Below are 115343 nucleotides of genomic sequence, written 5' to 3'. Positions count from 1 at the left end.
AATGGGCTTGGCGTGTTGGCGGGCAATTTCCATGCCCACCGTGCCTTGTCCTGCAATCACATCGGGGTCGTCAAACGGCGGAATATAGGTCAAACCGCTTTCAGCAACCAGTTTCATGGCGTGGTCGTATGCGTCATTGTAGGACACGCCTGCCAACACGACATTGCCGCCACGCGCGCGCACCGCGTCTATTTTGATTTGCGGCGTGGTTTCGGGCATGACGATGGTGGCGGCACAACCCAGTTTTTGCGCCGACAAAGCCACACCTTGTGCGTGATTTCCTGCGCTGGCGGTAATCACGCCTTTTTGCAAAACGTGTTCAGGCAGCCGCGCCATTTTGTTGTACGCGCCGCGAATTTTGAAGGAAAACACGGGTTGCAAATCTTCACGTTTCAAATAAATTTTATTGTTTAAACGGCGCGATAAATTTGCTGCAAAATCCAATGGAGTTTCATCAGCCACATCGTACACGGAAGATGTGAGAATTTTGCTTAAATAATCATGGTATTGGGGATAAAGATTGATGGACATTTTGACAATTAATCTAATTCAGTAAATGAAAAAACTTGAGTGTACTATCAAAATGCACATTTGGGAATTTCAGGCTGCCTGCAATATGATTTCCGAATATCAATCCGAATATCAAAAGGCAGCCTGAATACTCCTTTTGGCTTACCCCACTACGCCAAAATAATTTAACCCTACAAACTTCAAGAGAATGCGCCCAAGTGAAGATAAGCGTAATTTAATGCCTGTTTATTTCATCTTAATAATTTTGATAAGGGTCAAAAAATGGCTTCCGAACAATATAAACGCTATGCGGTGCTGACTTCCAGCACGGTGGCTTTTACCGTTTGTTTTATGATTTGGATGATGTTGGCGGTGGTCGGCATTCCAATTAAAAAACAATTGGGTTTAAATGAAACTGAATTTGGCTTTCTTGCCGCTTTGCCTGTGCTATCGGGTTCGCTGATTCGTGTGCCTTTGGGGATTTGGACGGATAAATTTGGTGGGCGCATTGTGATGTTTGTGCTGATGTTGTTGAGTGCACCTGCGATTTTTGCCATGCAATACGCCACTCAATATTGGCATTTTCTGATTATTGGCTTGATGATGGGTTTGGCGGGTGGTTCGTTTTCGGTGGGTACGCCGTATGTGGCGCGTTGGTTTCCGAAAGAGCAGCAAGGTTTTGCAATGGGTGTTTTTGGTGCGGGTAATGCGGGCAGCGCGATTAATAAATTTCTTGCGCCCAGCCTAATTGCTTTAGGTGGTTGGACAATAGTGCCCAATGTGTACGCTGCCATCATGTTGGCAACAGCAATTGCATTTTGGTTTTTCAGTTATCACGACCCCAAACATGTGGTGTCATCAAAATCATCATTAAAAGAGCAATTATTGTTATTGACCGACCCTGGTGTCTTGCGTTACAGCCAATATTATTCAGTGGTATTTGGTGGTTATGTGGCATTGGCTTTGTGGATGACCAAATATTATATTGATGAATATCAATTGAGTATGCAGCAAGCGGCGTTTTTGGCGGCGTGTTTCTCTTTACCTGGAGGCGTGTTGCGTGCATTGGGCGGCTATTTGTCAGATAAATACGGCGCATACAAGGTAACGTGGGGCGTGATGTGGGTGTTGTGGGTGTGCTTCTTTATTTTGTCTTACCCAGACACGAATTTTACCATTCATGGCAGTAAAGGCGATTTGTCTTTCCATATTCATTTGAATGTGGTGGTGTTTACTATTTTGATGTTTGCCGCAGGGATTGCGATGGCGGTGGGTAAGGCTTCGGTATTTAAATTTGTGGCAAATGATTATCCCGACAATATTGGTGCGGTTTCGGGTGCGGTGGGTTTGGCAGGTGGTTTGGGTGGTTTCTTGTTGCCGATTATGTTTGGTGCGTTGCTGGACTGGACGGGCGTGCGCTCTACCGCGTTTATGCTGCTGTATGGTTGCGTGTGCGTGTCTTTGATTTGGATGCACTTCTCATTCAAAGGTAAAAAACATCAATAAAATCAATCAAAAATTATTTTCAGGCAGCCTTTCACTACCCTACAAAAATAAGGCAGCCTGAAAGTACACAATAATTTTTGAAACACCAAATTCAAATCGTGCACACAACAAAGGCAGTCTAAAAATTTCTTATACGACACAAATTAAGGTTAAACAAAACTATGTCCAAAATCATCACTCACTGGCAGCCTGAAAACCCAGAATTCTGGCAATCCACAGGCAAAAAAATCGCAAAACGCAATCTATGGATTTCCATTCCCGCCCTATTGCTCGCCTTTGCCATTTGGCAAGTGTGGAGCGTAGCGGTGGTGAATTTGCCCAATATCGGCTTCAAATACACCGAAAGCCAACTGTTTTGGCTCGCCGCCCTACCCGCTTTATCGGGTGCGACTTTGCGGATTTTTTACTCGTTTATGGTACCCGTATTTGGTGGGCGCAAATGGACAACCATTTCCACCGCCAGTTTGCTGCTGCCTGCGATTGGTTTGGGTTTTGCTGTGCAGGACAATACGACTGCTTACTCCACGATGGTGATTCTTGCCCTATTGTGTGGTTTTGGCGGGGGTAATTTCTCGTCCAGTATGGCAAATATTAGCTTTTTCTTCCCCAAAGCCGAAAAAGGCACAGCATTGGGTTTAAACGCAGGTTTGGGCAATTTGGGTGTATCGGTGGTGCAATTTGTGGTGCCATTGATTATTACCGCAGGCGTGTTTGGCGCACTCGGCGGCGAAGCGCAAACGTGGACAAAAGGCGATGTTACCAAACAAATTTGGTTGCAAAACGCAGGTTTTATCTGGGTGCCGTTTATTTTATTGGCGACCCTTGCCGCATGGTTTGGTATGAATGATTTGGCAGACGCGAAAGCCAGTTTCAAAGAACAAGCCATTATTTTCAAACGCAAACACAATTGGATTATGTGCATTATTTATTTAGGCACATTTGGTTCATTTTTGGGTTTTGCGGCAGGCTTTGCGCTGCTGACCAAAAGCCAGTTTACAGGCATAGACCCTGTGAAATATGCTTTCGTAGGGCCACTGGTGAGCGCGTTGGCACGACCCATTGGCGGCATTTGGTCAGACAAAATCAAAAGTGGCGCAAAAGTTACCCAAATCGTTTTTATTGGCATGATTTTAGCCGTGATGGGCGTGATTTTCTTTTTGCCCAGCAATGGTCAAGGCGGTAATTTCTGGGGCTTTTTTGCTTGTTTTGTCGCATTATTTGCACTCACGGGTTTGGGCAACGGCTCAACCTTTATGCAAATCCCCGTGATTTTCCTGAATCAACACCAAAAATACGCCGAACAAGGCTTGGTATCGCCCGAACAAGCGCGTTTGAACGCCACCAAAGAAGGCGCGGCGGTCGCAGGTTTCACAGGCGCGTTTGCGGCATACGGCGGTTTTTTCATTCCGAAAAGCTACAGTTTGTCCATTGATGTTTCAGGCAGTGTGATGGGGGCGTTTATTGGTTTTATTGTGTTTTACACGATTTGCTTGGCGTTGAATTGGTGGTATTACGCCCGCAATGGCGCAGAAGCCAAATGTTAATTGATAGTGAATTCAAAAAATAATCAGGCAGCCTGAAAAACATTTTCAGGCTGCCTGATTTAATCCAATTATCAAGATGGATAAGTAATTACCGCATACGCCGAATGATTGTGAATGGATTCAAAATTTTCACTTTCCACTTCAAACGCTTGCACACGACTGTCCGAACGCAATGCCACCGCAATATCACGTACCATATCTTCCACAAACTTCGGATTTTCATACGCTTTTTCGGTAACATATTTCTCATCGGGGCGTTTGAGCAAACCATATAATTGACAAGATGCTTGATTTTCAACCAAATCAATCACTTCCTCAATCGCCACGTCCGCCGAACATTGCAAACTCAAAGTAACGTGTGAACGCTGATTGTGCGCCCCATATTGCGAAATTTCTTTGGAACACGGACACAAACTCGTTACAGGAATCAGCACTTTCAAACGATACGCGTATTCGCCATTTTTGATTTCGCCACAAAGCGTTACATCATAATCCAACAGCGATTTAATCCCCGAAATTGGCGCGGTTTTTTGGCGGAAAAAGGGAAACGACACGCTGATTTTGCCCGAATGCGAATCCAATCGCTGCAACATTTCCCCTGTTAAACGGCGCAATTCATCAAAATCAATCGCCGCCGTTTGCTCCTCCATCAACGCCACAAAACGCGACATATGCGTACCCTTTTGCTCGGCAGGCAAAAACACGGTCATGGTCAAACGTGCCACCGTGCTTTGCGTGCCGTCCTGCGAATGCACGCGAATGGGGAAACGTAAATCTTTGATACCCACTTGATTAATGGGCGTATTTCTCAAATCCTGCGTGCTTTGCACGTCTGGAATCATCATTATGCTATCCTTGTGTGTATGCGGAAAATGCGAAAGTATATCATTAGATAGACATGCGTGTTGGCACACAGATTTATTTTATGATTGTCATAGAATTTTAGATTTTCAGGCTGCCTTTCGGTACACGACAATTTTTACCAACACCTAAAATGTAGGGTGCGTACCACGCACCAAATCATTCAAATCACTTGATAAATTCGGTGCGTAATACGCACCCTACATGAGTTTTGTCGTGTACTGTCAGGCAGCCTGAAATTATTTTTTCCGTACCAAAGTCAGCCCATCGCCCAAAGGCAAAACCAGCGTTTCCACCCGCTCATCAGCCGCCAAACGCGCATTAAATTCACGCAAAATCGCATGGCTGGGCGGACTATTATCCTGTGGCTCACCCATTACCCTACCGCCCAATAACATATTATCCAACGCAATCAACCCACCGCGCCGCACCAATTTCAGGCAGCGTTCAAAATAATGCGGCGTGGGCGGTTTATCCGCATCAATCAATGCAAAATCAAAGGTTTCCGCTTCACCATTTGCCAATAATTCGTCCATGGTGATGATGGCAGGCTGCAAATGCAGCGCGATTTTGTGCGCCACACCAGCGCGTTGCCAATAATCACGCGCCCAATCGGTAAAGGTAACATTAATATCACAACACACCAGCCGCGCTTCATCAGGCAACGCCAACGCCATCGCCGTGCTGCTGTAGCCCGTGAATGTGCCGATTTCCAAATATTTTTTTGTGTTTATCAATTTTGCCAGCCACGTTAATAAGGCAGCCTGTTCGGGCGCAATCGCCATTTTGCCAAGACGGTGAGCGGTAATATCGGCGCGGATTTGCGCCAAAATCGGCGGCTCAGCCGTGCTGATGTCGCGTAAATAATGCAGTAATTCGGGGGAAAATTGTGGGGCTTGAACGGTCATATTGTTGAGAATTGAATTGATGTGAAATTTAGATTTTCAGGCAGCCTGAAAAAAATAGGCAGATAACAATCTGCCCATTTTGATTGAAAAAATCCAATTAATCAGGTTGATACGCATACGGTTTTTTCGGCAATTTGGCTGCTTCAAAACCTGCTTGTTCTTCGGGATTCAATTCCACGTCCCACAGCAAATGGCGATTTTTCAAACGCTGTTCGGCTTCTTCGGGGTGTTGTTCCAAAAATTCGTTTAAGAATTGAGTGGTATCTGATTGATAATTATAGTACATTTTAAAATCCTTGTTTTGAAAGGGAAATTTATTTTCAGGCAGCCTGAAATTCAATAGTTAATAACTGTGCAAAGCGCGAACCGCTTCTTCCAATTTACCGTCTAAAATATTGGGCAATTCGGTCAATGATTTTGCGATGCTGTTGTCCACCAATTCACGTTCCGCCGCGCTCGGTTTGTTCAGCACAAAGCCCACCACCAAATTGCGGTCGCCAGGGTGTCCAATGCCCAAGCGCAAACGGTAAAAATCCGCCGTCCCCAATTTCGCCTGAATGTCTTTTAAACCATTGTGTCCGCCGTTGCCGCCGCCGAGTTTGAAACGGATTTTGCCACAGGCAATGTCCAATTCATCGTGCGCCACCAAAATCTCATTGGGCTGAATTTTGTAAAATTGCGCCAATGCCGCCACCGCCTTACCCGACAAATTCATATAAGTATTTGGTTTCAATAGCCAAACATCTGCGCCATTGTAACTGGCGCGTGCCACTTCGCCAAAAAATTTTTTTTCTTCGCGCAAACTGACTTTCCATTGCCACGCCAATTCGTCTATCAACCAAAAACCTGCGTTGTGGCGCGTGTGTTCGTATTCCGCCGTTGGGTTGCCCAAACCGACTATCAATTTTATCGTCATATTTTAATTCACTTTTTTATTTTCAGGCTGCCTTACAGTACGCGACAAAAATCTTTGAGCTGCCTGAAACCTGTCTCCTCCCCTATCTGGCGGGGGAGGAGACAGGTTTGCGGTAACTTCAAAAAATTGTCGTGTACTGAAAGGCTGCCTGAATTTATTTTTTCACCCGTTTGCGCCGCGCTTCTTTCGGGTCGGCGAGCAAAGGGCGGTACAATTCCACGCGGTCGCCATCGTGCAACACCGTATCGTCTTTCACGATTTTGCCGAATATGCCCACAGGCGCGTTCACATCGGCTTCGGGAAAATCTTGCAATACGGGGCTTTGTGCGACTGCCTGCCGCGCCGTTGTGCCGTCTGCCACCGTAAAACGGTAGAGTGCTTGGCGGTCGGCGTGTCCATAAGCGAGTTCAATATTAGGCATAACGGCGATTCGCTTCTTGAATAAATGCGTCCACCAATTTATTGGTTACCACGCTAAACACGGGGCTAATCAAGCGGCTCAACAAACCTGTTAATTCATAGTGCAACTCAAATTGAATTTGGCAATCATCGCCCAAAGGCACAAACGTCCATGTGCCATACAGCGATTTGAACGGTCCATCAAGCAAATCCATGCGAATATGCGTGGGCGGCGTATTGTGATTGTGCGTGGCAAACGATTGGTTCACGCCCATGTAATCCATATACAATCGCGCTTTTAACTCATTGTTTTCACGGCTAATCACTTCCGTTTTGCCATACCAAGGGAGAAATTTTGGATAATCTTCCACCGTATCAACCAGTTGGAACATTTTTTCCGCGCTGTGCAAAACGAGTACGGATTTTTTTATCACAGTTTCAGCCATTTGATTTTTCGCGCCATAAGTGGGAAAGAAAGAATTATATCATCAAGGCAGCCTGAAAACGCGTTCAGGCTGCCTAAATCATGATTTTATTTCAATTCCAAATACAATTTATTCAATAAACTTGCTGCGTCTTTACCTTGATACGGTTTACCAAATTGGTCAAGCAAATGAATACGTTGTCCACCACTCACAGGCTCAAGCGCAACAAACATTTGTGCGGCGGTGTTTTTAGGCTCATCTTCCGCTTTGTCTTTGCCAAACCATTTGCCCAATAAACCTTTTTTCTCATTGGCTTTTTTCAACACTTCACTTTCGCTCGGCGCAGGGCGTACCACAAACATACCACGTTCCGCCACAAACTGTTGCACTGTCAAACCCACACGGTCAAGTGCCGAACCCACACGGTTCACATTGCGCTCCGCCGCGCCATACACCAACACATGATTGCCATCTAATTTGGCAAATTGCGAGCCCGTTTGCTTATCTGCTTGTTGCGCAACTTGTTGATTGGCAACCGCTTCATCTACGCCCAAATACTGCATAAAGCGCGACAAAAATGCCGCTTCCAAATTCGGGTCATTTGGGCGTGGTTGCCACACCGTGCGGTCTTGTTTTTTGCTGTCATAAACTTCTTCTAAACCTTTGTGGCTGAAGAAAATATCGTAACCGCCTTTGCTGCTCAATTCCATGCGTACCATAAATTTATCGCGCTCGCTGGTGGTGTAAATGCCGCCCAAGCCGACTTTATCAAACAATTTGCGTACGCCTTGATGGGGCAATTTAGCGCGATTTTCTGCCCATTCGGTTTCCATCAAACCTGCTTGTGGCTCTTCGCTTTCAATGGTAAAGCCGCTTTCTTGCCAAAAGGCGCGAATCAGCGACCACATTTCCGCGTTTTGCTTGCCTTCCACGTGCAGCCAGCGTTGATTGCCGCTTCGCTCAATTTGTGCGTTTTTCACGGGATTCAAAACTTTGCTGCTGCGCGTTACGTTGGCGGGATTGGGTTTGAGCGCGTCTGGCGAAGCCTTCACGCCTGCAGGTAGCGTGTACAGTTCGCCTTGACGTGGGTCGCGCAAATCAGGCGGCACGTCCAAGCTCACCACTTTATTGTTTGCCGATTGATAATCCAATTTGTTGTATTTATCTGATGAACACGCGCTGATGCTCATTGCAGAAATCAGTAAAGCGAGAATGGTTAGATTGTTTTTCATTGTGTTTTTTCCAGTTGGTTGATGAAATCGTTATCGTACAATTTGAGTTACAAAATATTCAGGCTGCCTGTACCAATCAAACACCCTGTAGGATGCGCCATGCACACCAATTATCAAAATAAATTAAATTATTTCACAGACTTGCCGCACACGGCGCACCCTACATTTTTGTGTGTGGCTTATCCAATTATCGTGATATTTTCAGGCAGCCTTACAGTACACGATAATTTTTACAAACGCTTAAAAGTAGGGTGCGTACCACGTACCAAATCATTCAAATTACTGGATAATTCGGTGCGTGATACGCACCCTACATGAGTTTTGTCGTGTACTGAAAGGCAGCCTGAAAGCGTATTTACACCAATTGCGCCGCTTTTAAGGCAGCCTGAATTTTCTCTTTGCCCTGTTCAGTGAGCGGCAAAATCGGCAAACGCACATGTTCGGCGCATACGCCCAATTCTGCCGCCGCAAATTTGGCGGGCGCGGGGCTGGGTTCGCAGAACATCACGTCATAAAGCGGAATCAATTGTTCGTTTAATGCACGAGCTTGGGCGATATTGCCAGCGAGCGCGTGTTCACACATTTGTGCGAATGCTTTGGGGGCAACATTCGCCGCCACGCTAATCACGCCGTGTCCGCCGCACAAAATAAACGGTAAACCCGTTGGGTCATCGCCCGAATAAATGGCAAAATCCGCAGGAGCGTCTTTAAACAAGGACAAGGCGCGCGCCACATCGCCGCTCGCTTCTTTCACGCCGATGATGTTTTTGATATGTGCCAAACGCAAAATGGTTTCATTGCTCATATTCACCACCGTGCGCCCCGGCACATTGTAAATAATCATCGGAATATCAACGGCTTCCGCAATAGTTTTAAAATGCTGGAAAATGCCTTCTTGCGATGGTTTGTTGTAATACGGCACAACGGAAAGCGTGTAATCCGCGCCGACTTCTTTCGCCAAACGCGATAATTCAATGGCTTCACGCGTATTATTCGCGCCTGTGCCAGCAATCACGGGAACGCGTTTATTGGCAAATTTCACCGTTTCGGCAACAACCGCCATGTGTTCTTCTACGGATAAAGTGGCGGATTCGCCCGTTGTACCCATTGCCACCAGACCGTGTGTGCCATTGGCGATGTGCCAATCAACGAGTTGCTTGAGTTGTTCAAAATTCACGCTACCGTCTGCGTGCATGGGCGTGATGAGTGCTACTAGGCTACCTGTGAGCATGATAGAACCTTTATTCTCAAAATAAAAAAACCAATTCTAACGAAAAGTGTGGGGATTGTCAGTTTTTTCAGGCTGCCCCACAGTACACGACAAAACTCATGTAGGGTGCGTATTACGCACCGACAATCAGTCATTTGAATGATTTGGTGCGTGGTACGCACCCTACATTTTAGGTATTTGTAAAAAATTATCGTGTACCGAAAGGCAGCCTGAAACTTACGTTTTCGGTAAAGTAACCCCAGTTTGCCCCATATATTTACCGTTGCGGTCTTTATAGGATGTTTCGCAAATTTCATCGCTTTCAAAAAACAAGACTTGCGCCACGCCTTCGCCCGCGTAAATTTTGGCGGGGAGCGGCGTGGTGTTGGAAAATTCCAGCGTAACATAGCCTTCCCATTCAGGCTCAAACGGCGTTACATTCACAATAATCCCACAACGCGCATAAGTGGATTTACCCAAACACACCGTCAGCACATTGCGCGGAATACGAAAATATTCCACCGTGCGCGCCAAAGCAAACGAATTGGGCGGAATAATGCAAAAATCATCTTCCACCGTAACAAAATTGCGCGTATCAAAATTTTTTGGATCAACAATGGTGCTGTTAATATTGGTGAAAATTTTAAATTCATGGGCACAACGAATATCGTAACCATAGCTTGATGTGCCATAGGAAATGATTTTTTCGCCATTAATTTGTTTGACTTGATTGGGTTCAAATGGGTCTATCATGCCGTGTTCGGCAGCCATGCGGCGTATCCATTTGTCTGATTTAATAGACATTTTTAATAACTTTCTATCAATAAATTTTCAAATAAGGTAATGAAATGATGGTTCAGGCAGCCTGAAAACTATTTCGCCGCCCCAACACGTTTAATCATGCCTTTTTCAAATTCCATATTAAACAAATGTTTGCCGTTTTGATACACTTTAAACTCGCCCACCGCCGTGCCATGTGCAAATTTTCCAGTTAAAACAAAACCTTTTACTTTGCCACTACGCATACCAAAGGGGGCTAAAAACACATTGGGCGTATTGGGCGACACAAATTGCCCCGCGCCGTGAAATTCCCCTTTGGCAAATTCGCCCGTGTAAATGCGACCATCGGCGCAAGTCAAAACGCCTTTGCCGTGCGGTTTGTGTTGCACAACATCGCCTTGATATTGGCAACCATGGTGGCTCATCACGGCGGCGTGGCTAAACAATGGCGCGAGTAATACGCTGATTAAAAACATCTTGTTCATTTTCAGGCTGCCTGTTCTTCAAAACCGACAATTTCTAAACCAAAACCCGTCAAACCATTCATCGCAGACGGTTTGCCTAAGACGCGCATTTTGCTGACTTTTAAACCTGCCAAAATTTGTGCGCCAATGCCATAGGTTTTTCTGTCCCATTTTTTGATTTGGAAATGGTTTTTTGGCATGGTGCGTTCCAGCAATGCGCTGCCGTCTTCCATGCGGTGCAACAGGATAATCACGCCTGCTTCAGCAGCCTGAATGCGGGTGAGCGCGGCGGGCAAATTCCATGAATGATTCGGGTCAAATTGAATAAAATCCATCGCGCTAAACGGCTCGTGTACGCGTACCAGCGTTTCGGTGGCGGTTTCAGGCTGCCCTTTCACGAGTGCCAAATGGGTGTCGCCATTTAATTTGTCCACATAAACATGCTGCTGGAAATCGCCCCAAGGGGTGTGAATGGTGGTATCGCCCATTTCTTCTAACAGGCTTTCGGTACGACTGCGGTATTCAATCAAATCGGCGATGGTGCCAATTTTCAAATTGTGCTGTTCGGCAAATTTCATTAATTCGGGCATACGCGCCATCGTGCCATCATCGTTTAAAATTTCGCAAATCACGCCCGCACCCGATAAACCTGCCATTTGCGCCAAATCCACCGCCGCTTCGGTGTGTCCAGCGCGAACCAACACGCCGCCTTTTTGCGCCCGAAGTGGGAAAATATGCCCTGGTTGCACAATGTCTTCGGGTTGCACATTGGGCGACACAGCTGTTTGAATCGTGTGGGCGCGGTCGGCGGCGGAAATGCCTGTGCTAATTCCTTGCGCGGCTTCAATGGACACGGTGAAATTGGTGCCATATTGTGCGCCGTTTTTCTGTGTCATCATGGGCAAGCCGAGTTTGTCAATTAACTTGTTTTCCATCGGCAAACACACCAGCCCACGCGCGTGTTTAATCATAAAATTAATCGCTTCTGGCGTAACAAATTGTGCCGCCATGACAATATCGCCTTCGTTTTCACGGTCTTCGGCATCGGTGATGATGACCATTTTGCCTGCTTTGATGTCGGCGAGAATTTCGGAAATGGGGGAAATGTGCATGAAATTAAGACTCCATTGTTGAACAGAGTTATTTTACGCGGTTTTCAGGCTGCCTGAAAATCATCTCCGCCATCAAATTTACATATTCATTCACAGATTTAACACATCATCATGTTATATTTCACTTTTCAACACCATTTTATTTCCATTCATTCAAAGGATATTTATGTTTACCCTAAAACACGCCCTACTCGCCACCGCCCTATTCGCTGCAATGGGCAGCGTTCACGCCGCCGAAATGCCACAATCCGCCACGTTGAAATACAGTGGCAGCTTGGGCATTCCCGCCACCATGACATTCAAACGCACAGGCGATAATTACACCGTAACCGCCAACATCAATGTACCCATGTACAAAATCAGTTTCCAAAGCGGCGGCAAAGTGGTTGGCACGCAATTAAAACCCAGCTATTACCGCGACACGCGCAACGGCAAATTATACGCGTCTGCCAAATTCAATAATGGTCGCGTAACTTATGGTCGCGCCGATGGTAACCCCAATAGCCAAGCTGTTTCGGGCAGCGTGATGGATTTGTTTACCCTGTCGTGGCATTTAGCGTTTAACAATGGACAATTGCCCAGCAATTTGAGCATCACCAACGGCAAAACGCTTAACCGTGCCAACGGCATTACCCCCGCAGGCAGCCTGCAAAGCAAAGTGGGCGGCGGCACCACCACCATCAACCAATACAAAGTCCACAATGACAATGGCGAAGTTACCTACGCTTTCGCCCCAGCCTTGCACAATGTGCCAGCCATCATCAAATACAATGACGGCGACCGCAATTATCATCTCACACTCAAATCTGTAACCATTGATGGCAAACCCGTGAAGCCATAAACATTCAATCACCACAAAAAAAAACCGTTTCAGGCAGCCTGAAACGGTTTTTTAATGGGATTAATGAATTTTACTTACGTCTCTTATTTTTCTTACGCTTCGGTTTGAAACCCTGACGCTTATCCTGTTCAGATTGCCTGACACTGCCAAACAAACGGTCGTTGTAATCAGATGGCGATACGCCATCATACGTTTGTCGTGCAGAGGCCGTCCGCTCCGCTTCACGCGCTGCCACCACAATCGGCGGATAATCCGACAAAAATTCTGATGATTGCAGATTAATTTGCGGTTTCGCCTGTTGTGCTTGGGCGCGTAAGGCTTGGTCAGGGTTGATAATCACGCTGCTTTTCGCTTTATCGCGGAATAAATTGGGCGATGTGCTTTCCACCCGACTCACATTATCCGTTGATTTGTAAGTGGATTTCAAAGGTTTAGGCGGTAATTTATTCACAGGCAATTCATCATCTTCGTCCACACGCACGCTAGCTGTTGCCCCCACGCTGACAGGTTTCGCCAACTGATTATCTGCCGTTTGTGGCGCATTTGCTTTGGCTTGAATCAACTGATTTTCCATAGACTGATTCGGTTCAATCATGGATTGAATCAATTGATTTTCCACCGTTTGCGGCTCAACTGGTTTGACTGTTTCAGGCTGCTTGGGTTTTGCCGATTTTTCTTTTTTCGGTTTAACAGGTTTTACACTTTCCGTTGCGGCGGCTGGTGTTGTTTCAGGCTGCCCATTACCATTATTGGTGGAAACAGTCGGCGCAACCGCTTCAACAGCTTGCTCACGGCGCGGACGGTAGAACATCAACACACCCACCACGCCCATCATCGTGTAAAACAAATACCATGAACTGCCCAAACGCATATACGGCGTTTGCCCCACCATACCATACGCCGTGCCTTCCAACACGGTTGCTACATTAATTGGCGCAGTAGCAACCACTTTTCCTTTTGGGTCAATAATGGACGTTGCGCCATTATTGGTGGCACGAATCATGTACCGCCCCAACTCCAAAGCTCGTGCTTGTGATTGTTGTAATTGTTGCCACATCGCATTGGATTGACCATACCACGCCATATTGCTGGCATTGGCTAACAAGGTGGATTTTTTCGCTGAAGCAATTAATTCATCACCAAAACCATCTTCGTAACAAATATTAAACGCGACTTTTTCGCCCGCCATATCAAAAGGTTCTTGCCCAATGCCACCGCGCTGAAAATCAGAAAGTGGCATATTCATATAACGATAAAGTGGCTCGGTTAAACGCGGAATCGGTTTAAATTCGCCAAATGGCACCAAATGGTTTTTCGCATACACCTGCATTTTTTCAGGCTGCGTGGGATTAAAATTTGCCAAATTTATCATGGCATTTAATTGCCCTTTACCATCTTCCGTAAAGGCAGGTAAGCCTACAGCAAGTGCACTGCCGTTTTGTTTTGCTTGCTCGGCAAAACGTTCTATTAATTTTTTGTCAATATGTTGTAAAAATTGGGGAAACGCGGTTTCAGGCAGCACCACAATTTCCGCTTTGGTTTTGGCAACTTGATTAAAATACGTTTGATAAGTTGGCACCAATTGTGCATCATCAAATTTCAAATTTTGCGGAATATTGCCCTGCAACAATGCCACACTAATCGGTTTGGGCTGGCGGTAGGTGTATTCTAATTTGCTTAAATCATGCGCTTGAAACAGCAAAATAGCCATCAATGTTGCAAAAATACCACGTTGCCACCACGAACGATTACGCAAAATCAACACCAACCAACAACCCACCGCCGCCGTTGCCAGCGTAACCAAATGAATGCCACCAATCGGCGCAAACGCACTCAAGGGGCTGTATCCATTGGTAATTTGACTGTAGCCCAATGCCCCCCAACCAAAACCTGTAAACACGCGTTCACGCGCAAATTCGGTAATCGTCCACAACAGGGGCAACATCACGCCAATCGCCCATGGGCGCGGCAGATGGTGTTTTTCGTCCAACCAAAACGCAATGGCGGGAAAAGTCGCCAAAAAAATCGGCAACAAAAACGTGAGCGGAATGGCATACACATTCGGCAGCCCCGAAACATCGTGTAGCGCGGTGTGTATCCACCAAAATTGCGTGGTGTATGCCACCAGCCCAAACCAAAACGCCGTTAAAACACGACAATGGGGGCGCAATTCCGTGAGCGTAACCAAACCCGCGAAAATAAGCGGCATTAACCAAAATTGGTAGTACGGCGCAAATGCGTAACGCGTTGCCAATGCCAAAAGGGTCAGCACAAAAAAGTGGCGAAACGGTTTGCGGAGAATATGTTGGAGTGATAGAGCCATAATCGTTCTGTTTTTCAGGCTGCCTTTCATTACCCTACAAATTTTTGCTTGCCACCCACCTGTTCCCTCTCCTTTGGGAGAGGGTTAGGGAGAGGGGAAAACTGGCGATACTCAACGACTTTTCCCTCTCCCCATCCCAAAGGAGAGGGAGTAGAGGTGGCATCTCAACGATTGTGGGCAATGTTTTATTTTTGTAGGGTAGTGAAAGGCTGCCTGAAAAGCTCAATTGTTAGTTTGTGTAAAAGCCTGTGATTGTATAACAAGTTAGGTAATTGGTTAAGTTTTTTTGTTTTCAGGCTGCCTAAAATACAGAATTTTGAGAAAATGGGACGAATCGTTGGTGTGGTTTGACAACAACATTGCCCCTTTAGGACAAAGGCAGCCTGAAAAGCAATTTCTAGTATAATGCCCCTATTGATTGAACACGAAAAACCCTATCTACATGAAAATTCAATTTTTTTTACTGCGACTACTGGCGCGTTTACCGCTCAACTGGCTACATGATTTGGCAAAAATATTGGGCTGGCTGGCGTATTATGCCGTTGCGCCGCGCCGCCGTGTGGGGGAAATCAATTTGCAAAAATGTTTCCCCAATTGGACGGAAGCGCAGCGTAAACAATTGTTACAAAAACATTTTCAACACATGGCTATGCTGATTTTGGAATACGGCAAATATTGGTACGCGCCCGCCCACGAATTGAAGAATATGGTGTCTTATCAAGACAAACACTTTTTAGATGAAGCACTTGCGCGTGGCGACAAAGTGATTTTGCTGTATCCGCATTTCACCGCATTTGAAGCGGCGGTGTACGCGCTCAATCAAGACACCCCCTTAATTAGCGTGTATTCTCATCAAAAAAACAAAGATTTAGATGAACAAATTTTGCGCGGTCGCCATCGCTACAATAATGTGTTTTTGGTGGGGCGCACGGAAGGTTTACGCGCCATCATCAAAAAAATCAAAAGCGAAAACGCGCCTTTTCTCTATTTGCCCGACCAAGATTTTGGCGCGAAAGAATCGGTTTTTGTGGACTTTTTCGGTATCCAAACGGCGACCATCACGGGTTTGAGCCGCATTGCAAAAATGACGGGGGCGAAAGTTATCCCACTTATTCCCACTCGTTTGCCTGATGGTTTGGTGAATTTGCGTTTTTATCCCGAATGGGAACATTTCCCCAGCGATGACCCCATCGCCGATACCCAGCGCATGAACGATTTTATCGCCGAGCGCGTGCGCGAGCAGCCCGAACAATATTATTGGCTACACAAACGCTTTAAAACGCGCCCCGATGGGGAAAAAAGTTTTTATATTTAATTTTTGGAATAAGATGGCGGGCGAATTTGGCGATTCGCCCTTCTTTCAGGCAGCCTGAAAACCGCCCCACAATATTTTTAATATTATTCATCACATTATCTGATGACAAAATTATACAAATAAATCAATTTAATCCATTTCCAATTGTTTAAAATTTTTTCAGGCTGCCTGAAAAATGTAATCGCGTGAAATAAACCGCTTGAAAACCATTCACAGTTTAGGCTATATTTTAGTTTTGACGATTATTTTTCAGGCAGCCTTTTAGTACACGACAAAAATCTTTGGATTGCCTGAAACCTGTCCCCTCTCCCGCTTGCGGGGGAGGGTTAGGGTGGGGGTGGCTCGTTGATTTACAAAAATATTGATTTATTTCCACAAATTTACCCCCACCCTAGCCCTAGACCTGCCCCGTTGGAGACGGGGGAGGGGACAGATTAGCGTAAATCCCAAAAATTGTCGTGTACTGAAAGGCAGCCTGAAAATCTCAATAATCCATTTCCACACATTTTGCACAAAGGAAACAAGCATGAACGCAGCAGAACGCATTAAACACGAAGGTTTACGCAACAAAATCATGACGGCAGAACAAGCCGCCGAATTTGTCCAAAATGGTATGAATGTTGCCATCACAGGTTTCACGGGCGCAGGTTATCCCAAAGCCTTGCCCACCGCCATTGCCGAAAAAGCCAAAGCCGAACATGCAGCAGGTCGCCCATTTTCCATTGGCATGGTAACAGGTGCTTCCACCGCGCCTGAATGTGATGGCGTATTGGCAGCCGCAAACGCCATTCATTTCCGCAACCCATTCCAATCCGACCCCACCTTACGCAACAACATCAACGCAGGCAACATCGCCTATCAAGACATGCACTTATCGCACGTTGAACAACAAATGCGTCAAGGTTTTTATGGCGAATTTGATTTGGCGATTATTGAAGTATCCAGCATCAATGCCGAAGGCAAACTCATTCCAGCCATGGGCATTGGTCATGCCAACGAAGCCCTGAAAGCCGCCAAAAAAGTGATTATTGAAGTCAATTCAGGTCAAAACATCAAATTGGAAGGCATGCACGATGCGGTGTTTGACATTGGCGTGCCACCACACCGCAAACCCATTGCCATTACCGCACCGTTTGACCGCGTGGGCGCACCTTATTTGGAATGCGATTTGGACAAAATCGTGGCAATCGTGCTGACAGACGCAGGCGACCGCAACAGCAAATTTGCCGACCCAGACGAGAATTCCAAAGCCATTGCCGCGCAAATCATTGATTTCTTTAACCATGAAGTGAAAGCAGGTCGCTTGCCGAAAAACCTGTTGCCTTTGCAATCAGGCGTGGGCAATGTGGCAAATGCGGTTATGGCAGGTTTGCTGGACGCGCCATTTGACGATTTGACGGGCTACACCGAAGTGTTGCAAGACGGTATGTTGGATTTGATTTTGGCAGGCAAAATGAAACACGCTTCTGCCACCGCCTTGTCGTTCAGCCCAGACGCTTTGCAACGTTTCAATGAAAACATTGACTTCTTGCGCGACAAATTGATTTTGCGCCCCATGGAATACACCAACAGCCCCGAAGTGATTCGCCGCTTGGGTGTGATTGGCATGAACGCCATGATTGAAGCCGATATTTACGGCAATGTGAACTCCACACACATCATGGGTACGAAAATGATGAACGGCATTGGTGGTTCGGGCGACTTTACGCGCAATGCCTTCTTCTCGTTCTTTGTGTCGCCATCGGTGGCAAAAGACGGCGCGATTTCTTGCATTGTGCCTATGGTTTCGCACCACGACCACACCGAACACGATGTGATGTTCATCGTTACCGAACAGGGTATGGCAGACTTGCGCGGCAAATCGCCACGCCAACGCGCCCAGTTGATTATCAACAACTGCGCCCACCCCGACTACCGCGATATGTTGCGCGATTACTACGACCGCGCCGAAAAAGCAGGCGGTTTGCACACGCCACATTTGTTGATGGAAGCCTTGTCTTGGCACCAACGCTTTGTGGAAACGGGCGATATGCGCATTAAATAATTGATGTAAAATAAAATTTAGGCAGCCTGAAAAAATATTTTCAGGCTGCCTTATTTTTGTAGGGTAGTGAAGGCTGCCTGAAAAACAACAGCTACCTAATTAAAAATACTTTTAAAATTAATATTTTGTTATGACTTGATTTACATCAAAACAACTTACCCCACCTTGATTACAATCACAGCATTCCCACACAAAAAATGAAAGGAACACCACCATGAGTATGTTGCTAAACAGCCCTATGGGTTTGCTGACCGTGTTCACCATCGGATTTATTATCTGTATGGCGATTTTCTTGTTTTTCTGGATTAAAAAACAAGTGGAAAAAGACGAAAATCAACCCAGATTGTAAATCTTCATTCACTTAGCATCATCAATTGTTTCAGGCAGCCTGAAAATGGGGAAACTCGTTTTCAGGCTGCCTGTGCTAAAATCGCCCTATTCTCCATATTATTTATCCCAAGCAAAATGTTGCACACCGACAATTTAACCAGCCACGCCGCGCCACGCATGGTTGCCGCCCAAAGCCAATCCAAACAAGAAGAACAATTGGAACGCGCCCTACGCCCCAAAACCCTACAAGACTACATCGGACAAGACAAAGCCAAAGCCCAACTCGCCATTTTTATTCAGGCTGCCAAAAATCGGGGCGAAGCCCTTGACCACACTTTATTATTTGGCCCCCCTGGTTTGGGGAAAACCACATTGGCAAATATTATCGCCAGAGAATTGGGCGTGAATTTGCGCCAAACCTCTGGGCCTGTGCTGGAACGCGCGGGCGATTTAGCCGCTTTGCTCACCAATTTAGAGCCACATGATGTTCTTTTTATTGATGAAATTCACCGCTTAAGCCCAGTCGTGGAAGAAATTTTGTATCCCGCAATGGAAGATTATCAATTGGACATTATGATAGGCGAAGGCCCTGCGGCGCGGAGCGTGAAAATTGATTTGCCGCCGTTTACCCTGATTGGCGCGACCACGCGAGCGGGCATGCTCACCAATCCCTTGCGCGACCGTTTTGGCATTGTGGCACGATTAGAATTTTATGAAAACAAGGATTTAGCCACCATTGTCAGCCGTTCCGCCCAATTATTAAACATGAATTTGGACGAACAAGGCGCGTGGGAAGTAGCGCGGCGCAGTCGTGGCACACCGCGCATTGCCAACCGTTTGTTGCGGCGCGTGCGCGATTATGCGGACGTGTTGCACGCGGCTGGCAGCATAAACGCCGACATCGCAGACGCGGCATTGTCCATGTTGGACGTGGACAAAATCGGATTAGACATGATGGACAGAAAATTTTTGGAAGCCGTGTTGCACAAATTCGGCGGAGGCCCTGTGGGGCTGGACAATGTGGCGGCGGCAATCGGCGAATCCACCGACACCATTGAAGATGTGATTGAACCCTATTTGATTCAACAAGGTTTTTTGCAACGCACCCCACGCGGTCGCATGGCGACTGAAGCGGCGTTTTTGCATTTTGGTTTGAATAAATAAATTCAGGCAGCCTGAAAGATTTTTTCAGGCTGCCTAATTATTTTACAGATTATTTGGCTGGCACGATTTTAGCGTTTTTACCTAATGTATCAATCGCTTGGCTCAATACCTCATCTTCCATGCCGCGCGTCAATTGCTCTTTCATTTTTGCAAATTCAGGCACGGAAATTTTGCGTTTGTCATTGATGTACAAAATCAAATTCACATCGCCATCTTTCAAAGGCGTTTTCGTGAATTGTCCTTTGCTCAAACCGCTAACGGCTTGATGTACCAAAGTATTTGCGTCTTTCAAATCCACCACCGACACATAATCAGGTACAATGCCACCCTGATTTTTGGTATTTGGGCTCATGCTGTATTTTTTCGCCACATCAGCAAATTTTTTCTTGCTATTCAATTCTTTGATGGCGGCTTCCGCGTCTGCAGCTTTATTGGTAACGATTTCGCCCAATTGCACTTCATCGGTATTGTGGTAGCGTGATTTGATTTGATTGTATTGCGCTTGAACTTGTTGTTCAGTAACAGGTTTTTGCTTAATCAAATGATTGGCATACGCCATCATCAGCAAACCATTTTGATAATCCGCCCAATTTTGTTTGAAATTAGGTTGTTTATCCAAACCTTTTTCTTTGATTTGTTTCAATGCTTCGGCTTCCGCATTTTTGTAATCATCTGATTTATCTAATTTTAAACGCTTGGCTTCTTGCACCACCAATTGTTCGGTAATCAATTCATTGGTGATGTATTGGCGCAATTGAGGTCCATCGCTCACTTGTCCATTGCTGTTGGTTTGCACGTTTTGGGCGCGGCGTTCCACATCACTGCTGTCAATTTTCACGCCGTTCACCGTTACCACAGTCGCCGCCGACAGGCTGCCTGAAAGTGCCAACCATACCGCAGCCAGCATAACTTTATTTTGTTTTTTCATTATCAATCCTTTGGTTAGAAGAAAATTAGGGTTTCAGGCTGCCTGTAAATTAGGCAGCCTGAAAGATTTACGCAAAATACTCATCAGGCGTTTTTGCCACAATGCTCAAAGCATGAATGCGCTGATTGGCAAATAAATCCGCCAATAAATCCTGCACCATGCGCTGACGTTGCACACGCGACACGCCGACAAATTTCGGACTCACCAACAAAATCGCATAATGCCCACCGCCCTTATTGCCCGCATGCCCGATGTGCAAATGGCTGTCGTCTTGAAATTCAAACACTTGCAAATCAAGACTGTGCAAGCGTTGTTCCATTAACTCATGCATTCGGAAACACTTTTTTGAATGGCTTAATCAAGACTTCGCTGTACACGCCTGCGTCCACATAAGGGTCGGCTTCTGCCCACGCTTGCGCCGCGTCCAAATCGTCAAAATCCGCCACAATCAGGCTGCCTGACATGGTGGTTTCGTCATCGGGCAAAGGGTTGGGACCCGCGATGAGCAAACGCCCAGCCGCGTCCAATTCCGTCAAACGCGCCAAATGGGCAGGGCGAGCAGCCGCACGGGCTTCTTTTACGCCGTCTGCGTCAGTAGCTAAAATCATGTAATACATGCTTATTCTCCAGTTTCTTTCGGTAAAAATTTCGCAATATATAAGGCTTGTCCAATAGAAAAAATCAGCGTGAGCGGAATGTAGCCATACATTTTGTATTTCGCCCACACATCAACCTGCTCTTTGGTGAACGGGTAGGCAATCGCCAAATTGACCAAACCCATGATAAAAAAGAAAATCGCCCACGCATAAGACAAATTTGTCCACACTTTTTCAGGCAGCGTGATTTCGCTGCCCATCAATAATTTCACGCCGTTTTTGCCCATTAATTGCGCCACCAGCACCGCCGCGCCAGTCAGCCAGCAAATCACGGTGGTTTTGAACATAATGTAAACTGGGTCGTCCAACAAAATCGTCAAACCGCCAAATCCCACCACCATCACCAAGCTCACCCATTGCATGGCACTTAATTTTTTCACCGTCAGCCAAGTGTAGGCAGCCTGCAACACACCAACTACAGTCGCGGCAATAGTTGCCCAAATAATATTTTTGGTGGTGGTGTAAATCACGAAAAATAAAATAATTGCTAGAAAATCGCCAAGTGCTTTCATAAAATCTATAATTTTGGGAAACAAAATGGTGTCATCATAGCAGCGTTTTGGGCTTTGCCATAGTGGGCAAATGATTTTCAGGCTGCCTGAAATGTTTTTTATTTGCAAAACAATGGGGTTGGAAAAATGTAAAAATATTTTACTTTATTTTAACGCGAGCTCGGGATAAAAAATTGAAAATTTTATAAAAATAAATGACTTGTGTAGGGTGGGTGCTTGCACCCACCATCTTCAGGCAGCCTGAAATGAAATTATCCAGATGACAAAATTCATGTAGGGTGCGTACCACGCACCGAAATTTCTAGGCAACAAATATCGCCACAACTTACGCCAATCCACATTCCCCCAAAAATTCCCCACAAAAAAGGCAGCCTGAAACCGCCAAATGGTTGTAAATTAGCAAAACTGAAACAGTTTCGTTAAAAAAAGTTAAAGAATTGAGTTAGATTACTTGGCATAGTCCCCCATAAAACGCTATCATTATGCCTATTTTAGAATTATTAGATTATTGTATCCAAATCATCGTCAGTCAGTCGCAGAGATTATGTGCTGTACCAGATGGGAGAAAAACATTGAAAACCAATATTAAGATTATCGCAACTTCATTAGCACTCGCCAGCTCGGTGGGCGCATGGGCGGGCATTGGCGGCTTGAATGTGCAGTCGCATTTAGGACAACCCTTTTCAGGCAGCATAGTAGTTACGGGGGACGAGGCAGAAGCCTTAAAATCCAACCGCCGCGTAACCGTGTCTGGAAGCGGCATTCGTGGTACGGTTGTACCACAAGCCAATGGTAGTGTGGTGGTGCGTTTGCGTTCATCTTCTCCCATTCGTGAGCCGATGATTACTTTTTCCGTGAGCGCAGGTCGCCAAACGCGTGAATACAATGCCATGCTTGACCCATCAGGTTATACGCCTGAACCAGCCCCGCGCCGCGTGGAAAAACCCGTCAAAGAACCACGCCGCAAACCTGCCGAATCCACTTCAGGCAGCCTGAATAAGGGTGAAGTGGATTTTGTTGGTCGCACAAAAAATCCTACCATTGAAAACACCATGCCTGTGGAAACCAAACGCCCACGCGTGGTAGAAGAATCATCAGACGATGGCGAAACCGCTTTGCGCCCAACGCGCGAAGCCCGTCAGCCACGCCAAGCGCGTACGCAAAACCAAACAGCACCCGCCACCACAGGCGCGGTAAACAGTGTACGCAAATCAGGTAAAGGCGCAGTTTCCACTCGCCGCCACCGTGCGCAAGTGGGCGAAACTTTAAGCAGCATTGCCGACCGCTACCGTCCACGCAATATGAGTTTGCAAACGGCAAGCCGCGCTTTGGCAATGGCAAACCCAGCCGCATTCAAACGTGGTAACACGATTCAACGCGCCACCACTTTGTACATTCCCACCGCAGCACAATGGCATGCTTACGCGCAACGCGCTCAAAGTCAGGCAACTCACGCCCCACAACCTCGCCGTGCCGCCGTCCCTGCACACAATCCAAATTTGGACATGGGCGTGGACAACAGCGTAAACACACAGCCTGAAAATCCACCCGTTAGCCCTGCGCCGAAAAAAGCACCACCTGCGCAACCGCCTGTAGCACCGCCAGCACAAACGCCAGTAGTGCCAGACAAAACCGCGCAGCCTGCAACCCCACCCGCACAGCCACCTGCTGCGCCAGCCAAAACCCCTGCAACTGCGCCCAATAACACACAACAACCTGCTGCCGTCCCCCCCACAACAGGGAAAGTGGCAACTGCTTCTGCACCCGCTAAAACCGTTGCGCCAACTCAAGCGGCTTCTGCGCCAGCCAAAGCAGTTGCGCCTGTTAAACCTGCTTCCACACCTGCAACTGTGCCTGTTCAGGCTGCCTCCACAGCCGCACCTGTTGCCGTGTCGCCAGCAGCCATGCCCAGCGCACCCTCTGCACCCGTAAACGAGCCTATTCCTGCCGAACAACCTGAACCTGCGATGACAGAACCTGTTACCGAAGAAGACATGGAAGAAGAAGGCATTAACTGGGGCTTGTATGGCGGCATTGGTGGTGCATTAGGCGTAGTGTTGCTAGTGGGTCATTTATTGCGCAAACGCCGCTCTGAAAACCCACCTGAAGAAGAAGACGATGATGTGGAATGGGAAACCGATTCCGATTCATCGCCAGCCAGCCGCATTAAACCCAATGCGCTCGCCAGCCATGACGATGACCACGATTTTGATGTGAACGCGGAAGACGATGATTTTGAAACTGTTTCCGATGATGACGATGAAGACGATGTGTTCTTTGCCGACACCGCCGCAGCCGCCGCAGGTGTAGCTGCCGCAAAATCTGAAAAATCCGAGTTTAATTTAAATAATTTTGAACCCGATGTGTCTTCATTTGGTTTGACATCAGATTCCACAGCCAATGCGAATAGCACAGATGATGACTGGACTTGGGACACGCCAAGTGCCACCGAAGCCCCTGATGGCTTTGATTCATTCAACACAGACAAAGCCGATGATTCGGCTGGCTCGGATTGGTCATTAGACGATGGCGCAGATTTGCCATCATCGGCAGAATATTCATTGGACGCGATTGACCAGTTAAGCAATGAAATTGACAAAACGTCATTTGATGAATTTGGCGCAGAAGACGATTTCATTCAGGCTGCCGCCCCTAATAAACCCCAAGCCGCCGTAGATGATATTGACGCGATGTTTGCCAATGCTTTGGCGAATTTGGACGATTTGGCGAGCAACACGCAGCCTGAAAAACCCAAACCAGCCGCCGCCGAATTAGATGACATTGACGCAATGTTTGCAGGCGCATTGGCAAACTTGGGTGGCAGCAAAACAAAAGCCGCCGCCGCATTGGAAGACGATGAATTAGCCGCATTTGAACAGCCCAAACCGAAATCAGCCGCCGCCGAATTAGACGACATTGATTCCATGTTTGCAGGCGCATTGGCGAATTTGGACAATTTGGCACACGAGTCGCACCCAAATGACGATTTGATGACGGCAAATGAATTAGACAGCCTGAATTCATTGGGTTCATTTGATGACGCATTGCTTGAAAAACCGATTGCGAACCCATTGGCAGAAGCCGATGATTTGGACGCTTTGTTTGCTAATAAATTCAACACTACAGCCGCCGCGCCTGCTGATGAAGTGGACGATATTGACGCGATGTTTGCCAACGAATTGAATGAGTTGGACAATCTGAATGCGTTGAGCGAATTGGATTCTTTCAGCGATGAAAGCAGCACCGTTGCAAGCAGTCAGCCTGTTGATGATATTGACGCGATGTTTGCCAATGAATTAAATGAATTAGACAGCCTGAATGTATCGAGTCAGCCTGTTGCGCCATTGGCGGATTCATTTGCGGAATTTGGCGACAATGACGAATTCACCACATCGGTTAATGTAAACACGGAAGATGATATTGACGCTTTGTTTGCCAATGAGTTGGAAAATTTAAATTCATTGAGCGAATTGAATGATTTGGAAGAAGATTTGGGTGCGCATGTCAAATTAAGCAGCCTGAATGCTTTGTCTGAATTTGATGAATTGGCGGAATTGGAAAGCAGCGCACCTGCGCCTGTGGTGCATGATGATATTGACGCTTTGTTTGCCAATGCGCTGTCAGATATTGATGAACCCTTGGTCAGCGAACCCGCGATTAAGCCGATTATGTCGGAAGAAGACATTGAAAATTTAAATTCTTTGTCGGAATTGGACAGTTTGGAAGCGAATGAGCCGAGTGCCGATGATTTGTTTGCCGATGCTTTGAATGATTTGACGGTGGGCGCGGAGCTGGACGATGTGAATGCTTTGGCATTTGAATCGCCTGTATTGGATGTTGCGCCGATGGTTGAAGAAACACCGTTGGACGATATTAACGCGATGGCGTTTGATTTGTCTGCATTTGACGCTTTGCAAAACACGGCAACGGAAACCAGCGCAACAGAAACGGCTTTAGATGATGTGGACGCAATGTCATTTGATTTATCGGGTTTTGACGCGCTGACGGAAACGGCGGCGGAAGAACCTGCGTTTGACAATGTGGATACGTTGGCATTTGCTGCGCCTGAAATTCCCGATGCGCCTGTGGAAACGCCTGAATTGACCACACCTGCGGTGGATTTTGATTTACCTGAAATCCCGTCTGCTGATTTAGACGATTTTACCGCTTCCTTAAATGAACTGGAAACGGCGGGCGATTTTATGGAATTTGATTTGCCAGCCACCGCAGAAGGTGCGGGTTTTGTCTCGGGCGCAGTAGGCACAGGCGAAACTTTGGAAGCTAAATTGGAATTGGCGACCATGTATGTGGAAATTGATGACGCAGATGCAGCGCGTATCATGTTAAACGAGTTGATAGCCGAAGCCGATGGCGAAGTATTGGCAAAAGCAAAAACTTTGTTGAATCAATTAGGCTAATTCGCCATTGAAAAGCGATACGATGAAGGTTTCATCGTATCGCTTTTGTTTTTCAGGCAGCCTGAAAACCATTTAACAGGAAAATATCATGACAAAACAAAAGAAAAATCGCTTATTGATTATTTGGTGGATAATGACTTTGGTGGTTTATATGCCAATTGGTTTTGTGTATTTAACTGGCGATTGGGTGCAAACCCCTGTTACTTTGCAACAAGATTTTCAAACCGAATGGCGCACTTGGCGACCATTTCAAACGCGTTACACAGGTTTGGAAATGGGTTATCCACGCTATGAAAACACCGAATTGGAAGAACAAATTTTAGGCGACATACGCGACCCAGAAAGCGGTACGCCTGTGCATATTTTGGTGTCAGTTAATGGCAAACATTGTGTGATGGCGCAAGAACCGATGTCGGGGCGCGGCATGATGGCGCATCGCCATTTAACGCCCTTCGCGCAATCGCAGCCTGAATGCGATTTATCCGAACGTGCTGGCACAAATCATTGGCAAATTACCGTTCAATCAGTGGGTGAGCCTTTGCGTGGCGTTCAAACGGTTTTGATGCACCATTCGCCCTATGGTTTCAAAGCAATTTCCGATGACATTTATGGCAAGATTTCTTTATGGAATATAGCGATGATGTTTATTGGTGCGCCGATTTGGTTGGTATTTAGCTTATTTTTATTGGGACAAAAATTTCTGCGCTTTGGGAAACATTGAATTTCAGGCAGCCTGGATCCCCATTTCCTTGAAAAAAACCCTTATTTTCTCTATAATTTACGGCATTTTTCAGTTTCAGGCAGCCTGAACACCTAGCGGTGGGCAAAGCAGGCTGCCTTATTTAAATTTCCAATAAAATTCAAGGAATTATCATGATTAACATTACCCTACCAGACGGTTCCGTACGCCAATACGAATCGCCCGTTACCGTTATGCAAATTGCCCAATCCATTGGCGCGGGTTTAGCCAAAGCCACCGTTGCAGGCAAAGTAAACGGCGTGCAAGTGGACGCGTGCGACCCAATTACCGCAGATGCCACCGTGCAAATTCTCACCCCCAAAGACCCCGAAGGTGTGGACATTATCCGCCACTCCTGCGCCCATTTGGTCGGACACGCGGTTAAGCAATTGTTCCCTAATGCCAAAATGGTCATCGGGCCTGTGATTGAAGACGGCTTTTATTACGACATCGCCACCGAAAAACCGTTCACGCCCGAAGACATGGCGGCGATTGAATCGCGCATGAAAGAATTGATTAACCAAGATTACGATGTCATCAAAAAAATGACACCACGCGCCGAAGTGATTGAAATCTTTAAAAATCGCGGTGAAGAATACAAATTGCGCCTGATTGACGACATGACGGACGACATCACGGCGATGGGCATGTATTTCCATCAAGAATATGTGGACATGTGTCGCGGGCCCCATGTGCCGAACACGCGTTTTCTGAAACATTTTCAATTAACCAAAATGTCGGGCGCATACTGGCGCGGCGACAGCAATAATGAGCAATTACAACGTATTTACGGCACCGCGTGGGGCAATAAAGACGATTTGAAAGCCTACATCACCCGCATTGAAGAAGCAGAAAAACGCGACCACCGCAAATTGGGCAAACAATTGGACTTATTCCATTTGCAAGACGAAGCCCCTGGTATGGTGTTCTGGCACCCACGCGGCTGGACATTGTGGCAAGTCATTGAGCAACACATGCGCCGCGAATTAACCGCCGCAGGCTACCAAGAAGTGAAAACGCCACAAATCATGGACAAATCTTTCTGGGAAAAATCAGGGCATTGGGACAATTACAAAGACAATATGTTCCTGACCGCTTCGGAAAAACGCGAATACGCCGTAAAACCGATGAACTGCCCCGGACACGTTCAGATTTTCAATCACGGTTTGCGCTCCTATCGTGATTTGCCGATGCGTTTGGCGGAATTTGGTTCCTGCCACCGCAACGAGCCGAGCGGCGCATTACACGGCTTAATGCGCGTGCGCGGTTTTGTGCAAGATGACGCGCATATTTTCTGTACCGAAAACCAAATCGCCGAAGAAACCAAAGCGTTTAATTTATTGGTGATGAAAGTTTACCAACAATTTGGTTTTGAAAATGTCAGCATTAAATTGTCCTTGCGCCCCGAAAAACGGGCGGGCGATGACGCAATTTGGGACAAAGCGGAAAACGGTTTGCGCGAAGCCTTGGCAGCCTGCGGCGTAACGTGGGAAGAATTACCAGGCGAAGGCGCGTTCTACGGTCCGAAAGTGGAATATCATATTAAAGACGCTCTGGGTCGTTCATGGCAATGCGGCACGATTCAATTGGATTTCGTGTTACCAGAACGCTTGGACGCGGAATACGTTACCGAAGACAATAATAAAGCCCGCCCTGTGATGTTGCACCGCGCGATTTTGGGTTCAATGGAGCGTTTTATTGGCATTTTGATTGAAGAACACGCGGGTTCATTCCCATTATGGCTTGCGCCTGTGCAAATGGTGGTGATGAACATTACGGAAAAACAAGCTGATTATTGCGCCGAAGTGGCGGATAAATTACGCGCCGCAGGTTTCCGTGTGGAACTGGATACGCGTAACGAGAAAATCGGCTACAAAATCCGCGACAACAGCCAATATCGTTTCCCCTATCAATTGGTGATTGGCGACAAAGAGAAGGAAAACGGTCAAGTCGCCGTGCGCCGCAAAGCGGAAGATTTGGGCGTGATGGGGATTGATGATTTGATTGCGATGTTGCAAAAAGAAATTGCGGACACGATTGGCGTGGCGTAATATTTCAGGCAGCCTGAACACCTAGCGATGGGCAATTCAGGCTGCCTTTTACTACGTTACAAAAATCAAAAATAAGGCTACCTGAAAAATTGGATAAGGTGCTCATTAAAATGTGTGATGAAAAATTAAAATGGTCAATTTTGGCTCTTGCTCAATCCCCTGATATACAAAAACAATTGGTTTGTTCACATGGTATGACTGGGGAAGAAATCATTTTAGAATTTTCTGATGCGGTAGATGAATATTACCATTCACAAACTGACAAACAAAGCAAACAATTTATTTTAATCAAAGAATTAGATGATTATATTTTGAGTAAAAGTCGTCCTGAATATGAATATTTGTGGTTAGATGATGATTATCTGATTAGCCAAGAATGGGAAATCATCAGAAATATGGCGAAAAAAATTGCTATGGAATTTAAGTGGGATATGGTTTGTCCAGCTCCTCTGTATTCTGCAATTTATTATGCATAGTAACAGTGCGTGATACGCGCTACATTTTCAGGCTGCCTGAAAACACATCAATTTAATAAAGGAATTGTCTATGCAAGCAAAATCAGTAGATTACGAACTCCACCTAACCACCAACCGCCTAAACAACGAGCAACTACCTGATTTTGAAAAACTTTGCCACAAATTAGGTGGCAAAGCCGTTCTAATTGAATTGCCCATTGGGGTGCATACCCAACAACTCATGCTGACACTTACTTTAAAATCAGAAAGTTGGCAATATGTGCGCGAATTCATGGCGCAATTGGCAAGCCAATGCCGCGAACATGGTTTCCCCATTGTTCGCCAAAAAGCGGAAATCCCCGCCAGCGAAGCCGCCACGTTTCAGGCTGCCTATCCCCATGAAAAACAAGGGTATTTTGAATGGCACGGCAAAGTATAATTTAAAAATAGCAATGTGATTTTACAATCTATTCATTATCGAGCAAAAAAACACGAGGCGCACCTATCGCACAACGCTTTGAAAAATCAGCAGAATACACGATTTCTCGCCCTACGCCATACGGGGCACTACGATGATTTTATGCAAAAAATCAGAGCCTTACTCACAGATTGGCAACAAGATTATTATCTCCCCAAATCCGCCCCATTTGTGAAACATCATTACGAATATTGCGTGTTTGATAATCAATTGACATGGGACGATGGTTGGGCGCAACCTACACATAATAGCTTGAATATTTTAGACATTTATCAAGAACAATACCCTGATTTAAGCGAATACAGCCTATTGCAATTGTGCGCCCAAGAAGCATTTTTGCGCCGCGCCGCCCAATTGCCGCAATATCCGATGATGTTAAAAGGCAGCCATTTAACGCGCCAATATTTCGCCAATCCCGCCGAGCGCGTGCCGCAAGATTTGGATTTTGTTCTTTTGGGTCAATATGATAGCGAAAAAGAAGTAGAAGCCCAATTATCCGCATGGGCGCAAGCGGTCAGCACGCAGCCCTGTGATGATGGCGTGTTGTTTACCGCGTTTGCCGAAAATGCGTTTTGGCGCAACGTGGATTATGCGATGTCGGACGATTTTCCAACCACCAATACAGATTTGACTTGCCAAATCAATGGGCAATACGTTGATTTGGAAATGGATATTTCCTTTAATTTACCCATACCTTTACCGCCCGAACCCGTGCGCGTGGCAACCGCGTGGGATACATTTACATTTGAACGGGCGGTGCCGCTACCCTTACAAATTGCGTGGAAACTCCACCAAACTTTAACGCGACCACGTTTTAAAGATTTGTATGATTTGGGTTTTTTAATGCAATCCATCAGCCACGATGAGCAAATCACACAAACATTCGCCGCATTAATAGATGAATGTGAACATGATAATATTCAACGTGAACGCATTGCCCATTTATTCAATGGACAGATTGCGGCTTTATTTCAACCATTGGACAAAGAGCAATATTGGGAAACCTTTATTCATCAATATGGTATGCCCAGCCAAGTGCAATCATGGGCGCAGCTATTTGAATGGTATGAACATCATCGCATGGGCGCGGGGTTTTCCTTGGCAGCATTTCAGGCAGCCTGAAACCGCAAATCACAAAAAACTATTTTCAGGCTGCCTGAAAGCGAGTAAAATTACGAAAATTTTATTTTTAAACGTGTTGAATAAGAAAAACACGTTTCCCGACAAACCTTTATAGGAGAATTATCATCGCACAGCAAGAACGCGAAGCACGAATCAACGGCGAAATTACCGCCAAAGAAGTGCGTTTAATCAGTGGAGACGGCGAACAACTCGGCGTTGTATCGTTGAAAGAAGCCATCGCTATGGCAGAAGAACAAGATGTTGATTTGGTGGAAATTTCCCCCACTGCCAAACCACCCGTTTGCAAATTAATGGACTTCGGCAAATACAAATACGAGCAATCCAAAAAACGCGACGAAGCCAAGAAAAAGCAAAAACAAGTCCAAATCAAGGAAATTAAATTCCGCCCCGGTACGGACGATGGCGACTACAACATCAAAATGCGTAAAATCCGCGAATTTTTGGAAGACGGCGATAAAGTGAAAATCACTTTGCGCTTCCGTGGACGCGAAATGGCGCACCAAGAATTGGGAGCACAATTATTGGAACGCATCAAAACCGAATTGGCAGAAGACGGTCAAGTGGAGCAATTCCCAAAAATGGAAGGTCGTCAAATGGTGATGATGGTTGCGCCCAAGAAAAAATAATTGTATAATCTTGCGCTTTGTTTCTACTGCCGTGAAACAAAGCGTTTTCAGGTTTTCCTGAACGAAACAACGGCAAAAAGCGTGGCTTCGGGTTTTAAGTATTTGTGAATGCAAATCTCCCGCAGCCTTATCTAATAAATCATTGGAGTTTTCCCATGCCTAAAATGAAAACCAAGTCTAGCGCGAAAAAACGCTTTAAAGTCTTGGGCAACGGTGGTGTAAAACGCGCTCATGCGTTCAAACGCCACATCTTGACCAAAAAAACCACGAAAAACAAACGCCAATTGCGCGGCACTGCTATGGTGAATGAACGCGATTTGGCTTCTGTTGCTAAAATGTTGCCCTACGCTTAAAGGAGTTAAATTATGCCACGCGTAAAACGCGGTGTTACCGCTCGTGCTCGCCACAAAAAAGTGATTGCGTTAGCTAAAGGCTATCGCGGTCGTCGTAAAAATGTCTATCGCATCGCCAAACAGGCGGTGATGAAAGCTGGTCAATATGCGTACCGCGACCGTCGCCAACGCAAACGCCAGTTCCGTCAATTGTGGATTACCCGTATTAACGCAGGTGCGCGTCAAAACGGCTTGTCTTACAGCAAATTCATGAACGGTTTGAAACGTGCAGCCATCACATTAGACCGTAAAGTATTGGCTGATTTGGCAGTATTTGACAAAGAAGCATTTGCTCAATTGGTTGAAAAAGCAAAAGCAGCTTTGGCTTAATCAGCAAATTCATTAAAATAAAAGAGACAATCTGATGATTGTCTCTTTTTTGTTTTCAGGCTGCCTGAACATTATTTGATTAATTTGCCATTTTGATAAGTTTGTTGCTGCATAACTGTACCATTGATGGCATACACGGTAAGCGTGCCGTTGGCTGGGGCGGCACGGAAAGTGTGTAATTGGTCGCGGCTTAATTGCATGGGGTCGGTGCGTTTTGCGCCGCCCATTTCATAGAAATCTTGCACCAAATAATTGCCATCGCTTTGTTTGGTCAGGATTTTGCGGCGGTATCCGTTTTTGGTTGCGGAATCCGTGCTTTGTCCGTGTGCGTCAAAATGGATAATTTGTTCTTGAATGGCTTGGATAGTGCTGTTATTGCTGGCTGGGGTGTTGTTGCCAAGTGGAATATTGACGCTAGTACCAATGCCAACATGGTTGCCCAGCATGCCGCCCAAGCCAATACCCAACGACACGCCATTGCTGGATACGCCACCACCTGCACAAGCTGCCAGAAAAAGTGTTGCAAACAGGGGAATACTGCGTTTCATGATGATTTCCTTGATTTTTTGGTTGTTTAGGAAATGGAATTATACTGGTTTATGTTGGCAAATTTGGTAAAGAAATGTTGCTTTATGTTTGATTAGGTTTTTTCAGGCTGCTCTGTTTCGGCAAGGGGGTAAAGAGTTATATAATAGCCATTATCTTCTCGCAAACGGTTTATTTTTTATGACGCAAACAATTTTTTTGGCAGATGAAGCGGCTACTTTGGCGTTTGGCGAATCGTGGTCGCGCTGTTTGCAACCGCCGATGGTGGTGTATTTAAACGGCGATTTGGGTACAGGTAAAACCACGTTTACGCGTGGTGTATTGCGCGGTTTGGGTCATACGGGGGCGGTGAAAAGCCCCACTTATGCGATTGTGGAAAGTTACAGGCTGCCTGAATATGAATTGAATCATTTTGATTTGTATCGTTTTGCCTACCCCGAAGAGTGGGAAGACGCTGGATTGGACGATTTGTTTTCAGGCAGCAGCGTGAATGTGATTGAATGGTCGGTACAGGGCGGCGAATATGTGCCTGCGCCTGATTTGATATTGAATTTTTCGGCGCAAGATGGCGGTCGGGTGTGCAACATCTCGGCGCAATCGGCGCAAGGACAACGGAGTTTAGATTTATGGCAAAATTGAGTCGTCGTCAATTATTGGGAGCGGGTGCGGTGGCATTGACTGTGCCGTCATTGGCGTATGCGGCAGCGAGTAAAAATCAATTTTTGGCGGTACGCATTTGGCCAGCGCAGGCTTATACGCGCATTACTTTAGAATCCAGCGACAAAATTAATTATAAACATTTTGTGTTGAGCAATCCCAGTCGCGTGGTGATTGATATTGAAAATGCAAATTTAAACAGCGTGTTAAGCAGCATTCCGCAAAAAGTACAACACAGCGACCCTTACATCAGAAGCATTCGCGCAGGACAAAAAGACGATAAAACCATTCGCATGGTTTTAGAATTGAAAGCGGCGATTAATCCACAAATTTTCAATCTTGCGCCTGTGTCCACATTTAAACATCGCATGGTAATTGATTTGTATCCCGTGAATGGGAGCGGCGGCGAAGACCCGATTTTGGCTTTGTTAAATGGTTTGGAGCAGCCACGCAATGAATCGCCCTATCGTCAAACTGCTGCGCCTGTGCGCCAAAACCGCCGTCCTGTGGTTATGCTTGACCCCGGTCATGGTGGCGAAGACCCAGGGGCGATTAGCCCAAATGGTTTAAAAGAAAAAGATGTGGTATTGTCCATTGCCCATGAAACGAAAAAACGCTTGGAAGCAATGGGTTATAAAGTTTACATGACACGCAATGAAGACGTGTTTATCCCCTTAAAAGTGCGCCGCCAAAAAGCGCAACGGGTTCAGGCAGATTTGTTTGTCTCCATTCACGCCGACTCGGTGGATAGACCTGAACCACGCGGCACAGGCGTGTATATTTTGAGCGAACGCGGCGCGAGTAGTGAAGCCGCCCGCTTGTTGGCAGACAGCCAAAACAGCTCCGACAGCATTGGCGGCGTGAAAATGAACAACAGCAAGGAAGTCAATAACGTCTTGATGGATATGTTGCAAACGCAAACCATCAGCGACAGTGCGCGTTTGGCACGATTGATTTTGAACCAGTTGAGCAAACACAATAAAATTAAAAATGAAGTCAATCAAGCGAATTTTGTGGTGTTGCGCTCGCCTGAAATTCCGTCTATTTTGGTGGAAACGGCGTTTTTGTCTAATCCGCAAGACGAAGCTCTGTTACGCAGCAGAGATTTCCGCAAAAAAGTGGCGCAATCCATTGCCGATGGCATGAAACAGTATTTGAATGCGGCGGTATTAGCGCGGCGTTAATTTATTTTATAATATGAGGCAGCCTGAAAATGTTTCAGGCTGCCTCATATTTTACAAACTTATACAAATAGTGGTTTTATACCCCCTACCCTACTGAGATAGAAAAATGATGATAAATAAACAAATAGATATGCCATCGCCTTTCCACGACCGCCGCTATTGGGATACGGGCATGGCTTCTGTGCAATGGGTGAATGTGGCGCGTGAAGTGGTGTGCATTACCACGCCAAACTATACTTTTTACTGGCGTGGGCGCGTGGATTACACCAACTTTTCCGAAGATTATCAATATCATGGCGAGCGATTATTGCCACCCAAAGACGATGTTTTGCCCACGCTCAAATTGCACCGCGAGCCGCTACACAAACCCGCCCAAGACATTCAGCAAGGCGATGTGTTGCAATCGACTGGCGGTATGTTGGCGCAAGTGGCACTCGCCCAACCCATGCGCGTGTATCAGGAAATCTCCACCCGCTCCCTGCGTTGCGGCAACCACAATCATTGGCAACGCTGGGCGTTTGCACATTTATTTTGTTTGCGGTTTAATTCGTTTCATCAATAAATTAATTTTCAGGCTGCCTGAAATATAAATTGAATCAATCAAAAAAATGATAAAACTCAAAAGCCTATCCACCCGACTCAAATCGCTCACCCTACTCTGGCTGACGGCAGCACTGATTTCCATCGGTTTAACCCTGCTGCTGTCGTGGCGGCTACAGGGCGGTGGTGCAGCCATCAACGATGTCGGCAGCCTGCGCATGCAAACCTACCGACTCGCCGTTTTGATTCAGCACAATCATCGCCCCGAAGTCGCTGATAAAATGGCGCAATTTGAACAAACCCTGCACACGCTCGCGCACGGCGACCCATCGCGCCCCCTATTTTTGCCACCCGATGAGCTGGTTCACCGACACATGCACCAAGTACAAGCGGCTTGGGAAACCGAAATGCACCCCATGTTTCAGGCTGCCGCCTACCAGCAGCAACGCATTAATAATGATAAAATAGAAAAATTTATTGACAAAATTAATCAACTCGCCCACAGCATTGAAACATTAAATACAAAATATATCAATTGGTTACGCATATTTCAAACCACTTTACTGGTGCTGGTTTTATTTAGCTGCGCCATCACCATGTGGTTGCTGGTGGCATGGGTGATTCGCCCCCTGCAAAATCTGCAAACGGGCGTGAACGCCATTTATGCCGAACAATTTGGCGTGCAAATTACACACGCCAATTCCACAGAATTTTATCAAGTGAATCAAGGTTTTAACCAAATGAGTTCACATTTGAAAAAATTATACGACCATTTGGAACAAGAAGTCAGCGACAAAACCCAAGATTTAACCCATAAAAATCAAGCTCTTGAGCAACTATACACCATGTCGCGCCAGCTTTCGCAAAGTTTTACCACCACGCAGGCTGCCGAATGTTTTTTGCAGAATATTGTGCAACTCGTTCCCGCCCAAGCCGCCAGCGTGCGCCTGATTGACGAACAACGCCAACGACTTGATTTTGTAGCACAAATTGGGCTGCCTGAACATTTGCAAACCGCAGACGCTTGTCAGCGTTTTGACGATTGCTTATGCGGCAATGCGGTGCAACATCATGCATGGCAACCCATTGTTTTCCGAGAAAATTTGAATAATTCGCAAGACGAAGCCGCCTGTTACCGTTCGGGTTTTGAAGCCTTGCGCGTGTTTTCTATTGAATACAAGGGCGATGAATTGGGCATGCTGACCCTGTATTTCACCGATAAACAATTGCCTGATTTTCCAGAAGATTTATTGGAAACCCTGTGTCGGCAATTGGGGGCGGCGTTTACCAATATTCGGCTGATTGGCGAAAGTCGCCAGCTCGCTGTGTTGCAAGAACGCAATTTGATGGCACAAGGTTTACACGACAGCATCGCGCAAACTTTAACTTTTTTAAATTTGCAAATTCAAATGTTGGAAAGCGCACTCAAAAATGGCGAACAAGAACAAGCAAATGAAAATATTGCTTTTATTCGGGAAGGTGTAAAAGAGTGTTACGATGATGTGCGCGAATTATTGCTCAATTTCCGCACCAAAATCAGCCGCAAAGAATTTACCGAAGCCGTACAAACGCTGGCGCAACGCTTTGAACAGCAAACCCATATTCCCGTAAACGTAACGTGGTCGGGCGAAGGTGCGCCGCTTTCGGCGGAACAGCAGTTACAATTTATTTTTATTTTGCAGGAAAGTTTGTCCAATATTCGCAAACACGCTCAAGCGCAACAAGTGGCTATCTCCATGAATAATCAGGCAGATTTTGTCATGACCATTCGGGACAATGGGCGCGGTTTTGACACAGGACATGAATTTTCAGGCAGCCATGTTGGGCTAAACATCATGAAAGAACGTGCCAAACGCATTCGTGCCAATTTGCACATTCAATCACAGCCCAATCAGTTTACCCAAATCAATTTAACCTTGCCCAAAGCAGAAAGGATTTTAGAATGATAAAAATCGTGTTGGTGGACGACCATACTTTATTTCGTAGCGGAATCAAAGCCTTGCTCTCCAGACAAGGCGATATTTGCGAAGTGGTTGGCGAAGCCGCAGATGGCTTGAGCGGTGTCAAATTGGTGGAACAAATGCGCCCCGATGTGGTGTTGCTGGATTTGGATATGCCTGTGATGAACGGGCGCGAAGCGTTGGCGCAAATTTTAAGCACCCGCCCCGAACAAACCGTGTTAATGCTGACCGTGTCGGAAGACAATGACGATTTAACCGAATGTATGCGTTTGGGCGCACGCGGTTTTTTATTGAAAAATATTAACGCGGATTTTCTGGTGGACGCCATCAAAAAAGCCTACGATGGCGACAATGTGTTTTCGCCCGAAATGACGGCGCGTTTGGTTCAATCGCTGATTCGCCCGCACCAAACCGAACACACGCCATTGGACACGCTGACCAGCCGAGAATTGGAAATTTTAGGGCATTTGGCGGCAGGGCACAGCAATAAAATCATCGCACGGAATTTGGATTTAGCAGAATCTACCGTGAAAGTGCATGTGCAGAATATTTTGCGTAAATTGGAATTGGACAGCCGCGTTCAGGCTGCCGTGTATGCGGTGCAACATAATGTGCCGCAACCCAATCAGGTGAAATAAAATTGATGTAGTTGCCTACGGCATGCGCTCTGTCGCCGCGCGGCGACTTACTTTTTGGAAAAGTAAGTCAAACAAGAGTAAAATTAAAAAATTCTTTAAAATTCAAATGGTTTAAAATTTCAGGCTGCCTTACGGTACACGACAAAATTCATGTAGGGTGCGTACTACGCACCAAAATTCCACCTTATTTGAATTATTCGGTGCGTGGTACGCACCCTACATTTTAGGTGCTGGTAAAAATTGTCGTGTACTGTCAGGCAGCCTGAAAACCCAAACACGCAAACATAAAAAAACATCAAGCAGTTTTCAGGCTGCCTGATGTTAAAGGAGTAAAAGGGAGATTTATTGTACGGGCATTTGTGCAGCTGCTGAAAACATAAACAACACAAGAACAACAATATATGCAATACACACCAACAAAAAGCGTTTCATGGTCGTGGCTTGCTCATCGTCCATCAAATCACGTTTAGTGAAAAAGTAAAGAGCTTGAATAATAGGTGAGAATAAAATACCTAAAATCAAAAACAGGGTCTCATTCTTCATAATAATCAATGATTTAACCCAGTAAACCAAAACTGCAATGGCTAAAACCAACAACAATAAACCTAAAATAGTACTCATAATGAAACTACCTTTCTTAACACATTAAAAAAAAGTAAAACCGCTTGCAGTATAGCACAAAATAAAGTTCAGTAAAGGATAAAGTATATGGTAATCAATTGAATTGTGCTGATTCAACAACATTATTTCCTATTTTCCATAAATCTCCGTACAAAAAAACCTGTTTCAATACGAAACAGGTTTTTTCTAAACTGGCACGCCCACGGGGAATCGAACCCCGGTTACCGCCGTGAAAGGGCGATGTCCTAACCGCTAGACGATGGGCGCGGAATAAAGGATTTTTACTTGGCGCACCCGGAGCGATTCGAACGCCCGACCCTTTGGTTCGTAGCCAAATACTCTATCCAACTGAGCTACGGGTGCTTGCCTTGAAAGATTTGAATTATAGAGACAGCCTGTGTTTTCGTCAAGGCTGATTAGCAGTTTTTTTGATTTAATTGTATAATGCTTTTATTTTGTTAATAAAATAATTGGATAAAATGCAACAACGTTATGCTTTTTTGGCACAACAATTCGCGCTGTTCAGGCAGCCTGTGCTGATTTTGGATTTGGAAGCGACAGGCGGCGATTTAATGCGCGACCGCATTACGGAAATCGCTTTTTTGCGTTTTGATGGCGATTCGGTGCAACATTTTTCCCAACTGATTAATCCGCAACAGGAAATTTCGCCATTCATCACGGAATTAACGGGCATTAGCAATGAGATGGTGCAACACGCACCCACGTTTGCAGAATTATTGCCCAAGATTTTGCCCCTGCTGCGCGGCGCGATTTTGGTGGCGCACAATGCGCGGTTTGATTATTCGCTGCTGAACAGCGAATGTGCGCGGGCGGGCGTGGCGTTTGCTACGCAAACTTTATGCACGGTGAAATTATCCAAATCATTGTATCCGCATGAATATAAACATAATTTAGATGTGATTGCCGAGCGATTTGCTTTGACGGTGGAAGGTTCGCGCCATCGGGCGTGGGCGGACGTGGCAATGTTGGCGGATTTTTTGCAATTGGCTTTGGCGCAACACGATTGGTTGCCGATGGCGATGAATTTGCTTCAGCCTGCCGCATTGCCCGAGCATTTGCCCACGCAGATTCGGGCGATTTTGGCGCATGAATTCAGCGACCGTTTTGGCGTGGTGCGGATTCAGGCTGCCTGTGGGCGCACGGATATTTTATTGTGCGAACAGGCGTTTCAGGAAACGGTTGTGTGGTTGAATCGTCATGCCAATCAGGTTCAACAAATTGAAAATATTGAATTTTACCCCACCATCGGCGCATTGCATAATGTGTTTGTGTACGCGAAACTGGTTCAGCAATATGGTTTGTCTTTACCCGAAAATGGGCGGCACACGGTGCAATTTTACGCGCAACAAGGCTGCCTGAAAGCCAAAATTCGCCCCCTAGCAAGCGGTGTGATGAGCGAGCCACCCACAGGTGTATTTTTCCACCCGAAAGCGGCGAAAAAAGCTGTGCAAGAATGGGCGGGGCAAGTGGGGATTTGTCCGACTTGGTTGGGGATTTTACCGTATTCGCCGCCCAAATCTGCGCCCTGCCCTGTTTCCTTGTTGAAAAATTGTGCTTGTGAATCGGGCGATGTGGCGGCGCACAATGCGCTGGTGCAATCCCATCGTTACCATTTGCCGACTGTGGATTGGTTGCCACAACCGCGTTTGCAAATTAGCGAAACCGATGTTTGCACGGGGCAAACGCTGAATTTTGTGGTAGAACGCGGAGCGTTGCGCTTGGACGATGGGACTTGGTTTGTGTGCGCGGAATTATTGAATGTGTTGAAACACAAATTCAAATCGGAACGCAAAACGGTTGCGGTCATTTAATTCGCGTATTCAATAGGGTTTTTAGAACTTGCTTTCAGGCTGCCTGAAAGTTATGCTTGCGTTTCTTTTCGTTTATTTTTCATTTTATAAAAATTTTATGAACACACAAATCAACTCCATTCAAATTCCCCACACCAGCCGCACCATTGGCAGCGAAAAAGCCTTGATTTCCGCCGAAGAAGTTTCAGGCAGCCTGAATGTGGTGTTGCAATTCGGTTTCCCAGCACAATTTTTGGCAGATGAATTGCGTGAGCAAATCGCGCAAGCCACAGGCAAAACGGTGAATTTGGAAATCCGCCACCACATTGTCGCGCACAAGGTGCAGGCGGGGATTTCCACCATTCAGGGGGTGAAAAACATTGTCGCCATCGCTTCGGGCAAGGGCGGTGTGGGCAAGTCCACCACCACCGCGAATTTGGCAACGGCAATGGCAAAAATGGGCGCGCGCGTGGGCGTGTTGGACGCGGATTTGTATGGCCCGAGCCAGCCGACCATGTTGGGCGTGAAAAATATTCAGCCAACACAACAAGATAATCGTTTGATTCCTGTGGTGAATGCGGACGGGATTCAGGTGATGTCCATTGGTTTTTTGATTGACGCCGACCAAGCGGTGGTGTGGCGTGGTCCGATGGTTTCGCAGGCTTTGCAGCAATTATTGTTTCAAAGTCAATGGGATAATGTGGATTATTTGTTTATTGATTTGCCCCCTGGTACGGGCGATATTCAATTGACTTTGTCGCAAAAAATTCCTGTAACGGGTTCGGTAGTCGTAACCACGCCGCAGGATATTGCGCTGATTGACGCGCGTAAAGCCGTTGATATGTTTAATAAAGTGAATATTCCGATTATGGGCGTATTGGAAAATATGTCGGTGCATATTTGCACAAATTGTGGGCAGCATGAAGCGATTTTTGGCACAGATGGCGGCAAGGAATTGGCGGCGAAATTGGGTGTGCCATTGTTGGGGCAATTGCCTTTGAGTTTGCCTGTGCGCGAAGCAATGGACGCTGGCACAGCAAGCGATTTGCACGCGCAACATGAGGCGGTGGCGGCGATTTATCAGCAAGCGGCGTTTGCGGTGGCGTTGGCGATTGCGGATAAGGGGCGCGATTTTAGCAGCCGTTTCCCGAAAATTGTGGTGGAATAAGTTTTTCATAAAATCAAAATAATCAGGCAGCCTGAAAAAGTTTTCAGGCTGCCTGATTGTTTTATGATTTCATATTATTTAATTTTCGCGCTGCGTTTGGCAAACAAAATCGCGCCAATCACAAATGCCAGTAAACCCAGCCATTCGGCAATCGTTCCCCAATTCGCCAAATTCAACGCCAATGGTGCGTCTGAACCACCAGAGGTTACCGAAGCCACAATGATAAACGCCAACACCACACCCACCAAACTCTCGCCCACAATCAAACCTGCGGCAAATAAGGTGGCATGACGTTCTGATTTGCTGTGTGCTTCGGTGGCACTCACGCCTTGCGCGGCGGCTTTTTTGGCAACGTGTTTCGCCACCAACCACGCAATAATCGCTCCAATCACAATCGGCATATTCACAGACGGTGGCAAGTAAATCCCCATGCCCACCGCCAAAGCGGGCAAGGCAAAACGGTTGCCACTACTGCGTTTAATCAAAGTGTCAGCAATAATCACGGCAATGCCCAAGCCTATGCCCATGAAAATATAGTTCCACTCCAAATCGCCCGAGAAAATGCCTTTGGCGATGGTGGTCATCAAGGTGGCTTGCGGTGCAGACAGGGCTTGTGCCGCGTCCATGTTTTCACGCGGCATGGCACCTGTGAAACCATAAGCGTGGTACAGCATTTCCAATACGGGCGCAATCACCGCCGCACCCACCACGCAACCAATTAACAAGGCAACTTGTTGTCGCCATGGCGTAGCTTTGACCAAATAGCCTGTTTTTAAATCTTGCAAATTGTCGTTGGAAATGGTCGCCACTGCTAATACGATGGAAGCGGTAAAGATGGTTAATGCAGTTAAAAATTGTTCGCCGCCTTGCATATCAAACATACCGCCCATTTTGCCCATAAACATCAACACCAGCGAGGTAATCACCACCGAAATAATCCCAATCCCTGAAATCGGGCTGGAAGATGAACCCACCAAACCCGCCATGTAACCACATGCCGCCGCCACAAAAAAACCAATTCCCACCGCCAACACAGTACACGCCAACACCAAAGCCACCGCCATGCCCATAGAAACTGGGGCTGCCTGAACAAAATACGCCAACACACACATAATCACCACAATGGTTGCCAAAGTGATTTGAATCATGGCTTTAGGCGATAAATCTTGTGCGGTGCGTTCTGTTTGTTGCGCCGCTTGTGGATTTTTCAAAGCGGCAAACGATTGGCGCATGCCTTCCATCATGGGTTTGAGCAAAGTAATCAGCGTCCAAATCGCCGCAATACCAATCACGCCCACGCCAATAAAGCGCACTTTGGTTTTCCACACGCCCATCGCGTAACCCGCCATTTCCGCGTCCGCAGGCATAGGCGCAGCCGCCGTGAAATATGGCACCGCCACCAACCAAGTAAACGCAATCCCCGCCAAAATCGCCATACCGCCCACAATGCCCACCAAATAACCCGCCCCCAATAATGCCAACGAAAAACCCATAGGCAATTGGAAAATCGCGTTACCCGCTTTAAACCAAACACTTGCGCTGTCCGCCACCAAACGCAAACCATTGGTAGCAAAACTTACCAAACCTGCAACAAGGCTGCCTGCAAAAATTTCTTTTGCGCCTGTGTTGCCTGTTTTGCCTTCTTCGTGGTTACCCGCTTTTAAAATTTCCGCCGCCGCCACGCCTTCGGGATAGGGTAAATCGCTGTTCACCACCATCACATAGCGCAGGGGAATGGTGAAAATCACCCCCAGAATCCCACCTGTGGCGCAAATCAACATGCTTTGCCAAAACGGAAAACCTTGCCAATAGCCCATCATCAGCAAGCCTGGTAACACAAAAATCACCGCCGACAACGTCCCTGCCGCCGATGCTTGGGTTTGCACCATATTGTTTTCCAAAATATTGCTGCCTGCAAAAAATTTCAGTACTGCCATAGAAATCACTGCCGCAGGAATAGATGACGCAAAAGTCAAGCCCACTTTTAAACCCAAATACACATTGGAAGCGGTAAACACCACCGTAATCAATGCCCCCAAAATCGTACCGCGTAAAGTTAATTCACGCATTTCTTTTAATGTAGAAGCTGTCATAACGATTGCCTTATGTGAAGAAATCAATGCATATCATATCAAAAAATAGCCAAAGTTCACATTTTTTAACACAAAAAGGCAGCCTGAAAACGCATATTATTATGTTTTCAGGCTGCCTTTTGATTTAATATCAATTTGATGTCAATCAGCTAATTTAGAAAAAACCCAATGCTTTAGGCGAATAGCTGACCAGCAAGTTTTTGGTTTGTTGATAATGTTCCAACATCATTTTGTGCGTTTCGCGCCCAATGCCCGATTTTTTGTAACCGCCAAACGCCGCGTGCGCTGGATAAATGTGGTAACAATTTGTCCACACACGCCCTGCTTGAATCGCCCGACCCGCACGGTATGCCGTGTTGCCATCACGCGACCACACGCCTGCACCCAAACCGTACATCGTGTCATTGGCAATCGCAATCGCTTCATCAAAATCTTTGAACGTGGTTACCGATAAAACAGGGCCGAAAATTTCTTCTTGGAAAATTTCCATTTTGTTATGACCTTTGAAAATCGTGGGTTCAATGTAAAAACCACCGTCAATTTCCTTGCGTTCACCACCGCCAGTCAGCACTTCCGCGCCTTCCGCCTTGCCTTTGGCAATGCAACCCAAGATTTTGTCTTGTTGCTCTTGGCTGGCTTGTGCGCCGACCATCGTGTCGGTATCCAAAGGGTGTCCTGTTTTGATTTTTTTCACGCGCTCAACGGCTTTTTTCAAAAATTCCTCTGCAATGGATTCATGAACCAAAGCACGAGACGGACAAGTACACACTTCCCCTTGATTTAAGGCAAACATGGCAAAACCTTCCAACGCCTTATCCAAAAACTCATCGTCTTTGTCCATCACATCGGCAAAGAAAATGTTGGGGGATTTGCCACCCAATTCCAGCGTAACGGGAATGATGTTTTGCGTGGCGTATTCCATGATTTTTTGACCAATTTCGGTGGAACCCGTGAATGCGATTTTACCAATGCGCGGATTGGTCGCCAAAGGTTCGCCCGCTTCTTTACCGAAACCATTGACCACATTGACCACGCCCTCAGGCAATAAATCCTCAATCAATTCAAGCAATACCAAAATACTGGTGGGCGTTTGTTCCGCAGGTTTCAAGACCACGCAGTTACCTGCCGCAAGCGCAGGCGCAAGTTTCCACACTGCCATCAAAATCGGGAAATTCCAAGGGATAATCTGCCCCACCACGCCAATTGGTTCGTGGAAATGATAGGCAACCGTATCATCATCAATTTGTCCAATTGTGCCTTCTTGGGCGCGAATGCAGCCTGCAAAATAGCGGAAATGGTCAATCGCAAGCGGAATATCCGCCGCCAAAGTCTCACGAATGGGCTTGCCGTTTTCCCATGTTTCGGCAACGGCAAGCGTTTCCAAATTCGCTTCCAAACGGTCGGCGATTTTCAGCAAGAGATTGGAACGCTCGGTAGGCGAAGATTTGTTCCACGTTTTCGCGGCGGCGTGAGCAGCGTCTAACGCCAATTCAATGTCTTTGTGATTGGATTTGGGGACTTTGGTAAAAACTTTGCCGTCCACAGGCGAGATATTGTCAAAATAAACCCCATCAACAGGCGCAACCCATTTGCCGCCGATAAAGTTTTCGTATTGAGCTTTGAAGTGGACTTTTGCCCCTTCGGTATTGGGATTGGCGTAGCGCATAGCATTTCCTTTTCAAAAAGATTTTTTAAAACAAAGGGAAAGAACTGCGATTGCCACAGAACGTTGTTGAATTACATTCGGCTACATGGCGGATTAATCGTAAAAGATTTTTGTGTGAATTGGCAAGTGGATTTAAGCCTAGTATTTGTAGGGGTATTTGTGGTTTCAGGCTGCCTGCAAAGGGAAAATACCGTTGCCATTGGATTGGGAACGGTATTTTGGCGTAGGTTGGATTGGAAACCAAACATGATTTTGGGGATTGAGTTCGTAGGTCGGCTCGGAGAGCCGACCTACGCTTGCTTGAATTTACATTAAACCATAATATTGAGAAATTGCGTTTGTTAATAATCCTGCAATCGTAGCTAATGACACATTAATTACTCCACTAGATGCCTTTGTCATAATATTGCCAATCCATTGACTAACATTCGCGCCAAATTTATTTGCTTCTGTTGGTTTTTCATCTAAATCAATCGCTTCCTTTAATGATGATAATTCTGAAAAAGGAATACCATTTTTTGATAAAACATCAGCTAATTGGTCAAAATTATTTGCTTCAACGTGAATACCATCATAAATATTTTGTTGCATATTTCCACCTGAAATATTACCAACAAAACCTTGCATATTTTGGATATGAAATTGAGTAGTCATTGCTTTTTCCTTTTCTGATTTAGAGAATTGAATACCTTCTCCCAAAATACCCTCTTCTTCAAGTTTTAATGCCCATTCTAAAACCACTTGCCTAACTTGAGATAAAATATTTTTCAAATTAGTTGTACTAAAATAAAGTTTTGGTTCAAGCGGAGCTCTTTGTGCTTTTATCAATATTTTTCTAATATCATATGATAGGGATAATTCAAGTGTATTACATTCTCCATTATCAAGATAGTTAAGTATTCCACCAATAGATTCAGGAAATCGTATTAAAGTAATTTTTGCCCTTATATCATCGGGAACAGGAAGTGATTGTAAACCCCAATAAGGATTATAGACTTGTAATTGCCCATAAAACTCCCTATAACTTGGTATATTTTCTAAATTATCCTGATACCCCTGTAATTCTAAATTACACCATTTTGATAGTTCTTCTAACTTTAATTTTCTAGCAACCATATAAGTTTTATTTAATAATTCTTCTACATTACTATCAGGATTAGCTGCTAATTCTTGTAATTCTAAAATAATAGAACCCATTTTAACTCCAAAAAAATCAATTTTATCATAAATTTGGTGCGTCTCCTTTTCTATTCCGCTCCAAACAACAAATTCTCTTTAATCAACCGAATTCGGTCGCGCAAAACCGCCGCCTCTTCAAACTGCAAATCCCGCGCCGCTTGCTGCATTTGTTTTTCCAAACGGGCGATTTCGGCAATCGCGTCTTCTTCGCTGTGGATTTCGGTTTTTTTGCTGGATTTTTTGGCTTTAGCGAAACTCGCTCCGCTCGTTTTCAGGCTGCCTGAAACTGGCTCGCCACCGTTTTCCGCATACACGCCATCAATCAAATCTTTCACTTTCTTATTGATTTGTTGGGGAATAATGTTGTTGTCCAAATTAAACTGAATTTGTTTTTGGCGGCGGCGTTCGGTTTCGTCTATGGCGGATTTCATGCTGTCGGTGATTTTGTCGGCATACAAAATCGCCACGCCGTTCACGTTACGCGCGGCGCGTCCGATGGTTTGGATTAGGCTGCGGTGTGAGCGCAAAAAACCTTCTTTGTCCGCGTCCAAAATGGCGACCAGCGACACTTCGGGTATGTCCAAACCTTCACGCAACAGGTTAATGCCGACCAATACGTCAAACAAGCCCAAGCGCAAATCCCTAATGATTTCAACACGTTCAACCGTGTCAATGTCGCTGTGCAAATAGCGCACTTTCACGCCCAATTCGCTGTAATAGTCGGTTAATTGTTCCGCCATGCGTTTGGTTAGGGTGGTAACGAGTACGCGCTCGCCTTTTTGTTTGCGGATATTGATTTCACTCAATAAATCATCAACTTGGGTGGCAACGGGGCGGATTTCAATTTGCGGGTCTGTCAATCCTGTGGGGCGCACGACTTGTTCCACAACCTGCCCTGCGTGGTCGGCTTCGTATTGCGCTGGGGTGGCGGATACGAAAATGGTTTGTGGCATAACTTGTTCAAATTCATGGAATTTTAGGGGGCGATTATCCCGCGCGGAAGGCAGCCTGAAACCGTAATCCACCAAATTTTGTTTGCGAGACGCATCGCCTTTGTACATCGCGCCAATTTGCCCTATGGTAACGTGGCTTTCGTCTATGAACATGATGGCGTTTTTGGGCAGATAATCCATCAGCGTGGGGGGCGGTTCGCCCTCTTTTTTGCCTGAAAAGTGGCGGCTGTAATTTTCAATGCCTTTGCAAAAGCCCATTTCATACAGCATTTCCAAATCAAATCGGGTGCGTTGTTCTATGCGTTGTTGTTCTACGGGGCGGTTTTCTTTGGTATAAAAATCAATGCGTTCGCGCAATTCAGCTTTAATCGCTTCGCAGGCACGGAGTACGGTTTCGCGTGGGGTAACGTAGTGGCTGGACGGAAACACGGTGTAGCGTCCCACGCGCTGGTGCAGGCTGCCTGAAAGTGGGTCAAACAAATCCAAGCGTTCAATTTCATCATCAAATAATGAAATCCGCAGGGCAAATTCGGAACTTTCGGCTGGGTACACGTCTATCACATCGCCGCGAACGCGAAAACTGGCACGTTGAAAATCCACATCGCCACGTTCGTATTGCATGGCAACCAGCGTGGAAATGATGTCGCGTTGGCTCATGATGTCGCCCTCTTTCACGGACAAAATCATTTGTTGGTATTCGGTGGGGTCGCCAATGCCGTAGATGGCGGACACGGTGGCGATGATAATCACGTCATTGCGCGTCATCAGGTTTTTGGTGGCGGAAAGGCGCATTTGTTCTATGTGTTCGTTGATTGCGCTGTCTTTTTCTATGAACAAATCGCGGCTTGGCACATAGGCTTCGGGTTGATAATAATCGTAATAAGAAACGAAATATTCCACCGCATTTTCGGGGAAAAATTCGCGCATTTCTGCGTAAAGCTGGGCGGCTAGGGTTTTGTTGTGCGCCATGATGATGGCAGGTCTGCCGCTTTGGGCGATGACGTTTGCCATGGTGTAAGTTTTGCCCGAACCCGTTACGCCAAGCAGGGTTTGGTAAGACAAGCCGTCTGACAAGCCGTCCAAAAGTTGGGCGATGGCGGTGGGTTGGTCGCCTGCGGGGGGGAAGGGTTGATGGAGTTTGAACGGAGAATTTTCGTATTGGATAATTTGCATTTTCAGGCTGCCTGAACAATTAAAATTGGGCGAAATTATAACATTTTCGCATTTTCAGGCTGCCTGTTGCGACACGAGAATTTGCCACATCACACAATGTAGGGGGCGCCGTGCTCACCAAATTACTGAATAATTTAAATATTGCGGTGGGTTTTGGTGCGCACGGCGCACCCTACTGTGATTTTGGTCGTGTATTTCAGGCAGCCTGAAAACTTGGGCGCGGCTTTTTTGCAACACTTTATTTACACTTTCTTATCATATCTTTTCAATTTAATATATTGATTTAATTAAATTATATTAAAAATAAATAATTCGCACCAGTGCAAGAAATCACACCAATATGTTAAAATCATTACATTAATTTTCTCTAATTATTCAACTATATAGGAACTAAATCATGCGCAAAAAACCCCGCAAAATGTTCAAGAAAACAGCGATTGCCACGCTGATTTCATTGTCCGCCGCTCCTTTACACGTACACGCCGCCAGCGTGCGCAGCGACATAGATTATCAACTGTATCGTGATTTTGCCGAAAATCGCGGGCAATTTGTCGCAGGGGCAACGAATATTCCAATCACGAAAAAAGACGGCACACCAGCAGACACCTTGCTGCCTGAAAATATTCCCATGCCCGATTTTAGCCCTGTGTTGCGAAACAATGGCGTGGCGACACTTATCGCGCCGCAATATTTGGTCAGCGTGGCGCACAATGGCGGCTACCAAACCGCGCAATTTGGGCATACAGGCAATAATCCCGACCAACATGTTTACGATTATCAATTGGTTGATAGAAATAATTATCCCAAAGGACAAAGTTTACATGACGATTATCACGCACCACGTTTGCATAAATTGGTAACGGAAACCGCACCCGCCGAAATGAACAGCGTAGGCCCTACGCCCATCAAAAACGATACAAATCCGTATTGGAACAAAAGTCGTTTTCCTGCTTATGTTCGTGTGGGCGGCGGCGGTCAATTTGTGCGTGAAGCCGATGGCACAAATAATCGCGCAGGCAATACCTATTCTTACCGCACAGGCGGCAACACACTCACATTAAGCCATGCCCAAGATGGCTGGCTGGATTTCCGCGATGGCGATTGGTACACAGCCGACTACAATAAATTTGCTTTGCCCAACCATTTAAGTGGCGGCGATAGCGGTTCGCCAACTTTTGCTTATGACGCGGATGAAAAGCGTTGGGTGATTGTCGGCACAGCCGTATTCAACGATGGCAATAATGGCGTGTGGTATCGCTCGGCGTTAATGCGCCCCGAGTTCCACGCCGAAACAGCCAATGAAGACAATGCCACCCCCATTAATAATACGCAAAACAACGCCGTGTTTAACTGGACAGCCGATGGCAACAGCAGCACCATCACGGCACAAGGCAGCACCACAGCCGCTACCACCGTAAAATTAATGGACACCGCCGCCGCCACCAACGCCGAACAATTACATCACGGGCAAACCCTGTATTTGGGCGGCAACAACGCCACGTTGAATTTAAATCAATCCATTAATCAGGGCGCGGGGGCTTTGCATTTTTCGGGTAACTATACAGTTGCCGCCAGCGACAACAGCATTACCCACACAGGCGCAGGCGTGTCTATTGACGCAGACAAAACGGTTACATGGAAAGTAAACAATCCCGATGGCGACCGTTTGTCTAAAATTGGCGCAGGGACTTTGTATGTGAATGGTTCGGGTGTAAATTCAGGCAGCCTGAGCGTGGGCGATGGCAAAGTGGTGTTGGCGCAACGTGCTGATTCGACTGGACAAAAACAAGCGTTCAATGAAGTGGGTATTGTGAGCGGTCGCGGCACAGTCGTGTTGGACAGCGCAGACCAGATGGATTTGAATAAACTGTATTTCGGCTATCGCGGCGGACGTTTGGACGCGAATGGCAAACACATTGCGTTTAATTATATTCAAAACGTGGACGAAGGCGCGCAAATTGTCAATCATGCGCCCCAACAAGCCAGTTTAACCATTTCACCCAAAGCCCCTGATTTATTAACTGAAAATACGATTCCGTGGTCAGATTGGGGCAAAACCAGCACGGGTTTATATGAATACCGTAATCCCTATGCAGGCGGTCGCACCGATTATTTTGTTTTAAAACAAGGACACAGTGGGCAAAATTATTTCCCCACCGATGGCACGAGTAATCATGCGTGGGAATTTTTGGGCAGCGACAAACAGGCTGCCATGAACACTTATTTAAGCCGCGAAAATGAAAAACGCAGCCAGCCACGTTTACACGCCTTCAATGGCTGGTTTGGCGAAACCGACACCAGCAAAACCAATGGCGCATTGAATGTGCATTATGCTGGTACGGTGGACAAGGATATTTTGATGGTGTCGGGCGGCACCAATTTAAATGGCAATTTGCGCGTGTCGCGTGGGCAATTATTGCTCTCTGGGCGACACACGCCGCATGCTTACGACCATCAAAATAATCGGGAAATCATTGACGAAAACGATTGGCAAACCCGTGATTTTACCGCCACCGAATTCATCGCCGAAGAAAAAGGCAGCCTGCATTTTGGGCGCAATGTTGGCAACATCATGGGCAACATCACGGTACGCGACACGGCGCGTGCGACTGTGGGTTATGTGGCGAATCAAACGCCTGTGTGCGTGCGTTCCGACCAAAACGGCACGGTTTCTTGTACGGAAACCGCATTATCCGACAATGTGTTAGCCAATATGACGGCGAGCAATTTATTGGGCAATGTGGCGGTGGAAGATTATGGCACCTTCACTTTGGGCAAAACGAATTTTTCAGGCAGCCTGAATGTGTCCAACACGTCCACCACGAATTTTGAACAAGGCGCGTTGTGGCGTATGCCATCGGCGCATACTTTGGGCAATGTGGGCGGCGACGGTGGTCGCGTGGTGCTGAATCCGCGCAACACCGCCAATGGCATTACGCAAGGCGACAGTTTTGAAACCTTAACGATTCATGGCACGCTTTCAGGCAGCCTGAATTTTGATTATTTGACCGATTTGGCGAATCAGCGTGGCGACCAAGTGATTGTGAACGGCGTGGCAACGGGCAATCACACGCTTTCCGTGCAAAACACCGCCGCCGAACCCACTGAAGTGAAACGCTTAACGCTGCTCAAATTGCGACACGGCGCACAAGATGAAAATCAGGTAAACGTGAAATTGGCAAATGATTATGTGGACGCAGGTACATGGCGTTACACATTGGCAAGCAATGAATCGCACGATTATTATTTGCACAATCCTGTGAAAGAACAAGAAATCGCGCAAGCCGAAGCCGCCGAAAAACAAAAACAAGCCGAATTAGCCGCACAACAAGCCGTAGAGCAAGCGGCTAAACTCGCCGCCGCCCAAGCGGCGCAAGCTGCCGCCGAGCAAGAATTGGCAACTTTGAAACAAAATTCGGGCGCAGATGCGGCTGCTGTTGCCGAAGCGCAAAAAGCGTTGGCAGAAAAACAAGCTGAATTAGCCCAAGCACAAGCAGATAAAGCTGCCGCCGAAGCTGAAGCCGCGCAAGCTAAAGCGCAGGCTGCCACCGCACAAGCGCAAGCCAGCCAAGCAGAAAGCGACAAAGTCGCCGCGCAACAAGCGGCACAAGCAGCTGCCACCGCGCAAGCCGCCGCCGAAGCCGCGCAAAAACAAGCGCAAGCCGACAAATTAGCCGCACAACAAGCTGCCACAGAAGCACAACAGGCATTGGCGGCGGCGGAACAAGCGCGTTTGCAAGCCATTGCCGAGCAGGAAAAAGCGCAGGTTGCCGCCACCGAAGCGCGTAAACAAGCGGAATTAGCCGCGCAACAAGCCGCCGAGCAAGCAGAAAAACTTGCCCAAGCTCAAGCGGCGCAGGCTGCCGCCGAGCAAGAATTGGCAACTTTGAAACAAAATTCGGGCGCAGATGCGGCTGCTGTTGCCGAAGCGCAAAAAGCGTTGGCAGAAACGCAAGCGCAATTGGCACAAGCGCAAGCAGACAAAGCCGCCGCCGAAGCCACCGCCGCACAAGCGCAAGCACAGGCTGCCGCCGCTCAAGCGCAAGCCAGCCAAGCAGAAAATGATAAAGTCGCCGCACAACAAGCGGCACAAGCAGCTGCCACCGCGCAAGCCGCCGCCGAAGCCGCTCAAAAACAAGCGGAAGCCGATAAATTAGCCGCGCAACAAGCACAAGCGGCGGCAGAACAAGCGCGTTTGCAAGCCATTGCCGAGCAGGAAAAAGCGCAGGTTGCCGCCACCGAAGCGCGTAAACAAGCGGAATTAGCCGCGCAACAAGCCACCGAGCAAGCAGAAAAACTTGCCCAAGCGCAAGCGGCGCAAGCTGCCGCCGAGCAAGAATTGGCTGCTTTGAAACAAAATTCGGGCGCAGACGCAATTGCGGTTGCCGAAGCGCAAAAAGCGTTGGCAGAAGCACAGGGGCAATTGGCGCAAGCACAAGCGGATAAAGCCGCCGCCGAAGCAGCCGCCACGCAAGCACAAGCACAGGCTACCGCCGCTCAAGCGCAAGCTAGCCAAGCAGAAAACGATAAAATCGCCGCACAACAAGCGGCACAAGCGGCTGCCACCGCACAAGCCACCGCCGAAGCCGCGCAAAAACAAGCGCAAGCAGACAAATTAGCCGCACAACACGCCGCCACCGAAGCGCAAAATGCTTTGCTTGTCGCACAACAAGCGCAAGCTGCCGCCGAACAAGCGCGTAAACAAGCAGAAGCCCAATTGCAAAAATTAACGGAAAACGCGCAAGCGGCTGAAGCAGCACAAACGCAAAAATTAGCCGAAGCGCAAGCCGCTTTGCAGGCTGCCCAATCCGCACAAACGGCGGCGCAACAAGCTGCCGCGCTTGCCACCGAGAAACAGCAAGCCGCCGAAGCCGCAGCGCAACAGGCGCAAACACAGCTTGCCGCCGCTCAAGCGGCTCAAGTGGCGGCGGAACAGCAAATGGCTGCCGAACAAACGGCTAAAGCCAATGCGCAGGCTGCCTTAACCGCCGCGCAAGCGGAAACCGCCGCCGCACAAACAGCTTTGGCGCAAGCCAATCAGGCTTTGGCAACACAAACCGCCGCCACCGAAGCGGCAAATTCGCAATTGTCTGCCGCGCAACAAGCGCAAGCGGCTGCGGAACAAGCGGCTCAAGCAGCTCAAGCGCAATTGGCAAAATTACAACAAGACAATGCAACCAATACAGACAGCCTGAAAACGGCTGAAGCCGCCGCCGCTCAAGCGAAAGCCGAGTTAGCCGCCGCGCAAACCGCTTTAAATCAAGCGCAAGCAGCTCAAGCTGCTGCGATTGCCGCACAACAACAGGCGGAAGCAGATAAAGCCAGCGCATTGGCACAAGCCGCCACCGCGCAAGCGGCACAACAAGCGGCAGAATCGGCGCAACAAGCAGCGCAAGCGCAAACGGCAAGCGCACAAGCCAAGCAAGCCCAAGCGGAAGCGCAAGCCGCCGCCGCACAAGCCGCTCAAAAAACAGCAGAAGCCGCCGCGCAACAAGCGCAAGCGGAAAAACAAAACGCATTAGCTGCCCAAGCCGCCGCCGAGTTGGCACAAAAAAATGCTGAAGCCAGCGCAACTCAAGCGCAAGCCACCGCGCAGGCTGCCTTGCAAGCGCAAAAAGCCGCCGAAGCGGAATTAGCGCATGCCAATGCGAATTCGCAAACGGCTCAAGCCGCGCAAGCCGCCGCCGAGTTGGCACGGAAAAATGCGGAACAAGCCGCCGCGCAAGCCGAAGCGGATAAACAAGCGGCTTTAACGGCACAAGCGAATGCGGAACAGGCGCAAAAAGCCGCCGAAACTGCTTTGAAACAAGCTCAAGCAGACGCACAAGCGGCTGAAACCGCAAAACAAACCGCGCAAAATGCACAAACAGAAGCGCAAAACAAACAAGCCGCCGCCGAAACCGCCAAACAGCAAGCGGAACAAGCTGCTCAAGCCGCACAAATGGCGAAAAAAGCGGCTGAAGACGCATTAGCCGCCGCCGAAGCGGAAAAAATCGCCGCACAACGCGCCCTTGCCGCCGCCGAAAATGCGAAAACCCAAGCGCAACAAGCCGCCGCCGCCGAACAAGCCGCCAAAGAAGCAGCATTGGCAGCGCAAAAAGCGGCAGAAGCGGCGGCGCAGGCTGCCACACAATCTGTGCCACAAGCGCAATTGGTGAGCAAATGGGCAAATGCGGCATTGTCGGAATGGTCGGCGCAGGCGCAAAGTGTGATGAATGTGGGTCATCGTTTGGACGAGCGTGTCTTGTCGGTGGCGGATACGCACGATGGGATTTGGGTAGCGACTCATGCGCGAAACCATGATTATCAGTCTGATTTGTATCGCAAATATGAACAAGATGAAGTCTTGGCTCAATTTGGTGTGGACAAAACCACGCGCACGGCTTCAGGCAGCCTGACGGTGGGGGCGGTGTTGAATCATGCTCGTGGCGAGCAAACGTATGATGAAGCCACAGGCGAATCTGAATTAAGCCTGATTTCTGCTTACAGCAAAGCGCAATTGGACAATGGTGTGATGATTGCGGCAGACGTGGGCGCGGGTCAAGCAAAATCCGATGTGAAATTGGATAATCTGAACACGTCCATTAAACGCAGCGTGGCGCAAGTGGGGGTGAAATCGGGTTATCAATTTGAGACCAATGGGCTGAATGTGTTGCCGTATGTGGGTGTGCGTTATCATCATTTGGGGCAAGCGGACTATGTGTTGCCTAGCCGCGATGGCAAAGGCGCAACGGTGGCGCAAGACAGTGTGGGGGTAACGGAATACCAAATGGGTGTTCGTGTGGCGAAATCGTTTACCACGCCATCGGGGGTAACGCTCACGCCAAGTTTCAACAGCGTGTATCGTAATGCCGACCGTGCGGCTGAATTGTCGGTAAACGGTCATCGTTTAACGCAAAAATTCGGCAAAACATGGGAAAATGAATTGGGCTTGCGTGCGGATATGGGGGCGTGGTCGGTGCGTGGCACGGCGGCTTATGCGAAAGGCAGCGAATCCAGTACGCAAAAATCCATTGGGGTATCGGTGGGTTATCGTTGGTAAACGGGTTTAAATTAGCCGATTAAAAAATAGGCAGCCTGAAAGCTGGAAATCAGTTTTCAGGCTGCCTTTTTGTATATGATTTCAGTACACAATACAAGATAAAGCTGTTTCAAAATAAGCTGTGAATGTTGGTGCTGAAAGCTGACCTACGCTTGCTCATAAAGTATCTCCTATAGTAGTAGAAATGAAAATGCAGTACAAGGCGACAACGCCCGCCGTGTACGAATAGTACATAAGGGCGTTGGCAACGCCGTACTGCTTTTTCAGTTCTGCGACTATATTCTTCAGGCTGCCTGAAATCATGTAGGTTGGGTTGTAAACCCAACAGGGCATTTTGTATGCGTTGCTTGTTGGTTTTGGCAACCCAACCTACACAAAAATCAACACTCCACCACACGCACCGAAATCGGCACGGCTTTCTGTTTCAGCGTAACCGCCAAACCCGCCAGCGAAGTTTCTTTGTAAGTGGATTTCATATCCAAGCCCGTCTGCAACATGGTTTTGATGACCATATCCAAACTCACTTTTTTATTAAACCCATCTTCCAATAATGACAATTGCGCCAATTTAATCGCTTTTTCCGCCGCAATGCCGTTGCGCTCAATGCACGGGATTTGCACCAAACCGCCCACAGGGTCGCAAGTCAAACCCAAATGATGTTCCATTGCCATTTCGGCAGCGTTTTCAATTTGCGCGGTGGTGCCGCCACTCACGGCGGAAAACGCGCCAGCCGCCATAGAGCAAGCCACACCCACTTCGCCTTGACAGCCCACTTCCGCGCCCGAAATGGATGCATTGGTTTTGTACAAAATGCCAATCGCGCCCGCCACGAGCAAAAAATCTTCAATCGCACGCGGCGCGGCAAGCGGGTGGAATTTCTGGAAATAATACAACACCGCAGGCACCACCCCAGCCGCCCCATTGGTCGGCGCGGTAACGACACGACCGCCAGCCGCGTTTTCTTCGTTCACCGCCATCGCGTAAATCATGGGCCATAAATGGGTATTCAACTGACCTGCTTCGCGCAAAGCCTGCATTTTTTGCGCCAAATCGGGGGCGCGGCGTTTCACGTTCAAGCCACCCGACAACACGCCGCGTTGCTGCAAACCGCGTTCCACGCAATCAAACATGGCTTGGGCAACTGCCGCAACACGGCGGCGTACGGCAAGCGGTTTTTCTCCACTAATCGCAGCTTCGTTTTGCACCACCACTTGCGCGATGGACAAATCTTCTTCATCACAAATTCGCAATAAATCCGCCATGTTTTGAAAGGGATAGGGAACGCTGACGGCGTCAGTCGGCGGTTTACCAAATTGCTCATCGGTAACAATAAAACCACCGCCAATGGAATAGTAAATTTGTTCATGCAAACTTTGCTCGTTTTCATCATAGGCGATGAAACGCAAGCCGTTTGGGTGTTTGGGCAAACTGTCGCTGTAGCGCACCACCACATCACGCGCCACTTCAAAATCAATGGTGTGCGTGCCATTTAATTGCAATTGGGCTTGTGAATTAATGTGTTCCAAGCGTTCAGGCAGCGTTTCCAAATCCACATCGTGCGGCAGGCTGCCTTCCAAACCGAGCAAAATCGCGTCAAACGTGCCATGCCCCAAACCCGTCAGCGCAAGCGAGCCATACACTTCGGCGGCAATGCGTTTGACTTGCGGCAACACGCCCAAATCGTTCAGGCAGCCTGAAAAGGCGGCGGCGGCTTTCATCGGCCCAACCGTATGAGAACTAGATGGACCGAGACCAATTTTAAAAATATCAAAAATGCTTAACATATTGTTCCTTTGTGAGAATATTTTTTCAGGCTGCCTTTGCTTGGACAGCACGTTTAACATGAATTGGGGATAAGTAGTCATAGGGTACGCCGTGCGCACCAAATTTACCGCAATATTTAAATTATAGTGGATTCAATTTAAATCAGGACAAGGCGACAGCGACCGCCGTGTACAAATAGTACATAAGGGAGCTGGTAACGCTGTACTGGTTTAAATTGAATTCACTATATTCAATCATTTTGGTGCGCACGGCGCACCCTACAAGTCATTTATTTTCATGAAATTTTCAATTTTTCTTATCCCGAGTTTGCGTTATTTTATGGCACATCAAATAAAAAACAAAGGCAGCCTGAAAAAAAGCCAATTTTTTCTTGCCAAGACCCACAAATCAGGTTATAGTGAAAACACTTACTACAAAGTGAGTATTTTATTAAATATAAACAAGGAGTTGTAAAATGAAACGTGATTTTGAAAGCCAAAAAGAAGCCTTGTTGCAAGACATTCGCACCGTATTGCGCGACATGGAAGATTTGTACCACGAAGGCGCAAAACGCAGCGAAGAAGAAACCCAAGCCCTGAAAGCCAAATTGGAAAACAAATTGAATTTGGCACAAGAGCGTTTCCAATCTTTGGAAGACCGCGCGGTGGAACAAGTGAAACACCACGCCAAACGCGCTGATGAGTATGTAAACGAAAAACCTTATTATGCAATGGGTTTTGCCGCTTTGGCGGGTTTGGTAGTGGGCGTGTTGTTGAATCGCCGCTAATTTTGTATTCAATCCAAGGCAGTCTCGCCCCCAATCCCAGTTATGGGGAATTGGGGGCGAACTATTTCAGGCTGCCTGAAAGGAATTTTGATGAATTTAAAACAAGAATATCAACATTTTAAAACTTTGCTGTCGCAGGGCAGCGATTTATTGCTGTTGCGTTTGCGGCTGCTGCATTTGGACGCCAACGCGCAATTGGCAAATATCATCAAAATATTGGTGGCGGTTTTGGTGGCGGCGGTGCTGTTGCTGGTGGGTTTGATTGCGCTGATGTTTGCGCTGAACGCGATTGTGTCGCCTGAAATGAAACTGTGGGTATTTGGTGGGATGATGGTGGCGTGTGTGTTGGTGTGTGTGATTTTGCTGTGTTGGGCGGTGCATTTGTGGCGCAGCAGCAGCACGCGTGTGGGCGACACTTTGCACGCTTTGCAAGATGATTTACGCCTGCTCAAAGGCACAAACCCGAATCGGAAGCTGGAAAATCATGAATGAGAAAAAATTATCCAAACAGGAAGAGCGTGAATTGTTGGCGTTACAATGCGAATTGGCGCGGCTGAAAATGCAAGTTTCGCGCCAACGCATTGAACAGCAAAAGAAAATAAAAACCCATGACCATCATCAACTGATGAATGCGGCGCAAATCGCCAGCGATGTTTTGAGCAACCCATTGTGGAAAATGAGTTTATTGCGCGGCGGCAAACAGAAATGGTGGATTGGGGCGATGTTGCTGTTGTGGCAAATGTATTCAGGGAAACAGAAATGAGTTTTCAGGCTGCCTGAACATACATTCAGGCTACCTGAAATATTTTATAAATCAAAACATTACTTTTGAAAACCGTCTTTCAAACCCACCGTTTTATTGAAAATCGGTTTGCCGACTTCATGGTCTTTGCGGTCGGTAACGAAGTAGCCCAAACGCTCAAATTGCCAACGGCTTTCAGGCTGCAAGGTATTCGCCACAGGCTCAACCCATGCGGTAATTTCTTGTTTTGATTCGGGATTGATGAAATCGGTAAACGGCAAATATTCGCCGTCATCGCCGCGCACCGCATCGGGGCGTTCCACCGTAAACAGGCGGTCGTACAGGCGCACGGTCGCTGGCACGGCGTGTTCGGCGGACAACCAATGAATCACGCCTTTCACTTTGCGCCCTTCGGGTTTTTTGCCCAAAGTGTCGTGGTCAATACTGCATTTCAATTCAATGATTTGACCGTTTTCATCTTTCACAGCTTCATCGCATTTAATCACATAGCTGTAACGCAAACGCACTTCGCCGCCCACCGTCAAACGCTGCCAGCCAGCAGGTGGGTTTTCCGAAAAATCGTCTTGTTCAATATAGAGCGTTGAACTGATTGGGATTTCGCGTTCACCCATGCTTTCGTGGTGGGGGTGGTAGGGGGCGCTGCGGCTTTGTGTTTTGCCCGCTTCAAAATTGGTCAGCGTGATTTTCAAGGGGTTCAGCACCGCCATCATGCGCGGTGCGGATTCTTCCAATTCTTCGCGGATTGCGCCTTCCAACACGCTCATGTCCACAATGTTTTCCGATTTGGAAATGCCCACGCGCTTGGCAAACAGGCGCAAACCTTCGGGCGTATAGCCGCGTCTTCGCATACCCGAAATGGTGGGCATGCGTGGGTCGTCCCAGCCTGAAACGTGGTTTTCGCTAACCAGTTGGTTTAATTTGCGTTTTGATGTGATGGAATACAGCAATTCCAAACGCGAAAATTCGTATTGGCGCGGTTGGCTGGGGCTGGGAATGTTGTCCAACACCCAATCGTAAAGTGGGCGGTGCGCTTCAAATTCCAAAGTACACAAAGAATGTGTAATGTTTTCAATGGCATCGGAAATGGCGTGGGTGTAGTCGTACATGGGGTAAATGCACCATTTGTCGCCTGTGTTGTGGTGGTGGGCGCGGCGTATGCGGTAAATCACGGGGTCGCGCATATTGATGTTGCCCGATGCCATGTCAATTTTCAGGCGCAGGGTTTTGCTGCCGTCTGGGAATGCGCCGTCTCGCATTTTCATAAATAAATCAAGGTTTTCTTCGGGCGTGCGGTCGCGATAGGGGCTGTTTTTGCCCGCTTCGGTGAGTGTGCCGCGATATTCGCGCATTTCTTCGGGCGTTAAATCGCAAACGTAGGCTTTGCCGTCTTGGATTAAGCCGACTGCGTAATCAAATAATTGGTCAAAATAATCAGAGGCATAGCGCGGTTCGCCTTGCCATTGAAAGCCGAGCCATTGTACGTCTTCTTTAATGGAATCAACGTATTCTTGGTTTTCTTTTTCGGGATTGGTGTCGTCAAAACGCAAATTGCATTTGCCGTCAAACACATACGCCAAGCCAAAATTCAAGCAAATGGATTTGGCGTGTCCGATGTGCAAATAGCCGTTGGGTTCGGGGGGGAAACGGGTTTGAATGGCGGCGTGTTTGCCGCTTTGTAAATCGTCTTCAATAATGGTGCGGATAAAGTGGTTATCGGCGAATTGGTCTTTGTTTAACATTATTTTCTTTCAAATTAAATTTCAGGCTGCCTTTCAATACCCAATCAAACTCATGTAGGGTGCGCCATGCGCACCAAATTGCAACATCATAAATTTATTGTTTCATGGATTTAGTGCGCACGGCGCACCCTACATTTTGTGTTGTTGTGTGTTTCAGGCTGCCTGAAAACAAAATAAAAACAGCCTGATTTTACCCGAAATCCTGTGTTTCGTGTTTTCAGGCTGCCTGAATACTTTTGCTATTCCCTACGCTCTTGTTTACCAGCCGATTGGTTTTGCAAAAATTTTCTACGCTGCTTCACCGCATAAATCAAAGTGGACACGCCACCCGCCACCAATAAAATCATCAACGGCACTATCAAAATATACGGCAAAAACCACAAAATCAACGCAAACAGCAGCAAAGTTATGCCCAAACCCAAATACGCATTGATTTCGCGTTCTTCCACCAAAGTGGTGGCGGTATTGTGCCAATTGCCCTTAAATGCTTGCGACAAATTCATGATTTGCAAAGAAATTGCTTGGGCTTGCGAACGATTTAGGGCTTTTAATTGCTTTAAATGCAAACGGCGTTGTCGCTTCATATTGGCAAAATCAATATTGTTCAACACGATTTCGGTGGCGTTTTCCAAATCCGCCAAAAAAGCGCGTTCCAAATCGGCAATCACTTCGGGGGCATGCAACACCACGTCCAATTCACGGTTTAAATGCCAACTGGAAAAATTCAAATTGGTTGAACCCACCCGCGCCCACACGCCATCTACAATGGCGGATTTGGCGTGTATCATCGTGCCATTCCATTCAAACACGCGCACGCCCACCTGCAATAATTCCCGATAACGCGTGCGCGACACCCGCGCAATCCACGCAATATCCGAAGTTTTCGGCACGAGAATACGCACATCTACCCCCGCATGCGCCGCATTAATCAAGGTTTGTGTGTACAAACGCGTGGGCATAAAATAGGCATCGGTAATCCATAAGTTTTTGTTTGCCAATGAAATCGCATTCAAATCCAAACGCATCATATTATTATCACGCGGCGTTGTCGCCACCACGCCAGCTTTCAGGCTGCCTGAATCGGTATCGCTGCCAAATGCAGGCAAAACCACTTCTTCGGGCAATTCATGACCTTGCGAAGTCAAAGTATCCGCCAACGCCACCATCACATCAAACACCGCTTCGCCTTGAATTTTCACGCCAATGTCGCGCCAAGCCGCCTCATTTTTCGCCGCATTGCCGTTCCACGCAGACGACACACACAAGCCGCTCACAAACGCCACTTCACCATCTATCACAAACGATTTGCGATGATTGCGCGACAGTAAACCCAAACCGCTCGCAAATCCCACAGGATTGTACGCCACCACCAATGCGCCAGCATCTTCCAAAGGCTTGAAAAATTTTTTGAACACGGGAATCAGGCTGCCCAACCAATCGTACACCAGCACCACTTTCACGCCCGATTTTTGCTTTTGAATCAATAAATCGCGCATTTGTTTACCAAATTCATTGTCGGCAAAAATATACATTTCAATCAAAATGTATTTTTGCGCCGCTTCAATTGCCGCCAGCCATTCGGGGAAATTTTCGCCACTATCGTTTAAGATTTTAATTTCATGATTGGCACGAATTTCGGTGCTGCTGCTGCGTAGGCGGAGTTGTTCTAAAATTTTGTTTGTATTCATGATTTTATTTAATCCATATAATATGAAGGCGGCCTGAAACCGTATTTCCATACTTTTTCAGGCTGCCTGTTATTTGGATTTACGCTTCGTCTTCGTTATCGTCCACGCTCACGCTGTAATCAATCAGCGTGGGCATAATCACCTGATTTGCCGATGGGTTTTTCTTAGCACTAGACAGCGCGTCCAAATACGACTCGTCCACATCGCCCGTAATATAGCAGCCATTAAAACACGATGAATCAAAACCATCAATTTGCGGATTCAATTGACGAATCACCGTTTCCAAATCCACCAAATCTTGAAACACGCACACATCAGCATTGATTTCATTGGCAATTTCTGTGTGGCTGCGACCATTGGCGATTAACTCTTCACGCGTGGGCATATCAATGCCATACACATTCGGGAAACGCACTTCGGGCGCGGCAGACGCAAAAAACACTTTTTTCGCCCCAGCCGCACGCACCATGTCCACAATTTCGCGGCTGGTGGTGCCACGCACAATGGAATCGTCCACCAATAATACGTTTTTCCCTGCAAATTCGCTGGGAATCGGGTTTAATTTTTGACGCACCGATTTTTTGCGTGTCGCCTGCCCTGGCATAATAAAGGTACGACCAATGTAGCGGTTTTTAATCAAACCTTCACGATAAGGCTTGCCCAAATGCCGCGCCAACTCCATCGCACTCGGACGGCTGGTATCAGGAATCGGCATCACCACGTCAATTTCATTGACATCAATTTCACGTTTCACTTTTTCCGCCAAAGTTACGCCCATATCGGCGCGTGCTTGGTAAATGGACACGCCATCAATCACGCTATCTGGTCGGGCAAAGTAAACATATTCAAATAAACAAGGGGATAATTTCGGTTGCTCGCTACATTGTTTGCAGAATAATTTGCCATCAAAGCTGATGAACACGGCTTCCCCTGCCCCAATATCGCGTTCCACTTCAAAATCCAAACTGGTGAACGCGATGTTTTCCGAACTCACCGCGTAGGAAATTTTGCCATCGGCTTCCACGCGTTTACCTAACACCAAAGGACGAATCCCATTCGGGTCGCGGAACGCCACCAAACCATAACCCGCAATCAACGCCACCACCGCATACGCCCCACGCACACGCGCTTGCAATTTGCCCACCGCCTCAAAAATCGCGTCCACCGACAAATTCAAAGGATTCAGGCTGCCTGAAACCGCCGAGCGCAATTCATGAGCAAATACGTTTAATAAAACTTCGCTATCAGATTGCGTATTCACATGGCGCAAATATTGGGCGTACACTTCTTGATACAATTCCGCCGTATTAGTCAAATTACCATTATGCGCCAACATGATACCAAATGGCGAACCCACATAAAACGGCTGCGCTTCCGCCGAACTTCCAGCATTGCCAGCCGTAGGATAACGCACATGTGCAATCCCCGCATTGCCATGCAAATCACGCATATTGCGCGTGCGAAACACTTCGCGCACCATGCCTTTGCCTTTGTGCATATGAAAACGGTTGCCTTGCGTGGTTACAATGCCAGCCGCGTCTTGACCGCGATGTTGCAACATTTGCAAGCCATCGTACAGTTGTTGATTAACAGGTTCATGGGCAACAATGCCGAACACACCACACATAAATAATTACTCCGTAACAGAAGTGCCATTTGGCAAATTGGAATTCTCTGAATTTTGTGAATCAGATTCGGTGGATTTTTTGACTTTCTTTTCAGGTTTCTGTTTTTTCAGGCTGCCTGATTGGGTGGACTGCTCTTCGGGGGGAACATAATCTTCATCGCCCACACGCGGTGGATACGCCACCTGTTGCGCCAAAAAATCGGGTAAAGACGGCGCAATAAATTTCGCCACCCGCTCAAAAAAGCGCGAAGTTTTGGCAATTTGCCAGCCTTCTTTTTGCGGCAGAGACGTGAATGAACAAATCAACACACTCAAACTCACAAACAAAAAACCTTTGATTAAACCCACTATACCGCCCAAAATACGATTGATTCGGTTCAATTGCGCCGCCGTGATGAAATAATCCAAAGCATAATCAATCAGGTGTAACACAATCCGTATCGCCACAAACATCAACACAAAGGAAAACACCACCGCCATCTCACGTGGTTGTAAGGTGGGGAAAAACGAGTTTGCCAACGCTTCACAGCTCACACGTGCGATAATCAGCGATAAAATCCAGCCACCAAAAGTAATCAGCTCCGCCTTAATGCCACGCATTGCCGACACTGCTACGCTTGCCACCACTGTAACAATCGCCAAAATATCAAACAGCGTAAACGCCGTTTCCACAGGAAGATTACTGTCCAACGATGATTCCTTTCACGCCTTTGTCTTTCATGTTTTTCAGAGCATTATCAGCCGCTTCTTTGCTGTGGAAACGACCTGTTTTCACGCGATAAACCGTGCCTTTTTCCGTTTTCACTTCTTCAATACCCGTTTGATAATTCATGCTTTTTAACTGCTGCTGCATTTTTTGCGCCTGCGCTTTATCGGTAAACGAACCTGCTTGAATCGCCAATTGACGGCGTTCTCGTTCTGCCGCTACGCGTTGGGCGCGTTGTTTTTCTTGTTGAACTTTGTCGGCGGTGCTTTGTGCTGGTGTTTTCACATTTTGCGGGGTCAGGCTGCCTGAATTGTTTGAATTGTCTGATTTGGCGGTTGCCGTGTTGCCCGTATTAGCCGAATTGCCCGACTGATTGGCTGCCAATTTCGCCCGTGCCGCCGCCCGTTCTTTATCGGCTGCCAATTGCGCTTGACGTACTTTTTCGGCAGCCGCCGCTTCTTGTGCGGCGCGTTCACGCTCGGCTTGAGCAGAAAGCTGTTGAGCGCGACGTTGGCGTTGCTGTTCTTCACGGGCTTTGCGGCGTTCTTCGGCGAGTTCGGCGGCGGTTTTTTGTGGTTTTTCAGGGGCTTTGGGTTTGGCAGACGCGGTGGCGGTGTTGCTGGACGGATTCGCATTCGCCATCGCAGCCTGACGAGCGCGTTCCAATTCAGCGCGTTCAGCTTGTTGCTTGCGCAATTGGGCAACACGTTGTGCTTTTTCACGCGCCAATTTTGCTTCTTCGGCTTTGCGTTCCGCTTCAGTGAGGGCAACGGTTTCACCTTTTTTATTGGTGCGCACAATCGCCACTTCGCTCGCTGCATTCAACTCATCGTCCATTGGATACGCCACCACAGGAATAGACGCGGTAGTTGGGTGCAAAATCTCAGTTTTTGGGCGCACTTCTTCGGGGCTGGGCGCAACCAAAGTCGGCTGCTTACCTGTGGTGGAAGCCGCCGCAAACAAACCACCCGCCACCAAAGCCAACGCCCCAGCCGCCACCAAACGGCGACCATTTTTGCGTTTTAATTGCGTGTATTCTTCTTCAATCACATATTGGACTTCCTCCAATACTTCCACTTCTTCTTGTGGTGTTTCCTGAATTTGTGGTTTGGTGCGTGTAGATTTGCGTGTGTGTCGTTGAGCCATTGTGCCGTTCCCCGAAAAATTTTATTGAATGACAAATTGGGTGTTTTCAGGCAGCCTTACATTACCCTATAAATTTTTGCCAACCACCCATCTATTCCCTCTCCTTTGGGCATGGGTATCTACACATCTTTTTACAATAAAATTAAAAGGTTATTTGAAATATCAATTCAATAGCCCTTAATTTTAGTTTCAAAATCACGCGTAACACGGCGAGATTTTGTCAGCTTGTTTTGAAATTTTTGTTGAAAAACAATCAACATAATCTCAAAAAAAGATGTGTAGATACCCATGCCTTTGGGAGAGGGTTAGGGAGAGGGTAAAACAGTTAATATGCCACGATTTTTCCCTCTCCCAAAGGAGAGGGAGTGAGATGGTGGTATCTCAACGATTATGGGCAATATTTTATTTTTAGGATAATGAAAGGCAGCCTGAAAACCATCACTTACACACCGCCATCGCTTCCGCAACCGTGTGAAATGAACCAAAGATGACAATTCTATCATTTTCCGTTGCAACTGATAAGGCTGCCGAACACGCCGCCGCAATATTTTCAAACGACTGCACCGCCACAATCCCATGCGCCGCCAATACCGCTTGCAAATCCGCCAAACTCCGTCCACGCGGCATGTCCAAAGGCGCAATATACCACTCGTCGAACTGGTCGCGCACCAGCTCAATCACGCTGTCAATATCCTTATCATTCAACATGCTAAACACGGCAATGCGTTTTTGCGCAAATGGCAAAGCCAGCAAATTTTGCCGCAACGCTCGCGCCGCATGCGGATTGTGTCCCACGTCCAACACGCGCAACGGACGACCCGCCAATACTTGAAACCGCCCCACATTTTCCGCCAACAACAAACCCCGCTTCACCGCCCCCAAATCCACAGGCAAACGCTCATGCAAACATTCCAACGCCGCCAAAGCACAACTGGCATTATTCAACTGATAGCTGCCACGCAAAGCAGGAATCGGCAAAGCATGACGATTGCGTTCTTTCAGGCTGCCTGAAAGCTGCCCCGCAAAACGAAACGACCATTGCTGATTATCCAATTTACTGAAATCAAAATCTTTTTTGTAAACCAGTAAATCTGCGCCAATTTCATTTGCGTGATTTTGCAAACTTTGTGGCGGCGGATTTTGTCCACAAATCGCAGGTTTGCCCGCGCGATACACGCCTGCTTTTTCAAATGCGACTTGTTCCACCGTGTCGCCCAAAAAATTTTGATGATCCAAATCCACGCTGGTAACGATGGCGCAATCCGCGTCAAAAATATTCACCGCGTCCAAACGCCCACCCAAACCGACTTCCAGCACCATCACATCAACTTGATTTTTCTGGAAAATATCCACCGCCGCCAAAGTGTTAAATTCAAAATAAGTCAATGAAATCTCGCCACGCGCCGCTTCAATGCGTTCAAAAGATTGCACAATTTGCGCGTCATCCACAGGCTGCGCGTTGATGGCAATGCGTTCATTGAATTTCACCAAATGGGGGCTGGTGAGCGTGCCGACTTTATAGCCAGCTTGCACATAAATTTGCGTTAAAAAAGCGCAAGTTGAGCCTTTACCATTGGTACCAGCCACCACAATCACGGGGCAAGTGGGCTGCAATTGCATGGCGTTTTTCACTTGCGCTACGCGTGATAAACCCATATCAATCAAACCATTGCTGTGTGCGGTTTCCAAATGGGTTAGCCATTGTTCAAGTGTGCGTGTCATGATGATTCCTTCACTTTGTGTGCAGAGAAAGGCAGCCTGAAAAACTTTCAGGCTGCCTTCAATTGTGTCTATTATTTTTTCTTGCGACCGCGTGTGGTTTTGATTTCCACCGACAGTTTAGGCGCAGAGTCTTCTGCGGCTACTGGTGCGGTTTCCGTTTCCACTTTGGGTGCAGATTCGCTGGCTTCGGCAGGAGCAGATTCGGCAGTTTGTGCGACTTCCGTATCGTGTTTGTGAATTGCCTTGTCAATATCGGTTTTCACATTTTCCACTGCTTCTTGTGCCACGTCTTGTGCCGTTTCTTTGACTTGTTTGGCGGTTTCTTTGGCTTTTTGTACCGTTTGTTCTACAGCTTGCTCTACTGTTTCTTTAGCTTTAGTAGTAATTTGTTCCACATTTTCTTTGGTTTTTTCCACCATCAGTTCTACATTATCTTTCACGCTGGTTTCTACAAATTCTTCAGCTTTTTCAATTTCTTCTTTGATGGAAGCCAATTCATCTTCAATGGCTTTGTCCACCACCACTTCATCAGCAGTTTGCACTTTGCCATCTTTCAAAGGACGCGCTGCTTCGCCAATGTGCAATTCATTGCCACTACGCAAACGCTGAATATTCTCTTTGTGGCGATACAACACCAAAATCGCCACTAGGAACAATGCCCAGCTTAATTTCGGGTGATGACCTTGTACAACAAATGAAATAAATGGCGCACACGCCGCCGCAATCAAAGCAGCCAATGATGATTTTTTGAATTTAGTCGCCACAAACAACCAAATTGCCACCGCCCAAGCTGCCGTCCAAAACGACATACCCAACATCACGCCCAAAGCAGTCGCCACACCTTTGCCACCTTTGAAATGGAAAAACAAAGGCCACATGTGCCCCACCACCGCCGCAATTGCCGCAATCGCCACAATGCCATCGCCCAAATCAAACATACTTTGCAAACATTTCGCCAACAACACGGCAATCAAACCTTTTAAGGCATCACCCACCAATGTCAAAGCCGCCGCTTTTTTATTGCCACTACGCAACATATTGCTCGCACCAGGGTTGCCAGAACCATAAGTGCGCGGGTCGTCCATACCAAAGTAACGCGACACAATAATCGCCGCCGACAATGAACCCAATAAATACGCCACCACCGCCATAATCGGAATTAAAATGAAAGCCATGAGTTTCTCCCAAAATTGGTTTACAATAAATATTTCGCTATTCTAACGTAACTTAACAAAATGGACAAAATTTTCCTACATGGTCTGCGTGCCGACACCCTGATTGGTTTATATGAATGGGAACGGCAAAATACGCAAACGCTTGTTTTTGATTTAGATATTGGCTTATCCAAAAAATTTTCTGACGATGATGAAATCAGCCAAACGGTGCATTATGGTATCGTATGCGACACACTTCGCGCCCATTTGCGTGAACAGCAATTTTTATTATTGGAAACCCTAGCCAATGATGTCGCCAAATTAATTTTTTCTGAATTTGAAGATGTGGCGTGGCTAAAATTGAAAATCGTCAAACTCGGCATTTTGCCCAATGTGCGCGAAGTGGGCGTGGAAATTGAACGCACTCGCTGATTTTCAGGCTGCCTTTCAATACACCAATTTTTCCCATCACAAAAATGTAGGGTGTGCCGTGCGCACCAAATGGCTGAATAATTTAAATATTATGGTGGATTTGGTGCGCACGGCGCACCCTACTGTTATTTTTGCCGTGTACTGAAAGGCAGCCTGAAAAATTTTTGTCGGGTACTTAAAGATGAAATAATATGTTGATTTTTATATTTAAATTACTCTCTCGCATTCCCCTTATTTGGCTACACCGTTTGGGAAACTGGCTGGGCTGGCTGATGTACGCCTTGCCGCGTGAACGACGCATGATACGCCGCCATCTCAATATTGCAGGGCTGCCCCATCAACCCCAAGACGTGTTGCGTGTGTGCCAAGAAACCGTAAAAAGTGGGCTGGAATTGCCCATCGCCTTTTTCAGGCAGCCTGAAGAAATCAGCGCATTGTTTCACGAAGTGCATGGCTGGGAATATGTGGAAAAAGCGTTGGCAAATCAACAAGGTTTACTGCTGATTACGCCACATTTGGGCAGCTATGATTTGGCTGGACGATTTATCAGCGAGCGATTGCCCTTTCCACTCACCGCCATGTATAAACCACCTAAAATCAAAGCGTTTGACGAGATTATGCAACTGGGGCGCGTGCGCGGCAAAGGCAAAACCGCCCCCACCAATTTGCTCGGCGTGAAACAAATCATCAAAGCCCTACGCAATGGCGAAGCCACCATCGTCCTGCCCGACCACGTCCCGAGCGACCACGATGGCGGCGTGTGGGTACGCTTTTTCGGCAAACCTGCGTACACCATGACTTTGGTTGGCAAATTGGCGCAAGTGCAAAATGTTTGCCCACTCTTTTTTGTGGGCGAGCGTTTGGCGAATGGGCGGGGTTTTGCCTTGCACATTGCCCCACTTTCAGGCAGCCTGAATGGGGAAAAACGCCATGACGCGCAAATCATCAATCATAATGTAGAACAATGGGTTACACGTTTTCCAGATCAATATTTATTTGCCTACAACCGTTTTAAAAATCCAACGGGCGAACCCTACGATTTACACGATTTAAGCGATGAATAAAATAAAGGCAGCCTGAAAAGTTTTCAGGCTGCCTGATTACTATAAAAATCAATAGATTAATCTTGCAATGTTTCCATCAAATCAATCATAAATTCCGTTTCTTCCACCGTCAAATCTTCAAAGCCATTGGGCAAACCTAAATCTTCCAAAATGGATTGTGCGCTGGCATCATGTTTCATGTCAATAAAAGCCCGTTTGATGGTATTTAATTGAAATAAATAATCGGGGCGCAACAAAACCACATGGCTCAATTCATTCAAACGGCTTTCCATCAAAGGGCGCATTTTTTTCTTGGTGCTGGAGCTGAATTCGTGATACGCCGAAGCAAGGAAAAATGCCGCGTCCGCTTCGCCCTCAATCAAACGCCGAGCAGCAGCCTGAAACGTAAGCGCGTCTTTCCACACAATCTCATCTTCCAGCAAAGGCGCAGATTCCAGCAAACGCAAACCAATCAGGCGCACATCACGATTATCGGTTACTAAAATGCTACAGCCTTTGGGCAAATCATCCGAATGCTGATATTCCGTGCCTAAATGGGTGGCAATCACCATTTCATCAAATTTATTGATGGGTTTCGCCACAGGCAAAAAGCCTTTTTCGCGCACCAATTCGGTTGCGTCAAATGGATTGGCATAAATCAAACCGATTTTTCCCAATTCCAATAATGCCGTTTGCTCGTCATTGTCGGCAGGCATATACAGATGAACATCGGTATTGACTTTACGCTGTAATAATGTGTTAAACATATGCCAGCCAACAAATTTTTCAGGCGGAAAATCAGGCGCAATCACAAAATTCAACATAATTCAAACTCGTTTCTATTTCACACGAATCATTCGCGCTTGGTCATTATTTAATTCTGTTTCCAGCATTTTTTGGTAATCTGCTTCTGCTTGGGCAATTTTATCACGCGATGGCTTGCGGCGCACAGAAGTAAAGCCCATTAAAATATCATGGCGAATATTGGGAATCACAGTCGCATACACCCAATAAAAACTGCTGTCTTTACGCAAATTTTTCACATAACCATGCCATTTTCTGCCCGCTTGTATGGTTTCCCACATTTCTTTGAACACGGCGGAAGGCATATCGGGGTGGCGCAACACATTGTGTTGTAAACCAATGATTTCATGACGTTGCCAGCCGCTCATCGTGATAAACGATTCATTGGCGTGGGTGATTTCGCCTTTTAAATTGGTTTTAGACGTAATCAGGCAGCCATCGGGAAACATCACTTCTTCTTCGGTTGCATAAATGGTGCGCTCATGTCCATCATAGCCTTTAATGCGAAATTCGCGGTAATGGTTTATAGTGGGCGTAGGCATGATAAGATTGCCATTGCTGTCTTTGATAACGGCACTTAATGCGTTGGCAGGTGGTTTTTTGTCTTTTGTGTCTGATTTAGACTTGGTTTTAAAAAAATCAAACAAGCTCATTCTTCAATCCATTCAATTATTTGTTTCACCGCTTGCCGTGCATTGAGTAAAACCAAACCCAATTTCGCTTCCTGTTTGGCGGTAATAATCAGCGAGCTTTCTGCGCTGGCTTGAATCAACACAATGAGACCATCATCGCCCTGCACCATCACTTGCTGCATTTTGCCGACTTTCATCTCACGCGCGGCACGACTACCCAGCGAAAACATGGCGGCGGTCATGCCACCCACGCGGTCGGGTTCAACATCTTCAGGCAGCCTGAACGCAATGGGCAAACCATCGTTTGACACCAATGCCGAAGCCAAAATATCGCTGGACGAAGCATGCAAATCCTGCAATATCAAGCTTATCATTTTAATACTTGAACTCACCATTTACTCCTTAATCGTTTTCAATCTTTAATCACATTATGGTTCTCGGGCGATTCAGGCAGCCTGAAAACCAATTTGTTTATCTAAAAAAACCATTACTTTTTCTCTTCCGCCAACCACACGGCATACAATTGAGACAATTCGGCAATTTTTTCACGCGAAGGTTTACGGCGCACCGATGTGTAACCTTTCACCACGCCATGACGAATATTGGGAATCACAGTCGCATGCACCCAATAAAACGCGCCATCTTTACGCAAATTTTTCACATAACCGTGCCATTTTTCGCCACGCTGCAAAGTTGCCCACAAATCCGCAAACGCCACTTTGGGCATATCGGGGTGGCGCAAAATGCTGTGTGGCATGCCAATCAATTCTTCACGCTGCCAGCCACTCATAATCACAAACGCTTCATTGGCGTGGGTGATGTAGCCATTCAAATCGGTGCAAGACGTAATCAAGCAGCCATCGGGGAACATTACTTCGCGCTCGGTCATGTGTGCGGTATAAGATTCGCCATAAAAATTCACCAATTGCGTGCTGCGATAAGGCTCATTGGGAATCGGCATAACAGGTTGCGCATGACGTTCAGGCGTAAAATTCATGTTGTTATCCTTTTTATTTATCAAACATAGGGATTACGACAAATTAAAATATCTTAATATCAATTGGTTTCATTCCGAAACAAAATTGACAAATGATAAACTGGTATATGATATATGATGTGTTGCATATTTTCAAAACAAATTTGTCATATTCTCAATAAAATTGAATCAATACGCCATGCTCAACCCTTGTTTAGAATTAACTGATTTATTTGAAATATTTTTTTTCACTTAATTTCAATTCAAAAAATTTTTCAATGAAATCAATTCTGGAAAAAGAGTTGAGAATCACGTTAAATCCATATTTCAATTTATATAGTTGCAGAATTGAAATACTCGGTACACGGCGGCGTTGTCGTCTTGTATTGCATTTTCACTTCTACGACTTTTATAGATAGCAAAGGGCAGCTTTGGGTGTTCAGGCTGCCTAAAACGCAAATAATCGGTTTAAAAAAACCCACGTTTCGCGTAAAATACGCCCCAATTTTTGCTTGAAAAACGCCTTTTCAGGCAGCCTGAAAACCCCATTAACACGAGAAAAAACATGACCGACCAAACCCCCAATCCCCAAATTGAAGAACAATTAGACGAAAACCAAATCATCGCCATTCGCCGCGAAAAACTCAATGAAATCCGCGCACAAGGCGTGGCGTTCCCCAACGATTTCCGCCGCGACCGTTTCGCGCAAGATTTGCAAAACCAATATGGCGAAACGCCCAAAGAAGAACTTGACCCACAAGAAATCCGCGTAAAAATCGCAGGACGCATGATGTTGAAACGCCAAATGGGTAAAGCCAGCTTTGCCACCGTGCAAGACATGACGGGCAATATCCAACTGTATTTAAACAATAAAGGCGTAAGCCAAGAAACATTGGACACATTCAACCGTTGGGACATGGGCGACATCATCGGCGCGGAAGGCACGCTGTTCAAAACCAATCATGGCGAATTGACGGTGCGCGTGTCGGCAATCCGCTTGTTGAGCAAATCTTTGCGCCCCCTGCCCGATAAACACAAGGGTTTGACCGACCAAGAAACCAAATACCGCCAACGCTATGTGGACTTAATCGCCAATGCCGACAGCCGCGATATTTTCATCAAACGCAGCCAAATTGTGCAAGCCATTCGCAGTTTTATGGTGGCAGAACAATACCTTGAAGTGGAAACGCCGATGATGCACCCCATTCCAGGGGGCGCAACCGCCAAGCCCTTTGTTACCCACCACAATGCTTTGGATATGCCGCTTTATCTTCGCATTGCGCCCGAATTGTATTTGAAACGCTTGGTGGTGGGCGGTTTGGAGCGCGTGTTTGAAATTAACCGCAATTTCCGCAACGAAGGCATGAGCGTGCGCCACAATCCCGAATTTACCATGATGGAATTTTACGAGGCGTTTTGCGATTACCAACGCATGATGGAAATGACGGAAAAAGTGATTCGCGCAGCCGCCAAAGCCGTTTCAGGCAGCCTGAAATTGCAATACAACGGCAAAGAAGTGGATTTGGAAAGCCCATTTGAACGCTTAACCATTTTACAAGCCATCAAAAAATTCAATCCGCACTACACAGATGAGCAACTGCATGACGCGGAATGGCTGAAAAAAGAAATCGTGAAACATGGCGAAAGTCTGCCCCACGCGAGCGGTTTGGGCAGCCTGCAACTGGCTTTGTTTGAAGGTTGCGCGGAAAGCAAATTGTGGAACCCGACTTTCATCATTGATTATCCTGTGGAAGTGTCGCCATTGGCGCGCGCTTCGGATACGCAAGCGGGCTTGACCGAGCGTTTTGAATTGTTTGTGGTGGGACGCGAATTGGCAAACGGCTATTCCGAGTTGAACGACCCCGAAGACCAAGCCGCGCGTTTCAAAGCGCAAGTCGCGCAAAAAGACGCTGGCGATGATGAAGCCATGCACTTTGACGCAGACTACATTCGCGCGATGGAATACGGTTTGCCCCCAACAGGCGGTTGCGGCATCGGCATTGACCGTTTGGTGATGTTGCTGACGGACGCGCAAACGATTCGTGATGTGGTGTTGTTCCCACAAATGCGCCCAGAGTAATATGATGATTTAATTAAATTAAGGCAGCCTGAAAAGTTTCAGGCTGCCTTTTATAATTTGATTTATTGGATTGAAAAATTTAACGGCGTTCGATGTCCAAATCTTGGTCAATTTCAATCCAGCCATTGTCTTTGTCTTCAATGCTGATGCTCAATTCATGATTGCCACGGCGGAATTTCAAATCGGCATCTTCGCGGTCAATCTCTTGCTCTACCACGCGAAAACCTTTAGATTGAGCATGTCTGATGGCTTGCTTGGCTAAAGCAGGTACGCTGTTTTTGCTTTTTTGTACACGAAATTCGGCTTCGTATTCGCCATTGCCTTGCGCTTGAGATTTAATGGTTTGTGCGCCACGTGGTTTGAAAATTTCAGATGGCATGCTTGTGGCTTGCGCAGTAAAAGAAATGCCTAATACAACAGCGAAAATAGCTGTTTTAATGGTTTTCATTTGTGTATTCCAATGATGTAAAAAATAAAATTATAATGGTGTATTACGTTAAGTTCACCTCATAATCGGTAAAATACAGTTACAGAAGTGAAAATACAGCGAAGGCAGCCTGAAAAGTTTTCAGGCTGCCTTAATTCTTTTTTACTCAATTAGTTTTTGGCAACAGTTTTGCTCAACACCACGCCAATCACCAAACCAGCCACCGCAGGCAATACCCAGCCCAAACCCGATGAATAGAATGGCAAACTTGCTTTCAAAGCGGTGTCAATTTGCATTACCAAAGCATCTTCCCCACCACCCAACATACCATGTGCGGTTTTCCAACCGTCCAACAAAGCAATCGGCATGGTGCCTGCAATGGTGGTGATATACACAATTTGTTTGCCACCAAAAATATTATGCAAAAACGCCAACACAATAATTGCTACCGTCAATGGATACAACAACATCAACACAGGCACGGAAAATTTAATAATCGCGCTCAAGCCCACATTTGCCAACGCAAATGAAATCAAAGTGAAAATAATCACCCATTTGTGGTAACTCAATTTGGGAACCAAGCGTTCAAAATATTCGCCACAAGCGGTAATCAAGCCCACCGCCGTAGACAAACACGCCAAAAATACAATAATCGCCAACAATATTTTACCAAAATGACCAAAATAATGCCCTGCGCTTTTAGACAAAACCGCCGCGCCACTTTCTTGCATGCCAATGCCCACCACGCTAGTCGCGCCCATATAGCCAATGAAAATATACACCAAAGCCAAAAAACCAGCCGCCACCAAACCTGCACGTGTAATCAAACTCAACATGGGTTTGTATTCGGTTACGCCCATATCACGAATCGCGTTAATCACAATAATCACAAACACCAGCGAAGCCAATGCATCCATCGTGCCATAGCCTTCAATCATGCCTTTGGCGAATGCACCTGTTTGATAGGTTTCAGTGGGGGCTTGTGGTGCGCCCATTGGTGAAATGGCGGCGGTAATCACCAAAATCGCGATCACAATCAGCAATACAGGCGTTAAAATTTTACCAATCCTGTCCACCAATTTACCAGGCGAAACACTCAACCAGTATGCACAAGCAAAGAAAAATACGCAAAACCCAAACAAAGCCGTACTTTTCAGGCTGTCTGAAACATTGTCGCCCAAAAATGGCATCACGCCAATTTCAAACGACACCGTTGCCGTGCGCGGCGTGGCAAACAAAGGGCCAATCGCCAAATACAACGCCACCGAAAAGGCTATGCCATACCATTTTGCCACACGTCCAGCCAATTCTTGCAAATCGCGTGAACCCGAATAGCCCACCGCAATCACGCCCAGCAAAGGCAAACCCGCCCCTGTAATCAAAAAGCCCAACATGGTTTCCCAAATGTTTGTGCCAGCTTGTTGCCCCATGCCAGCAGGGAAAATCAAATTGCCCGCACCAAAAAACAGCGCAAACAACATCAAACCCGTAGCAACAAAGGCTGATTTGTTCTGATTGTTCATAGTATTTCTACCTGTAAAAATGTGTTGTTGTGGAGCGCGGCGGTGTTCAGGCTGCCTGTTTGTATGGCAAATATTTATGCCATATTGAGGCAGCCTGAAAACCACCACGTTATTCTAATTGGCAAAATATATCAGAGTTTGTAAATTTTGTGCAATATTTGTAAACCAGCGCACAAGTATAAGCAAAAAGATTTATTCATGATAAAGCGAGAATCTATTATAATTTGCGCTATTTTTTCATTTTCAGGCAGCCTTTTGGTACACGATAATTTTAATTTTACCAACCATCTGTCCCCTCCCCCACCAACGTGTGTGGGGACAGATTTCAGGTAATATCTAAAGATTTGTATCGTTTACTGTAAGGCAGCCTGAAAATTCACCCACACACAAAGATTTCATCATGGCAAGAAAACCCAAAATCCAAATGCTTCCCCACGAATTCCGCGCCAGCACATCATTGGCGGGGGTGTACGCGCTGCGAATGTTGGGCATGTTTCTCGTATTGCCCGTGTTGGCATTGCACGCCAAAGAGCTGGCGGCGCATTTACCCGCGTACGAACAATTGCAAATGGTTGGCTTGGCAATGGCAATTTATGGCTTAACGCAAGCCTTGTTGCAACTGCCTTTGGGCATATTGTCCGATAAAATTGGGCGCAAAAAAGTGATTTATTTGGGCATGGCTGTGTTTGCAGGGGGCAGTTTTTTGGCGGCGGTTGCCAATAGTGTGGAAATGCTGGTGTTGGCGCGGGCGATTCAGGGGGCGGGCGCAGTGAGCGCGGCGGTAACGGCGTTGCTTGCCGATTTGACGCGTGAAGAAGTGCGGACACGCGCTATGTCTATGATAGGTTTGAGTATTGGTTTGACGTTTTCCATCAGTTTGGTTTTATCGCCAATTTTAACGCGTTGGGTGGGCGTGAACGGTTTGTTTGCGATGATGGGGGTGTTGAGCGCGGCGAGTTTGGCGTTGGTGGCATTTTATACGCCCAATCCGACACAATCGCGTTTGCACCAAGACGCGCAAGCGCAAACGGGGCGCATGGGTGAAGTGTTGCGTAATACACAATTATTGCGTTTGAATTTTGGTATTTTTACTTTGCAAGCTGGACTAATGGCGATTTTCACCGCCCTACCCTTTGCGCTGCAACAATTGGGTTGGGAAAAAACAACACATTGGCAAGTGTATTTGCCAGCGACTGTGATTGGTTTGGTGTTGATGATTCCTGCGATTATTGTTGGCGAAACGCGCAATAAATTGAAACAGGTGTTTGTATTGGGGATTGCGCTGGTGTTGCTTGCCCAATTTGCTTTGATTTTTAGTTTGCATTCTATTTGGGCGATTGGTGTGGCTTTGATTGTTTATTTTATTGGTTTCAATATTTTAGAAGCCAGTATTCCATCGCTGGTGTCTAAAATTGCACCATCTGATTTGAAAGGCACGGCGATGGGGGTGTACAACACTTTGCAATCCGTTGGTGTGTTTACGGGCGGCATAATCGGCAGCAAAATGTATGCGCTGTATGGGTTTACAGGGGTGTTTGGTTTTTGTTGCGTGATGATAGGCGCGTGGTTGCTGCTTGCCATCACCGCGCCCGCACCGAAACCTGTGAAAAACGTGATTTTCGCCTTGCCCGAAATGTGGCACAATCGTTTGGACGAGCTTTCAGGCAGCCTGAAACAGGTGGAGGGCGTGGAAGCAGTTAGTTTTAGTGATGACAAAAATAATTTGTTTATCAAAGCCTTACAACACGGTTTTGATGAAGAACAAGTGAAACAAATTTTAACAGGAGTGTAAGCTATGTCTTTGAATAAAGTAATGTTAATTGGGCGTTTGGGGCGCGACCCCGAAGTGCGCTATTTGCCCAGTGGCGACGCGGTGTGCAATTTTTCCATCGCCACATCAGAAAGTTGGAATGATAAAAAAACAGGCAATAAGGTAGAACGCACGGAATGGCACAATATTTCCATGTTTGGGCGTTTAGCGGAAATTGCGGGGCAGTATTTGAAAAAAGGCAGTTTGGTGTATATTGAAGGGCGCATTGAATCGCGCAAATACACCGACCGCGACAATATTGAACGCACCGCTTATGAAATTAAAGCCAGCGAAATGAAAATGTTGGGCAGCAAAAACGACAATGCCAGCAATTCATCAGGCTGGGACGATGACAACGGCAGCAATTACGCCCCCGCCGCGCCACGCCAAGCAGCCGCGCCGCAACATTCATCTTACGCCGATTATGACAACACGCCATCTGCGCCCCCAGCCGCGCCGCAACAACGCAAAGCCCCTGTTGCCCCCGCCGCGCCTGTGGAAGATATGGACGATGATATTCCGTTTTAATTTTGTAACATATAGTGAATTCAATTTAAACCAGTACCGCGTTGATTGAATCCACTATAATTATTGCCCCAAAATAAAGGCAGCCTGAAAACCATAATTCATGTTTTCAGGCTGCCTGATTATTTATTCAATCAAAATATTAGCGGCGGCGAACAATCTGCCAAGCGCGTGGAATGTAAGTCAAACTCGCAAAACCACTCCACACATGCACCATGCGCGTAAATGGAAAAATCGCAAAAAAACTCATGCCCATAAAAATGTGTAATTTAAACAAGAGATTCACATCAGTAATGTAGTCGGCGGCTGCACCACGGAAGGTAACAATGTGTTGCGCCCATGCCATGAATTTGGTCATTTCGTGTCCATCGGTGTGTCCTGCACTCACAAAAATGGTCATCAAACCCAATCCCAATGTGATGGCAATCCAAATCAACACCAATTTATCGCGCCAAGTGCTGTTTGTGTTGATGCGGTCAATCAGGAAACGGCGTTTAATCAGCAACACCAAACCATACATCGCCAATAAACCAAAAATCCCACCCATTACCATCGCAAAAATCTGTTTTGCACCATGTGAAATCCCCAATGCGTCCCAAAACCACAAAGGTGTGAGCAAACCCACCAAATGCCCAAAAAACACCGCCAAAATCCCAATATGAAAGCAAATATTACCGCGTCTTAAATCGCCCTCATACAAAATTTGACTGGACTCGCTTTTCCATGAATATTGTTCACGTTCAAAACGGAACAAGCTCCCAAAAAAGAAAATCGCCAAACAAATATAGGGATAAATGCCAAAGAAAAAATGATGTAATGTATTCATGATGTTGCTCCTTCGCGTACAGTTTGAAAACTGCCTTTCGGATAAAACTGTACTGTTTCAATACTGGGTTTTAACAAAGGTTCAGTGCCTGAAAAATCGGGCCCAAAGGTTTCCATTGCTTCGTCCATGTCGCGTACGGGCGGCTCAATCAAGGGCTGGGGGGCAACAGGACTTAACGCCACCACCGCATTCAATAAAACGGCATATGGCGATTGGCTTTGTGCCAATTTTTTCGCAATATGGTCAATCACATGAACCGCATCACCCAATAATTTCTGTGCATTTTCGGCTGGAATGTGTGCGAAAAATTCCAATAAAGCAGGCAAATAATCAGGCAATTCATCATCACCCAATTCAAAACCGTATTTGCGATATTCTTCCAACAAATCCACCATGGCACTGCCACGGTCGCGGTCTTCACCGTAAACGTGTTCAAAAATATACAGCGCGTGATGGCGATTACGGTCAAAAGTGGCAACATAGTTTTCTTGCAATTCGCGCAAACTGCCCTCGCCCAAATAATTCAAAAAGCCTTGCAAACCATCGCGTTGTTCCGCCAACAGTTCATGATTGTTTAAGGCAGCCTGAAATTCGGGCAATGCCGCAATTAACTCCGCTTCGGGATAGCACAACAATGCAGAAAACCACTTGTAAACCAAGTTGTTATCCATAATTAACGTGCTCCTTTTTCGCGGTTTTCCTCACGGTCTTTGCGTAAACCATGGAACACAATGGGCGTACCTTTGCGTTTACCAAACAAACTTTCTTCGCTGGAACCGCCCGAACAGCCATTGCCAAACGTGAAACCACAGCTTGCTTTGTCTTCAAACGTGTTTTCCACCAATTCTTTGTGTGAACTTGGAATCACAAAGCGGTCTTCATAATTGGCGATTGCCATGATTTGATACATTTCTTCCACTTGTGCCGCAGTTAAACCTGTGCCGTCTAAAGTTTGTTCCAAAGTTTCACCGTGTACCACTTGACCGCGCTTGAATCTACGCATGGCAATCATGCGTTCCAAAGCCTCTTTAATCGGTTCAATTTTGCCTGCTGTCAATAAATTCGCCAAATAGCGCAAGGGGATACGCATTTCATCTACGCTTGGAATAATGCCGTTTTCACCCACCAAACCATTTTCAATCGCAGATTGAATGGGCGACAAAGGCGGTACATACCAAACCATAGGTAAGGTGCGGTATTCTGGGTGCAATGGGAACGCGATTTTCCATTCCATCGCCATTTTATACACGGGCGAATTTTGAGCGGCATCCAACCATTGTTGGCTAATACCTTGTTTCAATGCTTCTTTTTGAATTTCTGGGTCGTGTGGATTCAAGAAAATGTCCAATTGAGATTGATACAAATCTTGTGGATTTTCCACGCTGGCGGCTTGTTCAATTTTGTCCGCGTCATACAACAACACACCTAAGTAGCGAATGCGTCCCACACAGGTTTCCGAACACACAGTCGGCTGACCGCCTTCAATGCGCGGATAGCAGAATGTGCATTTTTCGGCTTTACCGCTTGTCCAGTTATAGTAGATTTTTTTGTAAGGACAGCCTGAAACGCACATGCGCCAACCACGACATTTGTCTTGGTCAATCAAGACAATACCATCATCTTCGCGTTTATAAATGCTGCCAGATGGACAAGAAGCCACACAAGTCGGATTCAAACAATGTTCACACAATCTGGGCAAATACATCATAAAAGTTTGCTCAAACGCTGCGTGCATTTCCTTTTGAATGCCTTCAAATAAAACGTCTTTGGCGCGTTTTTCAAATTCGCCTGCCAAATCGTCTTCCCAGTTTGGACCCCACTCAATTTTGTCCATTTTTTTGCCTGTTAATACCGATACAGGACGCGCAGTTGGGGGGGTGGACATTTTGGGTGCATTTTGCAAATGCTCGTAATCATAAGTGAACGGCTCGTAATAATCGTCAATTTTCGGCATATTTGGGTTGGCGAAAATATTAGACAAAATTTTCAATTTGCCGCCTTGTTTGGGGACAAGTTTGCCATCGGGTTTGCGTACCCAGCCACCTTGCCATTTTTCTTGGTCTTCCCAATTTTTTGGGAAACCGATACCAGGTTTGGTTTCCACATTATTGAACCAAGCGTATTCCACACCATCGCGTGAAGTCCATACGTTTTTGCAGGTAACAGAGCAGGTGTGGCAACCAATACATTTATCTAAATTCAGCACCATGCCGATTTGGGCTCGGATTTTCATGTTTTGTGTTCCTTGAAATTTTTATTTTAGGGAAATGCGTTTTCAGACTGCCGATTCGGTTTTTCGCCTTTTCAGGCAGCCTGAAAAGCATTTCTTTCCATATTATTTAACGGGTTCGTCTTTCCATTCTACTTTATCCATTTTACGGATAATGACCCATTCATCACGATTTGAACCCACTGTCCCATAGTAATTGAAACCATAGGCTTGTTGCGCATAGCCGCCAATCATGTGCGTGGGTTTCAACACCGTGCGCGTTACCGAATTGTGAATACCACCGCGTTTGCCTGATACTTCTGCTGCTGGCGTGTTCACAATTTTTTCTTGCGCGTGGTACATCAAAATCATGGTTTCAGGAATACGCTGGCTGACAATCACACGGCATGCAATCGTACCATTGGCGTTAAACACTTCTACCCAATCATTGTCCACAATACCTGCTTTTTTCGCGTCAATTTCGCTAATCCAAACGTGTGGTCCACCGCGAGACAAAGTGAGCATACGCAAATTGTCCGAATAAGTGGAGTGAATGCCCCATTTTTGGTGTGGCGTTAAGAAATTCAAGGTAATTTCTTTATTGCCATTGGGGTGTTTGCCCAATAATTTGGCGGTGGTTTTGAAATCAACCGCAGGTTTGTAAACACAAAAGCCCTCACCAAAATCACGCATCCATTTATGGTCTTGGTAAAATTGCTGACGACCTGTGATGGTGCGCCAAGGGATTAATTCATGTACATTGGTATAACCTGCGTTGTAGCATACTTCTTCACTTTCCACGCCCGACCAAATGGGCGATGACACAATTTTGCGTGGTTGTGCTTGAATGTCGCGGAAACGAATTTGTGTGTGTTCGCTGGCGGCAATCAAATGGGTGTGGTCGCGTCCTGTGGCTTTGCCCAAAGACTGCCACGCTTTCATGGCAACATGTCCATTGGTTTCAGGCGCAAGTGTCAAAATCATTTCTGCCGCGTCAATCGCTGTTTCAATTTTTGGCTGACCTTGACCTGCACCAGTCGCCTGAACACCATTTAATTTACGCAAAAATTCTACTTCGTGTTTGGTATCCCAAGTCAAACCTTTACCGTTATTGTTGATTTTTTCTAATAAAGGTCCAACGGATGTGAATTTTTCATAAATTGCACCATAATCGCGTTCCACAACCGTCATCATGGGCATGGTTTTACCAGGAATAGGGTCGCATTCACCCAATTTCCAGTCTTTCGGGTCAAATGCTTGCCCCATTTCCTGTGGGCTATCGTGCATCAGTGGGGTTAAAACAATGTCTTTGCGTACGCCCAAATAATCTTTGGCGGTTTCACTGAATTTTTTGGCTAAACCTTTGTAAATTTCCCAGTCGGTTTTGCTTTGCCATAATGGGTTTACTGCTTCCGATAAGGGGTGAATAAACGGGTGCATATCAGACGTATTCAAATCGTCTTTTTCGTACCAAGTGGCGGTCGGCAACACAATATCGCCATATAAACAAGTCGTAGACATGCGGAAATCCAATACCGTCAGCAAATCCAGTTTGCCTTCAACAGCAGGGCGAACTTTGATTTCAGTCGGTTTGATGCAATCTTCTTCATCGCTCATTACCGCGTTTTGCGTACCCAATAAATATTTCAAGAAATATTCATGCCCCTTACCAGACGAACCCAAAATATTAGACCGCCACACAAATAAATTGCGTGGGAAATTTTGCGGATTGTCGGGGTCGTTACACGCCATGTCCAAGCTGCCATTTTTCAATTTTTCAACGGTGTACTGCACGGGGTCTTGACCTGCTGATTCGGCTTGTGCCACCAAATCCAATGGATTGGTGGATAATTGTGGCGCAGATGGCAACCAACCCATGCGTTCGGCTTTGGCGTTGTAATCAATCATGGACATTTTTGCCAAACCGCCATCGGCTGTGGGCGCAAGAATTTCGTTTACGCCCAATTTTTCGTGTCGCCATTGGCTTGTGTGGGCGTAGAAAAACGATGTACCGTTCATTTGACGCGCTGGGCGGTGCCAGTCCAAAGCAAATGTCAGAGGCGTCCAACCCGATTGTGGGCGCAATTTCTCTTGTCCCACATAATGACACCAACCACCACCTGATTTGCCAATACAACCACACATCATCAACATATTGATGATGCCGCGATATGCCATATCCATGTGATACCAGTGGTTCAAGCCCGCACCCACAATCACCATGCTGCGACCTTCGGTGTCATGTGCATTTTGGGCAAATTCACGCGCCACGCGAATCACCATTTCAGGCTGCACCCCTGTGTGTTTTTCCTGCCAAGCGGGGGTATAAGGTTTGTCATCAAAATAATCTTGGGCGCAATTTTCATCATTTAAACCATGTTCTACGCCATAGTTTGCCAACATTAAATCAAATACGGTTGCCACCAAAGCGGTTTCACCGTCTGCTAATTGAACTTTTTTGACGGGGACTTTACGATGAATCAATTCATCATGTTCGCCACCAAAATAGGCAAAACCAACTTGAACCACATCGTCAGCCAAATTTTTTAAACTCAAAGCAGCCTGAATTTCTTCGCCTTGTGCTTTGGTTTCTAAATTCCATTTTTGGCTACCGTCCCAACGGAAACCAATTGAACCATTGGGTACAATTAATTTGCCTGAACGTTCATCAATCGCCAAGACTTTCCAATCGGGATTTTTCTCTTCGTTAAAATGATTGTCTAACTGTGAAGCACGTAAAAAATATTCAGGAATGTATTGACCGTCTTTTTCTTGTAAACGTACTAACACAGGCATATCAGTCAAACGGCGAATGTAGTCCGTGAAATAAGCTGACGGCTTATCTACATGAAATTCTTTCAAAATCACATGACCCATTGCCATCGCCAAAGCCGCATCTGTGCCTTGTTTGGGTGCGAGCCAAATGTCGCCAAACTTTGCCATTTCGCCAAAATCGGAAGACACGGCTACAGTTTTCGTGCCTTTGTAGCGTACTTCGGTGTAGAAATGTGCGTCTGGGGTGCGTGTTAAAGGGACATTTGAACCCCAAACCATTAAATAATTGGCGTTATACCAATCGGCAGATTCGGCAACGTCTGTTTGTTCGCCCCAAATTTGTGGCGAAGCAGGTGGCAAATCGCAATACCAGTCGTAGAACGACAATGGCACACCCCCCAATAAACCCAAATAACGCGCACCCGCCGCATAGCTCACCATAGACATGGCTGGAATAGGGGAGAAACCAATCACGCGGTCAGGACCATAATTTTTAATGGTATAGGCGTTGGCGGCGGCAATCATTTCATAGGCTTCGTCCCAAGTGGAGCGCACAAATCCACCTAAACCGCGTTGAGATTTATACTTTTTGGCGCGTTCAGGGTCGGTGGTGATGGTTTCCCATGCTTGAATAGCAGATTGAGTTTTGCGTAATTCGCGCCACATTTCAGCCAAAACACCGCGCATCATCGGATATTTCACGCGCTGTGCTGAATACACATACCAGCTATAAGACGCACCACGCGGACAACCACGCGGTTCGTGATTCGGCAAATCAGGGCGCGTGCGCGGATAATCGGTTTGTTGGGTTTCCCAAGTAATCAAACCGTTTTTCACATACACTTTCCAACTGCACGAACCCGTACAGTTTACGCCGTGTGTGGAGCGGACAATTTTGTCGTGCTGCCAACGGCTGCGATAGGCTTGTTCCCAGCCTCGGTCTTCGGTGGTCAAAACACCGTGTCCGTTAGAAAACGGTTCGCGTTTTTGCTTGAAGAAAGTCAGTCTGTCTAAAAAGTGGCTCATGGTTGTTCCTCGTTGCATCGGGATTATTTTTGTCTGTTTCAGGCTGCCTTTGGCGATACGGTAAATGGTGGCAATATCCAGCCTACTGTGTTCACAAAAGGCAGCCTGAAAAACCTGTTTGCTTATGTGGCAGAATAAGCGATTTAATCGGCAAACTAAATTCACTAAAGGCACAGAGAAATGAGACGGAATAAGGGGGGCTTCTAGTTCTTTAGATGTAGGGGCTAAAATGATTTTGTTTAATGGTAAAATGCGGCACCATCATGACCCATTATTTTTCAGGCAGCCTGAAAGAAAGTTCACACCAAAATGACACAATTATTCAAACCCGCTCCAGACTACGACACCAAAATCCTGCTCCATCGCGGCGTGGCAGGCAATATTGTGAAATGGAACGCCGAACGCGGTTTTGGTTTTATCAAAACGGCGGCGTTGGAAGAAGAAATCTTTTTTCATGCCAACAATTTAGTTGCCAAACAGCAACGCGCCCCACGCAAAAACGAAGCCATCACCGTGTACGCCAAATACGATGAAACCCAAAAATGCTGGACTGCCACGCAAGTTACCTCCGCCGAACGCGCCGAAATCGCCGATGCTTATTTGGCGCAAGAACAAGCCCTACTCCGCCCGATGAAAGACAAATTGATGTGGGCGGTGCCCTTGGTGTGTGTTTGGTTGATTTTATTGATGATTTTGGCGTGGCAGTTGGCGGCGATTTCCGCTTTGGTTTCGGGCGTGGCGATGATTTTGTATGCGTGGGACAAGCATTGCGCTTTGCACGCACGCAGCCGTGTGCCTGAAAATTCGCTGCACGCGGTGGCTTTGTTGGGCGGTTGGGCTGGGGCGTTGGTGGCACGGTATCTGTTTCGCCATAAAACGCAGAAACAGCCGTTTGTTGGGATTTTTTGGGGGACGGTGGTGTTGAATGTGGTATTGGTGGGGTATTTGATTTTTTCAGGCAGCTTGAAATAAAAATAAAGGAAAAATCATGCAATACAACCCCGATTTTTTGAACCCACGCCCCATTTTCAACGTACAAGAACACGCTCATTTGGCTGCGTTAAGTCAAAATTTACCGCTCTCTATTTTGTTGTCATCGCCGCGCAATATGGAAGAAATCGGCATTGATTTTGTGCATATTTTTGCAGGACAGCTACAAAGCCTATTCAGACGGCATTTTGGCATATTATGAAACAGGCGAACTTGCTTTATCGCGTGAATACTTTATTCATGCTTATGAACAAACCATGCAAAAATACGCGCCCAAACCTGACCCTGAATTTTCGCGGTAATTTTCAGGCAGCCTGAAAGAAAAATCATGAAAAAATACTTACATTCCCTGTTGGCATTTTTTGCGAAAAATAAGTCAATCTCCCATGCTATGCCTATTGATAGGCAGCCTGATACACCGATTGCATTTGGATTTAAAACCGATTGGTTGGCAATTAAATCAGATTCACCCAAAGCCGTATTGGCAAAATTGCCGCTTAAAAATGTGCAAATTGCCAACTGGCAAAGCGGTTTCCAAGCGATTGGAGAAACCGATTACAAAAGCAGCCTGCAACCCGTTTTTGTTTCACCCAGCATTCGCGGTTGGGTGTTTGTTGTCAGCTATTTATCATTGCCAACGCCCACCCAAACAGAATCGTTCCATGCTTTAATGCAACCATTGTTAGATGAATTTCAAACAGTACAATACTTTGGCACATATCGCGTAAGCGATTATATTGCGTGGGCAAAAGCAGAAAATGGACAATGGCAACGCCGTTTTGCTACCGCAGAAGGAAGGATTTTAGAAAATTTTGGCAAACAAACTACCGAAGAAAAATCGCTTGGTTTATTAGACATAAGAACAGAAGAAGAATTGGAACAAGACGACATTTTTCAACAATGGATACAATCCTGTGATGAAGAAACACCAGCACAATTAGCCGCTTTATGGAGCGTTAATCCATTGGAATTAGAACAAATGAATTTAGTACCATCAACAGGCTGGTTAGGCTATATCCAATCTAACAACCAATAATTCATTTTCAGGCAGCCTGAAACCCCATTTATTTTTTAATTTTTTACGAGAAAAAACATGAACATCAACCAAATCATCGCCACCGAACTCAACGCCCAAGAATCCCAAATCCAAGCCGCGATTACCCTGCTGGACGAAGGCGCGACTGTCCCCTTTATCGCACGTTACCGCAAAGAAATGACGGGCGGTTTGGACGACACCCAGCTCCGCACCCTTGCCGACCGCCTGCAATATCTGCGTGAACTGCTGGAACGCAAAGCCACCGTGCTCAAAAGCATTGAAGAACAAGGCAAACTCACGCCCGAACTCGCCCAGCAAATTGAAGATTGCGACAACAAAACCGCGCTGGAAGACCTGTATTTGCCCTACAAACCCAAACGCCGCACCAAAGCCCAAATCGCCCGCGAAAACGGTTTACAGGATTTGGCGGACACGCTTTTCAGGCAGCCTGAAACCGACCCCGACACCTTCGCCCAATCATTTTTAAACGAGCAAGTGCCTGATATTAAAAGCGCATTGGACGGCGCGCGAGCCATTCTCATGGAACAATTTGCCGAAGACGCGGAACTGATTGGGCGTTTGCGCGAAAAATTGTGGCACGAAGCCGAAATCCACGCCCAAGTGATTGACGGACAACAAGAAACAGGCGAAAAATTCAAAGATTATTTTGACCACCGCGAAGCCATCGCGCGTATGCCCAGCCATCGTGCGTTGGCGATTTTGCGCGGTCGCAACGAGGGCGTTTTGCAGGCAGCCTTAAAATATCAGCCAGACGAAACGCCCATTACCGAGCAATCCGAATACGAAAAAATCATCGCGCAACACTTTGGTTTGCAAGACAAAAATCGCCCAGCCGACAAATGGTTGCGCGACACCGTGCGCCTGACTTGGCGCGCCAAAATTTTCCTGTCGCTGGAATTGGAAGCCTTTTCCAAACTCAAAGAATTGGCAGACACGGATGCGATTACCGTTTTCGCCAAAAATCTCAAAGATTTACTGCTTGCCGCGCCAGCAGGTCGTTTGCCGACTTTGGGTTTAGACCCTGGTTACCGCAATGGCGTGAAATGCGCGGTGGTCAGCGACACGGGCAAATTGCTGGATACCGTGATTGTGTATTTACATCAAGAAAACAATATGTTGCAAACCTTGTCTGCCCTGATTAAAAAGCACAGCGTGAAACTCATCGCCATCGGCAACGGCACAGCCAGCCGCGAAACCGATAAAGTGGCAGGCGAATTGTTAAAACTGTTGCCGAACATGGGCTTGCACAAAATTGTGGTGTCGGAGGCAGGCGCGTCCATTTATTCCGCATCCGAGCTGGCGGCGGCGGAGTTCCCCGATTTGGACGTGAGTTTGCGTGGCGCGGTGTCCATTGCGCGGCGTTTGCAAGACCCGCTTGCCGAGCTGGTCAAAATTGACCCCAAATCCATAGGCGTGGGGCAATATCAGCACGATGTGAATCAAAGCGCATTGGCAAAATCGCTGGACGCGGTGGTCGAAGATTGCGTGAACGCGGTGGGTGTGGACGTGAACACGGCTTCCGCGCCTTTATTGGCAAGAATTTCTGGTTTAAATCAAACTCTTGCGAAAAATATTGTCGCTTATCGTGATGAACATGGCGCATTTCCCAATCGCAAAACCTTGTTGAAAGTGCCGCGTTTGGGCGAAAAAACCTTTGAACAAGCGGCAGGTTTCTTGCGCGTTTTGGGCGGCACCGAGCCTTTGGACGCGAGTGCGGTTCACCCCGAAGCCTATCCTGTTGTCGCCAAAATGTTGGCAAAACAAGGTGTTACCGCCCAAGAATTGATTGGCAAACGCGAGCTGATTTCGCAAATCAAAGCCGTTGATTTTATTGATGAACGATTTGGCTTGCCGACCATTATGGACATTTTGGCGGAATTGGAAAAACCCAACCGAGACCCACGCGGCGAGTTCAAAATCGCCAGCTTTGCCGAAGGTGTGAATGAAATCAGTGATTTAGAAGTGGGCATGATTTTGGAAGGCGTGGTGTCCAACGTGGCGAATTTTGGTGCGTTTGTGGATATTGGCGTGCATCAAGACGGTTTGGTGCACATTTCGGCTTTGTCCAATCGGTTTGTGTCCGACCCACGCGAAGTGGTCAAGGCGGGCGATGTAGTGAAAGTGAAGGTGCTGGAAGTGGACGCGGTACGCAAGCGCATTGCGTTGAGTATGCGTTTGGACGATGATAAACCTGTTGAAAAATCAGGAGAAAAACGCGATTTCAGGCAGCCTGAAAAGTCATCGCGCCAAAATAAACCGCAAAATCAACGCGAAAAAGCCCCTACCAATTCGGCAATGGCTGATGCGTTTGCGAAGTTGAAGCGTTGATTTTTTGAAATTTCAGCAGGCAGCTTGAAACGTAAAAGGTTTTAGGCTGCTAGACATTAAAATCATGATAGGAGTTTTAAAATGTCTTTAGTATTAAATAATAATGACTCTTGGGAGTTGATGAATGAAATTTTAAATATTTTAGATTGTTCTTTTCAAGACGTTAGTCAAACAGAACCACAATTAATAGCAAATTTAGTTTGTTATTTCCCTAGTATTTTAAACAACTTTAATTTATCTCATGGGAGAGTAAAATTTGAAGTTGGTGGGATTTTTATACATCAAAAGCCTTATGTTAAAAATATCCAAAATCCTAACAATTGGACAAAAAATTATGTTGAATTGGGGGATGTATTATTGATAAATAATATTGTAGAAAATGGGGGTGTAAAACAGAGAAAAGCTCTGTTGTTACAAGCTAAAAAAGATAGTATTTTTCATAGTGCTAATTTAGTTCCAGATAATAAAGACCAATGGGATTTGTATGCAAATTGGCCTAAATTTGAATATGTAAAATCTTCAAAACAAGGATTACAGGGGCAGATTAGGTATATAGATTGTCAAGTTGAATGGGATATTTTCTCATCAGCTAAATACTTGTTTATAGATAATAATAGTTCGAACTCTTTCTATTGTAGTAATATTTTTGCTCATTTGGTAGGGGAGGCAAGTGTACCGAATTTAAGTAAGTTCAAACCTTTATTTTTTGAGTTGTACGAATTTGTGCTAGGTAATGCAGGAAAAAAATTTGATATTCAAAACATTTCTCCAAATGATATTGGGTGGAATAAAATCATTGAAGATTTAATTAATAAAATACAGTCAGTTCCTTTATCAAAGACAATTAAAAATCATGTTCCAAAAGGCGTTTCATCAACAAGAGGGCAAGGAATGTTATTTTGCACTAATCAATTACCGACATATGGCTGTGTAATTAATTCAAATTTACCTAATCTAAATAACGTTTTTCAACAAGATAGTAATATTCCACCAAATATTCCAAATGTGAATGATGATGGGGAAGCGGAAGACGGGGCTATTTCTGTAGTAGAAATTACTACAATCATTGAAAGATGATTAATTTTTCAGGCAGTCTGAAAGTACAAAAATGAACGAAACCGAAACCCACCCACTTCCCCCATTTTTGCCCGAAAACGCCAAAATCTTGATATTGGGCAGTTTTCCGCCACCCAAACACCGTTGGAAAATGGATTTTTACTACCCCAATTTCAACAACGATATGTGGCGTGTTTTTGGTTTGGTGTTTTTTGGCGATAAGGATTATTTTGTTGATTTGGCAAACAAAACCTTTCACGAACGCAAAATCCGCGATTTTCTGCACCAAAAAGGCATTGCCATTTACGACACCGCTTATCGCGTGAAACGTCTGCAAGGCAATGCTTCGGATAAATTTTTGCAAATCGTGGAAGCGGTGGATTTGACAAAACTGTTGGCGCAAATCCCATATTGCCAAACCATCATCACCACAGGCGAACTTGCCACCCAAACCCTGCTCACCCATTTCAGGCTGCCTGAAATGCTGAAAATCGGCACGCCATTCGCGTTTTCGCACAATGGGCGTGATTTGACGTTGTGGCGTATGCCGTCCACCTCACGCGCTTATCCTTTGAAATTGGAACAGAAAGCAGAAATATACCGCCCTATTTTTTCAGGCAGCCCTAAACATTAGACAAATCCGCCCCCAAATCATACAATAACCGCCTTTTAAATTAAGCAGAAAACCATGTTTCGTACCCTTTTAGGTGGCAAAATCCATCGCGCCACCGTAACCCAAGCCGATTTAAACTACGTGGGCAGCATTACCATAGACCAAGATTTGCTGGACGCAGCAGGGATTTTGGTGAACGAAAAAGTCCAAATTGTCAATAATAACAATGGCGAGCGTTTTGAAACCTACACCATTTCAGGCGAACGCGGTAGCGGCGTGATTTGCTTAAACGGCGCGGCGGCGCGTTTGGTGCAAGCAGGGGATATTGTGATTATTATGTCCTATGTGATGTTGTCCGAGCCTGAAATCGCTGCACATCAGCCCAAAGTGGTACTGGTGGACGAGCGCAATCACATCCGCGACATTATCCATTACGAACCAGCCCACACGATTTTGTGATTGAATGCCCATAGGCGTGTAGAATATCGGTTTTACACGCCATTTTTGTTTTTCAGGCAGCCTGAAAGAAAGACAATATCATGATTTCCAAAAAAGAATATTTAGAACTCGCCCACGCGGGCTACAACCGCATTCCCCTTGTGCAAGAAGTGCTGGCGGATTTGGATACGCCACTTTCCATTTATTTAAAACTGGCAAATCAACCATTTAGCTATTTGCTGGAATCGGTGGTGGGTGGCGAGCGTTTTGGTCGCTATTCATTTATCGGTTTGCCGTGCCACACTTATTTGAAAGTGTCGGGCGAAACCACCGAAGTGTATCAAAATCATCAGCTTACCCAAACGCATACAGGCAATCCGCTCCCCTTTATTGAGCAATTTCACGCGCAATTCAACACGCCTGAAATCCCCAAATTGCCGCGTTTCACAGGCGGTTTGGTGGGCTATTTTGGCTATGAAACGATTTATTATTTTGAACACATCAAACATCGCCTGAAAAATCCGCCCAAAAACAACCCTTTGAATACGCCTGATATTTTGCTGATGTTGTCGCAAGAGCTGGCGGTGATTGACAATTTATCGGGCAAAATTTATTTGATTGTTTATGCCGACCCTGCTAATCCGCAAGGCTATGAATTGGCACAAGAAAAATTGGCAAACTTGCGCGACAAATTGCGCCAAAGCGTTGAAATTCCTTTGAGTTTGGGCAGCGCAACCACGCAGCCTGAACACAGCACAGGCGAAACCGCATTCAAATCGTACGTTCGCCAAATTCGTGAATACATTTTGAATGGCGATTGCATGCAGGTTGTGCCAGCGCAGGGCATGAAATTGCCTTTCAAAGACAATCCTTTGCATTTGTATCGTGCGTTGCGAACGCTCAATCCGTCTCCATATTTGTTTTATTATGATTTTGGCGATTTTCACATTGTGGGTTCATCGCCTGAAATTTTGGTGCGCCGTGAACGCGATAAGGTGGTGGTGCGTCCGATTGCTGGCACACGTTTGCGCGGCGCAACGCCAGAGCAAGACGCTGAAAATGCACGCGATTTGCTCAATGACCCCAAAGAAATTGCCGAACACACCATGTTGATTGATTTGGGACGCAACGATGTGGGGCGCATTAGCGAGATTGGCTCGGTGGTGGTTACCGATAAAATGGTCATTGAGAAGTATTCGCATGTTATGCACATCGTGTCCAATGTGGAAGGCAGCCTGAAACAGGGCGTGAGCAATATGGACATTTTGGCGGCAACTTTTCCTGCTGGCACGCTGTCGGGTGCGCCCAAAGTGCGCGCTTTGGAGATTATTGAGGAGTTGGAAACGGAAAAACGCAATATTTTCGGTGGCGCGGTGGGCGTGTGGGGCTTTAATCAGGACATGGATTTGGCGATTGCGATTCGCACGGCAATCATTCAAGATGATGTTTTGTATGTAAAAAGCGGTGCTGGCATTGTTGCCGATAGCGTGGAAGAAAGCGAGTGGCAGGAAACGCAAAACAAAGCCCGTGCGGTATTGCGAGCGGCACAAATGGTGCAGGAAGGCTTGGACAGTTAATGTTTTTTTGATATTTGTGAATGGCATTGCCGTCCGCTAGGATTTTGCCGTCCGCTAGGACTTTCAGGCTGCCTGAAAGCTTAAAATCATGGAAAAATATCCTTATTGGCGCGTTTTGATTGGTTTTCCTTTGGTAACGCAATTGTTGGTGGCATTATTATTGTTCATCTTTGTTACAGATTTGTCTCGCCAGCAAGCCAATGATATTCATATCATTTTTTTCATCAATGTTTACGCAGCAATCTTGGCAACCACGCCCACTTTTTTATTGGCAATGGTGTGTTGTTTGGCGCATTTTTGGCGCGACACACCTATGGTTTGGCAAAAAATGGCGGCAATCATGTTTGGGATTGTGTTTGTTTACGCTTTGGTTTTGATGGCTTGGCGAGATATAACGATTTGGCATGAAGTGCCATTCAGCATGGCGATAGGTAGCGGCTTGGTCGCGGCAATTTATGCGGCGGTGGTGTTGCGTTGGATTTTGCCGAAAAGTCATATTGCCGTCCGTCAGATGTAAGCGTTTTATGTAAAAATCGGTGCGCACAGCGCCCCCTGCATTTCAGGCAGCCTGAAAAGGATTAAACCATGCGAATTATCCTGTTTTTACTGTTGTCCATTTTGTGGTTTTGGTGGGTGTATGGGCTGACTTTGGCGTTGGCGGGCGCGTTCAAAACGGGCGTGGCACGCACACCCATCGCCCAATATTCACGCCAAAATCAACCGCTAAAATTCGCGCTGACGGTGTTGGTGCAAGCGATTTTTTGGGTGGGATTGGTGTTTTGGTGGCTGAATGGTTTGTGGAATTTTTTGATTAAATTGTTTGATTGATTGGCAAAATATTTTTCAGGCAGCCTTTTAGTACACGAAAAAAATCTTTGGATTGCCTGAAACCTGTCCCCTCTCCCGCTTGCGGGGGAGGGTTAGGGTGGGGGTGACTCGTTGATTTACAAAAATATTGATTTATTTCCACAAATTTTCCCCCACCCTAGCCCTCCCCCGTTGGAGACGGGGGAGGGGACAGATTGGCGTAAATCCCAAAAATTGTCGTGTACTGAAAGGCAGCCTGAAAATCTCAAAAAACAAGGAAAAATAAAACATGACAAAACCCCATTCTCTGCTCCCTCAAACCCCTTGGCAAGCCAAATCGCGTTGGTCGTTTGAGCGACAATCTTTGACTGTACTATTGATTGGTTTGACGTTTTGCGGTTTGGGTGAAGCGATGTTGGTGCTGGCAAATTTGGGGGCTGCGCCGTGGGTGGTGTTTGCGCAAGGTTTGGCGAAACTGCTGGATTTGAATATCGGTATCACGACTTTGATGATTAGCGCGGTGGTGATGTTGCTGTGGATACCTTTGCATTTGCGCGTGGGTTTGGGGACGTTGACGAATATTGCGGTGATTGCGCTGGTGTTGGGGTTCGTGGTGGCATTTGTGCCTGCGCCGAGCGCGGATAATTGGCTGTTGCGCGGATTGTTGTGCGTGGGTGGCGTGGTCGTGATTGGCGTGGCGGCGGCAGTGTATTTGACTTGCCACATGGGCGCGGGCCCGCGAGATGGCTTAATGGTCGGGCTGTGTCAGCGCACGGGTTGGCGCGTGGGCGTGGTACGCAGTTTGTTGGAAAGCACGGTGTGTTTGATTGGCTGGGCTTTGGGCGGCACGGTGGGCGTGGGGACCTTGTTGTTTGCCTTTGGCGTGGGCTGGGTGGTGCAGATGAGTTTATTGGTTTTGGCAAGATGGTTTGCAAAATGATTTTCAGGCAGCCTTTCAGTACCCTACAATTTTTGCCACCTACCTATCCCTCCTGTGGGTTAGGGAGAGGGTGAAATTGGCAATACTCAACGATTGTGGGCAATGCTTTATTTTTGTAGGGTAATGAAAGGCAGCCTGAATATTTAAATTGTTTATTTATTTAAAAATTTTGTGATGGTTTTATTGTGAATAATCCTTTGTTTAAATGGTCTTTATTGCCCCTTTGGGTGGGTTTGGCATTGCTGTTTGTGCCGTTTTTGTCCATCTGGCGCGTGGGCATGTTGAGCAGTTTTTATTTGGAAAGTATGTCGCTGCTGTTTACGCTGTTGCTGGTGATGATGACGGTGCTAATGTTTTGGCAATCCGCGCGCCACCATCACGCCCATTTTTCAGGCAGCCTGAAAGCCAATTTGCCACCTACAAGTCTCTATTTCCTTGTTTTGGCAATATTTTGGGCAATTCAAGGGCGGGCGATGGACGTACCCTATGTCGGACAAAACGATATGGTGGCGTGGACGTTTGTTGCCTACGCGCTGTTAGCATGGGCGTGTCGGCAATGGGTGGCGCGTTTTGGGCAAGAGCGCGTGGTGTCTATTTTTGCGTGGCTGATGATGGTGGCGGCTGGTTTGCAGGCTGCCGTGGCGTGGGCGCAATATACGGGCTATGCGGCTGAATTTGCTGGCTATTTAATGTATCGCAAAGGCATTATTGAAGGGCAATTGGGGCAATACAACCATTTGGGGCATTTCATGATGTGGGGGATTCTGGCGGCGGGCTATTTATGGGGTGTGCGGCGGATAAAATGGTGGTTGGCGGTGCCTGTGTTGCTGTATTTGACCGCGACAACGGGGATTATCTCATCTCGTGCGCTGATGGCGTATGTGATGGCGATGGCGATTGTGTTGCCCCTAGCACGCGTGTTTGGCGGCAAAACATTAAATCGTGTCGCAATCTGCATGGGCGTGGCGACGGCTGGCGTGATTGCATTCCAATTTGCGCTAGAACCCATCATGCAATTATTCAATGAACAAACCAATCTAAACAGCAGTTTAGAACGCTTAAGCGGACACAGCCACGAAGGTTCAGGGCGCAGCCACGAATGGCAAAAAGCATGGCAAGTCTTCCAATCCGCCCCCATCTGGGGACACGGCTGGGGCAGCTATCCCGCACAAAGTTTCCTACTCGCCCCCGATGTGTACAAAACAGGTTTTCGTTTATACGACCCCAATGTCTTGTTCACCCACAGCCACAATTCATTTTTGAATTTATTGGCGGAGATGGGTTTAGTTGGCACCCTTTTGATATTGGGTGGTTTGGCGTGGACAATTTCAGGCTGCCTGAAAACGCGCAACGCCCCCAGTTTACTCTTATTAGCATTGATGGCGGTGTCTTTAACCCACAGCGTGTTGGAATATCCGCTTTGGTATATTTATTTTTTAACCATTTTTGCCCTATTCCCCAGTTTCATGACCACAGGTTTAGACTACCCTGAAACAGAAACCGACACCACCAGCCAAACCCTTTCAGGCAGCCTGAAAATCAATTGGTATGGCGTGGTGATGGGCTTTTGCGCCTTAATTATGGCGTTGGGGATAGTGCGTTTGGCGTTTGTGTACAACGATTTGGTCATCGCCACCAAAAAAAATAACACCAGCAAAGAACGCGCCGAGCAAATTATGCACCTACTCATGGTCAGCAAAACCGAACCCATGCTCGCCCATTATGCTGACTTAACCCTGATTAATTTTACCCACACCAATCAAGCAGAAGTGGCAAGCTGGGCAAATCTTGCCCAACGCTCCATAGCTTTCCGCCCCTACGCCCACGCGTATAAAAACGGTTTATTACTGTATCGTCAGGGCAAAATTGACGAAGCCAAACGCTGGATGTACCAAACCTACCGTTACTATCCGCACCAAATGCCCGTGTATGGCAATGAAATCATGTTGGGCGAATATTATCCCGAATTGCGCGAACAATACACCCAACAATGCAAAGCCTACCAAGCCGCCAACAAACACGCCCCTGCTTGTGCCGAAGCCTTGCCCCCAAAAGACAAATTATTTGGCAAATCAAATCATTAAATTGTAAAGACAACTTCGCAAGTGCAAAAACGCGCAAAGGCAGCCGCCAAAAGATACAAATGTAAAGACAGAACTGTTAAGATACATATTGTTTTGATTTCATAGCTTTTCAGGCAGCCTGAAAAGCCCAAATTCACAAAGGATAAACCATGAGCCGCGTATTATTAGTAGATGATGACGACACCTTAACCGAATTACTTGCAGAATACCTGTCCGCCGAAGGTTTGGAAGTGAACCGTATGCCCGATGGCGAAAGCGGCGTAAAAGAAATTTTACACAGCGGCAATCAATACGATGTCGTGGTTTTGGATTCCATGATGCCTAAAATGGGCGGTTTGGACGTGTTGAAAACCGTACGCGCCCAAAGCAAAATTCCCATCATCATGCTGACCGCAAAAGGCGATGACATTGACCGCATCATCGGCTTGGAAATGGGCGCAGACGATTACGTCCCCAAACCTTGCCAACCACGCGAATTGTTGGCGCGTATCAACGCCATCTTGCGCCGCGCCCAACAAAATACCGACAATGCCGCAGCCACCAACAGCATTTCCGTAAGTAATGTAACCCTGTTCCCCGCCAAACGCCAAGCTTCTGTGGGCGAGACACCTTTGGAATTGACCAGCACCGAGTTTAATTTGCTGGAAGCACTGATGCGCCACGCAGGACAAGTAGTCAGCAAAGAAACCTTGTCATTAGAGGCACTTGACCGCAAATTAGCCAAATTTGACCGCAGCATTGATGTGCATATTTCCAGCATTCGCCACAAATTAGGCGACCCATCGCTGATTCAAACCGTGCGCGGTTTAGGATATTTGTTTGTGAAAAATTAATCCAATTTAAATAAACAGGCAGCCTGAAAATTCGTTTTCAGGCTGCCTTATTTGTTATAATTTCATTAAATTATTTATTTCACGAAAACACATTATGAAACTTTTTCAACGCATTTTTGCCACTTTTTGCATGGTGATTATTTGCGCGATTTTTGTTGCCAGCTTTTCCTTTTGGCTGGTGCAAACCCAGTTAGCAGAAAATCAATCCAAACATCAACGCGATATGGAAATCAGCTTATTGCGCGATGTGGTCAATTCATTGGCGGTAGGCGGCGAATTATCCGTACGCAACCGCTTGGAAATGTTGCGAAAAGAATCCGCCGCGCAAAACATCATCGTCATCACGGGCGATTCCAAACAGGATATTTTAAGCCGCCCCGTGCCACCCGAAGAAGTGGAACACGCCTACCATTTCGCACTGAAAAATCCCAATTCTAAATTGGTTACACTACGCTACGACCCATTTGGTGAAGAATACCTGTTTTTTATCCGCAATTTTGACCGCACCCAATTGGAGCGTATGCCCAGCCCGTTTTTGATTCCGGGTTTGCCGCTTGCACCGATTTGGCATGAAATCATTATTTTATTGTCGCTGTTGGCAATTGGTTTATTGCTGGCGTATTTATTGGCGAGCAATATTACCAAGCCGATTCGCATTTTAGAACAAGGCATTAACCGTTTGGCGGCGGGCGAATTAAACGCGCGTGTCTCCCAACAATTGCTTGACCGCAAAGATGAATTAGCCAATTTGGGCGTGCAATTTGACCGCATGGCACATCAATTAGAGCAGCTTTTGGAAAAAGAACGGCATTTATTGCACCATGTTTCCCACGAAATGCGATCGCCATTGGCGCGAATTCAGGCAATTGTTGGCTTGCTGCAAGCACGACCTGAAAAACAAGCGGATTATATTGCCCGTTTGGAAAGCGAATTAAGCCGCATGGACACGCTGGTTGGCGAATTGCTCACCCTATCGCGCTTGGAAACGGCGAATATTCCAATGGAACGCGAAAATTTGCAAATTGTGCCGTTTGTGCAGCAGATTGTGGAAGACAGTCAGGCAGTCGCCGAAAAGAAAAATCATACAGTTCAATTAGATGTGAAAAATATTCACCCCGAAGCACGTTTTGAAGCCAATGAAAGCTATTTGTATCGTGCGCTGGACAATGTGATTCGCAATGCGATGAATTACAGCCCCGAAGGCAGCACGATTCAGGTAAATATGTATGAAGACCGCAAAAATTTGCATATTGAAATCGTGGATAATGGCAACGGCGTAAAACCCGAACAATTGCCACATATTTTCACCGCGTTTTATCGCGCCGACAGCAGCGCAAATACTACGGGAACGGGTTTGGGTTTGGCATTAACCAAGCATATTGTGGAGCAACATCATGGAAAAATTATTGCCGAAAATGTGCAACCCAATGGCTTGAAAATGCACTTTATTTTGCCGCACACCAGCAAACCCGAAAAAATCAAAAGCCCCAAAACGCGTCCGCCCAAAACCGATGGGGAGAAATAAGGTTTCAGGCTGCCTTACAGTACACGACCATTTTTCTAATCACGAAAATGTAGGGTGCGCCGTGCGCACCAAGTAGCTGAATAATTAAACATTGTGGCGAATTTGGTGCGCACGGCGCACCCTACTATCCTTTTTGTCGTGTACCGAAAGGCTGCCTGAAAACACCAAAACGGTGTAAAATAATGCGTTTTCTCATTAATGACATCACAAGGGAGTTCCACATGTCTAAATTAATCTTGGTATTGAACTGCGGTTCATCTTCATTAAAAGGCGCGGTATTGAATACCGAAAACAGCGAAGTTTTGTTGAGCTGTTTGGGCGAAAAATTGGGCTTGCCCGATGCCTACATCACGTTCAAAGTGGACGGTCAAAAAGAAAAAGTGGATTTATCCGCACAACCCGACCACACAGGCGCAGTTGGTGCTATGCTGGACAAATTAAAAGCCATGGGTTTAGACAGCCAAGTGGGCGCAATTGGTCATCGCGTAGTGAGTGGTGGCGAATTGTACAGCGATTCGGTTTTGATTAATGATGATGTGATTGCCGCGATTGAAAAATGTATTCCGCTCGCACCTTTGCACAATCCAGCAAATTTGTTGGGCATTCGCGCTGCACAAAATATTTTTGAAGGTTTGCCAAATGTTGCCGTGTTTGACACCGCATTCCACCAAACCATGCCCGAACACGCCTACACCTACGCCGTGCCACGCAAGTTATACCGCGATTTAGGTTTGCGCCGCTATGGTTTCCATGGTACAAGTTACCGTTTTGTATCTGAAGAAGCAGCACGTTTCTTGGGCAAAGATGTACATAATTTACGTTTGGTGGTGGCGCATTTGGGCAATGGTGCGTCTGTGGCTGCCATCAAAAATGGGCAATCAGTAGATACTTCTATGGGTATTACCCCATTGGAAGGCTTGGTAATGGGGACACGTGCGGGCGATATTGACGCGAGTGTGTACGAATTTTTGGCAGACAATTTGAATTTGTCTGTGAAAGAAATTACCAATTTATTGAACAAACAAAGTGGCTTATTGGGCATTTCCGAATTGTCTAGCGACTGTCGTACCATTGAAGAAGAATCTTTAAATGGTCATGCAGGTGCAATTTTGGCATTGGAAATTTTCTCCTATCGTTTGGCGAAATATGTGGCGTCTATGGCGGTGGCGGCTGGTGGCATTGACGCTTTGGTGTTCACGGGCGGTATTGGTGAAAATTCCGATATTATCCGTACCAAAGTATTGAATTACTGTGAATTCTTGGGCATGAATGTAGATGCTGAAGCCAACTTGGCAGCACGTTTTGGCAATGCAGGCATCATTACCACTGCCGACAGCAAGGTGGTTTCTGTGGTAATTCCAACCAACGAAGAATTGATGATTGCACAAGACACTGCACGTTTGTCAGGGTTGTAATTTATAGTAAATTATAGTGAATAGGGCACAATGTAAGAAGCAACAAATTGCACCTTACACGTGTACTGTTTTTAAATGAATTCATTATAAAATCAAAAACACCTTGAAAATTTTGATTTTCAAGGTGTTTTTGATTGAAAAAACAAAATAGTTGTCTCTTTTCAGGCAGCCTGAAGACAATTAGCAAGATTTAACTACTTGATTACTTAAACCTACTCATACTTCACTATACAATGATACACAAGCACACCATGCTGCCTGAAAGACATTTCACATTTTCAGGCAGCATTGTTTTATTTTTATTTTAAACAAGGAAACAGAATGACCGAAACAACGATTGGTTCACCGCTTTTTTATGCGGTGTTTTTCATTGCCGTTATCATCATGATAGGGATAGACATGCTCACGCTGAAAAAAACAGGTGTGCATAAAGTCAGCACCAAAGAAGCTAACATGGACGGTGGTGTGGGTGCTGGTGTCCTGTGCATTCGCAGGCTGGCTGTATTGGGAAATAACACAAAGTCATGGCGCAGCTTTGGCGAAAACCAAAGTATTGGAATATTTCACAGGTTATGTGTTGGAAAAATCGTTGGCGGTGGACAATTTGTTTGTTTTCCTGATGATTTTTTCTTATTTCAAAGTGCCAGCGCAATATCAACACCGTGTTTTGTTATACGGCGTATTGGGCGCGATTGTGTTGCGGGCGATTATGGTATTTGTCGGTGCGGCATTGGTGAGCCGTTTTGAGTGGATTTTATATATATTCGGCGCATTTTTACTGTATACAGGCGTGAAAATGGTCAAACACAATGACAACGATGATGACGAAGATTTGTCGCAAAACAAAATGTTGCAATGGTTGAAAAAACACATTCACGTCAGCGAGCGTTTGGACGGCGAAAAATTCTTTACCATTGAAAACGGCAAACGCATTGCCACGCCCCTGCTTTTGGTGCTGATTATGGTAGAATTGAGCGATGTGGTGTTTGCGGTGGACAGCATTCCCGCCATTTTCGCGGTAACGACCGACCCATTTATCGTTTTGACATCTAATATTTTTGCGATTTTGGGTTTACGCGCCATGTATTTCTTGCTGGCGGACATGGCTGACCGTTTTGTGTATTTGCATTATGGTTTGGCGTTTGTGTTGAGCTTCATCGGTATTAAGATGTTGATTTTGCATTGGGTACACATTCCTGTGGGAATTTCGCTATTGGTGGTGTTTACTGCTTTGGTGGTGGCGATGGTGGCTTCATTGTTGCACAAACCGAAAAATAATGACGCAGCCTAATTTTTTATTTTGAAACAAAAACGCCGTTTGAATGCGATTTCAAACGGCGTTTTGGGGTTTTCAGGCTGCCTTTCGCTACCCTACAAAAAATGAAATACTGCCTGAAATCGTTGAAATACAGCAATCTAACCCCCTCTCCTTTGGGAGAGGGAAAAATCGTGGTGCATTGAAAGTTTTACCCTCTCCCTAACCCTCTCCCACAGGCATGGGTATCTACACATATTTTTACAATAAAATTAAAAGGTTATTTGAAATATCAATTCAATAGCCCTTAATTTTAGTTTCAAAATCACGCGTAACACGGCGAGATTTTGTCAGCTTGTTTTGAAATTTTTGTTGAAAAACAATCAACATAATCTCAAAAAAAGATGTGTAGATACCCATGCCCACAGGAGAGGGAACAGATGAGCGGTAGACAAAAATTTGTAGGGTAATGAAAGGCTGCCTGAAAACCCACACACACAAAAGGATTCCCCATGCTTGCCCTATTCTTTGCGACTTTCGCGTTTGCACTGAAAGTTACCTTGCCGAATATTTTATTATTGTGTTTGGGCAAATATTTGCGGCTGAAAAAAATGGTTACGCTTGAATTTTGTGAACAAGCGTCTGAATTGGTATTTAAATTTGCCTTGCCATTTATGCTGTTTGTGAATTTGATTGACATCAAAATTGACTATGCCGCCAACGCCAAACTGGTGGCGGCTGGCGCGATTTGTACCACGCTTTTGTATTTACTCGCTGAATTGTATGCCTATTTTCGCGTGCCAAATGTGCGCGACAAAGGCGTGTTTGTGCAAGGCGTGTTCCGCAGCAATTTGGGCATAGTCGGATTGGCAACCGTGCAAAACGCCTACGGCGCGGCGGGTGTGGCACATGCGGCGGTGTATATGGGTTTAATCACGATTTTGCTGAATGTGTTTTCCGTGCTGACTTTAAGCCGCACATCCAACCATTCTGTACGCGACAAATTGTGCGAAATCGGCAAAAAAATTGCAAAAAACCCCTTAATTATCATGATTGTATTGGCACTGATTGGCAATGCACTCCACATCAGGCTGCCTGAATTTCTCATGCACACTTTTCAATATCTCGCCCACATTGCCCTACCGCTTGCGCTGATTTGTGCAGGCGCGACTTTTGATTGGCAATCCATGCGCCAACGCTCCGATGTGTCCATGCAAGCCAGCATTGGGCGGCTGCTGATTGCGCCGATGATGGCGGTGGCGATTGGGGTGTGGTTGGGTTTTCGTGGGACGGATATGGGGATTTTGTTTTTGATGACGGCAACGCCTGTTGCGGCAGCGAGCTATGTGATGGCGCGCGCAATGGGCGGCAATGATGTAGCGGCGGCGAATATTATTGGCATTACCACCGCAGGCAGCATGGTAACGACTTCGGTGGGGGTAATGATTTTGCGTGGATTCGGTTTGATGTGATGAATTTCAGGCTGCCTTACCGTTTCGCCCCCAAAATGTAGGGTGCATACCACGCACCAACTCATTCAAAATATTGGGTATTTTGGTGCGTAATACGCGCCCTACATTTGTTTGTCGTGTACTGAAAGGCAGCCTGAAACATCATTTACGCGCTCAAACCATTGAATACATCAAAATAAGTCGGGAACGTTTTGTGCGTGCATTTCGGGTCATTGATTTGCACCGCCACGCCCAGCAAACTCACCAGCGAAAAACACATCGCCATGCGGTGGTCGTCATAGGTGTCAATCGCTGCGCCGTTGGTCAATTTTTCGGGCGGTGTGATGTGGATTGCGTCTTGCTCTTCCACCACTTCCGCGCCCACTTTTCGCAATTCGGTCGCCATAGCGGCAATGCGGTCGGTTTCTTTCACGCGCCACGATTCAATATTGCGAATGCTGCACTTCGCGCCCGTCGCCAACGCCACCACCGCCAACGTCATTGCCGCGTCTGGAATGTGGTTCGCGTCCAAATCAAAGGGTAGGATTTTTTGTTCGGGCGAACGCGAAACTTCAATAAAATCATCGCCCCACATCACATTTGCGCCAATTTTCGCCAATTCGTGCGCGAACGCCACATCGCCCTGAATTGCGTTTTTGCCCAAACCCGTTACGCGAACGGGGCTGCCTGAAAGCAAACCTGCTGCCAAAAAATAACTTGCGCTGGACGCATCGCCTTCCACATTCACGATTTCGGGCGCGTGGTATGTCGCATTTTCAGGCAGCCTGAAAATTTGATAATCGTGATTTTCCACGTTTACGCCAAATTGTTTCAATAAATTCAAGGTAATATCAATATAAGGCTTGGAAATCAAATCGCCGTCCACGCGGATTGTCCACGCCTCGCCCGTGAGCGGCAATGCCATTAACAGCGCGGTCAAAAATTGGCTGGACACATTGCCTTTAATCGGGATTTCGCGGACTTGTTTATCTGAAAAATCATGGATTTGCAAAGGCGGATAGCCTTCGTTGCCCAAATAGTCCACATTCGCGCCTGCAATCCGCAGCGCGTCCACCAAATCGCCAATCGGACGCTCGTGCATGCGCGGCACGCCGTGCAAATGGTAGTCGCCGCCCAAAATCGCCAACGCGCCCGTGAGTGGGCGGAATGCCGTGCCAGCGTTGCCCAAAAACAAATCGGCTTGCTTATTCGGAAATTTGCCCGACTGCCCGACCAATTTCAGGCTGCCTGAATCGGTTTTTTGCATGGGAACGCCCAATTTTTCAAGGGCTTCCAACATGCGGTCGGTGTCGTCTGATTTGAGCAGCGAGCGGATTTCGCACTCATTGTCCGACAAAGCCGCCAATAATAAGGTGCGGTTGCTGATGCTTTTTGAACCTGGCAAAGCAACCGTGTTGTGTGCTTTCAGGCTGCGTGGGGCGAGTGTGATTGATTCAGTCATTTATATATAACCCATTTATTGTATAGTGAATTCAATTTAAACCAGTACAGCGTTACCAGCTCCCTTATGTACTAGGTGTACACGGCGGTCGCTGTCGCCTTGTCCTGATTTAAATTGAATCCACTATATTAATTAACAAAAAAGGACAGGAAAAAATCCTGTCCCGACAAAATTCAGTTCAGGCAGCCTGAAAAATCATTCCACCGTAGTAATATATTTCAAAGCCGCCGCCAATTCGTCTTGATTGCCTTCCGTATTGCTGGCGCAAATCGTGTACAACTTATCTTTGCCGTGCAGCATAATTTTGCAACGCTCATTCAACAAAATATTGCCCTGCTCATCGGCTTGGCTGAAACCATAAGTCATGCTGTTGGCGGCAATATCGCCCAATACCAAATTATTCAATGATTTATCTGCTTCCAAAGCCGCTTTCACTTTTTGGAAATACTCGGCTGGATTGACAGATGTACCCGTATCAATCACGGTCAAAGTCGTGCCTGTTACATTATCTTTTTGTAATAAAGTGATTTTTTCTTTCGCAACACCTTCTGGCAAAGCGGCTTCATCGCCCAATTTATCGGCAAATTGTCCCGATGTTTCAATGCTGATTTTGCCATCGCTGCTCAATAATTTCACTTTATCTTGCTCATGCGCTGCCGCCGAAGCCGCCGCAGGTTCAGACGATGGCGCAGCCGTTTTCTTGTCTGCCGTACCACCATTACACGCCGTCAAAGCCACCGCGCTACTCAAAATTAAGGCTAAAAATTTAGGGTTCATTTCATTATCCTTACTGGTTAAAGGCAGCATTATAACACTTCAGGCAGCCTGAAAAATACTTTCAGGCTGCCTGAATCTTTACGAGCGCAATTAAGGTTTACGCAATGACACCACAATCGCCGCCGCGCGGTTTTTCCAAGTAATCGGAATCACAAAGCTGCGGTCTTTGCGTGGCAACAAGATTTCATCGGGTGCGCCACGCAACACGATTGGCACAGAAATTTCAAATTCTTCGCCAAATTCGCTACGTGCATTACCTGCAATCGTATTTGCCACTTCGCCCACCAAGTCAATCATAAACGCTTCGCTGATGTCTTTTTCGCCCATCAGCACCAACAAGCGTTCCAACAACTCTTTGGGTGCGGTGAAATACACAATCCCCTTGCTTTTGCCAGAAATCGCAATTACACCTGTGAAATCTTTGGCAGATGGCACGCTGTTTTCCACCAAATACGGTGTACCCACAGACAGCTCTTCGGGGTCCATCATTTGTTCAAAATATTTTTGAACGCCGTCCAAAAATACTTGTAATTTCTCTTCTTTCATTAGATTAATCTTCCATCATTTCAACGAGAGCTTGAACCAAGTCTTCGTCAGTAAAAGGTTTACAAATAAAACCACGCGCACCTAATTCCAATGCCTTAATCCCAGTTGCTTTATCAGATAAAGCGGAAATTACCAAAATATTGGCATTGTCATCAAAGTCGGTAATGGAAAAAATACATTCCAAACCGTCCATTTTTGGCATGGTTAAGTCCATTGTTACGATGTCTGGACGGTGCTGTTTGTACAGTTCCAATGCATCCGCGCCATTCATTGCCGTAGCAACTACTTCAAATTCAATTTCTTTTGAGCTACGGCTAATGCGGTTACGAATCACATTAGAATCGTCCACAATCATAATGGTTTTTCTTGCCATCTTCAGTCTATTCTCCGTCAATTATTTGGGTAATGTAAACGTGAAACGCGTGTACATACCAGCAGAAGTGGAAATATTGATTTTACCGCCAATAGCATTTACACGGTCTTTAATCACATCCAAACCCACACCACGACCCGCATCACCTGTAGCCTGTTCCACAGTAGAAAAGCCAGAGCTAAACATCAATGCCAACAATTCTTTATTATTCAAATTTTCCGCTTCGGCTTCAGAGTAACGACCCAATTTCACCGCTTTAGCGCGAATGGCGTTGTAGTCAATACCGTTGCCATCATCTTCAAAATTCAAAATGTATTGAGAACCTGTATCTTGCAATTCCATGCGAACATGACCTGCTTCCAATTTACGGCGCGCATGGCGTTCTGCTGGGGTTTCAATACCGTGTACCACCGCATTGCGCAACAATTGCACCGCTACTTCGTGAATGGTGGTGCGCAAATCTTCATTTTCCACTTGTTGCAAACCAACATAGTTGAAATCTACGATTTTGCTATTGCGTTCTGCCACATCAGCCACCAAACGCTCATAGTAATCCGACATTTTTGGTTTACCAGAAGTAGATTGGTTACTCACGCTGTCATTGTTGTTACCCAAACGACCCACCAAATCTTCAATGGTTTGAGTCAAGTTCATCAATTCTTCCAAATGAACCGCCAAGCCCAAGAAGTTTTCACCTGTCAAGGTAGAAGTGGCTTGCAATTTTTTCAAATCATTTTCAATGTTTTCCGCAATCACGGTAAAGCCATGCAAGTTCAAAGCATACGCTTCACCTTTCAGGCTGTGTACTTCACGGAAAATATGTTCTGCTTTGCTACGCAATTCGCTTTGACGCTCACCAGGGGCTTTCAAAGTGTTATTGATTGCCATATTGTGTTTTTGCGTGTTGCGAACAAAATCGTCAATCATTTGACGGTCAGCGCGCAAAATGGTGCTCAACATTTCCAATTGAACGTCATTTTGTTCACGTTCTTGCTGAATTTTCTTCTCCAGCAATACCGCATTGGTTACGTCAGATACGTTCACCAATACACGCGAAATTTCATCGCCTTTGTAAACGCGGTTAAATTTGAAATCCAAATAGCGTTGAACTGTATTATTGCCTTCTTGAATGTTCATCACTTGGCGAGTCAATGGGTTCAAGCTGCCAATCAAACGCTCTTTCACACGTGGGTTATATAATTGACCGATGAAACTGTGGGTGGTGTTCAAATCTTCTTGCGAAATCAGGCTGCCCAACATATCAATTAAGTTTTGACCTGCCAAATCTTTTTGACCAATCAAGCGTTCCAATTCTTTAGAATATTGCGAACCGATGGTTAAGTCTTTGTCCAACAAGAACAAACCCGTGCTTACCGTATTCATGATTTCTTCGGTTTCTTTACGAGATTCGTCTGCTTTTACGTCCGCAGCAGCCAAGCGGCGAATCACGAAGAATACGAAACCCAAGAAGAATACCAAAGAACCAAATACACCTGCAAGCTGCAACATATTGGTGCGTTGGCTTTCCACACGAATCTGGCTGTTTAAGTTACCACGAATCGCGGTCAAGCTGCCACTTACTTGCTCATAGTTATTTTGAGCACTCATACTTGCCAATTCCAAATGTGCTGGATTGGAAGTGGGCGACATTGCATCTTTCAAATACAAAGCAATTTGTGGTTTTAAGTGATTCCAACGTTCAATCACAGCCTGCAAATTCTTTTGGCTTTCCGCATCACCCAAAGGGTTAATCGCCACTTCTTGACCTGAAACAGAAACACCTGTACCACCTTTTTGCAAAGCATCCAAGTTTTTCTGGAATATATCAAGGTTGCTTTGCAAGACTTTCAGCGAGTGCGCCACATGTGGGCTATTTGGGTCTTCGCCGTAAGACATTTTCAAGTTAAACAAAATACGCAGCATATTTTCGTGCGCCTCATTCGCGCGTGCTGCGACCTGTACTTCCGTATTGTGTGCCGATACCGCACGAGACAGCGTCAAAGAGTACGTCATCACCGCAATAATCACCGCCAAGAACACGCCCAGCGACAATAACAAGCTACGATAACGCTCAAATACGCTGACTTTCAGCGTTTTTTTGGAATTTTCTGCAGACATAGTCAAACTTTCCTATTGAATAAACGTTAAATTATTTTTGAGTTAAATTTAGTTAAACAAATTTACTTCGCAATCTCTTATATCTTAATCCGAAAATGGATTTTTGTAAATCCAAACCATGCAAAAGCCTTGCATTTAATGGATTTGCGTATGATTTTGTAAACAAATGCTCAATAATTTACAATATTTAACACTTATATCCATTGTGGATTTGCAGGCTGCCTGAAAATCGGCGAAATAATGGATTGATACCCCTATTTCCCACACGCATCGCGCCAAATTTCGCGCACCAAATCACACCAATCACGCCCAAATTGTTCCGCATCAAAAAGCGGCGATTGCAACACTTTTTCACGCAAATTCACGCGAATCTCGTTTAACTGCTGCCAATTTTCAGGCTGCCCCCAATACACGGCACGTTCCACATAATCATCTAAATGATGACACACCCATTCGGGCAAACCCGCCGCGCTCAATAATTGCTCGCCCTGCCGCGCCAACATGCCCGATTGGGCAAACGTGAGCGTGGGGACACCCATCCACAAAGCTTCGCTGGTGGTCGTGCCGCCGCAATATGGAAAAGTGTCTAAAATCAAATCAATATCCTGATGATGGGCAAAATATTCCGCACGTGGCACAGAACCCCGAAAGGAAACCTGCGCCATATTGAAACCAAAATCGCACAATTTTGTAGCGAGTTTTTCTTGGTCTTGGCTATTTTCACCCAATCTTAAATTTTGAAAATGCCAACGGCTTTCAGGCAGCCTGCGCGCAATTTGCGCCCAGATTGCCAATACTTCATCGTTGATTTTGGGTAAATTTTGGAAACAGGCAAATGTAATGTAACCTTTTGTTAATGCAGGTAATTCATTGGTTAGTACATTTTCCGTTGGCACAGACAAACACAAGCGGCTGTGCGGCATGCGCCACACGCGTTCCACAAATCGGTTTTCTTCATCGGGCGGCACGCAATAAGGGTCGGCAATCACGGCTTGCATGGTGGACAAACCCGTTGTGCCAAAATAGCCCAACCAATTGATTTGCACAGGTGCAGCTTGCGCAGCAAACACGCCTATGCGATTACCGCGTGTCAAACCCGACAAATCCACCAAAATATCCACGCCATCTGCTTGAATTTGTTGAATCAATCGCTCATCGCCCCATGTGTTTACATGGTGCCAATTTTGGAACACGGGTTTCAGCCGCGCACTCAAATCGTCAAAAGTGGGCGAATTGGCATACGCCGACCATGTAAATTGTTGTGCTGCTTGGCTTTTGAGTAGGCTTTCCACAAAAAAACCAACGGGGTGAGTTTGCAAATCAGCCGACACCAGCCCAATATGCAAGGGTTTTTCGGCATTTTGAGCAGGCAATTTAATGGCAAGTGATTGAGATTTTTCCACATAAAGTTGCCCCAAACGTTTGGCGCGTTCAAAAATCACTTCGGGCTGATACGGCACAACATAGTGTTGTGTGAAAATTAAATTGGCTAAAGCATTGGTATATTGTGGATTTTCGCGCAATAAATGTTCATAACATTGGTAGGCAGCCTGAAAATCCAATTCATCCTGATAAACAGTTGCCAAATTGAATCGTGCCAATTCGTAGTGCGGATTGATTGATAAAATTTTTTGATAATTTTCAATAGCTTCCTGTCGGCGTTCCAATTTTTGCAACACCACACCCATGTTCACCAAAGCGTCCAAATGATTCGGCTCAAGTTGCAGCGCGATGGATAAATGAGTGTGCGCCAAATCCAATTGATTGGCTAATTGATACGTTCTGCCGATATTGCTTTGCAGTGATGCCTTGTTTTGCCAATTCGGAATACGCTGCCACATGGCAATCGCGTCCTGAAAACGGCGGTTTTCGGACAATAAGGCGGCGCAGAGATTGGGGATATTTTCGCGTTCATGCGGATAATTGGCGGCGAGTGTTTCACAACGTTGTAGGGCGCGCTCGGTGTCGCCGTTACGCAACATTTCGGCGATGGCTTGGTATTCTGGCACCCATGTTCGGTCATCGGCTGGTGGCGTGTTTTTTTGATTCAGAATTTTGTTTAATAAGGGATTTTTTGCCAATTGTGCTTTGCGTGTTGGCACGGCTTTGTGGGATTTAGACATGGTTAATCATTCGTTTAATCAGATGATTTGATTATAACAAAAACCTTTCAGGCTGCCTGAAAATGAAAAAATTGCCCTTATTTCATCAATAATAATCATGCGAACAAATATAGACAAATAAAGCAGTAGGGGCTATGCTTCTGCGGTTTTGGTTTTCAGGCTGCCTTTTGGTACGCGGCAATTTTTCTATTCCCACAAAACTGTCCCCTCCCCAGTCCTAAACGGGGGAGGGGGCTTCAGGCAAGCTAATAATTTGTGTCGTGTACTTTCAGGCAGCCTGAAAACTGGTTTTCCCTGTATTTTGAAAGACTAAATTTTATGAGCGAATATTTATTCACCTCCGAATCCGTATCCGAAGGACACCCCGATAAAGTCGCCGACCAAATCTCAGACGCGATTTTGGACGCAATTTTCTTGCAAGACCCTAAAGCGCGTGTCGCCGCCGAGACTTTGGTGGCAACCGATTTGTGCGTTTTGGCTGGCGAAATCACCACCACCGCGCAAGTGGATTACGAAAAAATCGCCCGTGAAACCATCGCCCGCATTGGCTACAATGACGAAAAATTGGGTTTTGCCGCGCAAACGTGTAAAGTCGTGTTGAACTACGCCGAGCAATCACCCGACATCGCGCAAGGCGTGAACGAAGGTCAAGGCATTGATTTAAATCAAGGTGCTGGCGACCAAGGTTTGATGTTTGGTTACGCGTGCGATGAAACGCCAACTTTAATGCCGTTTGCGATTTATTACAGCCATCGCCTAATGCAACGTCAAAGCGAAGTACGCAAAAGCGGCTTGCTCCCTTGGTTGCGCCCAGACGCAAAAGCACAATTAACCGTTGCCTACGACAGCGAAACAGGTCGTGTAAAACGCATTGATACAGTGGTTTTGTCCACACAACACGATGAAAGCATTAGCCATTCTGATTTAGAAAAAGCGGTCAAAGAACACATTATTTTCCCCGTCTTGCCCAAAGAATTGATTACCCCAGCCACCAAATATTTTATTAACCCAACTGGCAAATTCATCATCGGCGGACCTCACGGCGACTGCGGTTTGACAGGGCGCAAAATCATTGTGGACACCTACGGTGGCGCAGCCCCACACGGCGGCGGCGCGTTTTCAGGCAAAGACCCGAGCAAAGTAGACCGTTCCGCCGCCTATGCAGGGCGTTATGTGGCGAAAAATATTGTTGCGGCGGGTTTAGCGAAACAATGCCAAATTCAAATTTCTTACGCGATTGGTATTGCCGAGCCAACTTCCATCGCCATTGATACCTTTGGTACAGGTGTGTTGAACGAAGCGGAATTGATTGCTTTGGTACGTGAACATTTTGATTTGCGCCCAAAAGGGATTATTCAAATGTTGAATTTGTTGCGCCCGATTTATGGCAAATCGGCAGCTTACGGACATTTTGGTCGTGAAGAACCCGAGTTTACTTGGGAACGCACCGATAAAGCCGCCGCATTACGCGCCGCCGCAAAATTGTAATATACTTATTAATCAATAAATTAGGCAGACTGAAAAATGTTTCAGGCTGCCTTCTCTTTTGCCAACTGGCAAGGTGGACACCGTCTACCATCTTCAAAACTCATCATTTCAATATTTTTCAGTGGACGCTGTTCCCCCTACCATTTATCGCATACAACAAGGCAGCCTGAAAAAATCTACAACACTCAATTACATTTTTCCTAAACGTATCTTAACTTTTCTTCGCAAACTGGTTACAATGCGCCCATCTGAATAGTGTTTATTTGGATAATCCATAAGTCTAATATTTCACAGAGGATTTTCACCATGAACCCCATTTACATTACATTTGGCTTGTATTTACTCGCCGTACTGGGTATTGGTTTGGTTGCCTATTTTTCCACACGCAATTTTGATGACTACATTCTCGGTGGTCGCAGTTTGGGTGCATTCGTTACCGCGATGTCGGCGGGTGCGTCTGATATGTCGGGCTGGCTGCTGATGGGTTTACCAGGTGCGATTTATGCTTCGGGTTTGATTGAAGCATGGATTGCGATTGGCTTGACCATAGGCGCGTATTTCAACTGGTTACTCGTATCGGGTAGATTACGCATTCACACCGAATTGAACCACAACGCACTCACGCTGCCTGAATATTTTGCCCACCGTTTTGGTGAACACGGCAAATTACTTAAAGTGATTTCGGCAATTATCATCTTGTTTTTCTTTACCATTTACTGCGCTTCTGGCGTAGTGGCTGGGGCGCGTTTATTCCAAAGCCTGTTTGAAGGCATGAGCTACACGCAAGCCATGTGGTTGGGTGCAGGCGCAACCATTGCCTATACCTTTATTGGCGGCTTTTTGGCGGTGAGCTGGACGGACACTTTGCAAGCCAGCTTGATGATTTTCGCGCTGATTTTAGCCCCCGTGATGGTATGGCTAACACTCGGTGGCACAGACCAAATGAACGCTGCCATCGCCGCCGCTAGCACCAAAACAGGCGTGAGTTACAGCAGCTTGTCGCCCAGCGATTTGGCAGGTTGGATAACGGCGATTTCTGCCGCCGCTTGGGGTTTGGGCTATTTTGGGCAACCGCATATTTTGGCACGTTTTATGGCGGCGGATAGCGTGAAATCATTGCACAGTGCGCGCCGTATTGGCATGACTTGGATGGTGGTGTGCTTGGCGGGCGCGGTGGCGGTGGGCTATTTTGGTATTGCTTATTTTGGCGCACACCCCAACCAAGTTACCGCGATGGGCGGTAAAAATGAACGTATTTTCATTGCCTTGTCCACTTTGTTATTTAATCCATGGGTGGCGGGTGTGGTGTTATCGGCGATTTTGGCGGCGGTGATGTCCACTTTGTCTTGCCAATTATTGATTTGCTCCAGCGCGATTGCGGAAGATTTTTACAAAGGCTTTTTCCGCCCACAAGCTTCACAAAAAGAATTGGTGTGGCTGGGTCGTGTGATGGTGTTGGTGGTGGCGGTAATTTCCATTTTGATTGCGTCTGACCCTGAAAGTATGGTGTTGGGTTTGGTGGCGTATGCGTGGGCGGGTTTTGGCGCGGCGTTTGGTCCTGTGGTGATTTTGTCGCTATTCTGGAAACGCATGACGGCAAAAGGCGCGTTGGCTGGCATGACAGTTGGCGCGGTGCTGACGGTGGTGTGGGCGGAAATGGTTAATCCTGCGTTGAAAGCAGCAGGCTCACCTACCATGTATGAGATTGTACCTGCGTTTATTGCCTGCTGGCTGACCGTTTGGTTGGTGTCTTTGTCGGACAAACAGCCGTCTGCTGATGTACAAAATCGTTTTGATGAAGCCAATAAGCGTTATTTGGACAGCAATTAATTTCACGTAAATGTGCATAGTCGTAGAAGTGAAAATGCAGTACAAGGCGACAACGCCCGCCGTGTACGAATAGTACATCAGGGCGTTGGCAACGCCGTAATGCTTTTTCAATTCTGCGACTATATTTTCAGGCTGCCTTTCAGTACACGACAAAAAAAGTACAATAAAAAAAGAAGTCCGCATCAATTCAGTGGTATCGTATTAATTTTCTCACGACTAATCCAATATG

At 46.4% G+C, this 115343-nt stretch carries 102 protein-coding genes, 2 tRNA genes and 2 pseudogenes (1 of these 106 running past the window's edge); 57 read left to right on the top strand and 49 right to left on the bottom strand.

The annotated features are described in order from the left end of the window. Positions 1 to 531: the 5' portion of a threonine ammonia-lyase, biosynthetic gene (gene ilvA / locus Q338_RS00515; protein WP_172540027.1), read on the bottom strand. Its footprint begins 1005 nt before the window's first position; only the first 531 of its 1536 coding nucleotides appear in the window; the start codon lies at positions 529 to 531; the stop codon falls past the left edge of the window. 261 nt (positions 532 to 792) lie between these two features. Between ilvA and Q338_RS00510 the strand changes: the two genes are divergently transcribed. Together Q338_RS00510 and Q338_RS00505 are read left to right on the top strand one after the other, a co-directional pair. After that, positions 793 to 2016, top strand: coding sequence for an MFS transporter (locus Q338_RS00510; protein WP_034290857.1), 1224 nt, complete (start codon positions 793 to 795; stop codon positions 2014 to 2016). Between the two features lie 161 nt (positions 2017 to 2177). Beyond that, the gene (locus tag Q338_RS00505) at positions 2178 to 3560 is read left to right on the top strand and encodes a NarK family nitrate/nitrite MFS transporter (RefSeq protein WP_034290855.1); all 1383 of its coding nucleotides are present in this window, start codon (positions 2178 to 2180) and stop codon (positions 3558 to 3560) included. A gap of 71 nt (positions 3561 to 3631) precedes the next feature. Here the strand turns inward: Q338_RS00505 and folE2 are convergent, their stop codons facing one another. From folE2 to bamC, 7 genes are all read right to left on the bottom strand, one after another. Continuing rightward, the gene (folE2, locus tag Q338_RS00500; RefSeq protein WP_377896446.1) at positions 3632 to 4408 is read right to left on the bottom strand and encodes a GTP cyclohydrolase FolE2; all 777 of its coding nucleotides are present in this window, start codon (positions 4406 to 4408) and stop codon (positions 3632 to 3634) included. 252 nt (positions 4409 to 4660) lie between these two features. After that, positions 4661 to 5329, bottom strand: a complete 669-nt coding sequence (locus tag Q338_RS00495) for a class I SAM-dependent methyltransferase (RefSeq protein WP_034290849.1) — start codon at positions 5327 to 5329, stop codon at positions 4661 to 4663. 97 nt (positions 5330 to 5426) lie between these two features. Next, positions 5427 to 5615, bottom strand: a complete 189-nt coding sequence (locus Q338_RS00490) for a DUF3460 family protein (protein ID WP_034290846.1) — start codon at positions 5613 to 5615, stop codon at positions 5427 to 5429. Between the two features lie 57 nt (positions 5616 to 5672). Then, positions 5673 to 6245 carry an aminoacyl-tRNA hydrolase gene (gene pth, locus Q338_RS00485; RefSeq protein WP_034290843.1) on the bottom strand — a complete coding sequence of 191 codons (573 nt, stop codon included), beginning with the start codon at positions 6243 to 6245 and terminating at the stop codon, positions 5673 to 5675. Positions 6246 to 6399: 154 nt separating this feature from the next. After that, entirely contained in the window at positions 6400 to 6666 is a 267-nt protein-coding gene (locus Q338_RS00480; RefSeq protein WP_034290841.1) for an RnfH family protein, read from the bottom strand. Next, a complete protein-coding gene (locus Q338_RS00475; RefSeq protein ID WP_034290838.1) occupies positions 6659 to 7090 on the bottom strand; it encodes a type II toxin-antitoxin system RatA family toxin in 432 nt (143 codons plus the stop codon). The genes Q338_RS00480 and Q338_RS00475 overlap by 8 nt, the downstream gene beginning before the upstream one ends. An 86-nt stretch (positions 7091 to 7176) precedes the next feature. Beyond that, a complete protein-coding gene (gene bamC / locus Q338_RS00470) occupies positions 7177 to 8301 on the bottom strand; it encodes an outer membrane protein assembly factor BamC (protein ID WP_034290835.1) in 1125 nt (374 codons plus the stop codon). Positions 8302 to 8400: 99 nt separating this feature from the next. Between bamC and Q338_RS00465 the strand changes: the two genes are divergently transcribed. Continuing rightward, positions 8401 to 8619 (top strand): hypothetical protein, encoded by a 219-nt coding sequence (locus Q338_RS00465; protein ID WP_034290832.1) that lies wholly within the window; start codon positions 8401 to 8403, stop codon positions 8617 to 8619. A gap of 37 nt (positions 8620 to 8656) precedes the next feature. Here Q338_RS00465 and dapA read toward each other — a convergent pair whose 3' ends face one another. From dapA to ribBA, 4 genes are all read right to left on the bottom strand, one after another. Beyond that, positions 8657 to 9532, bottom strand: coding sequence for a 4-hydroxy-tetrahydrodipicolinate synthase (gene dapA / locus Q338_RS00460; protein WP_034290829.1), 876 nt, complete (start codon positions 9530 to 9532; stop codon positions 8657 to 8659). A 216-nt stretch (positions 9533 to 9748) separates the two neighbouring features. Beyond that, positions 9749 to 10315: a dCTP deaminase gene (gene dcd, locus Q338_RS00455; protein WP_034290827.1), complete on the bottom strand. Its 567-nt coding sequence runs from the start codon at positions 10313 to 10315 to the stop codon at positions 9749 to 9751. 68 nt (positions 10316 to 10383) lie between these two features. Continuing rightward, positions 10384 to 10776: an MORN repeat-containing protein gene (locus Q338_RS00450; protein ID WP_034290825.1), complete on the bottom strand. Its 393-nt coding sequence runs from the start codon at positions 10774 to 10776 to the stop codon at positions 10384 to 10386. 2 nt (positions 10777 to 10778) lie between these two features. Further along, on the bottom strand, positions 10779 to 11867 hold the full coding sequence (gene ribBA, locus Q338_RS00445) for a bifunctional 3,4-dihydroxy-2-butanone-4-phosphate synthase/GTP cyclohydrolase II (protein WP_034290823.1): 1089 nt from the start codon (positions 11865 to 11867) through the stop codon (positions 10779 to 10781). 166 nt (positions 11868 to 12033) lie between these two features. On the opposite strand from ribBA, the gene Q338_RS00440 reads away from it, so the two are divergent. Then, positions 12034 to 12708: a membrane protein gene (locus Q338_RS00440; protein ID WP_034290820.1), complete on the top strand. Its 675-nt coding sequence runs from the start codon at positions 12034 to 12036 to the stop codon at positions 12706 to 12708. A 70-nt stretch (positions 12709 to 12778) separates the two neighbouring features. Here the strand turns inward: Q338_RS00440 and lnt are convergent, their stop codons facing one another. Continuing rightward, entirely contained in the window at positions 12779 to 15031 is a 2253-nt protein-coding gene (gene lnt / locus Q338_RS00435; RefSeq protein ID WP_084693430.1) for an apolipoprotein N-acyltransferase, read from the bottom strand. A 442-nt stretch (positions 15032 to 15473) separates the two neighbouring features. On the opposite strand from lnt, the gene Q338_RS00430 reads away from it, so the two are divergent. The 4 genes from Q338_RS00430 (at position 15474) to ruvB (ending at position 19884) form a co-directional block, all read left to right on the top strand. Beyond that, positions 15474 to 16346, top strand: a complete 873-nt coding sequence (locus Q338_RS00430) for a lipid A biosynthesis lauroyl acyltransferase (RefSeq protein WP_034290817.1) — start codon at positions 15474 to 15476, stop codon at positions 16344 to 16346. Between the two features lie 526 nt (positions 16347 to 16872). Next, entirely contained in the window at positions 16873 to 18390 is a 1518-nt protein-coding gene (locus Q338_RS00425; RefSeq protein ID WP_034290815.1) for an acetyl-CoA hydrolase/transferase family protein, read from the top strand. Positions 18391 to 18604: 214 nt separating this feature from the next. Then, positions 18605 to 18739 carry a DUF3149 domain-containing protein gene (locus Q338_RS14235; protein ID WP_115723707.1) on the top strand — a complete coding sequence of 45 codons (135 nt, stop codon included), beginning with the start codon at positions 18605 to 18607 and terminating at the stop codon, positions 18737 to 18739. A gap of 116 nt (positions 18740 to 18855) precedes the next feature. Continuing rightward, a complete protein-coding gene (gene ruvB, locus Q338_RS00420) occupies positions 18856 to 19884 on the top strand; it encodes a Holliday junction branch migration DNA helicase RuvB (protein WP_034290812.1) in 1029 nt (342 codons plus the stop codon). Positions 19885 to 19933: 49 nt separating this feature from the next. Here ruvB and Q338_RS00415 read toward each other — a convergent pair whose 3' ends face one another. The 4 genes from Q338_RS00415 to Q338_RS00400 all read right to left on the bottom strand — a co-directional run bounded on the left by Q338_RS00415 (position 19934) and on the right by Q338_RS00400 (position 22088). After that, entirely contained in the window at positions 19934 to 20812 is an 879-nt protein-coding gene (locus Q338_RS00415) for a SurA N-terminal domain-containing protein (protein ID WP_034290809.1), read from the bottom strand. 67 nt (positions 20813 to 20879) lie between these two features. Further along, positions 20880 to 21131: a BolA family protein gene (locus tag Q338_RS00410; protein WP_244773013.1), complete on the bottom strand. Its 252-nt coding sequence runs from the start codon at positions 21129 to 21131 to the stop codon at positions 20880 to 20882. Positions 21132 to 21135: 4 nt separating this feature from the next. Then, a complete protein-coding gene (locus Q338_RS00405; RefSeq protein WP_034290803.1) occupies positions 21136 to 21429 on the bottom strand; it encodes a YciI family protein in 294 nt (97 codons plus the stop codon). 2 nt (positions 21430 to 21431) lie between these two features. After that, a complete protein-coding gene (locus Q338_RS00400; RefSeq protein ID WP_244773015.1) occupies positions 21432 to 22088 on the bottom strand; it encodes an inner membrane-spanning protein YciB in 657 nt (218 codons plus the stop codon). Between the two features lie 464 nt (positions 22089 to 22552). Between Q338_RS00400 and Q338_RS00395 the strand changes: the two genes are divergently transcribed. The 9 genes from Q338_RS00395 to rplT all read left to right on the top strand — a co-directional run bounded on the left by Q338_RS00395 (position 22553) and on the right by rplT (position 32612). Beyond that, positions 22553 to 26398 (top strand): FimV/HubP family polar landmark protein, encoded by a 3846-nt coding sequence (locus tag Q338_RS00395; RefSeq protein WP_034290800.1) that lies wholly within the window; start codon positions 22553 to 22555, stop codon positions 26396 to 26398. A gap of 88 nt (positions 26399 to 26486) precedes the next feature. After that, positions 26487 to 27119, top strand: a complete 633-nt coding sequence (locus Q338_RS00390) for a hypothetical protein (RefSeq protein ID WP_034290797.1) — start codon at positions 26487 to 26489, stop codon at positions 27117 to 27119. A 152-nt stretch (positions 27120 to 27271) separates the two neighbouring features. Further along, on the top strand, positions 27272 to 29188 hold the full coding sequence (gene thrS, locus Q338_RS00385) for a threonine--tRNA ligase (RefSeq protein WP_034290794.1): 1917 nt from the start codon (positions 27272 to 27274) through the stop codon (positions 29186 to 29188). Positions 29189 to 29298: 110 nt separating this feature from the next. Next, positions 29299 to 29664 carry a hypothetical protein gene (locus Q338_RS00380; protein ID WP_034290789.1) on the top strand — a complete coding sequence of 122 codons (366 nt, stop codon included), beginning with the start codon at positions 29299 to 29301 and terminating at the stop codon, positions 29662 to 29664. 70 nt (positions 29665 to 29734) lie between these two features. Continuing rightward, positions 29735 to 30082, top strand: coding sequence for a hypothetical protein (locus tag Q338_RS00375; protein ID WP_034290786.1), 348 nt, complete (start codon positions 29735 to 29737; stop codon positions 30080 to 30082). A gap of 141 nt (positions 30083 to 30223) precedes the next feature. Continuing rightward, a complete protein-coding gene (locus Q338_RS13600; RefSeq protein ID WP_051968371.1) occupies positions 30224 to 31243 on the top strand; it encodes a nucleotidyl transferase AbiEii/AbiGii toxin family protein in 1020 nt (339 codons plus the stop codon). Positions 31244 to 31368: 125 nt separating this feature from the next. Continuing rightward, entirely contained in the window at positions 31369 to 31890 is a 522-nt protein-coding gene (gene infC / locus Q338_RS00365; protein WP_115723709.1) for a translation initiation factor IF-3, read from the top strand. 155 nt (positions 31891 to 32045) lie between these two features. Continuing rightward, positions 32046 to 32243: a 50S ribosomal protein L35 gene (gene rpmI / locus Q338_RS00360; RefSeq protein ID WP_034290780.1), complete on the top strand. Its 198-nt coding sequence runs from the start codon at positions 32046 to 32048 to the stop codon at positions 32241 to 32243. Between the two features lie 12 nt (positions 32244 to 32255). Then, the gene (rplT, locus tag Q338_RS00355) at positions 32256 to 32612 is read left to right on the top strand and encodes a 50S ribosomal protein L20 (protein ID WP_034290777.1); all 357 of its coding nucleotides are present in this window, start codon (positions 32256 to 32258) and stop codon (positions 32610 to 32612) included. A gap of 71 nt (positions 32613 to 32683) precedes the next feature. Here the strand turns inward: rplT and Q338_RS00350 are convergent, their stop codons facing one another. Continuing rightward, the gene (locus Q338_RS00350; protein ID WP_051968370.1) at positions 32684 to 33160 is read right to left on the bottom strand and encodes a hypothetical protein; all 477 of its coding nucleotides are present in this window, start codon (positions 33158 to 33160) and stop codon (positions 32684 to 32686) included. Between the two features lie 178 nt (positions 33161 to 33338). On the opposite strand from Q338_RS00350, the gene tsaE reads away from it, so the two are divergent. From tsaE to Q338_RS14710, 6 genes are all read left to right on the top strand, one after another. Then, positions 33339 to 33797 (top strand): tRNA (adenosine(37)-N6)-threonylcarbamoyltransferase complex ATPase subunit type 1 TsaE, encoded by a 459-nt coding sequence (gene tsaE, locus Q338_RS00345; RefSeq protein WP_034290774.1) that lies wholly within the window; start codon positions 33339 to 33341, stop codon positions 33795 to 33797. Further along, positions 33785 to 34999, top strand: coding sequence for an N-acetylmuramoyl-L-alanine amidase (locus Q338_RS00340; RefSeq protein WP_034290771.1), 1215 nt, complete (start codon positions 33785 to 33787; stop codon positions 34997 to 34999). Before tsaE ends, Q338_RS00340 begins: the two co-directional genes overlap by 13 nt. A 106-nt stretch (positions 35000 to 35105) precedes the next feature. Beyond that, on the top strand, positions 35106 to 35561 hold the full coding sequence (locus Q338_RS00335) for a hypothetical protein (protein ID WP_147293720.1): 456 nt from the start codon (positions 35106 to 35108) through the stop codon (positions 35559 to 35561). A 46-nt stretch (positions 35562 to 35607) separates the two neighbouring features. After that, entirely contained in the window at positions 35608 to 37485 is a 1878-nt protein-coding gene (locus Q338_RS00330; RefSeq protein WP_034290765.1) for a type IV pili methyl-accepting chemotaxis transducer N-terminal domain-containing protein, read from the top strand. After that, entirely contained in the window at positions 37482 to 38138 is a 657-nt protein-coding gene (locus tag Q338_RS00325; protein WP_034290763.1) for a response regulator, read from the top strand. The genes Q338_RS00330 and Q338_RS00325 overlap by 4 nt, the downstream gene beginning before the upstream one ends. Positions 38139 to 38295: 157 nt before the next feature. Beyond that, a complete protein-coding gene (locus Q338_RS14710; protein ID WP_169815829.1) occupies positions 38296 to 38457 on the top strand; it encodes a hypothetical protein in 162 nt (53 codons plus the stop codon). Between the two features lie 23 nt (positions 38458 to 38480). Here Q338_RS14710 and Q338_RS00320 read toward each other — a convergent pair whose 3' ends face one another. The 3 genes from Q338_RS00320 to Q338_RS00310 form a co-directional block, all read right to left on the bottom strand. Next, positions 38481 to 38759, bottom strand: a complete 279-nt coding sequence (locus Q338_RS00320; protein WP_034290760.1) for a hypothetical protein — start codon at positions 38757 to 38759, stop codon at positions 38481 to 38483. A gap of 192 nt (positions 38760 to 38951) precedes the next feature. Further along, a tRNA-Glu gene (locus Q338_RS00315) sits at positions 38952 to 39026 on the bottom strand. Between the two features lie 19 nt (positions 39027 to 39045). Next, positions 39046 to 39122, bottom strand: a tRNA-Arg gene (locus Q338_RS00310). Positions 39123 to 39238: 116 nt separating this feature from the next. Here Q338_RS00310 and Q338_RS00305 point away from each other — a divergent pair. Continuing rightward, a complete protein-coding gene (locus Q338_RS00305) occupies positions 39239 to 40591 on the top strand; it encodes a 3'-5' exonuclease (protein ID WP_051968369.1) in 1353 nt (450 codons plus the stop codon). Between the two features lie 97 nt (positions 40592 to 40688). Further along, a complete protein-coding gene (gene apbC, locus Q338_RS00300) occupies positions 40689 to 41738 on the top strand; it encodes an iron-sulfur cluster carrier protein ApbC (protein ID WP_034290902.1) in 1050 nt (349 codons plus the stop codon). Between the two features lie 74 nt (positions 41739 to 41812). Here the strand turns inward: apbC and Q338_RS00295 are convergent, their stop codons facing one another. Together Q338_RS00295 and exaC are read right to left on the bottom strand one after the other, a co-directional pair. Further along, complete coding sequence (locus Q338_RS00295; protein ID WP_051968368.1) at positions 41813 to 43831, bottom strand: OPT family oligopeptide transporter; 2019 nt, start codon at positions 43829 to 43831, stop codon at positions 41813 to 41815. A gap of 154 nt (positions 43832 to 43985) precedes the next feature. Continuing rightward, positions 43986 to 45497 carry an acetaldehyde dehydrogenase ExaC gene (gene exaC / locus Q338_RS00290; protein WP_034290757.1) on the bottom strand — a complete coding sequence of 504 codons (1512 nt, stop codon included), beginning with the start codon at positions 45495 to 45497 and terminating at the stop codon, positions 43986 to 43988. A gap of 63 nt (positions 45498 to 45560) precedes the next feature. Between exaC and Q338_RS14225 the strand changes: the two genes are divergently transcribed. Continuing rightward, positions 45561 to 45812, top strand: a complete 252-nt coding sequence (locus tag Q338_RS14225; protein WP_169815828.1) for a hypothetical protein — start codon at positions 45561 to 45563, stop codon at positions 45810 to 45812. Here Q338_RS14225 and Q338_RS00285 read toward each other — a convergent pair. Both Q338_RS00285 and uvrB read right to left on the bottom strand, forming a co-directional pair. Next, the gene (locus Q338_RS00285) at positions 45804 to 46694 is read right to left on the bottom strand and encodes an AbiTii domain-containing protein (RefSeq protein ID WP_034290754.1); all 891 of its coding nucleotides are present in this window, start codon (positions 46692 to 46694) and stop codon (positions 45804 to 45806) included. The genes Q338_RS14225 and Q338_RS00285 overlap by 9 nt on opposite strands. 50 nt (positions 46695 to 46744) lie before the next feature. Beyond that, positions 46745 to 48802, bottom strand: coding sequence for an excinuclease ABC subunit UvrB (gene uvrB / locus Q338_RS00280; protein WP_034290751.1), 2058 nt, complete (start codon positions 48800 to 48802; stop codon positions 46745 to 46747). Positions 48803 to 49199: 397 nt separating this feature from the next. Between uvrB and Q338_RS13595 the strand changes: the two genes are divergently transcribed. Next, positions 49200 to 55844, top strand: coding sequence for a S6 family peptidase (locus Q338_RS13595; protein WP_051968367.1), 6645 nt, complete (start codon positions 49200 to 49202; stop codon positions 55842 to 55844). A gap of 380 nt (positions 55845 to 56224) precedes the next feature. Here the strand turns inward: Q338_RS13595 and Q338_RS00255 are convergent, their stop codons facing one another. Further along, positions 56225 to 57628 carry an L-serine ammonia-lyase gene (locus Q338_RS00255; protein WP_034290748.1) on the bottom strand — a complete coding sequence of 468 codons (1404 nt, stop codon included), beginning with the start codon at positions 57626 to 57628 and terminating at the stop codon, positions 56225 to 56227. A 455-nt stretch (positions 57629 to 58083) separates the two neighbouring features. Here Q338_RS00255 and Q338_RS00250 point away from each other — a divergent pair, with 455 nt between their 5' ends. From Q338_RS00250 to Q338_RS00240, 3 genes are all read left to right on the top strand, one after another. Then, positions 58084 to 58395, top strand: coding sequence for a DUF883 family protein (locus Q338_RS00250; RefSeq protein WP_034290745.1), 312 nt, complete (start codon positions 58084 to 58086; stop codon positions 58393 to 58395). Positions 58396 to 58485: 90 nt separating this feature from the next. Beyond that, a complete protein-coding gene (locus Q338_RS00245) occupies positions 58486 to 58887 on the top strand; it encodes a phage holin family protein (RefSeq protein ID WP_034290742.1) in 402 nt (133 codons plus the stop codon). Then, positions 58880 to 59158 (top strand): hypothetical protein, encoded by a 279-nt coding sequence (locus tag Q338_RS00240; RefSeq protein ID WP_034290739.1) that lies wholly within the window; start codon positions 58880 to 58882, stop codon positions 59156 to 59158. The genes Q338_RS00245 and Q338_RS00240 overlap by 8 nt, the downstream gene beginning before the upstream one ends. A gap of 59 nt (positions 59159 to 59217) precedes the next feature. Here Q338_RS00240 and Q338_RS00235 read toward each other — a convergent pair whose 3' ends face one another. From Q338_RS00235 to plsY, 7 genes and pseudogenes are all read right to left on the bottom strand, one after another. Next, positions 59218 to 60897: a glutamine--tRNA ligase/YqeY domain fusion protein gene (locus Q338_RS00235; protein WP_034290736.1), complete on the bottom strand. Its 1680-nt coding sequence runs from the start codon at positions 60895 to 60897 to the stop codon at positions 59218 to 59220. 239 nt (positions 60898 to 61136) lie between these two features. Then, on the bottom strand, positions 61137 to 62585 hold the full coding sequence (locus Q338_RS00230; protein ID WP_034290733.1) for a phospholipase D-like domain-containing protein: 1449 nt from the start codon (positions 62583 to 62585) through the stop codon (positions 61137 to 61139). A gap of 79 nt (positions 62586 to 62664) precedes the next feature. Continuing rightward, positions 62665 to 64212 (bottom strand): amidophosphoribosyltransferase, encoded by a 1548-nt coding sequence (gene purF, locus Q338_RS00225; protein WP_034290730.1) that lies wholly within the window; start codon positions 64210 to 64212, stop codon positions 62665 to 62667. Positions 64213 to 64218: 6 nt separating this feature from the next. Further along, positions 64219 to 64902: a CvpA family protein gene (locus Q338_RS00220; protein ID WP_051968366.1), complete on the bottom strand. Its 684-nt coding sequence runs from the start codon at positions 64900 to 64902 to the stop codon at positions 64219 to 64221. Further along, positions 64892 to 66064, bottom strand: a complete 1173-nt coding sequence (locus Q338_RS00215; RefSeq protein ID WP_034290728.1) for an SPOR domain-containing protein — start codon at positions 66062 to 66064, stop codon at positions 64892 to 64894. The genes Q338_RS00220 and Q338_RS00215 overlap by 11 nt, the downstream gene beginning before the upstream one ends. 438 nt (positions 66065 to 66502) lie before the next feature. Continuing rightward, positions 66503 to 67786, bottom strand: coding sequence for a bifunctional tetrahydrofolate synthase/dihydrofolate synthase (folC, locus tag Q338_RS00210; protein ID WP_034290725.1), 1284 nt, complete (start codon positions 67784 to 67786; stop codon positions 66503 to 66505). Positions 67787 to 68358: 572 nt separating this feature from the next. Further along, positions 68359 to 68961 (bottom strand): annotated as a pseudogene (gene plsY, locus Q338_RS15080) (glycerol-3-phosphate 1-O-acyltransferase PlsY); the annotation flags it as partial. A 60-nt stretch (positions 68962 to 69021) separates the two neighbouring features. Here plsY and folB point away from each other — a divergent pair. Genes folB through Q338_RS00195 form a run of 3 tightly spaced genes read left to right on the top strand, consistent with a single transcriptional unit; the run spans position 69022 to position 70436 of the window. Beyond that, on the top strand, positions 69022 to 69372 hold the full coding sequence (gene folB, locus Q338_RS00200; protein ID WP_034290722.1) for a dihydroneopterin aldolase: 351 nt from the start codon (positions 69022 to 69024) through the stop codon (positions 69370 to 69372). After that, on the top strand, positions 69356 to 69517 hold the full coding sequence (locus Q338_RS14220) for a hypothetical protein (protein WP_156961009.1): 162 nt from the start codon (positions 69356 to 69358) through the stop codon (positions 69515 to 69517). Before folB ends, Q338_RS14220 begins: the two co-directional genes overlap by 17 nt. A 46-nt stretch (positions 69518 to 69563) precedes the next feature. Further along, positions 69564 to 70436, top strand: a complete 873-nt coding sequence (locus Q338_RS00195; protein WP_034290719.1) for a lysophospholipid acyltransferase family protein — start codon at positions 69564 to 69566, stop codon at positions 70434 to 70436. A gap of 56 nt (positions 70437 to 70492) precedes the next feature. On the opposite strand, the gene Q338_RS00190 is transcribed toward Q338_RS00195, so the two are convergent. From Q338_RS00190 to Q338_RS00175, 4 genes are all read right to left on the bottom strand, one after another. Beyond that, the gene (locus tag Q338_RS00190; protein ID WP_034290716.1) at positions 70493 to 71239 is read right to left on the bottom strand and encodes a PhnD/SsuA/transferrin family substrate-binding protein; all 747 of its coding nucleotides are present in this window, start codon (positions 71237 to 71239) and stop codon (positions 70493 to 70495) included. Between the two features lie 15 nt (positions 71240 to 71254). Next, on the bottom strand, positions 71255 to 71872 hold the full coding sequence (locus Q338_RS00185) for a PAS domain-containing protein (RefSeq protein WP_244773022.1): 618 nt from the start codon (positions 71870 to 71872) through the stop codon (positions 71255 to 71257). Continuing rightward, positions 71869 to 72225, bottom strand: a complete 357-nt coding sequence (locus Q338_RS00180) for a roadblock/LC7 domain-containing protein (RefSeq protein WP_244773024.1) — start codon at positions 72223 to 72225, stop codon at positions 71869 to 71871. Before Q338_RS00180 ends, Q338_RS00185 begins: the two co-directional genes overlap by 4 nt. Before the next feature lie 113 nt (positions 72226 to 72338). Further along, entirely contained in the window at positions 72339 to 72848 is a 510-nt protein-coding gene (locus tag Q338_RS00175) for a PAS domain-containing protein (RefSeq protein WP_034290710.1), read from the bottom strand. A gap of 544 nt (positions 72849 to 73392) precedes the next feature. Between Q338_RS00175 and lysS the strand changes: the two genes are divergently transcribed. After that, positions 73393 to 74907: a lysine--tRNA ligase gene (lysS, locus tag Q338_RS00170; RefSeq protein WP_034290707.1), complete on the top strand. Its 1515-nt coding sequence runs from the start codon at positions 73393 to 73395 to the stop codon at positions 74905 to 74907. A gap of 79 nt (positions 74908 to 74986) precedes the next feature. On the opposite strand, the gene Q338_RS00165 is transcribed toward lysS, so the two are convergent. Further along, positions 74987 to 75355, bottom strand: coding sequence for a hypothetical protein (locus Q338_RS00165; protein WP_034290704.1), 369 nt, complete (start codon positions 75353 to 75355; stop codon positions 74987 to 74989). 149 nt (positions 75356 to 75504) lie between these two features. Further along, positions 75505 to 76857: a branched-chain amino acid transport system II carrier protein gene (gene brnQ / locus Q338_RS00160; protein ID WP_034290702.1), complete on the bottom strand. Its 1353-nt coding sequence runs from the start codon at positions 76855 to 76857 to the stop codon at positions 75505 to 75507. A gap of 21 nt (positions 76858 to 76878) precedes the next feature. Between brnQ and Q338_RS15265 the strand changes: the two genes are divergently transcribed. From Q338_RS15265 to Q338_RS00150, 3 genes are all read left to right on the top strand, one after another. After that, the gene (locus Q338_RS15265) at positions 76879 to 77001 is read left to right on the top strand and encodes a hypothetical protein (protein WP_280517487.1); all 123 of its coding nucleotides are present in this window, start codon (positions 76879 to 76881) and stop codon (positions 76999 to 77001) included. 256 nt (positions 77002 to 77257) lie between these two features. Continuing rightward, on the top strand, positions 77258 to 78649 hold the full coding sequence (locus Q338_RS00155) for an MFS transporter (protein ID WP_034290700.1): 1392 nt from the start codon (positions 77258 to 77260) through the stop codon (positions 78647 to 78649). A 3-nt stretch (positions 78650 to 78652) separates the two neighbouring features. Next, complete coding sequence (locus Q338_RS00150; RefSeq protein WP_034290697.1) at positions 78653 to 79195, top strand: single-stranded DNA-binding protein; 543 nt, start codon at positions 78653 to 78655, stop codon at positions 79193 to 79195. Between the two features lie 139 nt (positions 79196 to 79334). Here Q338_RS00150 and narI read toward each other — a convergent pair whose 3' ends face one another. The 4 genes from narI to Q338_RS00130 form a co-directional block, all read right to left on the bottom strand. Continuing rightward, complete coding sequence (gene narI, locus Q338_RS00145; RefSeq protein WP_034290694.1) at positions 79335 to 80018, bottom strand: respiratory nitrate reductase subunit gamma; 684 nt, start codon at positions 80016 to 80018, stop codon at positions 79335 to 79337. After that, positions 80015 to 80689 (bottom strand): nitrate reductase molybdenum cofactor assembly chaperone, encoded by a 675-nt coding sequence (gene narJ, locus Q338_RS00140; protein WP_034290691.1) that lies wholly within the window; start codon positions 80687 to 80689, stop codon positions 80015 to 80017. Before narJ ends, narI begins: the two co-directional genes overlap by 4 nt. Positions 80690 to 80691: 2 nt before the next feature. Further along, on the bottom strand, positions 80692 to 82251 hold the full coding sequence (narH, locus tag Q338_RS00135) for a nitrate reductase subunit beta (protein WP_034290688.1): 1560 nt from the start codon (positions 82249 to 82251) through the stop codon (positions 80692 to 80694). A gap of 102 nt (positions 82252 to 82353) precedes the next feature. After that, positions 82354 to 86028, bottom strand: a complete 3675-nt coding sequence (locus Q338_RS00130) for a nitrate reductase subunit alpha (protein WP_034290685.1) — start codon at positions 86026 to 86028, stop codon at positions 82354 to 82356. A 12-nt stretch (positions 86029 to 86040) separates the two neighbouring features. On the opposite strand from Q338_RS00130, the gene Q338_RS15260 reads away from it, so the two are divergent. The 18 genes and pseudogenes from Q338_RS15260 to Q338_RS00045 all read left to right on the top strand — a co-directional run bounded on the left by Q338_RS15260 (position 86041) and on the right by Q338_RS00045 (position 104418). Further along, positions 86041 to 86166: a hypothetical protein gene (locus Q338_RS15260; RefSeq protein WP_280517488.1), complete on the top strand. Its 126-nt coding sequence runs from the start codon at positions 86041 to 86043 to the stop codon at positions 86164 to 86166. 171 nt (positions 86167 to 86337) lie between these two features. After that, a complete protein-coding gene (locus tag Q338_RS00125) occupies positions 86338 to 87000 on the top strand; it encodes a DUF1294 domain-containing protein (protein ID WP_034290682.1) in 663 nt (220 codons plus the stop codon). A gap of 16 nt (positions 87001 to 87016) precedes the next feature. Further along, positions 87017 to 87220: a hypothetical protein gene (locus Q338_RS00120; RefSeq protein WP_034290679.1), complete on the top strand. Its 204-nt coding sequence runs from the start codon at positions 87017 to 87019 to the stop codon at positions 87218 to 87220. Between the two features lie 126 nt (positions 87221 to 87346). Further along, positions 87347 to 88054 (top strand): hypothetical protein, encoded by a 708-nt coding sequence (locus Q338_RS14965; protein ID WP_174905286.1) that lies wholly within the window; start codon positions 87347 to 87349, stop codon positions 88052 to 88054. Between the two features lie 57 nt (positions 88055 to 88111). Continuing rightward, positions 88112 to 90403, top strand: coding sequence for a Tex family protein (locus tag Q338_RS00110; RefSeq protein ID WP_034290676.1), 2292 nt, complete (start codon positions 88112 to 88114; stop codon positions 90401 to 90403). An 81-nt stretch (positions 90404 to 90484) separates the two neighbouring features. Next, on the top strand, positions 90485 to 91480 hold the full coding sequence (locus tag Q338_RS00105; protein ID WP_034290673.1) for a hypothetical protein: 996 nt from the start codon (positions 90485 to 90487) through the stop codon (positions 91478 to 91480). A 31-nt stretch (positions 91481 to 91511) separates the two neighbouring features. Next, positions 91512 to 92093, top strand: coding sequence for a uracil-DNA glycosylase family protein (locus Q338_RS00100; protein WP_034290670.1), 582 nt, complete (start codon positions 91512 to 91514; stop codon positions 92091 to 92093). A gap of 54 nt (positions 92094 to 92147) precedes the next feature. Next, positions 92148 to 92531, top strand: coding sequence for an aspartate 1-decarboxylase (gene panD, locus Q338_RS00095; RefSeq protein WP_034290667.1), 384 nt, complete (start codon positions 92148 to 92150; stop codon positions 92529 to 92531). 80 nt (positions 92532 to 92611) lie between these two features. Beyond that, positions 92612 to 94087: an anthranilate synthase component I gene (gene trpE, locus Q338_RS00090; protein ID WP_034290664.1), complete on the top strand. Its 1476-nt coding sequence runs from the start codon at positions 92612 to 92614 to the stop codon at positions 94085 to 94087. An 88-nt stretch (positions 94088 to 94175) separates the two neighbouring features. Next, positions 94176 to 94604 (top strand): hypothetical protein, encoded by a 429-nt coding sequence (locus Q338_RS00085; protein WP_034290661.1) that lies wholly within the window; start codon positions 94176 to 94178, stop codon positions 94602 to 94604. Positions 94605 to 94672: 68 nt separating this feature from the next. Continuing rightward, positions 94673 to 94915 carry a hypothetical protein gene (locus tag Q338_RS00080; protein WP_034290658.1) on the top strand — a complete coding sequence of 81 codons (243 nt, stop codon included), beginning with the start codon at positions 94673 to 94675 and terminating at the stop codon, positions 94913 to 94915. A gap of 268 nt (positions 94916 to 95183) precedes the next feature. Beyond that, positions 95184 to 95834 carry a membrane protein YczE gene (yczE, locus tag Q338_RS00075; RefSeq protein WP_034290655.1) on the top strand — a complete coding sequence of 217 codons (651 nt, stop codon included), beginning with the start codon at positions 95184 to 95186 and terminating at the stop codon, positions 95832 to 95834. Positions 95835 to 96031: 197 nt separating this feature from the next. Next, positions 96032 to 97918, top strand: a complete 1887-nt coding sequence (locus Q338_RS00070) for a PglL family O-oligosaccharyltransferase (protein WP_034290652.1) — start codon at positions 96032 to 96034, stop codon at positions 97916 to 97918. A 149-nt stretch (positions 97919 to 98067) separates the two neighbouring features. Further along, the gene (locus tag Q338_RS00065; RefSeq protein WP_034290650.1) at positions 98068 to 98751 is read left to right on the top strand and encodes a response regulator transcription factor; all 684 of its coding nucleotides are present in this window, start codon (positions 98068 to 98070) and stop codon (positions 98749 to 98751) included. Positions 98752 to 98845: 94 nt separating this feature from the next. Then, entirely contained in the window at positions 98846 to 100276 is a 1431-nt protein-coding gene (locus Q338_RS00060) for a sensor histidine kinase (protein WP_034290647.1), read from the top strand. A gap of 221 nt (positions 100277 to 100497) precedes the next feature. After that, positions 100498 to 101691, top strand: coding sequence for an acetate kinase (locus tag Q338_RS00055; protein WP_034290645.1), 1194 nt, complete (start codon positions 100498 to 100500; stop codon positions 101689 to 101691). Positions 101692 to 102012: 321 nt separating this feature from the next. Beyond that, positions 102013 to 102982, top strand: a pseudogene (locus Q338_RS00050) (TerC family protein). 476 nt (positions 102983 to 103458) lie between these two features. Beyond that, a complete protein-coding gene (locus tag Q338_RS00045) occupies positions 103459 to 104418 on the top strand; it encodes an AEC family transporter (protein WP_034290643.1) in 960 nt (319 codons plus the stop codon). Positions 104419 to 104563: 145 nt separating this feature from the next. Here Q338_RS00045 and aroA read toward each other — a convergent pair whose 3' ends face one another. The 6 genes from aroA to Q338_RS13590 all read right to left on the bottom strand — a co-directional run bounded on the left by aroA (position 104564) and on the right by Q338_RS13590 (position 111796). Beyond that, complete coding sequence (aroA, locus tag Q338_RS00040) at positions 104564 to 105859, bottom strand: 3-phosphoshikimate 1-carboxyvinyltransferase (protein ID WP_034290641.1); 1296 nt, start codon at positions 105857 to 105859, stop codon at positions 104564 to 104566. 195 nt (positions 105860 to 106054) lie between these two features. Next, positions 106055 to 106636, bottom strand: coding sequence for a hypothetical protein (locus tag Q338_RS00035; protein ID WP_034290639.1), 582 nt, complete (start codon positions 106634 to 106636; stop codon positions 106055 to 106057). Positions 106637 to 106726: 90 nt separating this feature from the next. Further along, the gene (locus Q338_RS00030; RefSeq protein WP_034290637.1) at positions 106727 to 107182 is read right to left on the bottom strand and encodes a chemotaxis protein CheX; all 456 of its coding nucleotides are present in this window, start codon (positions 107180 to 107182) and stop codon (positions 106727 to 106729) included. A gap of 4 nt (positions 107183 to 107186) precedes the next feature. Beyond that, positions 107187 to 107555 carry a response regulator gene (locus tag Q338_RS00025; protein WP_034290634.1) on the bottom strand — a complete coding sequence of 123 codons (369 nt, stop codon included), beginning with the start codon at positions 107553 to 107555 and terminating at the stop codon, positions 107187 to 107189. A gap of 21 nt (positions 107556 to 107576) precedes the next feature. Then, positions 107577 to 109673 carry an ATP-binding protein gene (locus tag Q338_RS00020; RefSeq protein ID WP_051968364.1) on the bottom strand — a complete coding sequence of 699 codons (2097 nt, stop codon included), beginning with the start codon at positions 109671 to 109673 and terminating at the stop codon, positions 107577 to 107579. Positions 109674 to 109927: 254 nt separating this feature from the next. Then, positions 109928 to 111796, bottom strand: a complete 1869-nt coding sequence (locus Q338_RS13590; protein ID WP_051968363.1) for an O-linked N-acetylglucosamine transferase, SPINDLY family protein — start codon at positions 111794 to 111796, stop codon at positions 109928 to 109930. A gap of 318 nt (positions 111797 to 112114) precedes the next feature. Between Q338_RS13590 and metK the strand changes: the two genes are divergently transcribed. Further along, positions 112115 to 113284 carry a methionine adenosyltransferase gene (metK, locus tag Q338_RS00010; protein ID WP_034290631.1) on the top strand — a complete coding sequence of 390 codons (1170 nt, stop codon included), beginning with the start codon at positions 112115 to 112117 and terminating at the stop codon, positions 113282 to 113284. 306 nt (positions 113285 to 113590) lie between these two features. Next, the gene (gene putP, locus Q338_RS00005) at positions 113591 to 115114 is read left to right on the top strand and encodes a sodium/proline symporter PutP (RefSeq protein ID WP_034290628.1); all 1524 of its coding nucleotides are present in this window, start codon (positions 113591 to 113593) and stop codon (positions 115112 to 115114) included. Positions 115115 to 115343 lie beyond the last annotated feature (229 nt).

The sequence above is a fragment of the Alysiella crassa DSM 2578 genome, assembly GCF_000745955.1.
Classification (GTDB): Bacteria; Pseudomonadota; Gammaproteobacteria; order Burkholderiales; family Neisseriaceae; genus Simonsiella; species Simonsiella crassa.
Note: the sequence above shows the minus strand (reverse complement) of the source record. Positions and strands in the feature narration are given on the sequence as shown.

Bases quoted from the DNA above. Each gene is read 5' to 3' on its own strand.
- Q338_RS00510 (WP_034290857.1), top strand. From the start codon at position 793: ATGGCTTCCGAACAATATAAACGCTATGCGGTGCTGACTTCCAGCACG.
- Q338_RS00505 (WP_034290855.1), top strand. From the start codon at position 2,178: ATGTCCAAAATCATCACTCACTGGCAGCCTGAAAACCCAGAATTCTGG.
- Q338_RS00495 (WP_034290849.1), bottom strand. From the start codon at position 5,329: ATGACCGTTCAAGCCCCACAATTTTCCCCCGAATTACTGCATTATTTA.
- Q338_RS00490 (WP_034290846.1), bottom strand. From the start codon at position 5,615: ATGTACTATAATTATCAATCAGATACCACTCAATTCTTAAACGAATTT.
- pth (WP_034290843.1), bottom strand. From the start codon at position 6,245: ATGACGATAAAATTGATAGTCGGTTTGGGCAACCCAACGGCGGAATAC.
- Q338_RS00480 (WP_034290841.1), bottom strand. From the start codon at position 6,666: ATGCCTAATATTGAACTCGCTTATGGACACGCCGACCGCCAAGCACTC.
- Q338_RS00475 (WP_034290838.1), bottom strand. From the start codon at position 7,090: ATGGCTGAAACTGTGATAAAAAAATCCGTACTCGTTTTGCACAGCGCG.
- bamC (WP_034290835.1), bottom strand. From the start codon at position 8,301: ATGAAAAACAATCTAACCATTCTCGCTTTACTGATTTCTGCAATGAGC.
- Q338_RS00465 (WP_034290832.1), top strand. From the start codon at position 8,401: ATGCACACCAATTATCAAAATAAATTAAATTATTTCACAGACTTGCCG.
- dapA (WP_034290829.1), bottom strand. From the start codon at position 9,532: ATGCTCACAGGTAGCCTAGTAGCACTCATCACGCCCATGCACGCAGAC.
- dcd (WP_034290827.1), bottom strand. From the start codon at position 10,315: ATGTCTATTAAATCAGACAAATGGATACGCCGCATGGCTGCCGAACAC.
- Q338_RS00450 (WP_034290825.1), bottom strand. From the start codon at position 10,776: ATGAACAAGATGTTTTTAATCAGCGTATTACTCGCGCCATTGTTTAGC.
- ribBA (WP_034290823.1), bottom strand. From the start codon at position 11,867: ATGCACATTTCCCCCATTTCCGAAATTCTCGCCGACATCAAAGCAGGC.
- Q338_RS00440 (WP_034290820.1), top strand. From the start codon at position 12,034: ATGTTTACCCTAAAACACGCCCTACTCGCCACCGCCCTATTCGCTGCA.
- lnt (WP_084693430.1), bottom strand. From the start codon at position 15,031: ATGGCTCTATCACTCCAACATATTCTCCGCAAACCGTTTCGCCACTTT.
- Q338_RS00430 (WP_034290817.1), top strand. From the start codon at position 15,474: ATGAAAATTCAATTTTTTTTACTGCGACTACTGGCGCGTTTACCGCTC.
- Q338_RS00425 (WP_034290815.1), top strand. From the start codon at position 16,873: ATGAACGCAGCAGAACGCATTAAACACGAAGGTTTACGCAACAAAATC.
- Q338_RS14235 (WP_115723707.1), top strand. From the start codon at position 18,605: ATGAGTATGTTGCTAAACAGCCCTATGGGTTTGCTGACCGTGTTCACC.
- ruvB (WP_034290812.1), top strand. From the start codon at position 18,856: ATGTTGCACACCGACAATTTAACCAGCCACGCCGCGCCACGCATGGTT.
- Q338_RS00415 (WP_034290809.1), bottom strand. From the start codon at position 20,812: ATGAAAAAACAAAATAAAGTTATGCTGGCTGCGGTATGGTTGGCACTT.
- Q338_RS00410 (WP_244773013.1), bottom strand. From the start codon at position 21,131: ATGGAACAACGCTTGCACAGTCTTGATTTGCAAGTGTTTGAATTTCAA.
- Q338_RS00405 (WP_034290803.1), bottom strand. From the start codon at position 21,429: ATGTATTACATGATTTTAGCTACTGACGCAGACGGCGTAAAAGAAGCC.
- Q338_RS00390 (WP_034290797.1), top strand. From the start codon at position 26,487: ATGACAAAACAAAAGAAAAATCGCTTATTGATTATTTGGTGGATAATG.
- thrS (WP_034290794.1), top strand. From the start codon at position 27,272: ATGATTAACATTACCCTACCAGACGGTTCCGTACGCCAATACGAATCG.
- Q338_RS00380 (WP_034290789.1), top strand. From the start codon at position 29,299: ATGTGTGATGAAAAATTAAAATGGTCAATTTTGGCTCTTGCTCAATCC.
- Q338_RS00375 (WP_034290786.1), top strand. From the start codon at position 29,735: ATGCAAGCAAAATCAGTAGATTACGAACTCCACCTAACCACCAACCGC.
- Q338_RS13600 (WP_051968371.1), top strand. From the start codon at position 30,224: ATGCAAAAAATCAGAGCCTTACTCACAGATTGGCAACAAGATTATTAT.
- rpmI (WP_034290780.1), top strand. From the start codon at position 32,046: ATGCCTAAAATGAAAACCAAGTCTAGCGCGAAAAAACGCTTTAAAGTC.
- rplT (WP_034290777.1), top strand. From the start codon at position 32,256: ATGCCACGCGTAAAACGCGGTGTTACCGCTCGTGCTCGCCACAAAAAA.
- Q338_RS00350 (WP_051968370.1), bottom strand. From the start codon at position 33,160: ATGAAACGCAGTATTCCCCTGTTTGCAACACTTTTTCTGGCAGCTTGT.
- tsaE (WP_034290774.1), top strand. From the start codon at position 33,339: ATGACGCAAACAATTTTTTTGGCAGATGAAGCGGCTACTTTGGCGTTT.
- Q338_RS00340 (WP_034290771.1), top strand. From the start codon at position 33,785: ATGGCAAAATTGAGTCGTCGTCAATTATTGGGAGCGGGTGCGGTGGCA.
- Q338_RS00335 (WP_147293720.1), top strand. From the start codon at position 35,106: ATGATGATAAATAAACAAATAGATATGCCATCGCCTTTCCACGACCGC.
- Q338_RS00330 (WP_034290765.1), top strand. From the start codon at position 35,608: ATGATAAAACTCAAAAGCCTATCCACCCGACTCAAATCGCTCACCCTA.
- Q338_RS00325 (WP_034290763.1), top strand. From the start codon at position 37,482: ATGATAAAAATCGTGTTGGTGGACGACCATACTTTATTTCGTAGCGGA.
- Q338_RS00320 (WP_034290760.1), bottom strand. From the start codon at position 38,759: ATGAGTACTATTTTAGGTTTATTGTTGTTGGTTTTAGCCATTGCAGTT.
- Q338_RS00305 (WP_051968369.1), top strand. From the start codon at position 39,239: ATGCAACAACGTTATGCTTTTTTGGCACAACAATTCGCGCTGTTCAGG.
- apbC (WP_034290902.1), top strand. From the start codon at position 40,689: ATGAACACACAAATCAACTCCATTCAAATTCCCCACACCAGCCGCACC.
- Q338_RS00295 (WP_051968368.1), bottom strand. From the start codon at position 43,831: ATGACAGCTTCTACATTAAAAGAAATGCGTGAATTAACTTTACGCGGT.
- exaC (WP_034290757.1), bottom strand. From the start codon at position 45,497: ATGCGCTACGCCAATCCCAATACCGAAGGGGCAAAAGTCCACTTCAAA.
- Q338_RS00285 (WP_034290754.1), bottom strand. From the start codon at position 46,694: ATGGGTTCTATTATTTTAGAATTACAAGAATTAGCAGCTAATCCTGAT.
- uvrB (WP_034290751.1), bottom strand. From the start codon at position 48,802: ATGCAAATTATCCAATACGAAAATTCTCCGTTCAAACTCCATCAACCC.
- Q338_RS13595 (WP_051968367.1), top strand. From the start codon at position 49,200: ATGCGCAAAAAACCCCGCAAAATGTTCAAGAAAACAGCGATTGCCACG.
- Q338_RS00255 (WP_034290748.1), bottom strand. From the start codon at position 57,628: ATGTTAAGCATTTTTGATATTTTTAAAATTGGTCTCGGTCCATCTAGT.
- Q338_RS00250 (WP_034290745.1), top strand. From the start codon at position 58,084: ATGAAACGTGATTTTGAAAGCCAAAAAGAAGCCTTGTTGCAAGACATT.
- Q338_RS00245 (WP_034290742.1), top strand. From the start codon at position 58,486: ATGAATTTAAAACAAGAATATCAACATTTTAAAACTTTGCTGTCGCAG.
- Q338_RS00240 (WP_034290739.1), top strand. From the start codon at position 58,880: ATGAATGAGAAAAAATTATCCAAACAGGAAGAGCGTGAATTGTTGGCG.
- Q338_RS00235 (WP_034290736.1), bottom strand. From the start codon at position 60,897: ATGTTAAACAAAGACCAATTCGCCGATAACCACTTTATCCGCACCATT.
- Q338_RS00230 (WP_034290733.1), bottom strand. From the start codon at position 62,585: ATGAATACAAACAAAATTTTAGAACAACTCCGCCTACGCAGCAGCAGC.
- purF (WP_034290730.1), bottom strand. From the start codon at position 64,212: ATGTGTGGTGTGTTCGGCATTGTTGCCCATGAACCTGTTAATCAACAA.
- Q338_RS00215 (WP_034290728.1), bottom strand. From the start codon at position 66,064: ATGGCTCAACGACACACACGCAAATCTACACGCACCAAACCACAAATT.
- folC (WP_034290725.1), bottom strand. From the start codon at position 67,786: ATGACACGCACACTTGAACAATGGCTAACCCATTTGGAAACCGCACAC.
- folB (WP_034290722.1), top strand. From the start codon at position 69,022: ATGGACAAAATTTTCCTACATGGTCTGCGTGCCGACACCCTGATTGGT.
- Q338_RS00195 (WP_034290719.1), top strand. From the start codon at position 69,564: ATGTTGATTTTTATATTTAAATTACTCTCTCGCATTCCCCTTATTTGG.
- Q338_RS00190 (WP_034290716.1), bottom strand. From the start codon at position 71,239: ATGTTGAATTTTGTGATTGCGCCTGATTTTCCGCCTGAAAAATTTGTT.
- Q338_RS00185 (WP_244773022.1), bottom strand. From the start codon at position 71,872: ATGAGCTTGTTTGATTTTTTTAAAACCAAGTCTAAATCAGACACAAAA.
- Q338_RS00180 (WP_244773024.1), bottom strand. From the start codon at position 72,225: ATGATAAGCTTGATATTGCAGGATTTGCATGCTTCGTCCAGCGATATT.
- Q338_RS00175 (WP_034290710.1), bottom strand. From the start codon at position 72,848: ATGAATTTTACGCCTGAACGTCATGCGCAACCTGTTATGCCGATTCCC.
- lysS (WP_034290707.1), top strand. From the start codon at position 73,393: ATGACCGACCAAACCCCCAATCCCCAAATTGAAGAACAATTAGACGAA.
- Q338_RS00165 (WP_034290704.1), bottom strand. From the start codon at position 75,355: ATGAAAACCATTAAAACAGCTATTTTCGCTGTTGTATTAGGCATTTCT.
- brnQ (WP_034290702.1), bottom strand. From the start codon at position 76,857: ATGAACAATCAGAACAAATCAGCCTTTGTTGCTACGGGTTTGATGTTG.
- Q338_RS00155 (WP_034290700.1), top strand. From the start codon at position 77,258: ATGGCAAGAAAACCCAAAATCCAAATGCTTCCCCACGAATTCCGCGCC.
- Q338_RS00150 (WP_034290697.1), top strand. From the start codon at position 78,653: ATGTCTTTGAATAAAGTAATGTTAATTGGGCGTTTGGGGCGCGACCCC.
- narI (WP_034290694.1), bottom strand. From the start codon at position 80,018: ATGAATACATTACATCATTTTTTCTTTGGCATTTATCCCTATATTTGT.
- narJ (WP_034290691.1), bottom strand. From the start codon at position 80,689: ATGGATAACAACTTGGTTTACAAGTGGTTTTCTGCATTGTTGTGCTAT.
- narH (WP_034290688.1), bottom strand. From the start codon at position 82,251: ATGAAAATCCGAGCCCAAATCGGCATGGTGCTGAATTTAGATAAATGT.
- Q338_RS00130 (WP_034290685.1), bottom strand. From the start codon at position 86,028: ATGAGCCACTTTTTAGACAGACTGACTTTCTTCAAGCAAAAACGCGAA.
- Q338_RS00125 (WP_034290682.1), top strand. From the start codon at position 86,338: ATGACACAATTATTCAAACCCGCTCCAGACTACGACACCAAAATCCTG.
- Q338_RS00120 (WP_034290679.1), top strand. From the start codon at position 87,017: ATGCAATACAACCCCGATTTTTTGAACCCACGCCCCATTTTCAACGTA.
- Q338_RS14965 (WP_174905286.1), top strand. From the start codon at position 87,347: ATGAAAAAATACTTACATTCCCTGTTGGCATTTTTTGCGAAAAATAAG.
- Q338_RS00110 (WP_034290676.1), top strand. From the start codon at position 88,112: ATGAACATCAACCAAATCATCGCCACCGAACTCAACGCCCAAGAATCC.
- Q338_RS00105 (WP_034290673.1), top strand. From the start codon at position 90,485: ATGTCTTTAGTATTAAATAATAATGACTCTTGGGAGTTGATGAATGAA.
- Q338_RS00100 (WP_034290670.1), top strand. From the start codon at position 91,512: ATGAACGAAACCGAAACCCACCCACTTCCCCCATTTTTGCCCGAAAAC.
- panD (WP_034290667.1), top strand. From the start codon at position 92,148: ATGTTTCGTACCCTTTTAGGTGGCAAAATCCATCGCGCCACCGTAACC.
- trpE (WP_034290664.1), top strand. From the start codon at position 92,612: ATGATTTCCAAAAAAGAATATTTAGAACTCGCCCACGCGGGCTACAAC.
- Q338_RS00085 (WP_034290661.1), top strand. From the start codon at position 94,176: ATGGAAAAATATCCTTATTGGCGCGTTTTGATTGGTTTTCCTTTGGTA.
- Q338_RS00080 (WP_034290658.1), top strand. From the start codon at position 94,673: ATGCGAATTATCCTGTTTTTACTGTTGTCCATTTTGTGGTTTTGGTGG.
- yczE (WP_034290655.1), top strand. From the start codon at position 95,184: ATGACAAAACCCCATTCTCTGCTCCCTCAAACCCCTTGGCAAGCCAAA.
- Q338_RS00065 (WP_034290650.1), top strand. From the start codon at position 98,068: ATGAGCCGCGTATTATTAGTAGATGATGACGACACCTTAACCGAATTA.
- Q338_RS00060 (WP_034290647.1), top strand. From the start codon at position 98,846: ATGAAACTTTTTCAACGCATTTTTGCCACTTTTTGCATGGTGATTATT.
- Q338_RS00055 (WP_034290645.1), top strand. From the start codon at position 100,498: ATGTCTAAATTAATCTTGGTATTGAACTGCGGTTCATCTTCATTAAAA.
- Q338_RS00045 (WP_034290643.1), top strand. From the start codon at position 103,459: ATGCTTGCCCTATTCTTTGCGACTTTCGCGTTTGCACTGAAAGTTACC.
- aroA (WP_034290641.1), bottom strand. From the start codon at position 105,859: ATGACTGAATCAATCACACTCGCCCCACGCAGCCTGAAAGCACACAAC.
- Q338_RS00035 (WP_034290639.1), bottom strand. From the start codon at position 106,636: ATGAACCCTAAATTTTTAGCCTTAATTTTGAGTAGCGCGGTGGCTTTG.
- Q338_RS00030 (WP_034290637.1), bottom strand. From the start codon at position 107,182: ATGAAAGAAGAGAAATTACAAGTATTTTTGGACGGCGTTCAAAAATAT.
- Q338_RS00025 (WP_034290634.1), bottom strand. From the start codon at position 107,555: ATGGCAAGAAAAACCATTATGATTGTGGACGATTCTAATGTGATTCGT.
- Q338_RS00020 (WP_051968364.1), bottom strand. From the start codon at position 109,673: ATGTCTGCAGAAAATTCCAAAAAAACGCTGAAAGTCAGCGTATTTGAG.
- Q338_RS13590 (WP_051968363.1), bottom strand. From the start codon at position 111,796: ATGTCTAAATCCCACAAAGCCGTGCCAACACGCAAAGCACAATTGGCA.
- metK (WP_034290631.1), top strand. From the start codon at position 112,115: ATGAGCGAATATTTATTCACCTCCGAATCCGTATCCGAAGGACACCCC.
- putP (WP_034290628.1), top strand. From the start codon at position 113,591: ATGAACCCCATTTACATTACATTTGGCTTGTATTTACTCGCCGTACTG.